The following is a 113857-nucleotide window of genomic DNA, read 5'->3' as shown; positions in this document are numbered from 1 at the left end:
ATTCCGCTTTGCTATGCCCAGCGACGTCAAGTTCGGCCACTTTCAATCCGTCGCGCATGATAATTGCACGTCCGCCAAGCAATTTGCATTCATCAAGCTTGTGCGTGACGAACAACACCGCGACACCCTTGTTGCGAAGGCGCTCTACCACATGCAACAGATTTTCAACTTCCTGACGCGTCAGCGATGTCGTGGGCTCGTCCATGATAACGAGACGCGCTTCGGACGCAACGGCGCGTGCAATGGCAATCAGCTGGCGGGTCGCCAGCGGTAGCGTGTCGGTTCGGCGCGAAAGAAACGCCTTGTCGGTTGGTAGGTGCACTTCGGCAAGCGCCCGTCGCGCTGTTTCATTCAGAAGGGAAACGTTCAATCGGCGAGCAAGGCGCCCAGAGGCTTCAACAAGCTGTTCGGTAAAGGCCACGTTTTCCGCAACGGAAAGATTTGGAAGCAGCGACAGGTCCTGATAGACGGTTTCGATCCCGGCGCGAAGGGCTCCTATAGCGCCGAGATCGCCAGCACGCGAGCCTATAACCTCACCATCAATCAGTATTTGCCCCTCATCGGCAGGTTGCGCACCCGAGAGGATTTTGATCAGCGTGCTCTTACCGCAACCGTTCTCTCCCATCAGATGGTAGATTTGTCCGGCTTCGATCGTCAGGCTGACGTCTTTCAGTGCCTTCACGCCGCCAAAGGATTTCTTGACGTTTCTGACCTCAAGAAACGGTGGTACAGGATGTGTCGTGGAATTGACGGCGTGCATGGCGAATTCCTGAAATTATCGAATATTCTTTCCAGGACCGCCGTAGTGTGGTCGGCCCCGGAAGTCAGCTTTGGTGCGTCATTATTCGATTAGAACGGGAAGTCCTTGTAGTTGGACTTGTCCGCATCGACCCAGGCCTGCCCCTGGATGATGATGCCCTTGCCCGGTCCCTTGATGACAGTCATTTTCTCGTAACCCGGCACACCAAGGTCGATACCATCCTTGATCTCCTCACCCTTCAGAACGAGATCGGAGACCTTGTTCATGACATAGCCAGCGTCTTTCGGATCCCAGAAGAAGATCTGGTCGACGGCGCCGCTTTCCAGATATGGGCCGGTATCTTTTGGCAGACCGAGACCGTACACACATGTCTTGTCTTGAAGACCGGCCTCCTCGACAGCGCGGCCAATCCCGATCACATCGATGGCAGAGGATCCCTGAAAGCCCTTGATATCCGGATATTTGCGGAGAATCTCCTTGGCTTTTTCATAGGCGCGGTTGGCATCGTTGAACGACTCGTTCTTTTCCGCCACCAGCTCCATGTCCGGATATTGCTTGGCGTTTTCTGCACCAGCATCAACCCACTGATTGTGAGTCAGGCTGCCCAGTGATCCAACGAAAGAAGTCCACTTACCGGACTTACCCATGCATTCAGCAAGCTTTTCGTTGATGCGTGCGCCGAAAGCCTTGTTGTCGAAGGCTTCGATATCGACGTCCGTATTGACCAGACTATCGCCTTCATGGGTGATGACCTTGATACCACGCTGCGAAGCGCGGCGCAGTACACCTTCAAGCGCTGATGGGTCCATAGGCACGATCGCAATCGCTGAGACGTTCTTGGCGACGAGATCTTCGATAATACGGGTCTGCTGGGCGGCATCCGCTTTTGCGGGTCCGACCTGGCTGGTGCTCACGTTGGGATTATCTTTGCCATAAGCATCAACCCCTTCGTTCATACGGGTAAACCAGTTTTCGCCGGTAACCTTGACCACTGTCACTATGGTGGGCTTGTCTTGGGCAAATGCCGCCCCTGCTACGACTGTACTGGCAAGCATTGTGCCAGCTATTATTTTGGAAAACATGCTCATATGACTCCTCCATGAATATAAGCAGATTGTTTCTTTAGGTGTTTGCCAGCGTCCTTCATCTCGAAGTTGCCGGCTTTGTTTCTATTGTCGTTTTGGTCGTAACCAGTAACCCAAGTGCACGCGTGCCGATGCGAGCAACGCGAGAAGCAGAACACCCCAAGCGAGGTCGCGGAAGAAATTCGAAATGTTCATGAAGTTAAACAGGCTTGAGAGAATCTGCAGCGCGGTTGCAGCCAGCAACACACAGATCACCTTGCCATATCCACCTTCCGGCTTGACGCCGCCAAGAACGGCGATGAGGATAGCAATCAGCACATAAGACCCACCGTAATCCCACTTTACGGACGAGTTGCGTGCCGCGATGATAATTCCCGCAACGGACGCGAGCAGGCCGCACAGCGTATAGGTGATGAGGAGCATGCGTTTCTCATTGATGCCACCGTAGCGCGCCGCCTTGGCGTTGCTTCCGAGCAGCATGAGTTTCACGCCAAAAGGCGTATATTTCAGCAGAAATGAAAGCGCCGCAGCGATAACCAGAAATAGCGCGAAACACATGGGAATGCCGAGAATGGGCATGTTGCCGAAATTATCCAGCGGCTCGATGTAACCCATGCTGACGGCTGAACCGTTAGTGAGATAGACGGCTATGCCGGTAAAAAGAAGCTGTGTTCCAAGTGTAGCGATCAACGGAGTCAAGCGCGCATAGGCTATTACAACCCCATTGATAATGCCGCCAACCAGCCCGACAACGAGCGCTAGACCAGCGAATACCCATGAAAACAGCAAAGGCGCATCAGCAGCCGGAATGTAATGGCGTGTCAGTAAGAACGCGATAATGCCAGCGAGATTTGCTAGCGCTATGCCGGACAGATCGATCCCGCCATTGCCGGAAATCATCGCCAGCATAACCCCCAGCGCAAGAAGTCCCAACTCCGGAACCTGTGAAGCCATCGACTGCAGATTATAACTGTCCATGAAATTGGAGCCGGCCAGAAAGCCGCCCGCTGCCAGAACAGCAACATTGATCAACGCCAGAAATAGCGTCTGTCGATCCAGGCTATTTGATGACACGTCCATCCTCCCGCTATCGAAGCACCTCTTTGATCATCAAACCCTGCCGCCTCCAGACAGTCTTATGACTTGAAGATCAAACTCACTTTTGACATTTGTCAGTCACTTTTGTCTCTTGTCAATATGTTTCCCCCATTCAACGAGATCCTCTAAAAATGGAGCTGCAGGCTGAAACAGCCGAGCACATAGCAACACGCTCTGTCGAAGCCTAACAAGCGCGCAGAACTGCGCTAACAAATTGAATAGAAACGATCATTCATGCCTCCCAGTCCTTAGCCCGGTTATCAAAGGCCAGCGTTTCTCCCCTTCTTTTTACTTTCATACCGCATGGGTTGACATTTGTCGATCATTTATCGAATATTGTCAAAATGGCGACGGCGCTAACTGTTGCCAACGGAGGAACTGCATTGGAATTTCTGCTGGAAGTAGAAGGACTCAAGAAGTCTTTTGGTGGCGTTGCCGCCTTGCGGGATGGACGGCTGAAGTTGCGAGCTGGCTCAGTTCACGCACTGTGCGGTGGAAACGGTGCAGGCAAATCCACTTTCCTGAAGATATTGATGGGGATTTATACCCGCGACGACGGTCACATCCGGCGACGTGGAAAAGACGTTGTTTATTCCAGCCCCGCTGAAGCGCTTCAGGCCGGGATCGCCATTATCGAGCAGGAATTAAGTCCGGTTCCGCATATGACCGTCGCTGAGAATATCTATCTCGGTCGCGAGCCGCTCCGTCGCTTCGGCGGAATTGACTTCAAGACGATGAACCGAAATGCTCAGAAACTTCTAGATCAGCTCGAATTCAAGATCCGTGCCAACCAGTTCATGATGAACCTGTCTGTTGCCCAGGTTCAGCTCGTCGAGATCGCCAAGGCGCTCAGCCACGATGCCGAAGTCATTTTTATGGACGAGCCGACTTCGGCCATCGGCGAAAAAGAAGCGCAACATCTCTTTGCCGCGATAGAGCGCCTGAAAGCGAGCGGAAAAGGTATCGTCTATGTCTCGCATCGCCTGTCGGAAATTTTCCAGATCGCCGATACCTATACTGTGTTTCGTGACGGCAGCTATATAGATAGCGGCAATCTCGATGGCATTACCCGTGCCGAATTGATCCGTATGATCGTCGGACGGGAGCTGGGCGACGAATATATCAAGACCAATGCACCAACTGAAATACCAGGCATTGAGGTCTCCGGCCTTAGCGCGCCCGGCAAGATAACCGACATCTCCTTTACAGCACATAAGGGCGAGATTTTCGGCATTTACGGATTGATGGGGTCTGGCCGATCAGAAATATTCAACTGTCTTTTCGGGCTGGATAAAGCCTCCCAGGGTGCAATCAGACTTGAGAGTAAACCCGTCACCGTCCGGCGACCCTCCGATGCCATGGCTTTGGGACTGGCCTTTGTGACAGAAGATCGCAAGCTGACCGGCCTTAACCTTGATGACAGCGTTCGCAACAATATCTGCCTTGCCAGTCTTCCCGAGATGAGCCCGCATTTTGCAATGAACCAGCGTGAGGAAACATCCGCCAGCAGAGACATGATCGAACGGTTCAGGATCAAGGTCGCGCGCGATACGATGCCCGTTTCCGGCCTTTCGGGAGGCAATCAGCAGAAGGTCGTGCTGGGAAAATGGTTCCTGAGAAAACCACGCGTTCTGCTGCTTGATGAACCCACACGCGGCGTCGATGTCGGCGCGAAACAGGAAATTTATCGCATCATCTGTGAATTTGCCGCTGAAGGCGGGACCGTCATCATGGTCTCTTCCGAGATTGATGAAGTTCTTGGCATGTCCGATCGCATCATGGTCATGCGCAGCGGACAGTCGGCAGGCATTTTTCGCAGGGAGGAAACGGACGCGCAGTCGCTGGTGCATCTTTCGACATGAAAGCCACCCCAAAAGCACCGTGTTTCGTTCTAGAGAGGTAGAACAGTGTCCACCACAGAAAACAATTCATCGACGAGCTGGTTTGGCTCCGAACGTCGCAGACTGGTCATCCAGGAATATGGCATATTCATCGCCTTTCTGCTCCTGGTTACGATCCTCTCATTCTCCAACCAGTATTTCCTGACAGCAGGCAATATCTCCAACGTCCTGCTACAGACCTCGATCAACGGCATTCTCGCCATTGGCATGACCTTCGTCATTCTGACGCGTGGCATTGACCTCTCCGTTGGCTCGGTGGTGGCATTGGCCGGTATTGTCAGCGCCAGCTTTGCAACCACGTCGCGACTGCGGGTGTTGCAGGCGCTCCCTATTCGCCATTCATAGCCATTCCCGTTGGCCTCTTGGTGGGCGTTGGCTGCGGCGCGCTCGTCGGCACGATTGTCTCGCGCTTCGCGGTTCCAGCCTTTGTCGCGACATTGGGCATGCTTTCCGCTGCGCGCGGCCTGACGCTCATCTATGGCGGTGGCAAGCCGGTGCCTGCTCTCATCCCGGATTTCCGCTGGATCGGAACCGGAAACATACTGGGTATTCCGGTTCCGGTTATTTTGCTCGCCGTCGTCTTTCTGGCATCGTGGTGGATCCTCAACCGTTCACGGTTCGGGCGCTATATCTATGCTGTCGGCGGCAATCCCCATGCTGCCAATACATCGGGCATCAATATTTCCCGGGTGCGTTTTTCGGTCTACGTCATCTCCGGCGGCCTTGCAGGTCTTGCAGGCATGATCCTGTCAGCTCGCACCGGCTCCGCCCTCCCGCAGGCCGGTATCAGCTATGAACTCGACGCCATCGCAGCGGTCGTCATTGGCGGCACCAGCTTGTCCGGCGGCGTCGGCCGCATCACCGGAACGCTCATCGGCGCACTCATCATTGGTGTCATGAACAATGGCCTCGATCTGATGGGCATCCAGTCCTACTACCAGCAGGTTCTGAAAGGCGCCTTGATCGTCGGCGCAGTCATGCTTGACCAGAAGCGCAACCAAAATGCGTAATCTACCCTGACTTGTAACAACAAACGTGCCGCCCGACCGGGGCCAATTATCAAAGGAGGAGAATGAAATGAAGAAACTTCTCATTGCGCTTGCCGCAGCATCTGCACTGATGGTGACACCATCTCTGGCGCAGGACAAGAAACTCAAGATCGGCGCTGCACCATACGGGCTCAATGCTGAATTCATGCAGGTCTGGTCCGAAGCGCTGAAAAAACACCCTGCCGTGAAGAACGGAGAAGTCGATCTGACCATCTTCGACGGACGTTACGACGCTCTCGTGCAACAGGAACAATTCAACACGATGATCACGCAGAAATTCGATGCGATCATCTTCGTTCCTATTGACATCGAAGCGGGTGCTACGGCCGTTCAGGCAGCCAGCGATGCAGGCATTCCGGTTGTCGGCTCGAACACCCGCGTCAACTCCGAGCTGCTTGCCGCCTATGTCGGCTCCGACGATACGATTTCGGGCTATATGGAAGCCAAGAACGTTCTCGACAAGATCGGCTGCAAAGGCAATGTCGTCATTCTGGAAGGCCCGATCGGCAGTCCGCACAGATTTCCCGTCTGGAAGGTAACAAGAAGGCTCTTGCCGAATGCCCGGACGTGAAAGTTCTCGAAGACCAAACCGCAAACTGGTCTCGCGCTGAGGCCCAGACACTTATGGAGAACTGGCTGACGGCTCATCCCGGCCAGATCAACGGCGTGATCGGTCAAAACGATGAAATGGCACTGGGTGCAATCGAAGCGATCAAAGCCGCCAATCTCAAAGTGGGCGATTTTTCCATTGCCGGCATCGATGGCATTACCGATGCACTGCGTGCTGTCAAGGAAGGCACGATGACCTCCATCCTGCAGGACGCGAACGCTCAGGCGCAAGGCGCCCTCGACCTCGCGATCTTCCACGCCAAGAAGGGCGACTACAAACCTCAGTCCGATATCTGGGCCCAATATCCCGATATGCCTTTCAACGACGGCAAGGACAAGAACTACAATGTTCCATGGACGCCGGTGACGGCTGAGAACGTCGACAAGCTCCTGGAAAGCCGCAAGTAAAATTGTCTGGGCGGCCCGGCACACCCTCTCATGAAAAGTGTCATGAACGCGCCGGGCCATCAGGCTCACAATCCAGAACTCCGAGGCAAAAATGTCCGATCAAGCTCCCCAAATTGACCTGAACTTTCCACTCACCGGAAAAGTTGCCATCGTGACCGGAGGCGCTTCCGGCATTGGTGCTGCAATTTCCACGGCTTTCATTGCCAAAGGAGCTAAAGTTGCTGTGCTGGACATTAGTGCCGACATAGCGAAAGCCAAAGCCGAGGAGCTTGGCGAAAACGCAAAGCCCTTCGTTTGCGATGTTTCCAACCAGCAATCGGTCAACGATGCGATCGCCAGCGTTATCGAACAACTCGGGGTTATCGATATTGCGGTCAACAGCGCAGGCGTGGTCTATCTGGCTCCGGCGGAAGATATATCGCTCGACTATTGGGACAAGACGATCAACATCAATCTCAAGGGAAGCTTTCTCGTCACTCAGGCCGTTGGTCGCACCATGATTGCGGCAGGCAAGGGTGGCAAGATTATCAATCTGGCTTCCCAGGCCGGAACCGTGGCCATTGAAGAGCATGTCGCCTATTGCGCGTCTAAGTTCGGCGTCATTGGCATGTCGAAGACATTTGCCGCCGAATGGGGCAAATATGGCATCTGCGTCAACACGCTTTCCCCGACCATCGTCCTCACCGAACTTGGCAAGAAAGCATGGGCTGGCGAAAAGGGTGAGGCCGCAAAGAAACGCATTCCGATTGGGCGCTTCGCATATCCGGAAGAAATCGCCGCCGCTGCAGTCTTCTTTGCCTCAGCTGGAGCAGACATGATTACAGGCGCCGATCTTCTGGTCGATGGCGGCTATACCATTCTTTGAGCCCGGCGCTCATTCACCTTATAGGAGATACCATGCAGCGCTTCATCAACAATCCGGACGAAGTCGTTGAGGATACTGTAAAGGGCTTTGTCAAAGCTCATTCCGACATCGTTCGACTTGCAGAAAACCCGCGTGTCATTGTCGCCAGAAACGCCCCTATCGCTGGCAAAGTCGGTGTCGTCACCGGCGGCGGTTCCGGTCACGAACCGGCATTCATCGGTTATACCGGTAAGAACATGCTTGACGCTGTAGCGGTCGGTGAACTGTTTTCCTCCCCCACTGCCAAGAGCTTCCATGACGCAATCCGCGAAGCTAATGGCGGCAAAGGTGTTGTCGTACTTTACGGTAATTATGCCGGTGACAACATGAACGTGAAGATGGCCGCGAAACTTGCCGCCAAAGACGGTATAGAAGTTGCCACTGTTGTCGCTAATGACGATGTCTGCTCAGCCCCGGTCGATGAACGTGAAAAACGTCGCGGCGTCGCTGGCGAGATATTCATGTGGAAGGTTGGCGGTGCAAAAGCGGCAACCGGAGCCACGCTCGAAGAGGTTCGCGCAACAGCTCAGAAGGCCATCGACAACTGCCGCTCAATCGGTGTTGGTCTCGGCCCATGCACATTGCCCGCAGTCGGACATCCGAATTTCGAGATTGCGCCGGGTACAATGGAAGTCGGTATTGGTCATCATGGCGAACCGGGCGTGCGGGTTGAGCCGCTTAAGTCTGCTGCCGAGGTAGCAAAAGACATGTGCCAGATCGTGCTTGACGATCATGCACTGGCAGAAGGTACCGAAGTCGCCGTTCTCATTTCAGGTCTCGGTGCAACACCGCTCAACGAACTTTATATTCTGAATGATACGATTGAGTCGGAAATTACCAAACGCGGCCTGAAAATCCATCGCACCTATATCGGCAACTACTTCACGTCACTTGAAATGGTAGGAGCAACGCTGACAGTCATGGCGCTGGACAGCGAGCTGAAGGAATTGCTCGATGTCGAAGTGCAGTGCACCATCATTCTGTAAGGAAGAGACCTGTGCAAACACTTAATAACGCAACAGCCGGAGACATTGTACTCGCAATGGCCGACCGGATTGTCGAAAATCGCGCCTATCTCAGTGAAATTGATGGGAAAATCGGAGACGGGGATCACGGCGTCAACATGGCCAAGGGCTTCAACATGGCTGCTGAACGCCTGAAGGGAAAGAACAAAGCTCTGGCTGCTTCCCTCGATACGCTCGGCACTGTGCTCATGACCGAGATTGGCGGTTCGATGGGACCACTTTATGGTGTTATGTTCACCGAATTTGCAGAAAAAATCGATGGGATCGACAATATCGATGCCGCTGCTTTCAGCCGTATGCTTCATGCCGGACTGGAGGGCATTCAGTCCATCGGTTCTGCCAAGGTTGGTGACAAAACCTTGCTGGATACGCTTGTGCCAGCGGTCGAAGCCTTCGATGAAGCCACTGCTGCCGGAAGAACCTTTGCCGAGGCACTCGAAGCTCTGGTTGCTGCCGCTGAGAAAGGCCGCGACTCCACAATTGATCTGGTGGCGAAAATCGGTCGTGCCAGCCGTCTTGGCGAGCGATCACTGGGCGTGCTGGATGCCGGAGCGACCTCATGCGCGATCATCCTTAAAGAGCTTTCCAACGGTGCGCGGGAACGATTGCAGTAATACGAGCATCTACATTCAAATAGATTTGGCGCACTGTCGCGAAACCGGGCCGATCCGTTCTCCGGCAGATTGAATCCGGTAGGAAACAAACAAAAACATTGTATTGCAGGACAAGCCGGCAGATAGAAGGAAAAACCACGGGAATTAGTGCAAACAAGATGGCGTCAAACGGAAAAACAACCGCAAGCAAAATCGGACAGCTGGTCCCGACTGATGGCATTCCACTGCGATATGGCGACGATCCTTACGTCTGGGCTTGCTGGCTTTACTATGAAGATGGACGCACGCAAGGCGAAATCGCCGAAATCATGGGAATTTCGCGAGCCACGGTGAACAGCTATTTGGCAGATGCACGTAGCCGTGGCATCGTCAATATCTCGATCGAACCCGCACGCCTCAGTTCTCTTGCAATCGCCCAGGAACTCAAGCGTCATTTCGGTTTGAATGACTGTCTGGTGGTGCCCAATGACGACGGTGCACAGACTCTTATTGACCGGCTCGGGACAGCCGCAGCGCAGGCCATCGCCAAGCTTCTGAAATCGGGAGACACACTTGCTGTAGCCTGGGGACGAACAGTTCTCGCGATCGCCGAAAATACTCGCATATCCAACCTGCAGGATGTGACCGTCGTACAGGCGACGGGCGGAACGCGCGCCAGTTTTGCTTACACCCCCGAACTATGCGCGGCCGCCATGGCCCGGGCGACAAATGCACACCTCGTCAACATCACCGCGCCTGCCATCGTATCCAGTCCCGATGTAAAAGCGGCGATTATCGGAGAACCGATTATTGCGGAGCAATTTCAGGCGCTCAATCATGCGAACAAGGCACTGTTCGGCATTTCTTCGCTACGACCAAATTCGACAATTCACACCAGCGGCTTTTTTGAGAACGTCTCTATACAGGATTATCTCACCAAAAATGCCGTCGGCGTCGTGGCTGGACGCTTCATCGATTCTTATGGGCGGCCCGTGTCCGGACCACTTGACGACAGGACCATCGGTATCACGCTCGACATGCTGCAAAACATCGACACGCGTATCGCCGTTGCGGGTGGCTTCGACAAGGTACCGGCAATTCTTGCAGCGTTGCGAGGCGACTATGTCAATGTTCTGATTACTGATGCTGCGACAGGGCGCGGCATTCTCAATGCGGACGGCGTGACAGAAATCGACAGCAAGCTTTCCCAGAAGCTGCGTGCAGAACCGACAGTCAATGTGTCCAGCCATTATCGTACGCATATCAAGAAATTTCTGAACAGCCCAGACGATGTCGTCGAGGAAATGCTTGACGGTGTCATCAAAGCGCACCGATCCTATCTTGCTCCGATCAAGGAATCGAAACGTGCACTCGTCGCACGTCAGGGTCCGCGGCAGGGAAAAGTTGGCCTGGTAATTGGCGGTGGGTCAGGACATGAACCCTGCTTTCTTGGTTATGTCGGCAAAGGTCTTGCCGATGCTGTAGCTATCGGCAATGTCTTTTCTTCCCCTCCGCCGGCCCCAATCCTTGAATGTGCCAAGGCGGCCTCCGGCGGAGAAGGCGTGCTCTTCGTGTACGGTAATTATGTCGGAGACGTCATGAACTTCGAGATGGCTGCCGAAATGGCGCAAGAAGTTGCTATTCCGACGCGCACCGTTCTGACGACAGACGACATATCCTCTTCCCCCATAGAGGATCGCGATGGCCGTCGCGGTGTCGCGGGTAACTTCTTCATTTTCAAGGTGGCAGGTGCAGCCTGTGATCGGGGCATGTCGCTTGAGGCGTGCGAGGCGGTAACACGCAAGGCCAATCGGCGCACCTATACGATGGGTGTCGCGTTGGAGCCCTGTTCTTTGCCTCAGACGCGACGCCACAATTTTGAAATCGGTGCCGAGGAAATGGAAATCGGCATGGGTATTCACGGCGAACGGGGCGTTATCCGCGAAAAAATGATGCCAGCCGACGCTATTGTTGATCACATCATGGATCGGATTTTCAGTGAGATGAATGCGTCACCCGGAGACAGGGTGGCAGTGCTCGTAAATTCGTTCGGTTCAACGCCACTCATGGAACTGTACATCCTGTTCAGACGTGTCGAACAACGCTTAAGTGCTAAACAAATAACAATCGAAGCCAACTGGATCGGCCATTACTGTACATCGTTGGATATGAATGGAGCATCCATATCCATCATGCATCTCGACCAGGAATTGTCCGGTCTCCTATCACACCCTTGCGATACGGCTTTTCTTCGGATCAACTGACTAATGCCGCCTCCGGCGGATCATGAATTCCAGATCATCTGGGAGGTAAAAATGCAGGAAGCCGCAGCGCGTCGTCTTAGCCGAATGTTTCAGCTCATCGCCTTTTCCATGCAGGCGGAGAAAGAGCGACTTTCCGATCTCGACGGAGCTATCGGCGACGCGGATCACGGTATCACGATGGCTCTCGGCTTTTCAGCGGTGAATAGTGCACTCGCAAAAATGGATCTCGAGAAAGCACTGCCCTCCGATATTTTCACTACTGCAGCATCCGCTTTTCTCGATGCCGTGGGTGCATCAACCGGACCACTTTATGCGACAGCATTCCGTCATGCATCAAAAGCGCTTAAATCACATGAAGCCCTCGATACTGAGGGACAAGCCATCATCGTAGAGGCGATGACACGTGGCATTCAGGAACGAGGAAAGGGCCAACGCGGCGATAAAACCATGTTGGATGCATGGATACCAGCGATGGCGGTAGCCATCGACGCGCGAACACACAATCTGGCCAGCCAGGAAATGTGGAGCAAAATTCTCGAAGTCGCCGAAAAAGGTACGGATTCAACCCGCTCAATGGTCGCTACGCGAGGTCGAGCTGCCCGGCTGGGCGAGCGCTCGCTTGGGCATGTCGATCCCGGTGCGGCTTCCGCAATCATCATCCTGCGTGCAATGCGCGATAGCTTCACGGAAGCCAACTGACATCTTACCTATACCGCTTTCTACCAGGGATCGGACGCTTTCGATTACATCAAAATGTTTTACCATCCGAAACGCAACCACATCAGGAACGGGATGCGGTCAAACGTCGAATTCGAAAAGCAGAAACACTAATCGCAGCTGTCTACAAAACCGGGGCTTTTCAGTCTGAGCTAATGTTATATGCCATGTTAAGGGCAATTATCATGGCATCAAGCACTACGTCTGAATCGCTGACTTTATTGATTGTCGGGTTGAACTTAGAGATAGCGACGCGGATTGGCTGCGAGATAGAACGTATTGATCAGCGTGTTGATATCGAATACCGGCAAACCGGATTCAGCAGCCACATAGGACGAAAACGGGCACATATTCGTGCATTCAAACAAGATCGCGCCGGGATTTTCACAGCTTGCCATGAACTCCCGCGTCATTTCCAGCATCTCTTCCTTCAGCACTTCCGTGTCAAGATAATCGCGGCCTTCAATATAGGTCTGCGGAAATTCAGCATTCTGCTTCATCCCCTGCACCTGCACGGGAATGACCTCAGATGACCAGCCAACGCCTTTGAAATGTTCGTCATTCATGTGATGCGCGCGTTCGGTAAAGACGCCAATCACCTTGCCGGGCGCCAGCATTGCGTGGATGATCGGCGCCTGCATCAAGGATGAAGTAAAGACCGGAATGTTGACCGCTGCCGCGATATCCTTTTGAAACGGCCCAAGAAAGCCACAGCTCGTGGTGATGGCGCGCACGCCTTCCGCTTCCAGTTCGCGTGCCGCATCAATGAAGGGTTCGATGAGTTTTGGATCAGGATTGTTGCCCATAATGCGTGTGGCATGCGCACCTTTTACAGTCTTGTAACGCACAGGAAAATCATAGGACAGCGCATTGCCGATATCGCCAGCAGGACGAGGAAAAATCGTGTCCAGCATCAGCACGCCGATCTGCTGGCCATAATTGGTGTAGCCACCTTTGAGCATCATAGTTTCATTCCTTTGAATTCAGGATAATCAAAGCATTTCCAGCAAAAGTGCGAAGCGGTTTTGCGTAAGGATAATGCGTAAAAACAAAAAGATAGAGCAGTTCCAACTGTTCAATATTAACTGGAACCGCTCTAACAGCCGAAACGAACTGGCGAGAAGGCGCGAGCGCTTTCGGAAGGTAAGTTGTTGATTTCATCGAGCACCATATCGGCCGTTTTGGGGGCCCCAGCGATCCCGATATGGCCGTGGCCGAAAGCTGCGATAATTCCCGGATGCTGAGTTAGTTTTCCAATCACCGGAATCCCATCGGCAGGTGATGGCCGGTGCCCCATCCAGAGTTTGAGATTCTGCAGATCCCGCCTTGCCAGGTCGGGATAGCTCGCCAATGCGTGCTTAAGCAGCACCTCCGAGCGTCGCCAATCCGGGGCTTTCTCCACAGTTGCCAATTCAACCTGGCCGGAAAGTCGCAGTCCCATATTGGTTGGTGTATTTCCCATTCGCCCGGTGCTCGGCATGATCGGGATATCAAAGGGAAGCTCGGCCATCGGCAAGGTTACATGGTAGCCGCGCTCGCTTTGCATGGGCACATGCATGCCGAGATCGTGCATGATACGCCCAGAATGAATACCCGCTGCCAGCACGATGTGATCGGCGGCAATACTCTCATCATTATCGAGCACAATACGCGGCGAAACGCCGGTGAGGACCCTCACGACATTTCTTCGGATGAAGCGAACACCGGCTTTTTCAGCCTGCGCCGCGATACCCGCAACATAACCTCCGGTATCAAGACAATGCGCGCCTTCCGTCACATGAATGGCAAAACGATAGTTTCTCCCAAGAGCAGGGATACGTTCGCGCAATTCTGCTTCCTGCCATTCGTCGAACAGAATGCCGTTATCACGGCGCAGCTGCCAGCTAAGCGCTTCAGCTTCAAAGGCTGCACGATCAGGATAGGCGTAAAGCAGGCCTTTCTGCACGATGAGATGTTCCTGCCCGGTCTTGCTGGCCAGCTCAAGGTGGCGTTTCGGCCCATCATGAAGCAACCAGTTGAGCTTAGCCGCAGTTTTTGTCACCCGCGATTTTGTGGCGCCAGCAAGCAGGAAACGCAGAAGCCATGGTGTCAGCCTAGGCACCGATTTCCAGTCAAGGGTCAGTGGCCCGTTGCGATCAAGCAGAAATCCGGGGACCTGTCGCCACAGGCCCGGCATACTCATGGGAATGATCGAGGCGGGACTGATCCAGCCACCGTTGCCATAGCTTGCACTTTGCTCACCACCCGGTTCTGAGCCGTCGCACAGCGTTACTTTCAGACCGGCTTCAGCGAGCCGCAAAGCGGTGGTGGAGCCGATAATGCCAGCCCCAACGACAATAACATTGCCTGTCATGACATTTATCCGTTCTGCGCGCGCATTTATACGAGACCGCCATGGAAATGGCTTAAGAACTCTCGGGTTGCAGCTTCGCGCGGCTCATTGATCACTTGACGAGCGTCGCCGGTTTCAACGACGTAACCGTCCTGCATGAAGATGACCTTGTCGGCGACATCACGAGCGAACGCCATTTCATGGGTCACAAGGATCATCGTCATGCCCTGCTCGGCCAATTGCCGGATGACCGCCAGAACTTCACCGACAAGTGCCGGATCGAGAGCCGATGTTGCCTCGTCAAACAGCATCACATCGGGGCGCATTGCGAGCGCCCTTGCAATCGCAACACGCTGTTTCTGACCGCCTGAGAGCTGTTCTGGTCTGGCGTCCGCACGGGCGGCAAGGCCGACCTTTTCCAGCAGTTCCATGGCCAGCTCGCGGGCAGCCTTTTTGTCCTGTTTGAGAACACTGACCGGTCCGATCATAACGTTATCGAGAACGCTCATATGCGGAAACAGATTGAAGTTCTGGAACACCATGCCGGTATTGGCACGGAACGCCGCGAGATATTTGTCCTTGAGTGACACGTTCCCGGACGAGAAGTCTATTTTCTGATCACCAATTGCGATGTAACCGGCATCAGGCAATGAAAGCAGATTGAGACTGCGCAGCAGTGTCGACTTTCCGGAACCGCTTGGCCCGATAAGCCCTACCACCTGCCCGCGCTCGACTGTGAGGCTGATATTGCGCAGCACCTCGATTTCGCCGAACGACTTTTTCAGCCCGCGTACTTCGATCATCGGTTCAGCGCTCATGGCTTATCTCCACAATGACGGTTCGCTCGATACGGTTCATCATTTCAGCCTGCCTTCCAGTCCATGAGCGAGCCGTGTCAGAGGGAAGAGAACGGCGAGATAAAGCACTGCAATCAGGGTGTAGGTTTCAAGCGGGCGATAGGTTGCCGAGGTGACAAGCTGGCCCTGATAAAGAAGGTCAGGCACAGCAAGAACCGATAAAAGCGATGTGTTTTTGAGCTGAAGCACGGACTGGTTGACCAGCGGCGGCACCATGCGACGCAGTGCCTGTGGCAGAATGATCTTGCCCATGAGCTGGCCGCGGCGCATGCCGATTGCACGCCCTGCATCCCATTGGCCCGCATCAATGGAAACGATACCACCACGAATGATTTCTGCATAAAATGCAGCGCCATAGAAGGTAAGCGTGATGAAAGCCGCCATGGCAGGCGAAATTTCAAAGCCAATCAGCATGGGAAGCGCGTAATAGCACCAGACAAGCTGCACCAGCACCGGCGTACAGCGAAATATCTCAACGACCGTCATGATGGGGGCGGTTATGATCTTGTTGCCGGAAAGCCTGCCGAGAGCAAAAACCGTTCCAACAAGAATGCCGGAAATCACAGTGATAACCGTGAAACCAACGGTGTAGCCAAGTCCCTGAAGGAATAATCCCCGATACTGCCAAAGGCCGGAAAAGTCCCATTGATAGTCCATTAATTCACTCTTTCTGACATCCCGGCAACGGCACGGGAAGACGTTGAGCTGAACAGCCAATGTCCAAGCGACAGAACATCGAATACCGGCAAGCCAGAGGCTTTTGCGACGGCTTGAGCAAATGGCGGCATGTTCGTGCATTCAAGAACAACAGCACCAAGGTCGGGTTCGCGCGACTTCAACTCTCGCGCCGCATGTATGATTTCAGCTTCAAGCGCAGCGTGGTCATAAGTTCCACCGCCTTCAATCAGTTCACGAAAGGCTCCACCGTCTGGCATGCCAATTCGTGGCGTGCTGATGTCGGCGCCACAGGCAGCGAAGATCGCATCATCAAGGCTCGCTTCGTCATAGGTGATCACACCCACTTTGCGTTCCTGTCCGATCACCGTGCGGACCATTGGCAATTGAAGCAGACTGGAGGTCGCAATCGGCACCGAAAGCTTTGCACTCAGCGCGCTTTGGTGGCGTGCCATGAAACCGCAAGACGTCACCAGCGCGCTGCAGCCTTCAGCGATCAAGGCTTCACCCGCAATGACGCAGTCTTCGATCAACCCGGCGCCACCCTGACGAATGATCTTATCCGGCGACGCTCCGCTTACCTTCTTGAACCTTACCGGCATCCCCCATGATGCCGGATTGCCGACATCTCCGGGCGGACGCGGAAAGCCGGTGTCAAGCATGATGACACCGAGTGATCCTTGCTGATGCTGCATGATGGTTGACGCGTCAGAACTTCAGAGTTGGCGGCAGGTCAGATGGCTGCACGCCAACAAGCGACAGGCTGCTGACAATCCATTCATTGACCTTGCCTTCCTCGCGGCGCTTTTTAAGCCAAACATCAACGTAGTCGCGGAATTCGCCCTTTTCGTCTTTGCGCACACCAATCGTCGTTGGCTGGCTATCCAGCGGCTCTGGAACAAAAACCTTAAACTTGCTGCCAAGCTTGTGCGCCGTCACCACGGACATCAGAGCAACCTGCACAATCGCATCTGCCCGGCCAGACTGTAGTGCGATAACTGTTTCATCCGCACCCTTGAGCGCAACGAGCGTGCAATTAGGTAAGGTTTTGCGGGCGAAAAGATCCTGTGTTGATCCGAGATCAACCGTGACGCGGATTTCCGACTTGTTCAATTCCTCCCAATTTTTGACCTCGCGGTCTTTGTTGGTGATGACGGTGAAGACGTTATCCATCATGGCTTCGGTGAAATCGACGGATTTCGCGCGCTCAGGATTGTTGCTGAGGGCAAACATGATGTCGATTTTGCCGCCCTGAAGGTCCATGACGGAATTACCCCAGGTGGTTTCGACCATTTCGAGCGGAACACCAATATATTCGGCCAAGTCCCTGCCCATGGAAACGCAGAAGCCGTCCCATTCGCCGGTAGCGAGATTTTTCTGATAATAAGGCGGTGTACCATTGAACACACCGATACGCAGGGCACCCCGGTCCTTGATGGATTTCAGTGTTGCACCGTCTTCGACAGCCCACGAAAAGCCGGGAGCAAGCATGACCGCTGCGCTACCCAAAAGCGTTGTCTGGATAAACTTACGTCTATTCATTGTTGTTTCCCTCTTTTTGAATCGAGCATTCCGTCGAATATTATTGGGCGCTTGAATGCGCCAGACTGCTTTCTCTATTAAACTTATTGGAAAGTACCACCGAATAACTGACGTTCTCGATACCTTCGATTTGTGCCAGCTCCTCGATGAGTGCTTCCAGATCTTCAAGAAATCCGACATGAACCCGGCACAATATGTTGGCCGGGCCACTAATAGCATCAGCGGTCAGGATTTCCGGATAGGCGCGCAAGGCTGCAAACAAGCGCTGCACAATGCGTTGCGAGGCAGTGATAAACAAATAGGCCGAAATGCTGTTGTCATCCTTCGCCCTGCGGACGATAGCCCGATATCCCAATATGACGCCACGACGCTCCAGGCGGCCTATCCGCTCCTGAACACTCGACCGGGCAAGACCCACGCGCCGCGCCAACTCACTCGCCGGGAGACGTGCGTTTTCCTCCAGGATACTGACCAGATTTCGGTCGATACTATCACCGTAGTCCATCGTGTTCCCTTATGTTTGTTTTTAATAAGAATGCGGCGCTTTCTCATCAAATAAAAGCATTGAAAATTGGATTATGCATGACTTAAACTCATGATGAAATTCTGAGGTTACCCAATGCGCCGCTTTCTTCCATCTCTTTCGGCTCTGCACGCTTTCGATGCTTCGGTACGCTATCTGAGCTTCACGCGCGCATCGGAAAATCTTGGGATGACCCAAAGCGGAGTGAGCCGCCAGATACAAAATCTTGAATCTTTTCTCGGGCTTAAACTGTTTGAACGCGCTGGACCGCGACTGGTTCTGACCGAAGAGGGGCAGAACTATTACGAGGAAGTTTCGCGCATTCTGGCAAAGCTTGAAGAAGTGTCGATGGATGCAGTCCGTGGGTATAAAACGCAAAGCCTGCTCAAAGTGGGCTTGCCGCCAACACTGATGCGGAAATGGGCGCCGGGTATTATCAGCACCTTTGCGAGATCTCATCCGCAAATATGGTTTGAGGTGTTTCCCTGCTCACATGATCTTGACTGGGGGAAGTCCGATCTCGATCTTGCCGTACTGCGCGGTATTGGCAATTGGGCCAATGTGCGTAGCCATTTGCTGTTTCCTGAAGAGCTCGTCGTGATCGGATCACCTGACATCGTGCCTGAAAACGGACTGGCCGGAGACGTCGAATTGCTCGATTTCCCACTGATCCAGAACTCAAACAGGCCTAGCCTATGGCTGCATTGGCTGCGCGGCGCAGGCATCCATTACAACAAGCGTATCTTTGGGCCGCGTCTGCCAACACATGACGTTATTATCGAATGCGCCGTGGCGGGTATGGGGCTTGCAATCGCGCCCAGAATTTTTGTGCAGGAAGAATTGCGCTCCGGAAAACTCAAGCTGGCACTTGAGCGCGTGCAGACATCTGGCGAGAGCTATTTTCTTTGCTCAGCGCAGGCGCGTCAGGGTTCGAAAAATGTCCGGCTGTTCCGCGATTGGTTTATTACTGAAGCAAAACGCCACAGACATTCTCTGCCTGTAGCGTCGTAAATAATGGCGTTCAAAAACGGCTCAGACGTAAGAACGCTCAACAGGCTTGAGATTAAGCGGGTCTTCACCACGCTTTAAAAGCCATGAATAAACCGGCGGCACTCGGTCAGCGATCGATTCAACATGAATATCGACAAAGCAAGGGCCATCCTTCCACGCGAAAGCTTCCGCCAAGGCTATATCAACCTCATCGGCGGTTTTTGCCGTCCATGCTTTCAGGCCATAGGCTTCGGCGATTGCTTGACCTTTGGGAGCAAGAAAATCGACGCCAAAGCATTGATTGTGCCCTTTCAACCTGTGCAAACCTTTGATCCAGCCAAATGTCGCATTGTTGAACAAGATAAGGATCGCTGGCACCTGCAAGCGCACCAGCGTTTCAAGCTCGCCCACCGTCATGCCGAAAGACCCATCGCCAAACAATCCGATGGGACGCTTGTCTGGATCAGCACGCCATGCACCCACCGTAGCTGGAAGTGCTGATCCAAGACCACCAAAAGCACGCGGAATGGCAAACCGTGTTTCCTGATCGTTGATCTTCAAGAAACGTGTCATGTAGGGCGTCGGTGTGCCTGCATCAGAATAAATCAGGGCTGGCTGTCCCGATTGACTCAATGCATCATTGAAGGAACGCACAACACGTTCTGGACGCAACGGCACACGCTCGTCATTCAAAGCTTCCTCAGCATGTTCCCAGAATATGCGCCTGCGAGCATTCAATTCCTCGATCCAGCCATCGTGCTTTTTCGGTTCAATCGTCAGCTCGATCTGCAGTAATTCTTCAAGAACCAGCAATGCATCGCCCTGAATGGAGAGCAAATTCTCATAGTTGTTGGCCATGATTTCAGGCGAAATATCGATTTGTGCAAGGCGCCGATTGAGCGTGATCTTGGGAAAGGTCCAGCCAATCGTCACGACAGAGCCGATGCGTGATCCGACAAAAAGGGTAAAATCAGAATGTTCCAAAGCCCAATTGGCATGGGGATGATAACCATTGTCGCCGATCACCCCGATGGCCAGACGATGATCGTCATCAATCGCGCCTTGCCCCGTCATCGTCGTACACATGGGAATGTTGTATTTCTCGGCCAGCCTTGAAATCTGATCGCCCGCTCTGGCGCGATTGACACCGCCGCCCGCAACGATCAGCGGGCGCTCAGCCCTGGCAATCAGTTCGAGCAGTTCATGCAGCTTCTGTTTTGGCGGCAATGTCGGAAAAGCCGGGAAAGTTTTGCACTCTTCTTCAATGTGCAGTGAAATGCGCGCGGGATCGACCTCAGCGAGAAGCATGTCCTCAGGGATCTGGAGATGCACCGCACCCGGTTTACCGGAACAAGCGACGCGAAACGCGCGACGGATGATTTCTGGCAGTTTTTCGGCAGATTTTACCTGAACGGATAGCTTTGTTACAGGCTCGAACAGTTTGGCGCAATCAAGCTCGGTGAGAACACCGCGCCCTTCTCCCGGCAAAGGAATATCAATGGTCAGGAGAATGACAGGTATCGACGATCCATTCGATTCAGCGACCGGCGGCAGCGAATACATAGCACCCGCACCTGACGGACACTCGAAAACACCGGGCTTATTGGAAAAACGGCCATAGGCGTCGGCCATGTAACCAGCAGAGCGTTCATCCCGGGCCATGACATGGCGGATTTCGCCTTCACGTTGCTGGAGCGCTTCATAAAAAGGCACGTTGGTATCGCCCGGCACCCCGAAGATTGTCTCCACGCCATAGCCAATCAACATTTGGACCAAAATATCTGCGCCGCGCATTCCACAACTCCTTCAGAAACTGACGGGCCGAGAATAGGCGCTATCATTTTCGGGCTGAACCATCGGATCGACGGCCGTTGCATATCAATGCCGACGAAACGCAGGTGTGGGGCGGCATGATCGCAAAAAGCGCACTAATTTTGATGCGACCGAACCTGAATCATGAAACTTATGAGTGTCTTAGACGCCATCTGCCGTAGAACACAGCTCCTGTAGTGAGTTATCTGTTGGCTGATTTACGTTGCTTCTCAACTAGAACTAAACACGTTTTGGTGGCAAGCAAGAATCCAGAGGAGATAAAGTCCACCCAATAGTCCGGTCGTAAGACCAATCGGCATTTTGATGCCGAATGGCACATGCTGGCTTAACAAGTCCGCGCCGACCAGAAGGGTTGCTCCCATGAGCGCGCCCGTTATCAGTGGGACATTCGAACTCGCTGTCAGACGCCGGGCCAATTGTGGCGCTGCCAGAGCGACAAAGGCAATCGGTCCGGCGGATGCGGTAGCAACAGATGTCAGGGTGACCGCGACCAACACCATTGTCAGACGCGTACGCTCCGGCTGGATGCCGAGCTGGCATGCTGCATCATCGCCCATTTCCAGCAGATTGACAGATTTGGCGTAGTAAAGTGCCAACGGCACGGTTACCGCGAATCCGGCCATCGCCGGGACAGCATGTGCCCAGCTTCTTGTATTGAGTGATCCCGATAGCCAGAGTTGGGCCGACGCGGCCTGGTCCAGATCGCCCGCAACCAGGAGTACAGTATTGATGCCCGAAAGAATGGCTCCCACGCCAATTCCGACAAGGATGAGCCGATAGCCACCGGTTCGTCTACCTTTGACAGCCAACATAAACACAAGAACTGCCGCCGCCATTCCACTTGCAACGGCTGAAAGCGCTGTTTCAAGCGGACCGGCATTGAACAATATGATTTGTGCAATGGCGCCGGTTGCTGCACCTGTCGTAAAGCCGATCACGTCGGGCGAGCCAAGGGCATTGCGCGAGATTGATTGGAAGATCGAGCCTGCCATGCCGAGTGAAGCCCCCACAAACAAGGCCGTGACAAGGCGGGGCAGACGTACGCGCTGGATTATACGGTCGGCGGTCGCATTGTCGCTTCCGCCAAGAAGACTCGAGACGACCTGGGAAAAGCTGAATGACATTGTGCCTGTTGCGATGTGGAAAACCGCAAGCAACAGGATGGTTGCAAGCAAGAGGCAGAAAATCATCAGCGGGCGCGATTTCCAGCGAACAGAAACAGGACCTATTCGCAACATATTCATTGAACTGCTCATAGTTTTGTCAGCCGGAATTTGCGCACGACAAAAATAAAGAAAGGCCCGCCGATCAACATGGAGACAATCCCGGCCGCAACTTCCGAAGGTGCTGCAATTAGCCTGCCGATGATGTCAGCGCCAAGCAAAAGGATGGATGCCAGCAATGCGGAATATGGCAGTATCCAACGATAGTCCGGGCCGGTGATGGTCCGGGCCAGATGCGGCGCAACCAGTCCGACGAACGCAATGGGGCCAGCCCCAGCAGTGGCAGAACCTGCCAGAAGCATTACGGAAAGACAGGCCAAAAGCCAGGTTACATGCAGGTTGACGCCCAGCGCAGCACCAAAATCCCTGCCCAGCGCCATTGCATTCAGGTTACCGGCGATCGACATCGCCACGGCAAGCCCTGCGATGACTGCTGGAGCCAGAATGGCGACGACATCAAGGCCGCGCCCCTCAACGGAGCCTGCGGCCCAGTGACGAAACTGGTCAAGGACAGCGAGCGGTGCATTGATGACAACAATACCCGTGACCGACGCAAGCACAACCGACAATCCGGCTCCGGCCAGCACCAGTTGCACGGGATTATTCGCCTTGCCGTGGGCATCTCCGAGAATGAAGACGGCAATTCCAGCAAGACCAGCGCCCGCAAATCCGAACCAGACATATTGCGCCATTGTCGTCAGGTTAAAGGTCACGATCCCCAGAATAACTGCGACGGCTGCACCTGCATTGATCCCCAGCAATCCTGGTTCGGCGAGCGGATTGCGCGTCACAGCCTGCATGATGGCGCCAGCGGTTCCAAGGGCCATACCGGCAATGATTGCAACGATGGTGCGCGGGATACGCAGTTCGCGAATGACAAGATGTTCGTTGTTCGAAAAATCAGGCTGCCATAGCGCATGGATGGTCTCGCTAAGGGCGATTGACCGGGAGCCCAGAGCAAGGCTGCAAAGCGCCATTGCGGTCAAAACGGCGGCGGCAACAATAAGGCCCCTAACACGCCTCTTCTGCAATGGCATGACAAACTGCATCCTGTTTGACGTCATTTGGGAAAATTGGACGCGACAGCCTCGATCATCTGGAGACCGGAATAATAGTCGATACGGAAAGAAGATGGTCCGAGAGGATAGACGTTATGATCGCGGACCGCAGGAAGGTTCGCCAATACTGGATCTTTCAACAATGCCTGGACGTCATTTTGTGAGCCGCGCAAAAGGAAAATGCTCTTGCCTGTGATCGCTGCCGAGAGGTTCTCGTGGGAAATGAAATCGAAATCGGACCGGCGTGTGACATCCTTGGCTACCGTGTCGGGCAAGCCATCGACCTTGAAACCCAATGCTTGCAGTAGCTGTGACTGCGGGCTCGAAATTCTGCCGACCGAGTAACTGTTGCCGATATTGTAGCCGACGATTGTGACGGGTTCGCTGGGCGGCGTAATCGTTGCAGCCACCACTGCAACCTTCGCGTCGAAACGGGCGATGGTCGCGCCGGTCTCGTCTTCCAACCCCAATGCCGTGCCGAGCTGAGTAGCAATCTCCTGCCAGCTCTGGTTGGAATAATTGACGACCAGCGTCGGAATACCTTGCGCTTTCAATTCACTGTAATGTTGGACGACACTATCCGCTCCGGTCGCCGATGCGATCAGCAGGTCCGGTTCAAAACCGATAATGGCTTCCATGTCGAATTCGAGATTGGGATATAGCACTTCGACGCCGCGCTCATCGGCGACGTCTGCCCATTGAAGGAAGAAGCCCTTGTTATCTGTCAGCGGGCTCGGGGTCGTCGCGGCTGTCGCCACCAGAGGAGCGCCCATAGCCAGCAGAATGCCGGTTATGCTGGGCGTGGTCGATACGATGCGAACGGGTTTGGTTTTCAGTGTGAGTTCACCTGCTTCATGTTTTACAGTGCGGGGCCAGACCTGTTCGGCTCCAATGGCTGTCCGATATGGAGAAAACAGAATAACCATGGTGGCCAGAAGCAAGAAAATCGGACGTGCGGCTTGCATGGCTATTCTCCACCGACGCAAATTGGAAATCTTCAGACGGAAAGCTTTCCGAACGAATGCGCGACCAGCCAGCATTTCGAATAGGAAAACACTGCGCCGTTATCGAACGAGGAGCGAGCGGTCTGCTTCAGCTTCGAAAACTGGAGCTGATTACTCCATATTGCAGAATGCGTTCTACAATGCAATACGAACAGCCACATGATTTCCTCCAGGGACGACCAACCATGATGCAACGCCTGCATGCGGACGCCGTTACATTGCGCTATGATGATCGGGTCATCGTCGAGAACTTGTCGGTCAGTATTCCCGATGCGTCTTTCACCGTCATTGTCGGCCCCAATGCGTGCGGGAAGTCCACGTTGCTGCGTGCCTTGTCACGATTGCTTGCACCGGCCAGTGGAGAAGTCGTGCTGGATGGCAGGAATATAAGCCAATTTCCGGCAAAGGAAGCTGCGCGCAGGCTCGGTCTTCTTCCGCAAATCTCGGTTGCTCCCGATGGCATCACCGTTGCCGATCTGGTGTCACGCGGTCGTTATCCGCATCAGTCCTTTCTGCGACAATGGTCGGTGAAAGACGAAGAAGCGGTAGCACTCGCCATGGAAGCCACCCGCATTTCCGACCTCGCCAACCGTTCAGTCGACGAACTTTCCGGCGGACAGCGTCAGCGCGTCTGGATTGCGCTTGTGCTGGCCCAGGAAACACCGATCCTTCTGCTCGATGAACCGACAACCTATCTCGATATCGCGCATCAGATCGAACTTCTGGAATTGCTGGCGAAACTTAACCGCGAGGGCCGGACTGTCGTTGCCGTACTACACGATCTCAATCATGCCTGCCGATATGCTTCACATCTGGTGGCCATGCGAAACGGGGCGATCATGGCGGAAGGCGCTCCATCCGAGATCGTTACAGAAAAGCTGATAGAAGATGTGTTCGGCCTTGCATCGGTAATCATTACCGATCCGGTTTCGGGAACGCCGCTCGTCGTCCCCCGAGCAACGCCCTCGCAATCTCCGTGATATTTCAATCGCTGGCGGCGCCACCCTCCCCGTCTACGATCCTTCCGCCGGTTGCCTGATTGACCAGTGACGCTTCATGAAAAAGCGCTTTCCGCTCGTCCTCGCTTCGCAATTGTCCAAGATCGGCCACCGTCGTCATGACGCAGACGATTTCCCGCTGCGCGTCGAAGACCGGGGCGGCCTGCCCTGTCACATTTGAAAGAAGATGGCTGGTCATTTCGGACCATCGTTCGTTGCGCACTTGTTCCAGCAGTGACTTTGCCGGCGGGCTGCCCCGAAAGTGAGCTGGCTGTACCTTACGCGCTGCATCGACCATAGCCTTGGGTAGAAAAGCCTGAAAAACCAGACCGCAAGCCGTATTATCGATGGGCAATGTGTCTCCCAGCGCCAGCGGATTGACCGAGAAATACGCACTTCGATACCAGCGCACGAGCGTCGGGCCACGATCTGTCCAGATAGCGACACCACCACTGACGGCATGTCGTTGCGAAAGGGCCTTCATGTGTTGCGCCGCAATCTCCACAGCGTCCACACGTTTCAAGGCGCCTATGCCGATGCTCAGCGCAGTCGGCCCCAGATCGTAAAGACCGCTTGCAGCGTCCTGTTTTGCAAGGCCTTCCTTGACGAGGCTCTGCAGATAACGATGCGCTGTCGAGCCGCCCGTCTTTGCCCGCCGGGCGACTTCGCCCAACGCAAGCTCGGTTTCAGCATTGGCCAGAATCCGGAGAAAGCGCGCGGCAATGGAAACCGACTGTATTGTACCCGAGCGTTTTTCACTCGTGGTGTCGCTCTCATCGGACAGGTCGTTCTCGTTCAAATGCTTTGCCTCCTCCTCGGTAATAGCAAATCGATGTTTAGCGACAAGCCGTTGGAAAGTCATGCCCTCTGCGTTGCGAATGCGATGGGCAGACCTCGAGGGTTTTGAGCCGGATTGAATTGCCCCTCCCTCACTGTTGCAGGCATGCAACACATATCGGAGGCTTGATATTATACTGTATTGCGGCATGCATTCCTTATTGCGGAATGATGCCCTTATGCTTTAACAGAACATGACTAATATACTCATGTTTGGGGCGACTTATGAATATCCGTTTGAATCGTGGCTTGATGTCCAGCGCCAGTGCACTCACGCTGGCGGTATTTGTGGTAACGCCTGCGCTTGCCCAGGAGGCTGCGAAAGCCAGCTCCGATGCGATCGTGCTTGATACTGTGGTCGTGACAGGGGAAAAAGTCGCGCGCGACATCAAGAACACGGCGTCATCTGTCACCGTCATTTCGGCCAAGGAAATCGACAAGGAGAAGACAGGCGATTCATCCGTGGCTGAAGTGATCGCGAACGTCCCGAACGTCATCTATACCGACAACGTCGGCGCTCCCATCATTCGTGGGCAGGATACGCAGGGCCCAAACACAGGGCAGAATGTGTTCTGGGGCGGCACCGTGCCGCGCGCCACGATTAATCTCGACGGACATTATCTCAACTATAATGAATACTACTTCGGTGCGACCTCGGTGTGGGATCTCGACAGCATCGAAGTGTTCCGTGGCCCGCAGACGACGTCCCAGGGTGCGAATGCGATTGCCGGTGCGATCATCGTGAACACCAAGGACCCGGTATTCACACGCGAAGGCGCTTATCAGGTCGAGATCGGCAATTACAACACCAAGCGCACCTCAATCATGCTGAACAGTCCCATCTACAAGGATGAGCTGGCAGCGCGCCTTGCAATCGACTATTCGGGCCGTGATACCTTCATCGACTATATCAGCCCCAACTTCATTTCCGAAAAGACAAATCAGGATTTCGAGGCCCTGAATGCGCGGCTGAAACTGCTGTGGGAACCGGCAGAGATTCCCGGCCTCACGGCAAAGCTGACCTATTCCCACAATCGATCCAACCGTCCAAGCCAGGAAGCAGCGTCTGCACCATTCGACGAACTCGAACATCTGACTACGACCATGCCAAGCTGGAAGCAGGATACCAATACAGGCATCCTTGATGTTGGCTATGATTTTGGCAACGGCGTGAAATTCTACAACCAGGCGCAATATTCCGCCTCGTCTGTGCATCGCCATACCGGCATTGCGAATAACGGCAAGGCCGATATCAACCAGAAGAACATTTCCAATGAGTCTCGTATCACGTTTGGCGAGCAGGAAGACGTCATCAGCGGTGTCGCCGGTATTTTCTACGCCAATACCAAGTCGGACGAGTTCATGCTGCTTCAAGGCACGACGACGTTTGACGATACGAAAGACAATCTGGGGCTTTTTGCCGAAGTGAGCTACCGGCTCGACGACCAGTGGACGTTGACCGGTGGGCTTCGTTACCAGCAGGATCGTGTACAGCGCATCGGAAAATCGGCGCTGGCGCCAACGCCGCTCGATTACGACGAAACATTCTCCGCGCTCTTGCCAAAGGTATCGCTGGCATATGCTGTCACACCCGATCTGACGATCGGAGCACTGGTCAGCAAGGGTTACAACCCCGGCGGGGTTTCCCTCAATCTCAATTCAAGGCAGTGGAAGCCTTTTGAGGATGAGACGCTGTGGAACTACGAATTGTTCACGCGCGCCAATCTGCTCGACGACAAGCTGACACTGACAGGCAATCTGTTCTACATGGACTTCAAGAACGCCCAGTACAACATTCCTGTCGTCGTCTCTCCCGGTGTGGCGCAATCCTATACGATCAATGCCGAAAAGGCTCATGCCTATGGTCTCGAAATGGGGCTCGACTATCAGCTTTTGTCTAATCTGACGATCAAGACAAGTGCCGGTATTCTCCGCACCGAAATCGACGAAATTTCGAGCAATGTGCGCTATGAGGGTAACGAGTTCGCCAAGTCTCCCGGTTATATGTTCAGCATCGGTGCGAGCTGGGATGCAACGGAAAAGCTCAATATCTCCGGACAGGTTCGCCACACTGACGGTTACTATTCCGACCTTGCCAATACACCGACCTATGTCGTGGACGCCTATACGATTGCCGATGCGCGTGTGAGTTATGATTTCCATGAATCACTGCAGCTTTACGGCTATGTGAAGAATATTTTCGATGAGCGCACCCCGACCTATCTGCAGCAGAACCGCGGTATTGGTGGCATCGAGGCAAGCATGACCATGCCTCGCACATTCGGCGTCGGCATCAAGGGCACGTTCTAGGCATTTTGTAAAATCGCCAATCCAGCCGGTCACATCCGTGGCCGGCACAGCTTTTTATATGCATTAACGGGAGCCCGAAATGGGTAAGCAACGGAAACTTCACATTGGTATGTCGCTGGCACCGACCTGGCTGAGTGGCGACGGGTGGCGGCATCCGGACAGCAACATCGAAGGGACACTCGGTTCAGATTTCTATATCGATATCGCCCGGCGAGCCGAGGCGGCGAAGCTTGATTTCGTATTCCGTCCCGATAGCCTTTTCATGAACCATCAGATCATGGAAACCACTCCGGGCTTCGGCAGCATGGATGCGACGCTCGTCATGGCAACGCTGGCGCGGGAGACTTCGCATATCGGTCTTCTGACCACGATATCGACAACTTTCATGCCGCCTTATGTCGTTGCCCGTCAGGTCCAGTCCCTGCACTGGCTCAGTAATGGCCGGGCCGGGTGGAATATTGTCACGGCACTCGATGGCAACGAGAATTTCGGTTTGACGGAAATGCCTTCATCCGACGAACGCTATGCAAGGGCAGCCGAATTTACCAGCGTCGTGCGTGATTTATGGAAGAGTTTTCCTGGATCGGCCTTGAAACGTGACCGTGAAAGCGGCCGCTTTGCAGATACGGCAGTCATAAATCCGATAAATCACGACGGTACCTATTACCGGGTTAAAGGTCCGCTCAATGTCCCTTCTGTTCAGGATGCTCCCATCCCGCTTATTCAGGCTGGCGCGTCACCGGCAGGGCGCGACTTTGCGGCATCCGTTGCCGACGCCGTCTTTTCCGCGACCCCGGATATGGAAGCGGCAATCGATCTTCGCCGCAATCTTCGTGACCGTGCGCAATTCCATGGCCGAAAGTCGGACGACGTTCGCCTGCTTCCCGGTCTCAGTCTCTATCTGGCACCAACGCGGAAAGAAGCGGAAGAACTTTTCGCCTACACGCATGCGCGAGGTGATCGGACTCGTAAAATCGCATTCATCCGCGAAATGACCGGCCTCGACCTATCGGAATGGCCCGCAAATCGTCTCATTCGACCAGCCGACCTGCCACCCCCACCCGAAAAGGTCCGAAGCAAAACCCATGCAGGATTGCTTCGGCGTTTGCTGCAACGTGAGGAGCTTTCGCTTGATGAGCTCTTGCGCAGACCCGAGGTCATCAGCGCCGCTCATTGGCAGGTGATCGGGACGGTTGATGATGCAGCCCAAGACATTCGTAAATGGTTTGAAGCAGGTGCGATCGACGGTTTCATAACCGCGCCGGGTGGCTCAACCGGATCAATGCGGCTAGCGCTGGATGAACTCATGCCAAGGCTTAGCGAAGAAGGGTTACTGCGTTCAGAATATTCAGGAAATACCTTCTTCGAACATCTCACGGAGTAAGGTGGTTTTGGTACAAAAGATGGGTGGACTTTGAAAGGACGACTTCCAGCCGAGTTGTTTCCGATGTCTCAGATATTCAGCACCGCAGACTGAAGTCAGCCAAGATTATCGACCCACTCGATAACTATTATATCCCTGCGCTTGAAAGAGATATGAACCGCCAACTGGTCATTAATTTTGTGAGTAGCCGGAATGGGGCCAAGAGTGGACTATCAGCTTGTGGCTTCCAAGATGGCGGTAGCGGACGTTCTGCCCTATTAAGAGCGACATGCAGTTTTTGGGCACGGGGGGAGAGCGGGCACACCAGCGCGAGCTTAGATCAGAAACGAAAACAACGTCTTATGAGATTCCAAGCATATTTTCGAGCTTTCTTCTGGGTACTGAGCGATCCAGTAAATGTCAACATTTCGCCTGATGAGCGACAACCTTCTTAGTGTTTAGTTGCCGGCTCTTGGTTGAGGGCGAACAGGCCGGCAAGCACGTCCTCTTCCGTCAAGTCGACCGCCAAACCGTATGCTGCAGCTACAACCTCGTCCAGAGCCTCGTGTTCAAGGCCCCACCAAGTAGGACGTTCGTTACATAGGTTTGTCAGCGTCCGCTGTTTCAATATTTTTCTGCCTCTTCGTCAACAGGAACGATCCGGCCTGGAAATCCAGGCACAGCTTCTTGGGTTCAGCCCGTTTTCTCGTAACTCGTTTAGCTGTTTCTCGACATCTGCAATTCTGACGGCTCTGGAATCATTTGGTTCGGATGACGTATGAACACGTCCTGTATTGACTGGTATGGTAGTATGGTATATCCGGAATTTGAGGAGTCAAAATCATGCGAAGCCCATTGTTGCAACCGAAACACGTCAGTGTGGTCGATCAGCTTTATGCAACGCTGCGGGCTGCCATCATTGATAATGCATTGTCGCCCGGCACCCGGATTTCCGAGGCCGATGTGGCTCAGCAATATGGGGTTAGCCGTCAGCCTGTGCGTGAAGCCTTCATCAAGCTTGCCAATGAAGGGCTGCTGGAGGTTCGACCTCAGCGAGGCACTTTCGTCGCGAAAATTTCACTTCAGGCCGTAATGGATGCGCGCTTCGTGCGCGAAGCGGTTGAAGCGGACATCGTTAAGCTTCTGGCCCAATCTCCTGATCAGACGTTGGTTACCGAGTTGCGAGCCCAGCTCGTTTGTCAGGAAAAGCTCGTTGGCGGGTCTGCACGGGATTTCATGGAGGCGGATGAAATATTTCACCGCACCCTGGCCGAGGGAGCTGACAAGGGAAAAGCCTGGCGCGTCGTCGTCGAGATGAAGGCTCAGATGGACCGGGTACGGTTTCTTTCCAGCATGCATTTCCCGGTTGATCGCCTCATTGCACAACATCGCGCAGTGGTGGAAGCAATTGCGGACGGCGATGCCATCCAGGCCGAACATTCGATGCGAGGACATCTGCGAGGAATTCTGAGTGATTTGCCTGTCATCGAACAGGAGCGGCCCGAATATTTTCTGTAGGGTTCACAGCAACAGCAAAGACATTATCCAGAGGAGGAAACAATGAAATTTCGGATTCTTACGCGTCTGGCAGCAACCTGTGCTGTTCTCGCTATCATGGGAGGAACATCGCTGGCGCAAGAGGTAACACTCAAGCTCGGCCATCTGGCCAATGAAGAGAACATCTGGCACAAAGCGGCACTGAAATTCGCGGAAGAGGTCAAATCTCGTACAGAAGGACGCATTGCCGTCGAAGTCTATCCGAATGAATCGCTCGGTAAGGAAATCGACGTCATCAACGGCATGCAGCTTGGCACGGCCGATATGACCATCACCGGTGAAAGCCTGCAGAACTGGGCGCCAAAAGCAGCCCTGCTTGCTCTGCCATATGCATACAAATCGCTTGAACATATGGACAAGATTGCCTCCGGCGAAATCGGAAAGCAGATCGAGGCAGAGATCGTCGAAAAGGCGGGTATTCGCCCGCTGACCTATTTTGCACGCGGCCCGCGCAACCTTTCTGCCAATCGCGAGATAACAAAGCCGGAAGAGCTGAAAGGCTTCAAGGTTCGCGTGCCGAATGTGCCGATCTTTGTCGCCGCATGGCAATCGCTTGGTGCGAACCCAACCCCGATGGCCTTCTCGGAGGTTTTCACCTCACTCCAGAACGGCACTATCGAAGGTCAGGAAAACCCGCTCGCGCTTTTCAAGTCTGGCGGTTTCTATGAAGTCCAGAAAGTCGTCAACAAGACGGAACACGTTCGCTCGTGGATCTATCTGGCCATATCGGAACGAAGCTGGGGCAAGCTTTCGGAGATCGATCAGGCTGCATTGCAGGAAGCTGCCAAGGCCACGCAGGCTTACGAACGCGAATTGTTCATCGCTGACGAAAAGGCACTCGTCACCGATCTCGAAGGCCGGGGCGTGAAGTTTGTCGACGTGGATCAGGCTGCCTTTGCCGACAAGGCGCGCGACGCTGTCATCAACTCTGTTCCGCAGGAAATCCGTCCCCTGGTCGAACAGGTTTTCAACGACTGAGATAATGGGGCTGCCGGACCCAATCCGGCAGCTGCCACGTCGAGGATACCATGACAAAACTATTCAAAGGATTGGAAGGCATATGTCGCCTTCTGATACTGGCAGCATTTCTCTTATTGATGGGGGCGGTGCTGTTGCAGGTCTATGCGCGCACGTTTTTGAGCAGCGCCCCGGTCTGGACCGAGGAACTGACCAGATTCTGCCTGCTCTATATTGGTGCGCTCGGCGCGGGCCTCGCGCTGCGTAGTGGCGATATGGTCAATGTCGCCCTTCTTTGCGAAAGCCTTCCCGGACGAATGCCGTGGCTTTTGCGACTGGTCAGCGCCGCATTGACGGTGGCTTTTGCGGCTATTCTCCTGCCCGCTGCGTGGGATTACACCATGATCGGCAGCCGTCAGACAGCCCCGTCGCTTGGCTGGCGCATGGATTTCGTCCACGCAACACAAATCATTCTTCTCGTCGCTCTGGGTCTCTGGGCACTGATGCGCATCATTGAAATGCTCTCGGGCCGTCATGATGGGCGCCCTATCCCCAATTCGGAGGAAAATTGATGGGCCTGACCCTTCTTCTTGGCTCGTTCGTGCTGGGCCTTGCCATCGGCTTGCCCGTAGCTGTGACATTGGGCCTTTCCTCGATGGCCTATCTTCTGTTCGCGGACATCCCCTTGGTTGTCATCCCGCAGAAAATGTATGCCGGGATGGACAGCTTTGTACTGCTTTGCATTCCAGGGTTCATTCTGGCTGGTAACCTTATGAATTCCGGCGGCATTACCGAACGGATTATTCGATTTGCAAATGCCCTTGTGGGCTGGATGCGCGGCGGGCTGGCACAGGCCAATATCGCAGCCTCGATGCTTTTCGGCGGTATTTCAGGAACCGCAGTCGCAGATGTAGCTTCCGTTGGCGGCATGATGATCCCCGGCATGAAGAAGGTTGGTTATCCGGCCGATTTCTCCGCTGCAGTCACAGCCGCCTCATCGACTGTCGGCCCGATGATCCCGCCAAGCGTGCCAATGATTATCGTCGGATCGCTCTCCGGCCTTTCGGTCGGCAAGTTATTTCTGGCAGGTGCGGTACCCGGCGTTCTGATGGGTTTTGCCATGATGGTGACGACCTATTTCATCGCCAAGAAGAAAAACTTCCTCGCGAGGACTGGAAGGGCGCCCGAGAGTTGCTGTCGTCATTCACCGGAGCGATCTGGGCTATTGCAATGACCGCACTGATCGTGGGGGGCCTGCTGATCGGCATCACGACACCGACCGAAACGGCAGTGGTTGCATGCCTTTATGCGGCGGTGGTGGGGCTGTTCGTCTATAGAGAACTGCCAGTAAGCCGGATTCCGAAAATCATCATCGATAGTGCAATCAGTTCGGCAGGCATTCTCGTACTGGTGGGCACAGCCAATGTGTTCGGCTGGATTCTCGTCGCCGAACGTATTCCGCAGACATTGGCCAATGCGGTTCTCTCCATCACCGATAACAAGTTTCTCGTTATCCTGCTGATCAACATTCTGCTTCTGTTCGTCGGCATGTTCATGGAAACGATTGCAGCCCTGATCATTCTATTCGTACCATTGCAGGCTCTAGCCTTGGCAGTCGGTATCGACCCCATTCATTTTGCGTGTTTTGCGGTCCTGAACCTTATGATCGGCCTGACTACACCACCGGTCGGCGTTTGCCTGTTTGTCGCGTCCAATATTGCGCGTCTCCCGCTCTCGCCGGTGATCAGGGCGATCATTCCCTATATCATCACCAATCTGATTGTCCTTTTGATGGTCAGCTACATGCCGCCTCTGGCGACCTGGCTGCCCAACACGCTGATGCCGTGAGGTGGAAATGACTGAGTTGTCGAACACGCGCGTGATCTGCCTTCACGCACAGGACGATCTGAGGATCGAAAGTCGGCCTGTCGGAACACCAGGGCCAGGAGAAGTGCTGGTCGCGGTCGAAGCAGGCGGGATTTGTGGATCGGATCTGCATTACTGGTTGGAAGGCGGCATTGGTACTATCCGTGTCCGGGAACCGATCATCCTAGGTCACGAGGCCTCGGGACGCATCAAGGCTCTCGGCGAGGGAGTGACGGGGCTGGTGCCGGGTCAGCTCGTTGCTATGAACCCTTCGCAGCCTTGCGGCACCTGCAGTTTCTGCCAGCAGGGTCTGACGCGCCATTGCAGTGCGATGCGCTTCAAGGGATCGGCAATGTATCTCCCGCACCAACAAGGCATGTTCCGCGACAGGATAGTGATTGCGGCGGACCAGTGTTTTCCTGTCCCGAACGGTATTGATCCGGGAGCCGCAGCCTGCTCTGAACCACTGGCAGTTTGCCTTCATGCCGCCAATCGTGGGGAAGCGATTGCAGGCAGCTTGATCGGTAAGGTCGTGATGGTGACGGGTGCAGGCCCGATCGGCGCCCTTTGCGTGGCAGTAGCGCGACAACGCGGCGCGTCGGAAATCATTGTGACTGATATTCAGGACGCCACTCTGGCTGTCGCCGCACGCATGGGCGCAGATCATACGGTCAATATTGCAACCGACCCGACAGGGCTCGCCCGCTGGCAGGAAGGCAAAGGCAAGGTCGATCTGGTATTTGAATGCTCTGCTGCAGCACCGGCCATCGGCGACGCAATTTCCTGCCTTCGACCGCTCGGCACCCTCGTACAGGTTGGCGTCGGCGGACCGACCGTTCTGCCTCTCAACGTCATGGTGGGTAAAGAAATCCAGTTTGTCGGCTCGCAGAGGTTCGATACAGAATTCGCCGAGGCCGTACGCCTTATCGGATCAAAAGCTATCGATCCTCGACCGATCATCACCGCAACCATTCCCCTGACGGAAGCCTTGTCTGCCTTTCAGGCGGCTACGGACCGTACGCGGTCCGTTAAGGTTCAGATTAGTTTCGCTGATGCGTCAGCCTAGTACTGAAAACAGAAAGACGAATAAATGAGACAGACCTGGCGCTGGTTTGGCCCCAAGGACCTCGTATCCATCGATGATATGCTACAAGCAGGTGTTGAAGGCGTTGTCACCGCCCTGCACCATGTGGCGACCGGATCCGTCTGGTCGCCCGCCGAAATCGAAAAACGGCAGGTCGAAATTGCCCGGATGAAGAACGGCGAACCTTCGGGACTGAAATGGGAAGTCGTGGAAAGCCTTCCGGTTTCAGAAGATATCAAACGCCAGACAGGTGACTGGAAAACTCATATCTCGAACTGGAAGACATCGATGCATAACCTGCGTGACGCAGGCATCGAGGTCATTTGCTACAATTTCATGCCCATCCTCGACTGGACACGCACCGACCTTGCCTATCGGCTGGCGAACGGGGCAACCTGCATGCGTTACGACGCCCTCGATTTCGCCGTCTTCGATCTGTTTCTGCTCGAACGCAAGGGCGCATCGGACAGTTACAAACCTGAACTCATCGAAGCTGCACGCAAGCGTTTTGCGGAGATGTCCGAGGAGCGACGGCTTGAGCTTTCCGGCAACGTCGTCTTCGGTCTGCCTGGCGCTGCCGAACGCATGTCGATGGACGATGTGAAGGTTCATCTCGCCCATTACGACAATATTTCGCCAGAGCGCCTGCGAAACCACCTGATCGACTTTCTGGCAGAGGTGAGTCCGCTTGCGGAAGAGCTTGGCGTACGTCTGTGCTGCCATCCAGACGATCCGCCCTTCCCCCTTCTCGGACTGCCGCGCATCATGTCCACCGAAGCTGATTATAAAGCGGTCATGGATGCAATAAACATTCCGGCGAACGGTATCACACTTTGCACTGGCTCGCTGGGCGCGCGCGCCGATAATGACCTGCCAGGCATGATGAAGCGCCTGGGTGACCGTGTGCATTTTCTGCATTTGCGCAATGTCGCACTTGAAGAAGCCCACCTTGGCGGATCGTTCCATGAGGCCGCTCATCTTGAAGGCCATACGGATATGGTGGCGATGATTGCTGCCATTTTGTCAGAGGAGAACCGCCGCAAGGCCGAAGGTCGTGCCGACTGGCGCATTCCTATGCGCCCTGATCACGGTCAGGATATTCTCGATGATCTGAACAGACGCGCTCAGCCGGGTTATCCATCCATTGGGCGCCTGAAAGGCCTGGCCGAATTGCGCGGAATCATGACCGCCCTGTCCCATCCAAATGTCAGGATAGACAAGTGACACGGCTTTCAGCACTGGTGAACGATGCCGTAGCAGCCAGCTGGCCCGCTTATACTCCCGAAAATCACGAGGTCGGTATTGTTCATCTCGGCCTCGGCAATTTTGCCCGCGCGCACTTGTTATCCTATACCGATACCGTGTTGGCACAGAAAGGTGGCAATTGGCGGGTGACGGGAGTGTCGCTGCGCGGAACCGCCGTTGCTGATAGTCTGAATCCACAAGACGGGCGCTATACCCTGATCACACGCGGTCCGGTCACAGAAGCACGTGTGATTGGCGCACTGAACCGGGTGCTATCCGGCCCGACGGTTGGCAATGATGCCCTGGATGCGATGACCTCGCCCGGATGTCGCATCGTCAGTTTAACCGTAACGGAAAAAGGATATGGCATCACCAGTGACGGTAGGCTGGATCGTGAGCATCCGGCAATCGTCGCCGACCTCGCTAATCCAGACGCGCCCACCAGCGTGATCGGGCTTATTGTGGCAGCGCTATCTCGCCGTATGACCGGTGGATTGCCACCCTTCACGGTGCTCAGTTGCGATAATCTCTCTCACAATGGTCAGAAGTTGCGGGACGCAGTATTGGCATTCGCCGATCAAACGGGTGGAAGACTGCTTTCGCTTTGGATAGCAGAAAAAGTCGCCTTCCCGTCCACTATGGTGGATCGGATCACGCCGGCGTCAAATGCCCAGACCGCCAAGCTCGCCGTGGAGCTGACGGGGCGAGAAGATCACGCTGCCGTTGAAACCGAACCTTTCAGCCAATGGGTGATTGAGGACAAATTCTGTGCCGGACGACCGGAATGGGAATGTGCTGGCGCTCTCTTTGTCGACAATGTCGCCCCATATGAAAGCATGAAACTGCGAATGCTGAACGGGGCACATTCTATGCTTGCCTATAGCGGGCAGCTCTCAGGTAAAAGCTTTGTCCGAGACGTGATGGCCGACCCGGATCATGCTGCACTCGTCCGTCGTCACCTTGCTGTCGCTGCGGCAACTGTAGAAGGACTGTCCATCGATCTCGACGCCTATGCTGCGGCTCTTGCCGAGCGGTTCGCCAACCCGGCTATCGCCCATTCCACCGCACAGATTGCAATGGATGGAACACAGAAGCTTCCCCAACGCATCACAACCCCGGCCCTGGAAGCTCTGGCATCGGGCAAACCGTACGGACCCTTCGTATTTGCTCTCGCTGCGTGGCTCGCCTATCTGGCTCGAAAGGAGGACGACGGCCACCCGGTTCCATTGAATGACCCCAAAGCGACCGAGCTTCAGACCGGCTTGAAAGATATCAAGACGCCCGAGGAAATAATCCGTGCGGTTGCGTCTGTGTGTCCCGATATCCTTCCCAGTAAGCTAACAAATGGCGTATTCGGTTCAGCGCTGCGTGATACGCTTCACACAATCCAGTCGGAAGGGATGCCAAAGGTCATCAAACAAAAAGCGGCAGAAGCTTCCTGAGCGTCGATACAAGCAGAAGACTTTGCTGTCATTGCTCTGAACACAAGAGCCTGAATCATAATGAACGTGACGATATCAGGCTCCGAGCGGCTAACCATGGCTTACTTTGTTTATAGTTCACGGCGCATTTGGTAATTTTCCCTATCCTAAAATGAAATTCCGACAACGTTATTGCGATCTGATATAATAAGGAGTGCCTGACATTTTTCGGGCACATTTGTTGGTGAACAGCCGCGCTCTCTATCGCCACCATCCGGTGAAGCGTATGGGACGCCAACAAACAAAGGCTGGAGGCAACATGGTTCAATCAGCAGATGCCGTGCATAAAGCAGCGGCCGGACACATACCCGCATTTATAACACCCCCAGGTCAAGCCGATGTACTTTTGAACATCGTCATTATTTTTTTATCTGCGTAGTATTCTTAACTGGTATTCTCTACCTGAGACTCCATGCTCTCCCCGAACACATCGCTCATCAGACGAACAAGATTCAGATTCAGCTTGTTGCTGTATTGGGCTTGATAGCGCTCTTCACCCACAATCAGCTCTTCTGGATTGCAGCTCTTTTGCTAGCAATGACGGATCTTCCAGACTTCCTGTCGCCGGTAACATCAATGGCAAGGTCTCTGCGTACCATTGCTCGGCGAGGACTTCACCTGACGATTCCGCCATCCGCCCCAACGACAGGCGATGATGTTTCGTCACAGACTGCATCACCGACGCCGCAAAATGTTGCCGCTTCGACAACCGCGCCCGACACCGGATTATCCCTCGATCAGAACAAAGAGGAGCAGAAATAATGTTCGAATTCCTGCTTTGTTCGATGATCACCATACTTCCAGATTATCTTTACCGTCGATTTGGCCAGGGAAAGCGAATTGGACACGAGATCACGATCTATTCCATGTGGTTTGAACTCAGATGGGGGATCACGGCGTGCCTCATCCTCACAATTTCCCTGATTACGATGATCTTCTATTACCATCCGTCTACATCTAACGTAACGGCTGCATTTCGAACCGTTACGATCCTTCCTGAAATAGGCGGACGTGTCGATGAGGTATATGTCTCGCGAAACCAGAAGGTAAAAGCCGGCGAGGCGCTCTTCAAGCTCGACGACAGCAAACAAAAAGCCGCGCTGGAAACAGCCCGGAAACGCATTGCAGAAATCGATGCGGAGATGGTTGTCGCCAAAAGCGATCTTGTCGCTGCCGACGCCCGTATCAAGCAAGGTGAGATAGCATTTGTTCAAGCACAGAACGATGTAAACACGCAGCTTGAACTGCAACGCCGCAACCCAAACATCGTCGCCCGCAAGGATATTGAACGTCTCCAGTCGATAGCCGATGGCAAAGGCAGCGAACTGGCAGCCGCAACCGCCAGCAAGCAGACGCTCGAAACCAAAATCACCTCATTACTTCCGGCGCAGAGGGCAAGCACCGAAGCTGCCGCCGCTCAGGCGGAAGTTGAACTTAATAAAACGATCGTGAAGGCGGGCGTTTCGGGAACCGTTCAACAGTTCACCCTGCGCGCAGGTGAAGTCGTCAATCCACTGCTCCGCCCTGCTGGCATACTGGTGCCAGAAACAGCAGGCCGAACGGCTCTTATCGCAGGATTCGGTCAGATTGAGGCACAAGTCATGAAGCCCGGCATGATTGCTGAAGCTACATGTATCGGAAAGCCGTTCACGATTATCCCTATGGTTGTAACCGAGGTGCAAGACGTTATCGCTGGCGGACAGGTACGCGCCAGCGATCAGTTGGTCGACATCCAGCAATTGGCGAAACCGGGAACAATCACAGTCACTCTGGAGCCTCTCTACGAAGGGCAACTTGCAGGCATACCCCTGGGTAGCAGTTGTGTGGCCAATGCCTACACGAGCAATCACGAGGAACTGCAATCCGGTGAAGCGGGTACGCTGCGGTCGATATTCCTGCATGCCGTCGACGCAACCGCGCTCGTTCATGCCATGATCCTGCGAATACAAGCCGTGATGATGCCAGTGCAGACCCTTGTGCTTTCTGGGCACTAATTCTCATCACATCGCCTATGAAACGGGGGGCCATCATGGCTCCCCGTTTTTCCCAGCTCACAGGCAGATCACGTCGCAGCAAAACGCTATTTCGCAGGTTTCTTGTGCTAAGCCGTCGCACATCAAGGTGAGCAGAACGAGTGAACTACAGGTAAAAGAGACCTAACTACACGACTTGATATGGATCGGTGTCTCCTCCGTCTTTCCAAGTTCAACACATTTTTGTTCCGAACAGAAAGTCCAGCCTCCAGTCGTCTTGCCGGAGGCAGCCAGAACAATTTCATGACGCGGAGGGATGGTTGGGTGATAGATATACCAACCGTCCTTAAGAACGGCATCGGCAGGTGGATCCATGCCTGCGCCAGAGCCTTTGATGCGAGCTTCTGACAATACCAAGCCCTGGGACGTAACATTCCAGAACTCCTGCCATGGCACTTTCTCAACGCTGTGCGTCCATGAAAGAACAAAGCTCGTGGCGGCGATTTTCAGTACGCCGCCAGCCGTCGCAATGCAGACCGCCATCAACCGGATGACGCGACGACGGAAGGTCGCGATCTCCAGAAATGCCATGCAAGGAAAGCTGCACAGGCAGCAAAACCGAGTTCATCGCTATAGGGATAGGTTGCGAGCATCAGCGCAATAGCGACGAAAGCCCATATGCGTTCCCACATGTTCAACGGCGTTCGAAGATGGCCGATAGCGGCTGCGCCCCAAAGCAGAATACTGAGCAGTGCCTTGATGAACATATAGGCGAATGCAGGCCAGAACCCGAGCGTTTCCGAAAGAGGCCCTCCTTCCTGAAGCATGATGACCGGCTCGTACACCGCCATGAAAGGCACGGCAAAACCCGCAACCGCAATACGGATCGCCTGCATGCCGATCTTCATGCCGGACTCGCGCGCGATTGGCGCTGCCGCAAAAGCCGCAAGCGCAACAGGCGGCGTGAGATCAGCCATGATACCGAAATAGAAAACGAACATGTGCGATACCAGAAGCGGCACTTCCAGGTGAAGGAGTGCTGGGCCAGCGATCGAGGATGTGATGATGTAGTTTGGGATAGTCGGAATGCCCATACCGAGTACCAGACAGGCCAGCATGGTCAGCACCAGCGAAAAGAACAGCGAGTTTTCTCCAACGCTGACAATCACACGAGCGAAAGTAGACCCGGCTCCGGTAAGCGCCAGAATGCCAATGATGATGCCAACCAGCGCGCAGGCAACGCCCACGGGCAGCGCATTCTTGGCACCTTCCCCGAGGCTTTGAAGACACAGACTGAGCGTTTCCCGACCACCGCGCACCAGAAAATTTATCATGACCAGCAGCACAACGAGGGCGATGATCAGCGTAATACCGCGCAGGGCATAGCCGAAAATGTTGAAGGTCGTGCCGAAGGCTGCTGCTGACATGACGCCGAGCGCGACCCAGAACAGCACACGCAAAGGCATCGACATCGAGCCGGAAACCGGCACGCCGAGAATGATGAGCGCGGTCAGACTGAGGCCAACAGTGCCTGCAAAAAGTGGCGTATAGCCGGAGAAAAGGAGCCACACCAATGCGACGAGCGGCAGAACCAGAAACCAGCGTTTTCTGATTGCTTCGAGGGCGCTTGGCATTTCGCTTTTATTGAGGCCTTTCATCTTGAGGCGACGCGCCTCAAGGTCAACCATCACGAAGACAGTTATGAAGTAGAGAATAGCAGGTACGATTGCCGCTTTGACGATCTCAACATAAGGCAGACCCAGCGTTTCAGCCATGATGAAAGCAACCGCCCCCATGACCGGGGGCATGATCTGGCCACCCATCGACGCAACGGCTTCGACACCACCCGCGAATGCCGGGCGGAAACCGGAGCGCTTCATGAGCGGAATGGTGAAAGCGCCCGTGGTCACAACATTGGCGACACCGGAACCGTTGATCGTTCCCATCAAGGCCGACGAAATCACCGAAACTTTTGCAGGGCCGCCACGCGACGCGCCAACCGTTCCCATGGCAATGTCATTGAAGAGTTGGATCATGCCCGCGCGTTCGAGAAATGCGCCGAACAGAATGAAAAGGAAAATATAGCTCGATGAGACATAGATCGGCGTGCCGTAAATTCCTTCTGTTCCCAGAAAGAGAACTTCGACCACCTGCTCGAAATCATATCCGCGATGGTTGAACGGGTGCGGGAGATATTGTCCGAACAAGCCGTAAGCCAGAAAGATCGCGCAGATGAGAGGTAAGGTCCAACCCATCATCTTTTTTCCCGCCCAGAAGACGAGAGCGACCACGAGAATGCCGATTATGATATCCGGCGTGTTGGGTTCGCCAGCCCGGATCACCAGGTCTTCGTAGAAAACCCAATGATAAAGACTGAGCACGAAAGCAACGATGGCCGCCAGCCAGAAGGCCGCTCGCTTTGCAGCGACTGTGCTCGCATTGGCGTAAAGGCCGAAGAGAAGCAGAAGCAGAAATCCGACATGGACGGAGCGGACCACCTGACTTGGCAGTGGTGAATAAGCGGAAGTCCAAAGCTGGAAAACCGAAAAAGCCACGGCGATGGCAAACAGGACTTTTGCGCCTGTGCCTGTGCCCCAGGCGGGAATATGCTCGGCCGATTCTACGGCGCTGTTCTCGCTCTGCGTCATGAACGAACCTTCATCAGATTGTGCATTTAAAATGAACAGTTAAGGGAGCGATCCGATTAACAAGGATCGGACACCGTCTGTCAGAAAAAGGAAGGAACCCGGGATTGTCACCCGGGTACCAACCGCCGCGCAGGATTGCTGCCAGCCTATTCGATGCCTTTTTCCTTGTAGTAACGCAGAGCACCGGGATGAACCGGAACAGGTGACACGATGGTGCTTTTATCGAGCTTGATTGCCTTTGCGGAAGAATGGGCGGCAGTTAGCTGGTCGAGATTTTCGAATAGCCCCTTGGTCATCTGGTAAACCAGTTCTTCATCCATATCGGGGCGAACGATCAGATAGTTGATCACGGAAGCTGTCACGACATCCTTGTCCTGCCCGCTATAGGTATTCGCCGGGATCGTGTTGACCTGATACGGCGCGCCGATTTTCTCGATAACGTCTGCCGGAACCTCAACCACATTGATGTCCACGGAATTGGCAAGATCGCGCAGCGAGGCGACGCCAAGTCCGGAAGATTGCAAGGTTGCATCCAATTGGCGGTTCTTCATCAGCTCGACGGATTCCGCGAAGGGCAGATATTCGATCTTGCCGAGATCATCATAGGAAAGTCCAGCAGCCCCCAGAATGGTGCGCGCATTGAGTTCGGTTCCCGATTTCGGTGCACGACGGACAAACGCTTTCCTTTGAGATCAGCCAATGTCTTGATGCCGGATTCCTTGGAGGCGACGATCTGCACATAATTCGGATAGATTGCCGCAAGCGTACTCAGATTGGTGAGCTTCTTTTTAAAACCGGCTGCTTCATTGCCTTCATAGGCATCGCGCAGGGAATCGCCCAGCGTGAACGCCACTTCACCCCGGCCGCTGTTGATGAGATTGATATTCTCAATGGATGCTTTCGTCGCCTGAACCGAGGGACGCACATCAGGAATGCTCGAGTAGATTTTTTCCATAGCGACGCCGAGCGGGTAGTAGACGCCACTGGTGCCACCGGTCAGAATATTTACAAACTCCTCGGCTTTCGCTTGAGCAGCACCGAACACAAGCCCCAATGCGGTAGCCAGAGAAACAGTCGTTTTCCGATTAAAGATTTGCATATTTCCTCCTCACTCCAATAGATTTTGCCATGGTGCAGACACCACGACTAAGCGGGAAGTTTTTGTAGATTACTTCCCCCACTGCATTTCATAAGGTCCTCCCACGGAACTGCGAAGACGCTAACGCATTCTGGGGAGAATCCAAAATGTTTTTGACCGTTATTGCCCAGTGAGTTTAATTCACCATGTTTGCTTTGAAGACGACGAGGTTCTGCCACCGTTATGCAGAGCGCACGGCAAAGCCGTGTTTCAACCAAGATCAAAGCCCACTCGTCCGGGGCTAGCAGTTAACTCGCCAGTGAGAGGTCTGTTACTGGTTCAAACCAGGATAGAAGCTGTCCGCTTTCAGGTCTTACCATTTGAGTAAAACGCGCCCGCCAATCATGCCCAAAAAACCCATGATTGCGATGCCGAGCGTATACCAGATTGCAATAAACGGCATTCCGGATTCCGGACAGTGTAGTGAATAGATAAGAACTCCTACGGCGCCAGCAACCATACCGGCGACAAGACCGGTCAGAGCAGGATCGGCCGGAGCAAGTCGCCGCATGGCAGTAAGCAGAAACCCGAGCATGGGAAGAGCTATGAGAACAATCAACCATGGACAGACCAACGCCGTCCGCCCCCATATCAACACCTCTGCTTGTCCGGGCTCGGCGTTCAGCAGCTGGATTGATGCAGCGCCTGCAAGACAAGCCAGAAGTATGGCCAGCGGCAACCAGTGCAATCCCGTGCGAACGGGCCGCGACAAGGTGAATAATGCGGGGATCAGTATCAATAAAAGCAGGACTGCGTAGCCGAATTTCATCCAATAGGCTGTCGTCGTCATCGCCAACAACAAATCGTGACGCACGCCAAGGAAAACCAGCATAATCGCAAGCCCGCCTACAATGCCTCCCGTCGCATAGCGCAAGAAAAGCTGGCGCATTGCGTGAGGGCCAACCGGTTTGACATCTGCTGTCAGCTTGTCGATCAGATCATCGGTCATGCCCTTTGCCTCCAAATCTTTTCGCTATTGTTGCAAGACCGCGGTGAATGGCGACTTTGACCGCGCTCTGGCTCAAGCCGGTGTCACGTGCGGCTTCATCTATGGATTGTCCCTCGATTTTTACTTTGCGGATCAAACCTGCCGTGCGTTCGGAAACACCGCTCAACATCCGGTCCACATCCATGCGCGCATCGGCGACTTCAGCATCATCGGACACAGGAACATCCTCTTCCAGAGGTGTAGCAGTCTCACGCCCGTGACGGCGTAGATGATCGACAAGCTTGTGATGTGCAATTCCATTCACCCAGGGTAGAAACGCCATGCCTCGATCATAGGTTATGCGTCGGGTATGGATCGCCAGCAAAGTCTCCTGAATAAGGTCCTCCGCTTGCGATTTATCGCCGAAAAGACGCCGCAGAAAATAAGGTTTCAGTCGGCGCGACAGATCCTCAAGCAAGGTCCGATAGGCTGCCTTGTCTCCGTCGAGCGCCAATATCATCAGTTTTTTCAACCTCTCTTCGTTCGAATAGGTCAGGTTACAACTCCCAATCACCGGCATATTCGTGAAAGAAGCGGAAAAGGTTACACCTTCCAATGAGGTGATCACATCGCCGTGATCGGTGTAACCATTTGCCTCTGCCTGTCGAAACTCCTCCCGTTACGCGCCGCTGGCGCCCAGATGAACAGGAGTATCGTCATGACCATCAAACAGAACATCATCGTCCTTCCGGCGCTCGCCCTGCTTGCCGCTATATCTTTCACGCCGGTTTCTTTCGCGCAAGACGCGATGAAAACCGACACCATGAAGTCTGACACTATGAAGAAGGATTCCATGGGCAAGCATGACGCCATGAAAGGTGACGCCATGCATAGCGATACAAAAAAGAAAATGAAGAAACATGACGACAAAGCGATGAAGAGCGATGCCATGAAACAGGACGCAATGCAGTCCGACTCCATGAAGAAGCCACAGTAATTGTTCTGGCCCGCCAGTCTTCCCTCATGATTGGCGGGCAAATTACCGGAGCGCAACATCATGAAACAGCTCATCTATCGCCAGCGTCTGCTGACGCGTCTCACACACTGGATTTGGGCTGCAAGCCTCTTCTTTCTGCTGCTGTCCGGGCTGCAGATATTCAATGCGCACCCCACACTCTATCTCGGCAACGAATCCGGTTTCGACTACGATAATGCCATTCTGGCAATTTATGCCGTCGAGGGCGAAGGCGGCCCTGAAGGTCGTGTCGATATCTTGGGCAAAAGCTTCCAGACAACCGGTTTTCTCGGCGTATCAGGAACCACAAGCGCTCCCGACTATCAGGCATTTCCCCCATCGTTGACCATTCCGTCCTATCGCGATCTGGCAACCGGACGTGTGGTTCACTTCTTCTTCGCCTGGGTTCTGGTGGGCACGCTCATGATATGGTTGGTAGGCAGTGTTCTGAACGGGCATCTGATGAACGAGTTACTGCCATCTGCATTGGATATAAAGAGCCTGCCCGGCGATTTTCTCAACCATCTGAAATTTCGTTTCCAGCATGGGAAAACATACAATCCTATGCAGAAACTGACCTATTGCATGGTGTTTTTCGGGCTTTTCCCGATGGTTATAATTACGGGGCTGGCCATGTCTCCCGGCATGGATGCCATACTGCCGCTGACGGAATGGCTCGGCGGACGCCAGACAGCCCGCACTCTTCATTTTGTAGCCGTTTTCCTGCTTTGCGCATTCGTCGTTATTCATATCGTGATGGTGCTTGCGGCAGGTCCGTTCAACGAAATGCGATCGATGATTTCCGGTTGGTATCGCGCCGATCTTCCGAAAAAAGACGAGGACAGGCACCCATGAGCAAGCTGAATCTTTCCAGACGAAAGTTCCTAACTTTTTCCGGAGCCGCAGCCTCTTCCATTATGTTGAGCGGTTGTGATGCTTTCGATTTTGTCGGCAACAACGAAAGCGCTACGCGGCAAGTCCTCGAAAAGACGAACGATCTGACCTACCTCATTCAACGGCAACTGCAGGGACATAATGCACTTGCAAGGGAGTATGGGGAAAGCGAGCTGCGTCAGGGTCAAAAACCGAATGGTGAAACTAATCCTGCGACGGAAGAATATGAAGCACTTCGCGCAGCCGATTTCTCAGACTATGTTTTGCAGGTAACAGGTCTCGTGGAAAAACCGGCAAGTTTTTCGCTGGAGCAACTGCGCAACATGCCAGCGCGCACCCAGATCACCCGCCACGACTGCGTGGAAGGCTGGAGTACAATCGCCAAATGGACAGGCGTTCCCTTGAGCCAGATTCTCGATGCGGCACGTCCCACGCCATCCGCACGCTTTGTCGTCTTCCACTGCTTCGATCGGGTAGACGGCGCGAAAGGAGCAGCGTCATTTTACGGCAGCATAGATCTCATCGACGCCCGTCATCCTCAAACTATATTGGCCTACGGTCTCAACAATCGGGCCCTTCCGGTGGAGAACGGAGCTCCGCTTCGTCTGCGCGTAGAGAGACAACTCGGATACAAGATGAGCAAATACATCAAGTCGATTGAGCTTGTCTCAAGCTTTGCGGCCATTCAGGGTGGGAAAGGTGGTTACTGGGAGGACTATGGCTATGACTGGTATGGTGGAATATGAGCCTTTGAAATGCCCGGCTCCGGTGCTGGTTAAACGCTGATATTCCGAGTGGAATAAGCACTTTCCGCGCTGGAACAAAGCGGCCACTAATTATTTTGGATCTTCGTGACCGGATTATCAGCCCCCAAAGCACGCTTCACCGCTGCACGCGCCGACGCCAGATCCGGCATGACCCAGTTCGGCTCGCTACCAAGAAACTTATCAAGAAATGCTATCGCATAACCCGGCATTTCCGAGACGTTTTCCTTGTAAGACCACCATGTCCGCAGCTCATCAGCACACTGATCGATATCCGGAACAGTACCGAATTCCTGCTCCTGCACAGCAGCAATCGCGCAGATACAGTAGTTTGTGTAGAGAAAACCTTCTGGCCAGAAGCTGACGATTTCGTAAAGACGCGCGGCATCGTCTGCAGCGTGCTTTGGCGGCGAAACGACCTTCGCAGGTGACAAGCGGATCAGCTCTCGCAACACAAGGCCCGCAGCAAAGGTGATGAAATCCTTACGATCCACTTTGGCGAAACGCTTGTTCTGATCAACGAGCTCCACCCAGTTCAGGAAGGCTTCTGTGAGCTTCTTTTCATCAATCTCATATTCGACGCCATAAAGCTCATGCAGCAAGCTCGCATGTTTACGGAACGTCGCCCTGAACCAACGCAGCTGGCGCAGTCGATGACGCAAATCTGGCATCGATGCCATTTGTTCTCTGAGTAGCAAATCCATGTTGCGAGCGGCCTCCCGTTTACAAACGACATTATGCGAAACCGATTGCAATGTCAGTCGTCATTCGTCTTCATTTGCTGACAAAATTATACATATTGACATTCAAGAAGACAAATGTTCTCTATTTGCTGAAGGGCGAACTCGGAAAATATCCTATTCGTCCTTCGTGGGAGGAGAACAAAATGGCTATCTGGCAATGGGCTTTGCTGGCGCTCGCCTTGCTTTGGGGCTTTCAGTCTCTGGGCGTCTGGTTTCAGATGCGTCACTATTCCGATGTGATGAAAGGCATCACCTCGAAATATTCTGACGGCTTTGTCGGCGCGGGTCATGTGCGAGGCCGCTTCGGCAGAGGCGTTATTGTTTTGCTCGTCGTAGACCGCAATTTGGTGGTGCGACGCTTCCTGCAAATGAGCGGACGAACAGTTTTTGCAAAATTCAGCCGCCGCGAAGGCTTTGAGGGAATGCGCCTCAGCGAGTTGCAGGACAATCCCGCAATTGGAGAAGGAACGCCTGAAGTGGTGGCTGCTGCCAAGCAGGCGATAGAGCAGATCGGTCGCATAAGAGATCAATCCGATGGGATCGAACTCGAAGGTCTGAAGGCAGTGGGAGCATAGGAGTTGCTTGCCTGAAACAAGCAATCGAGGAGGAGCAATGTCGATAGTGACGATGTTGGCACAACATGCTGACGTAACAATGCAATCTATACATATGGCCGGCAGCATGATTTCCGATGCGGCCCTGCATGGCAAACATGCCGCAGAGCACGCCGGAAATGATCTTCTGCAGCTTGCACAAGCAACAACCACCGCGCCAGCCGATGCCGGCAGCGGCGGAATTACCGTTGATCAGTTCAAGGAACGCCTTCAGAACGTCCAGCAGGAAGAACAGCTGGGCTGGCTTGCTTCGATCGGCAAGCATTTCATTGGCGTCTTCCAGAAGGGTGGCGAAGTTTTTGCCGGGTTTGTAACGGGTATTATCCCGACGCTCGTCGTGTTGATGACCGCCTTCTATGCCGTAACCGAACTGGTCGGTGAAAAGCGCGTCCACGGCATTGCCCGCAGCGCCGGACGTATCGCGCTTACCCGCTATACGGTTCTGCCGGTTCTTTCGGTGTTCTTCCTGACCAACCCGATGGCCTACACATTCGGGTCGTTTCTGGACGAAAAATACAAGCCCGCCTTCTATGACGCGGCTGTTTCCTATGTTCATCCGCCACTGGGTCTCTTCCCGCATATCAATCCGGGCGAATACTTTGTCTGGGGCGGCGTGCTCGTTGCACTTCTCGAACTTGAGAAGAAGGGCGCTGTTCCAACGGGTTATCACATCAACGTCGCCATCTGGTACGCCATCGTTGGTCTCGTCGTGATCCTCCTTAAAGGCATGCTCACAGAACGCATCACCGCCATCATGGCGCGGCGTCAAGGCATTGAGCTTTAAGCGGGAATTGGGGAGGACGACATGGTAAAGACCTATAAGGCAGTTAAAATTTCCCGCGGCTCAAATGGCTGGGGCGGTCCGCTTGTCATTCAGCCGACAGAGCAACGCAACAAGGTGGTTTCGGTCACTGGCGGCGGCATTCATCCGCTTGCACGCCGGATTGCCGAACTGACCGGAGCAGAGGCCGTTGACGGCTTCCGCTCACCACCAATTGAAAGCGAAATGGCAGTCGTGGTTGTCGATTGTGGCGGCACTGCCCGCTGCGGCGTCTATCCGCGCAAGCGCATTCCAACGGTAAACATCACACCGGTTGGACAATCCGGGCCACTGGCGCAGTTCATCACCGAGGACATTTACGTGTCAGGTGTGAAGCCGGAAGACATCGTTTCTGCTGATGGCTCGGCCGCCGCTGCCCCTGCAGTTGCCGCAGTTGAAGAAGAAGAGTCTGCACCGGTAGAACAGCCGAGCGAAGGCGGCTTGGTCGGACTGATCAGCAGTATCGGTCGTGTTATGGGCCGTGTGGTTGGTATCTTCTTCCAGGCGGGTCGCCGCACAATCGATCAGGTTATCCGTAACGTTTTGCCATTCATGGCATTCGTGACCATGCTGATCGGTCTGATCCTCTATACAGGCATTGGCGATATTCTTGCCCAGCCGCTTGGCCCCCTAGCCAATAATATTGTCGGCTTGCTCGTGCTTTCCGCCATCTGCGGCTTGCCGTTCCTGTCGCCAATCCTCGGACCGGGCGCGGTTATCGCGCAGGTCGTGGGCGTGGCGATCATAGGACCGCAGATCGCCAACGGCACCATCGCTCCGGCCATGGCCCTGCCTGCGCTCTTTGCCTACAACACGCAGGTCGGTTGTGACTTCGTGCCGGTTGGTCTGGCGCTCGGGGAAGCGAAACCCAAGACAATCGAAATTGGTGTTCCGGCAGTTCTGATCAGCCGTCAGATCATGGGGCCACTTTCGGTCCTGATCGCATGGGTTGTCAGCCTCGCAGTGCTTTAAGACGTTCAGCCTGTCGCAGCAAAAGCGGCGGCAGGCAATCTCCCAAACATCTGCAATGTCGATATCGCCTGATCACTATTTCCGGGCATCGAAGACCATACCAAGAAAGGACCGCCTCTATGTCGATACATCTGAAAACGCGGATCACCGCGATCGGCCCGGAAGTTGCGGATCTCGCTGAAGGCGGCGTTCTCATTCTTTTTGCAGATGGGTCGCCACCCGAACTCGCTGAAGTTTCCGTAATGCATGTCGTGGAAGAAGGCCCGGAAGCGGCCGCACCTGCTGTCGGAGCCCGCATCACCATCGGCTCGCTCAACGCAGAAATCACTGCTGTCGGTGATAGCGCCTGGCAAAAAGTACGCGAAATCGGCCACGTCGTTATTTCGTTTACGGGCGCACAATCGACAGATCGTCCAGGCGAAATTTGCGCTACTGAAATCGTCGGCGAAGAGCTTGTCGCTGCTCTCAAAGAAGGGCAGATTATCACCATTGGCGGCTGAATCTGGCCATCATTGGATTTGGAATTACGTGTTAAAACAGATAATTGGAACAAGTTTTGACATTCAGGATGTTGGAATGTTTCAGATGTCGCTTTGAGGCTTATATAAATGGAACGCTCGACTATCGTCCGGGTGCATGAAGGGCTGCATGCGCGCCCCGCAACCCGCTTCGTTAAACTGGCCAAGGGTTTTGAAAGCGACATCGAAATCGCCAAGGCCGGGAAAAGCGTAAGTGCCAAAAGCTCCGTCAAGCTGATGCTGCTTGGTGTGAAAGAACTTGATGAAGTGACCGTTCGTGCCGATGGTGCCGATGCCATTGAAGCCATCGAAGCTTTGATTGGCTATCTGGAAAACCCGCAGGCTGGTCTTGAAGAGGCCGCTGCACCCGCTGCTACCCCTCAAGCAGAAACCGCGCCGCCAGCCGCTACTCAGCCTGCGATTTCGATAAAGCTGCCCACGGGTCAGATAAAAGGTATTGGTGCGAGCGAAGGCATCTCATTGGGTACTGCGTTTCCGTTTTTTCCTGAAGAAATCAAGCCGTTGGGCCGGAAGCTTGCAGCATCTGAAATAGACACCGAGATTGCCCATTTTAAGTCGGCTATCGCGACGGTACAGCAACGCATGGATGCTTCGCTCTCCAGCGGCAACCTCGCTGACGCTGACAGAGGCATCATTGCGGCATTAAAGGATATTGCTGCGGATGATAGCCTGACCGACGAAGCACTTGGGCTCATTCGAGATGGTTTAGATGCCATTTCGGCGATGCTTGCTGCGGCTTCCACGGTTGCCGGGCAGTTTGCGGCACTCGACGATCACTATCTTAATGCACGTGCAGATGATGTGCATGCCGTCAGTCGCCAGATCTGTCTTGCACTTCTCGGCAAGGAAGATATCAATCTGGAAGGCTTGCCGGAAGGATCGGTGCTTATTGCCGAAGACATCGGCGCCTGGGATCTGGCACGTGCACCGCTCAAGAAAATCAAAGGTGTTGTGTGCGGACATGGCGGCGCCACATCGCATGTTGCGATCATCGCCCGCACGCATGGCATTCCGGCTGTTCTTGGCCTCGGAAGTGCGGTTCAGCAGCTTAAAAATGCTAAAGTCGTTGCTGTAGATGGAAGTAGCGGTATCGTTCATTCAGACCCAGATGCGGCTACCTGCAGCGATATCGAAGCACGCATTGCTGCGGCGTTGCAGGAAAAGCAGGCGCTTGATGCCTACCGCTCGATAATTCCTCGACGCGCAGATGGAAATATTATCGAAGTTGCCGCCAATATGGGCGCACTTGAGGAGATCGACGTCGCGCTCGAAGCCGGTGCCATGGGGGTTGGTCTTTTCCGCACTGAGCTTCTCTTCATGAAGCATATTCATCTGCCGTCCGAAGACATGCAGGCCGAAACCTATTCGGCGCTTCTCAAAGCATTTGCACCACATTCGGTTATTGTCCGGACGCTCGATATCGGTGGCGATAAGCCCATTGCAGGCATCGAGTTTCCCGAGGAAGAAAACCCTTTCCTTGGCTGGCGCGGCATTCGCATGTGTCTGGATCGTTTGGATGTATTCAAGCCGCAGTTGCGCGCATTGCTGCGCGCAGCAGTCAATGGCAACCTCAAGGTGATGCTGCCGATGGTCTCGGATGTCGAAGAAATTCGCGCAACCAAACGACTGATCGCAGAATGCATCAGCGAACTTACAAACGAAGGTAAAGCTTTCGCCCAGTTCGACCTTGGCGTTATGATTGAGACACCGGCAGCTGTTTTTGCCGCCAGAGAACTCGCAAAAGAAGCGGCTTTCTTCTCCATCGGCACCAATGATCTCACGCAATATGTGATGGCTGCGGATCGGCTCAATCCAACCGTTGCGAAACTCAACGACGTAAGCCACCCGGCTGTCATGGCGGCAATTGAGATGACCGCAAAGGCGGGCACCGAAGCAGGCATCATGGTGGGCATGTGCGGCGAAGCTGCAGGAAAGCCGGAACTCATCGGCGAATTCCTGCGCATGGGACTGACCGAGCTCAGCATGAGTCCGGCTTCAATTCCCCGCGCAAAAAAGCTGATCGCAGATATGTTTGGAAACTAAACTTCATCTGCGACGCATCTATAAAACAAAGCCCGGATCATCGTATCCGGGCTTTGTTTTATGGCAGGTGTGCAATCAAGGTCTGGAACAGATTTTCGAGCTGTGGATGATCTCGATCTTCAGCAGCCTGCATCAGACGCTCATGTCTTGCGTCCAAAGCCAGAATGGCGCTCTCAAGTGGGTCAATTCCTTCCAGGTCGCCAGCTTTCGCTGTGGCCAGTCCGCATGCCAAGCCAACAGCAGCGAAACACATTGTTTCGAATTTACGTAAAGCCTGCGGATCGCAATGGCCATCCAATGAAATAAAACGAACCGGCTTTTCCGCAAGAAGCTCGAAAAACATGGCCGTGATGGCCTTGGCCGTTTCGGCTACTTTTTTGTCGCCCGCCTCGGCGGCAACCGCGCTCTTCAAGAGAGCTCCATGTTTGCGCATTATTTTTGCATGCACGGTGACAAACACAGCTTCCTGAATCAGCACATTCTGCAACTGATGGCGGCGGAGCACTTCTTTGGTGAGATAGTACATATCCTTGCGGAACGCGCGCCCACCTTCAGCTCCTGCGCCGAAATAGACTGACAGGCTTCTCACATGCGGCGCACTGTTATGAACATTCGGGTTCGATGAAATCAACGAAATGGAGATTGTTTCAGCCGTCGTCAGTGCCTTGTCCATCATGCTCGCGGCATGTCCAAGCAACAGTTCCGGCGACACGATTTCACCCGGCCGGGAAGCGGCTTGTTCGCCCTGCAAACTTTCATGGCGATTGCGGCGAATCATATATCGAACCTCACGCAGCCGGTCTTTCAGATTGACTGCAATTTCTTCCGAAAGAATGCGTAGCATGTTCATTTTCCTTAACCGAAGCGCCACCGGAACAGCCTGGACAGAGCACATGAATTATTGTTTGCCTTCACGTGGAAAAGCAATAGGTTCGCTTTAAGAGTATCACTTCTATAAAGCAGTATTGCGCCAATAATTTGAGGGATTATTTTGAAAAAAGCTGGCAAGAAGACGCAAAAGAATCCGGAGACAGCTGACCTCATCATTGGATCGGAAGGCGTTGCCGCCGAAAACCGCACGAGCCGGTTGAGAACGCGTGCCGCGTGGATGTATTACGTCGAACAAATGACCCAGAACGACATTGCTGAAGCGCTTGGCGTCGGCCGTGTCACAATCGTTCGCCTTCTTGCTGATGCCCGTGCTCGCAATGAAGTAAAAATTACCATCGAAGGCAAGCTGGCAAGCTTGACCGCACTGGAAGTGGAGCTTGAAAAGACCTTTGGTCTGGAACGCGCGATTGTCGCACCGCTCTCTTCATCCGACATTGATCCCATTCCACCGATTAGTGCTGCCACCGGCGCTTATCTGTCGGAAAAGGTGCAGCACGGTATGACGATTGGCGTCGGCTGGGGGCGTACCCTTTCCAGCACTCTGCAGCACATCGGTGCCCGCCCGCTCAACGACTTGAAAGTCATCTCGCTGCTCGGCGGCATCGTGCAACCACGTCGTTCCAATCCGCCGGAATTTGCCTGGCAGTTTGCGCAGATTTTTCAGGGTGAAGGCTATCTTATCCCCGCCCCTGCTCTGGTTGATAGCAAAGAGACACGGATCGCTCTTATCGAACGTTGCGGATTGAATACCGTGCTGGATATGGCCGAAGAATTGGACATGGTTCTGCTCAGCGTCGGCGACATTCAAACCGCCAGCAGCACGTCTTATCGCGTCGGCCTGATTGACGAGGAACAGAAGCTATCGCTCATTGCAAATGGCGCTGTTGGCGACGTACTTTTCCACTTCTATGACAAGAACGGGAAGATCGTTGATGATCCCGTGCACGACCGCGTCATGTCGGCCAAAATTGAAAGTCTTCAGAATACGCCGCAACGTATTCTTACATCAGGCGGCAAAGAGAAGATTGCCGCTCTGCTTGGTGCAATCGAACTTCTGAAACCCACCGTTCTCATCACCGATGAAGAAAGTGCGACACAGATGCTCAAGGACAGGGCGCAGTCCGAGTAACAACAAAAAAGCACATCGCCGCAAAACGATGTGCTTTCTTTTTAATCACACCAGTTGAACATCAATTGGCGGCGGCTGCGCATTCTTTGAGAATTTGCAGCACCGCAGCCCGCTCTTCGATTTGTGGCATATGTCCACAACCTGCGAAAATGTGGACGCCAACTTTCCCCGGCAAACCATGAGCCTGGGCAACGGGAATAACCCGATCTTCGGCACCGAAGATGAGCCGCACCGGCATTGCAAGCGAGGCAATGCTTGAGCGAACCTCAAAAGTCTGTGTGCCATCCGCAAAAAACCGATGACCAATCGCTTCCTGCGTATCGCGCAGTTCTGCATCAGCGGCTTGTGCAACTGTTGCATTGATGAACGGCTTCGTCAGATGGCTCTCATCGGCAACGAGCAGTTTCAACCAGGGAACGATGCTGGCTTCGCTTTTCGCGCCGATAAGACCTTTTATGAACGCACCATTGACCTGCGGTCCCAAGCCCCCCGAAGAAATAAGCAACAGGGAACGCACATCGACAACGCCACGCGCAGCGGTGATTGTGGCGACGGCCCCGCCAAGCGAGTGGCCGACCAACAGGCACGACGTCACACCGAAAGCAGCAAGCGTCGCTTCGACTGAAGCAGCAATGTCATCGATGCTTTCAGGAACAACACGTGGCGAATTGCCGTGTCCCGGAAGATCAAGCGCCAGTATCGGGTGGCCAAGCGATACCCCGGCGAACAAGCCACGCCATGAGTTGAGGTCCGCAGCAAAGCCGTGGATCAGCACAATCGGCAACCGATCGGCCTCGCCCTCACGCAACCAGACTGCGTTGGGTTGACTAATGACAGCAACATCTGTGTTTGTGCGTACAGACGATTTAGTCTGCACAGCCAACGGTTTTGTGACGGTGATATTGCTTTCAACGTCCTTTTTCTGGACACGACCTTTGGGTCCAGAACCCAAGATACTTGCAAGATCAACACCCGCTTCACGTGCAAGCCGACGAGCGAGTGGTGTTGCCCGCACATCATTGGCTGAGCTCGGCTCAAAGCCTTGGGAGGATTTTGGTTCAGCCTGTTTTGAAGTTACCGGCTCAATGACGGTTTCTACGGGTACAGCGGCAACTGGCTCTTCAACGACCGAAGTTGACTTAGCATTACGCTCTTCGCCTTCGTCGTAGATCCAGGCGACAGTCTGACCAACCGGGACAACGGCGCCTTCTGCGGCACTGATATCCGCAATGATGCCTGATGCCGGAGCGTCGACTTCCATCGCCGCCTTGTCAGTCTCAATTTCAAAGAGAAGCTGGCCCTTCGTGACGGTATCGCCATCCTTGGCGTACCAGCGCGAAATCTGCCCCGTCTCCATATCCATATCGACCTTGGGGAGAATGACTTCCGCAGCCATGGTCAGCGTACTCCCTTGGCCAGATCACGCGCACTTTTCAGGATATCAGGCACCTGCGGAACCGTTGCGCGTTCAAGATCAGGATTATAAGGAATTGGCGTTTCGGCTCCGCCCAAACGCACGATTGGCGCATCAAGATAGTCGAAAGCGTCACTTTCGGCGACGATAGCAGAGATTTCAGCACCGATACCAAGCGTCTTGACCGCTTCATAAACGCAAAGAAGCTTCGACGTCTTCTTGACGCTCTTGATGATGGTTTCGCGGTCAATCGGACGCACGGTGCGCAGATCAATCACTTCAACATCAATGCCTTCTTTGGCAAGTTCAGCGGCGGCATCAAGGGCCTTGTGAACCATAATCGCTGTAGCAACGAATGTGAGATCGCGACCTTCACGAACCACTTCCGCCTTGCCGATTGGCACGGTGTAGAAGCCTTCAGGAACTGGACCTTTGGTCTTGTAGAGCAGCTTGTGCTCGAAAATCATGACCGGATCAGGATCTTCAACCGCTGCAAGCAACATGCCCTTGGCATCATAAGGTGTCGAAGGCTGCAAGACCTTGAGACCCGGCACATGGCCAAGCCAAGCCTCTAAGCTCTGGCTGTGCTGTGCAGCAGCACCCGTTCCCGAACCGGCCGGAAAGCGCATGACCAGCGGCACAGAAACCGCCCCGCCCAGCATGTAGCGGATTTTTGCCGCCTGGTTGACGATCTGCTCCATAGCAAGTGCTGCAAAGTCGGAGAACTGAAATTCAAAAATCGGACGCATACCGGTCAGTGCTGCGCCGACAGCAACACCTGCGCCGCCCAGTTCTGAAATCGGGGTGTCCATGACCCGGTCCTCGCCAAAGCGATGCACCAGATCACCAGTCACCTGAAACGCGCCGCCATAGACGCCAATGTCTTCACCCATAAGAAACACGCGGTCGTCGCGTTCCATGGCAATTGCCATGGCTTCCTGAATGGCTTGCGAATAGCTCAACTCACGGATTGTCGTGTCCATGTTCAAATATCGTCCGTGTAAACGTCGCGGGTCAGGTTGGTCAGATCGGGTGCAGGGCTGTTCTTGGCGAACTCAATCGCCTCAGCGATCTCCTTCTCCACCTCGGCACGGATCGCCTCGATCTCGGCATCGTTGATGAAGCCATAGGCTTTCAAATCGGCCTCGAAATGCGCGATTGGATCGCGATCATTCTGCCAGTGCTCGATTTCTTCCTTCGTGCGATAGCGGTTGCGATCGCTCTTGGAATGACCACGAATGCGGTACGTTTTGTTTTCAATGAGCGTAGGCCCATCGCCGCGCCGTGCGCGCTCGCTGGCTTCGTTGACGGCCTCTGCCACTTCCGACAGATTGTTACCATCCACGATCACACCCGGCATGTTATAAGCGGAAGCGCGGTCTGCAACGTTGGCAACTGCCGTCGAACGCTCGGTCGATGTCGACATGCCGTAGCCATTGTTTTCGCAGATGAAAACAACCGGAAGCTTCCAGACCGCGGCCATATTGAGTGCTTCGTGAAAAGCACCCTCATTGTTCGCACCATCGCCAAAGAACGACACGACCACCTTGCCGTTTTTCTGCTTCTTGGCGGAAAGAGCTGCACCTACCGCAATCGGGATACCCCCGCCGACAATACCGTTCGCACCGAGATTTCCCTTGGAAACATCTGCGATATGCATCGAGCCGCCACGGCCTTTGCAATAGCCGGTTTCCTTGCCGAAAAACTCAGCAAACATGCGCTTCACGTCTGCACCCTTGGCGATGCAGTGGCCATGACCTCGATGGGTCGAGGTGATCATGTCGTCATCGTTAAGCGGCAGACACGAGCCCATCGCGCTTGCTTCCTGCCCGATGGACAGATGCATCGTTCCATGAATGAGGCCACGCGTGTAGCTTTCTTCCGCGCCCTCTTCAAAGCGGCGGATGAGATACATTTTATGCAGTGCTTCTTTCAGCTGTTCCGGCGAATAAGTGCGGAAAGCATAAGGCAAATTGTGACGGTCGCCCGTATCCTGCGGTTCGACTTTTTTGGCTTGAACCATGATGTTTTGTCCTCACGCTCCGTAAACGAGCTTGTCCTGACGTGCGCGCAGCTCGGCAATCTTGGAGCCGGGAGCTACAGCCGCATTGTCGTAAGTGATCAGTTCGCCTTTTTTGATCGGCTTGGTCACGCTGCCACCCTGCAACAACCCGCATGGGATCGCATGCGCGCTTCTTGCTTCACCGGAAGTCATGATCCAAGCGCGGTAGCAATATTCGCCAATCGCATCGAGCTTTTCGCCCGGCTGCATGTCCTTCTTTGCAACGGCTGCCACTTCGGCGACCGGCTTTGAAAGCGGAACCATGTCCGGCTTGCCATAGAGCACAACGCGGGCGCAGGTGAGCGGCACTTCAAGGGAAGTCAGGTGATACGGACGATGGAACGTGAAATATGGACCCTTGCCCATTTTCAGATCTTCCATGCGCTCGGAAATACGCGGATGCGACATGTCGGCGACAACAAATACGCCCGGCGCAACACCCTTGCCGATGGAATAATCGACCACACCGACCTTCGACAGCACGCCGCCATCCTTTTCAGGGATCAGCGTCTTATTGAGCTGGTCGAGCGTTGCAGCAGGGCCGTGCATACCAGCTTTATCGGGGACGAGACCTGTGGCATTGGCAATAGCCGCCATTTCAACCATGGTCTTTGAACCGTCAACGAATTCCACCAACATGCGTACATTCATGTTACGGCGCGTGGCTTCTTCCATATATTCATCTGGAATGGCGTCGATATTGAGCGGATTGTTCTTGCCCTTGCCCGCCGCCACAATCGGATGACCCATGGCAGTCACAAACTCGATCAGCTCCATACAGGATGACGGCTCATCGCCTGCGCCCAGCGAATAGGTCACGCCAAGGCGCTCGGCTTCGGCTTTCAGATATGCACCGATGGTGACGTCCGCTTCGACATTCATCATGACAAGATGCTTGCCATGCTCCATAGCGCGCAGGCCGATTTCGGCCCCCACAGCTGGAACACCGGTTGCATCGATCACGACATCGATAAGATCATTTTCGAGGATCAGATTGGCATTGTCGGTTACAGCAACCTTGTGCGCTTCCATAGCAGCAGTCAGGTCGGAAGCTGTCGAGACCTCGCGGCCATGGCCTTCTTCCTGAAAAGCAATATCCACTGCCTTGAGAGCATTGGGAACGCGCAGTTCAGAAATAGCGCCAACCTCGATGCCCGGCATATGTGCAACGCGCGTGACGATATCGGTGCCCATTTCGCCGGAGCCAATCAGTCCGATGCGAATTGGTCGCCCACTATCCGCCCGCGCCTGCATGTCACGCGCCAAACCTGTCAACGCCACATTGGTTGCCATCGTTTCCTCCTGAACGTCCCTGCAAAATTCTCGCAGTCTCCTCTGATGCATTATCGATTAATGAACATTTGTTTCTAAGTCAATACCAGTGTTCATTTCTCGCAGCGTTTACACCTCCCGAAATGCCATCTTGTTATTCAACTTTAGTTTGCTATAGAATACAAATGTTCTGCCGTTTCGCCCAATTCACATTTTGAAACGTCGATACGTGCGAGCTAATAATGATGTTCTGTTAGTTCGGTGCACTTTGGGACGTGCTCCGAGGGGGAGGAGAGATAAATGGACGCATTTCTGAGCGGACTTAAAACGGCAGTCGATACGCTTGGGGCGACAGTCCTGTTGCCTATCGTGATTTTCATTATCGCAGTGGTACTTGGGGCGAAGGTCGGCAAAGCCTTCCGTGCAGCCATAACAATTGGCGTCGCTTTCATCGGTATCAACCTGGTCCTTGGCCTTATGTTCACCTCCATCGGTGAAGTGGCTCAGGCAATCGTGACCAATACAGGCATCAAACGCGACATCGTTGATGTCGGTTGGCCTTCCGCTGCAGCCATTGCCTTTGGTTCATCCGTGGGCTTGTGGGTTATTCCAGTAGGTATTCTGGTCAACATCGTCCTCCTGCTGATGCGCTGGACGCGCACGCTCAATGTGGACGTATGGAATTTCTGGCACTTTGCTTTCGTGGGCTCGCTGGTTGTCGCTGCAACCGATAACCTCGCTTACGGCATCATCATTGCAGCCCTGGTTGCAGCACTGTCTCTGCTGTTTGCAGACTGGTCCGCACGCGCTGTTCAGCAGTTCTATGGCGTACCCGGTGTGTCCGTGCCGCATCTGGCCTCGGCGCAGATCCTGCCAATTGCCATCGTGCTCAACTGGATCATGGATCGCATCCCCGGCATCAACAAGATCAACATCAACACCGAAACCATCGAACGTCGCTTTGGGGTTTTCGGTGAGCCGGTCGTGATGGGGCTGATCATAGGTCTCGTTCTTGGTACTATCGCATTTTATAATGCAGGCGACTTCGGCACGATCCTCGCCAAGGTTCTCGGCACCGGCATGACGCTTGCAGCAGTCATGCTGCTTCTGCCGCGCATGGTGAAAATCCTGATGGAAGGCCTGCTGCCGGTTTCTGACGCTGCACAGGAATTTGTGCGCAAGCGCACAGGCGACCGCGAACTTCTCGTTGGTCTCGACTCGGCAATCCTGATCGGACACCCGGCTGCGATTTCGTCGTCACTCATTCTGGTACCGATTGCGATCATTCTGTCGGTCATCCTGCCGGGCAACCGCGTAATCCTGTTCGCCGATCTTGCCGTCATTCCGTTTATCGTCGCCATGACGGCACCGCTTCTGAAAGGAAACGTGTTCCGTATGGTCGTTGTCGGAACCATCACACTGGCCATCGGCTTCTATGTCGCCAATGCGCTCGCACCATTGTTCACCAGCGCTGCTGTTTCATCGGGCTTCAAGCTGCCTGAGAACGCCTTGCAGATTACTTCGGTGGTTGATGGATTCCTGTGGGTGCCTTACGTCATCATCTCCGCCATCCAGTGGCTCGGTGCTATTGGTATCGCGGTAATCGCCGTGGTTATTGCAGCGCTTTTCATGCTCTATCGTCGCAATACGCAGGCATGGGAACGCGCTGCGGGTGCTGAGGACGAACCTGCAGACGAAATTGCTGCCTGAGGGCGACACTGATCACTGCATGAAATACAAGTCGCACGTCGAGATCGGCGTGCGACCTTCTTTGAATGGAGAATGGAATGGCTGCTGGTCTGATTGAGTTTCTCGACCCACAAGCGATCGAGCTTCAGAGCGACGCAAAAACCAACGAAGAGATTATCCGGATATTGGCGGGCAAGCTGGAGAAACTTGGCTACGTCAAGCCAAGCTATGCTGATGCCGTCGTCAGCCGCGAACTGTCCATGCCTACCGGATTGCCACTAGAGCGCGATGATAACGTCGCAGTCCCTCACACCGATCCTGAACATGTGATCAAGGCTGGTATTGCATTCGCGACGCTGAAATCGCCCATCCAGTTCGCCAATATGGAAGACCCGGAAGAAGCTGTCCCGGTTGGATATGTGTTTCTGCTTGCTATCAACGACAAGGACAAACAGATTGAAACCTTGCAGCAGATCATGGCAACCATTCAGGATGCTGATGCACTCGACAGGCTGAAGGCCGCACGCACGCTTGAGGACGTTCAAACTGCCTTGCAATAAAGGCTAGAGCATTTCCGGCAAAAGTGCGAAGCGGTTTTGCGTCGGATAATGCGAAAAACAAAGAAATAGAGCATTTCCAATGATTCAAGAAAAACAGGAAAATGCTCTAGCGCCCTGAACACACAAGCACCAATTGGAGGAAACCATGGCTAAAATGAAAACAATTCTCTTCGCTTGCGGTACAGGTGTAGCGACATCTACGGCAGTGAATGCAACCGTCACCGAAGAAATGAAAAAGCGTGGGCTTACCTTCAACGCTCAGCAGGCAAAAGCAACTGAAGTTGCTTCTCTGGCTGACAATGTGGATTTCATCGTTTCCACTACGCCTATTTCGGCTTCTGTGACCAAGCCCGTCATAAAGGGCCTCCCCTTCCTGACCGGCATTGGCAAGGATCAGGTTCTCGATCAGATCGAAGCCGAGCTGCGCAAATAAGCGCGGACCGTGAAACCTGACCGTTCACGCGATCTAACGGGTTTAGTGCGGGTTATCTTCTGAAATCCGATAATCCCTAAGTTTAGCAACAGCGCAGCGGGCGGCGCCAGCACCTCCCGTTGCGAGTTCTCTCCCGCACTGGCTTGAACCAAAGCCCTATCGCAGATAAACCAGATCGCCCACAATCGCCGCAGCCTCGTTCTGCAGGACATCTGTCGCGCTCTTGCGGTTTTTCTCAATCGCCAGATCAGCACTCAAGCTTCGCTCATTCGACTGCAGACCGTCATCCATCCCAGTATCAATACCGTCGTTGACCTTCCCGCGTGCCTTGATCCGCTTTTCCTGAGCGGCCATCTCGTTGCGACGTTCAGTTTCGTTGAGGGATATGGATTTTTTCTCGCGCTGCTCTTTCAGCGTTGCAACGTCTTGCAAAAAGTCCTGAAACTCCGGGGATTTCTGCACGCGCTCATCATGCAGGTTCTGCAGCCGGGGCAACAGCGTCTTTATATTGTCCGATGACTTGTACTTCGCAGCCTTCACCTGCGACCACGGCAACGCATTGTCGAAGCTTGATTCACCGACAAGCTTGAGATCGAAAAGCCCCGGTAGACTAATATCGGGTGTTACACCACGCAATTGGGTCGTACCACCGTCAACTCGGAAGAACTGCGCGACTGTAAATTTAAGCTCGCCATATTCGGGTTTGGGATTATTGGCCACTTCGTCGAGATTGACCACGGTCTGCACCGTTCCCTTGCCGAAACTTGGTTCGCCGATAACCACACCACGACCATAATCCTGTATCGCCGCAGCAAAAATCTCGGAAGCCGAAGCTGAACCGCGATTGATGAGTACACCCAGCGGGCCCTTCCAGGCAGGTACCGAAAGAGTATCGCTTTCCACCTTGACTTCGCCGCTTGCATTGCGCTGCTGGACGACCGGTCCTTTTCCAACAAACAATCCTGTCAGATCGATCGCTTCGCTGAGCGAACCGCCGCCGTTGTTGCGCAGGTCGACCAGCACACCATCAACCTTGTCTTGCTTCAACTCAGCAATGAGCTTGGCAACATCGCGGCTGGCACTCCTGTAATTCTTGTCGCCCTTGCGCCGCGCTTCAATGTCTTCGTAAAACGCTGGCAGAGTGATCACTCCAATCTTGCGGGAGGCGTCTCCGTCTTTCACCGAAAGGATCTTCTTCTGGGCGGCCTGCTTGTCGAGACTGATCTTGTCGCGGACTAGAGAGATGACATGGTGCTTGCCATCGGGGCCAGCATCAACGGGCAGGATATCGAGCCGCACAACCGAACCCTTGTCACCACGGATCATCTGCACGACCTCATCGAGACGCATGCCGATCACTTCCTTGATAGGACCTTCCTTGCCCTGTCCAACGCCAACAATACGGTCGCCCACGGCAAGCTTGCCCGATGACTGTGCCGGACCACCCGCAACCAGTTCACGGATCGTCGTATAGTCGTCTCTTTCCTGGAGCACCGCCCCGATACCGACCAGAGACAGCTTCATTGAAATATCGAATTCGGCGGAAGCCTTGGCACCGAAGTAATCGGTATGCGGATCGACCGACGTCGTATAGGCAGCCATGAATGATTGGAAAGCGTCGTTGCTGTTGTATTTAAACGTGCGCTCGATGGAGTTTTCATAGCGCTTGTCGAGGGTTTTGCGAATCGTCGCATCATCCTTGCCGGCAAGCTTCAAACGCAGCCAGTCGTTCTTGACGCGTTTGCGCCACAGATCATTGCTCTCCTCACTTGATCGCGGCCAGGGCTCCTTGTCGCGCACGATAGAGAAATCTTCCTGCTTGCTGAAATCGAACCCCTGCTTGAGCAGGCTGCGCGCAAAGGTCATGCGCTCGATGATGCGCATCTGGTAGGTGTTGAAGATGGAAAACGGAACAGTCAAATCCTGACGTTCGATGGCATCATCGATTTCCTTGCTGCCGGTCAGGAACTTGTCGACATCCGCCTGCAGAAAGATGAGCCGATCCGGGTCCAGCGAGTCGATAAACCGGTTCATGATCCGGATCGACAGCGCATCATCCAGAGGAATGGGCCGATAATGAAAACGCGTGAGAAACTCTGCCGTTAGATTGGCGGCTTGCATTTGCTCCGGCGACGGCTTCAAAATGGCCGGAGAACTGACTTCAAGAGCATGCGCTGACGAAATGCCTGCCAAAAAGAGCCAGACCAAGCCAATTTTAATGCGTTTCAAGCTGTGTTCCATTCTCGACATTGAGCGCTTAGTTCCAACCCTTGTTCAGCAATTATGTTTTTTTGGCAACCGTCTGTATGAATTATTCAGTCGAGCGGCACTTGGTACTGGCCCATAAGAGATAGACATTGGCTACCGGAGGGGCTTCTTCATGATCAATGGCCCATCTGAGGCGGGTGCCGTATATCGCATTACCACCCGGATCGTCCGCGACTTAACCGGAGCTCTGTTCGCGCACTCATTCAGCGCCTGCTGCGCGCTGATTGCGAATTCTCGGCCCGCTCGTCTAACTGGTTGATACTCGACAGTCACGATGCGCACCAACTCGCCCTCAGCATTATATGTAACCTCGAAAGTTGCGGACGCTCGTTGATAGTCAATATTCTCGGGCAACTTCCAGCACTCGGAAGCCATATCGGCAACCAATTGCGCGTCGTTTGCAGCAGCGGGAAAGGCTGCAAACAGCATCAGGATAGTTCCGACGAAGCCAGTTCTGTGCATGTTTCTCCGTCGCGATTTCACGGGTTACGATTCCACCCTTATACGTAGTCGTTGAATCGCGAAGCTACCAGTCTGGGGAGGTTTGTGGTTGTAAAACTTGTATGACCATCAAGCCGGATTTTCCCCGCTTTTTCCCGTTCATCATCAGTTCATGCGCCAGATTTCAGGATGCGAGCTTGAAAGGAGTACGCAGAATGAACCTAGTTAAAGGACTGATCGCCGGTGTTCTCGGTGTCGGGATGCTGATCGGAGCAGGTGCTGCCAATGCCGCGCCGACACTGAACGTCGCAAAACCAGACGTGAGTTCGAATGTCGAACAAGTCCGGGATCATCGGGGGCATCATTCACGGAAACATTGGAAGAAACGGCATCACTACAAGCGAAACAACTGGCGCTCGCATCACCGCCATTATCGTGGACCACGCTGGCATTCGCATCGTCATTACAGGCACAACGCCTGGCGCAATCATCACAGACACCACTATTATAGTGGGCCACGCGTGAGGCAGGGTCACTATTAGCGAAAGGGGCGCATAACCGCGCCCCCTTTTTTCATTCTCGCTGAAAATGATCGGGGTTGAACCACGTTCAGCCCCGATTGTTCATTCTTACTTTGCTTCGATAGCCTGCAGACCGGCAAGTGCGCATTCCGCATCAGTTGCACCCGATGGTGCGCCGCCAACGCCAATTCCGCCAACCAATGCATCCCCGATCTTGATCGGCAACCCACCCGCCTGAATAACGAAGCGAGAATCCATGTCCCGCATGCCATTATTGGCTGGCTTCGACGCGATAAACTCTGCGACTTCACCGGAATCACGGCCCAGAGCAGCCGACGTGAACGCTTTTCCTTCCGCGCTGTTGCCGGTATGCGGACCGGAAAGATCGGCCTTGAGCAGAACCTTGGTCGATCCGTCTCGCGCCACAACTGCAACGCTCACATTATTGCCCTTGGCGACACAGGCATCCAGTGCAGCCTGTGCAGCTTTGGTTGCCAGATCAAGCGGCAGATAGGGCGTGGTGGGAAGAGTCTGAGCGAAAGCGGCAGCCGGGGCCATCGACAAAACGATAATTGCAAGTTTACGGATCATGGTCGTTCCTCAGTTGTGATGAGGAACATTTAGTTCCCGTCAGCAAGCAGTGAAATCCGTAACATTTACGAACTTATCGGTAGTTCTACGGATGTGACTGTCCTTCAAGCCACAAGCGTGTCATTTCCGCTTGCGAAGTCGTGCCCAGTTTTGCTCCTATGGCCGCACGGTGGCTATCTATCGTGCGTGGCGACAATTCAAGACCATCGGCAATTTGCCGGGTAGTGAAGCCCTGTGCAATACGATCAAGCACCTCACGCTCACGCGCCGTCAGCGCGTCCAGCAATGCCAGCGTTTCGGCTCTCAGAGCCTCGCTCCCCAGCTTGCGTTCAAGCAGTTGCTGAGCCTTCTGGATTGCATCGATCAAATCCTGCTCATCGACCGGCTTGGAAAGATAATCCACCGCGCCATTTCTAAAGGCGCGACGACAGGCTTCGATATCGCCGTGGCCCGAGATGATGATCACCGGCCAGTCAACTTCCTGCCCGGCCAGAAGCTCCTGAAGCTTCAGGCCCGTCATGACAGGCATGCGAATATCGAAAATCATGCATCCGGGTTTCAGTCGCGGCAGCTGCGCCAAAAAAGCGGAAGGATCAGCAAACCCCCTGACCTCGATGTCTATGGTCGACAGAAGAAGGCTGAGCGACTTTCGTACCGCTTCATCATCATCGACAAGATAGACCGGTTGAACCATCGTCTTAACTTCCTGTGCCATCGGCGATTGGGAGCACAACGCGAAACAACGCACCTTGCTCCTGAGGAATATAGGAAATTTCACCACCAAAGCGTTCAACCAGCCGCTGGCTGAGTGCCAGGCCGAGACCGGTCCCTTCAGGGCGATTTGTCGTAAAAGGGGTAAAAAGACGCGGCAACAACTCTGGCGCAACACCGGGGCCGTTATCGGCAATTTCCAGAATAGCGAGCGATCCGTCAGCTTTCAGAGATGCGTTGATCCGTCGATCACCATCACTATCATGAAAGGATTCAATTGCATTGCGGAGAAGATTGAACATCACCTGTTCCATTTCCACCGGGTCAAACGCAGCCAACAAAGGTGTCTCGGGTATCGAGAGTTCAACTTTGACGCCTTGTCGTACAGCCTCCGAGGCGAGCAGTGTCTGCACGTTCTGAAGTGAAAGGCGCAGATCAGCATGTTTCGTCTGCCGGCGCTGCGGACGAGACCAATTGCGTAGCCGATCCAGAATGGCGGATGCCCGACGCGCCTGATCCACCATATCGTCCAGCGCTCCGGCCAGTGCCGTCATATTGTTGCGGCTCAACAAGCGGCGCCCCGCCTGAGCCCCCGCCAGAAGGGCCGTCAGGGGCTGCGTCAACTCATGTGCCATGCCGCTTGCCATTTCGCCCATCGTGTTGACGCGTGAGGCGTGTGCCAATCGGGCTTCGAGGCTACTCAGTTCTGCACGACGTTCCGCATGGCGCGTGCGTTGTGTCTGGCGAACGATGACCAATCCACCAAAGAACAGCAGGTTCGTAAGAACGAGGATCGGAATAAGCTGGTCAAACGGCAAAAGATCAGTCCAGCCCATGGCAAGGGCTGTCTGGAAGAGAAGCGGTTGCGTTGCACTGCCCAGTTTCTTGGAAAAATGCGCTTCACCAAATGTGCCCGCGCTACTGAACAAAACCTTCCCATCTGGCATGAGGATACGCTGCGCAACGCCATCCCGGCTCCAGAATGCATCGTCAGAACTGATGAGACTGCTCGCATTGATCGAGAGTGTCAGACCGTCGTGCGGGGTGTCCGTATTCGGGCTGCGTTTTACGATCATGTAATGCCCGGGTCGCGCAGCAGGTGCCAGAAGCTCGGGGACGCCTCGCGATGAACGAGCGGCCACACGTATGGCATCAGCCAGTTCCGGTTCCAGCTTTCTTGTGCCGGTCACCGGCTCAGCCGGGTTCATCGGCACCAGTTGAATTTCATCGATGCGCGGATAGAAACGAGTGATCGTTGCCGCCACTTCGAGGAAAACGTCATCCTGCGAAACATCAGCCGTTCGCGCTTTGGATTGAGCGATCGTTGAAAGCGCCGTCAGATGGGCATCGTGTTGGTCGGCACGTTGGGAAGCCTCACGATGTAACGTAAAGCTGGCAGCTTGAAGTTCGGACAACAGCGCCGCTCGTTGATAAACAGCAAGGCTGCCTATCGCCAGAAGGTTGAACAGCAGACACAAGAGAAATGGAAGCAAGGCAGATCGGATGCTTCCATTGTAGAGGTTCATAAATTGCATCCCGATATCAGGCTGTGTTCTGGTCTTTATGGCATCTCTGCTATCTATATATACCCGTATTTATCTCCCCGTCCAAACCGCACCATGCACGATACATGCCTGGGCTGTTGAACGGCAGGCTGACATTGCCTTTGCGATCCACCGCAACAAGACCGCCAGAGCCACCGATTTCACCCAGCTCGCGGACAACCGCGCCAGCTGCCTCATTGAGCGATTGCCCTGCCCAGCGCATCCGTGCATCCACTTCGTGACCCACCGCCCAGCGAATGAAATATTCTCCGTGACCTGTGGCGGAAAGCGCTACCGTCTCGTCATCCGCCCAGGTTCCAGCACCGATGACCGGGCTGTCGCCAACGCGTCCCGGTGTCTTGGCGGTCATGCCGCCCGTGGATGTGGCTGCCGCCAGATGACCGAAACGATCCAGTGCAACTGCTCCGACAGTGCCATGCTTGCGGGCAGGATCGCCATCGTCGGCGGCACCACTGCGACGACGTGCCATTTCGTCGTGCAAGGCCTTGCGACGCTGTTCCGTCGAGAACCATTCCGGCGCCATCATTTCCAGACCGGCAGCTTCGCAAAATCGCTTTGCCCCTTCGCCTGCGAAAAATACGTGTTCGGTCTGCTCCATGACTGCACGTGCCGCCAGAACAGGATTGCGTGGCCCGCAAATTCCGGAGATGGCACCGCATGCCCGCGTTGCGCCATCCATGATGGCCGCATCCATCTCATGCGTTTCATCCGTCGTGAAAACGGCTCCGCGCCCGGCGTTGAAAAGCGGATTTTCTTCCAGGGCAATCACAGATGCCGTCACGGCATCAAGTGCTTTGCCACCTTTACGCAGAACATCCAGTCCAGCCTGCAGGCATTCCCGCAGGCCGGCATGATAGGCTGCTTCCTTCTCTGGCGTCATATTGGCTTTAAGAATGGTTCCAGCGCCGCCATGCAACGCAATGACAGGTACAAATTCGGGCATCGTCATTAACTCGCTAAAAAAAACCGGCGGCCTTGAAGCCGCCAGTGGATACGGTCTTATTTCGGCTTGACGTCCATTGCCAACGTGTCCTCGTCAGAGCGCGGCGTATAGGAAATCTTGTCCTTTTTTACACCCCATGCCGACATGTTCACAGCAAGCGGCAAATCTGGTCTGTCGGTTGAAACAAGCAGATTGGCTTTCTCAAGAAGAGCGCCACGCTTGGCCTCGTCCATTTCACTACCGGCATCCTCAATCAGCTTGTCCATTTCCGGATTGGAATATCCGCGCGTATTGAAAGCGCCCAGTGATTTCGCGGTGTCATTTGTATGCATCAATGACGACAGCATATAGTTGGATTCACCGGTCAGCGTGCCCCAAGACGCCATATAGAGCGAATAATCCCCGCGCGTCTTGGCCGGATTAAATACCGCTGCAGGGACGCCGCTGACATCGACCTGAACATTGATCGAAGCGAGCAACTGGGCAATTGTCGGCCCCAATTCCATCGGCATACGGTCATTAGCATAATTCAATGACACTTTGAAACCATCCGGATAGCCAGCATCGGCCATCAGCTTGACTGCCTTTTCAACGTCGTAAGCAGCCGGAGCAATGTCCTTGTTGTAGCCGAAAATATTCGAGGCCACCATTTGCGTGGGCACCGAGCCCATGCCTTCCAACGCTACTTCCGTGATCGTCTGGCGATCAATAGCCAGGTCGAAAGCTTCACGCACACGCGGATCAAGAAACGGGTTCTTCTCCAGCTTTTTGCCGGTTTTATCCCAGACCATTGGCGATTCTTTGCGGAAGTCGAACTCCAGATAGGGAATATAGACGGATTCATCCTTCACGACGTCCAGCTTGGAATCGGACTCCAAGGCAGCAAGATCTGTCGAAGGAACCTTCGATATCAAATCAACCTGACCGGCCTTCAGCTGGGCGACGCGAGCAGCATCATTGGGAATTTCCTTGCGCACGACGTGATCCCAAGGTTGGGCACCACCCCAGTAACCGTCAAATTTTTCCAGTACCAAGTCCTGCGTGGGAGCCCATTTCACAAATTTATAAGGACCCGTACCAATCGTAGCCTTACCTGAATTGAAACCGTCTGCGGCCGTTTCCTTGGTCGAGTAATCCGCTGCAGCCTTGTGGGAAACAATGAACAGACGTACGAAATCATTGGGCAATGTTGGCGCCGATCCAACCGTCGTCACACGGACGGTCAGCGGATCGATCACTTCCACACCCTTCACCCTGCGAACATAAATGGTCGAAGGATTAGGTCCCGTAACATTTGGAATGCGCTCGATGGAAAACTTCACGTCCTCGGCAGTAAAGTCCGATCCATCGTGGAATTTGACACCTTCACGCAGTTTGAACTCCCACGTCGTGTCATCGACAGGCTTCCAGCTCACAGCGAGTGACGGTTCGACTTCGAGCTTATTGCCCGATTTCAAGAGCGTATCGAAAACATGCTTGGTCGCTTCGGCATTCGCAGACGTTGCCGTAAAGTGCGGGTCCATTGAAGCTGGCCCCGATTTCGTGGCAATCACGAGGTCGGCAGCAATCGCTGACAACGGCATCATCAGTGTCGTTGCCAGTAAGGCGGTGTTGAATATCGAACGAATGGTCATTTTTTCCCCTGTAATTTTCTCATTGGCATGACGAGTAGTAAAATCCATGGCAAGCCGATTTGCCGATTATTGATCCGAGATGTGCTGTTTCAGGTATCTTCGCCGTCGATAGGCTCCAAATCCGCGACGAGCTGCTGCGGCCAACTTTCCGAAGCTACCACCAGCTTGGTCAGGATTTCAGAAAGGTTCAAACGCTCGGCGGGCGACAGGGATTCGAGCATCATGCGTTCGTGATCCATCATCTTCGCCTCGACAGCTTCCACCGCCAAACGCCCTTTTTCAGTCAGTTTTAAAGCAACTCGGCGCTGGTCAATGGGGTCGAGCTCGCGGCTGATCATGCCCAACGTGTCGAGCTTGTTCACGGCACGGCTCAAGGTATTTTTTGGGAAACCGGACGACCGGACAACTTCGGTCAGGGTCAACTCGGCGCTCAGATAGAGCGACCAAAGCACGACAAACTCCGGCCGCAGCAAACCAAGTTGCTGTTGGATCAATCCATAAACAGGATTGTTGAACCGCAACGCCAGATAGTTCAACCGAAATGAAAGCCAGCACGGATTTCGCCAGAGCTTGGGATAGAGCGGATCGCCCTCCGAAAGACTGGAAAGCCCCGGCTCCTCCCGTCCTGCGCGCCCTTCGTAAAGAGCCGTACGCAACAAATCATCCATCGATAAAACCTCAGCGGTTTTTCATTTAGTACTATTTGGAACGATATTTAAAAATTTTGTTGCGTCAACTCTATTTTTTTGTTCCTAATGGAACCGAATTCAAAAAAGCAAATGAATGCAGGGATGCCATCGCACAACCATCCCTGCGAGGGGTTAGTGCGCTCTGGTTGCCAATCCGGAAAATTGCAGGAGACGAAAATGCGCATTCAGGACATGCATTGGTCGCAGGTCGAAGCACGTGTAAAAGAAGACGACCGTTGCGTCATCCCGATCGGGTCTGTTGAACAACATGCCTATTTGAGCTTGGCAACCGATATGATCCTGGCCGAACGCGTTGCCGTAGAGGCGGCCGAGCCGACAGGCGTGCCGGTGTTTCCTTGCCTGCCCTATGGAATGGCATCCGGGTTCGCTGATTTTCCAGGTACGGTTACGCTGACGCTGCGCACCTACATCAATGTGATCGAGGACATTCTGAACAGTGTCTATCATTCAGGTTTCCGTCGCATTCTGATTGTCAACGGTCATGGCGGCAATTCGCCTATCAACCCTCTCCTGTCGGAATGGATGAACAGTCATCGCGACACTTCGGTCAAGCTCCACGACTGGTGGCGCGCGCCAAAGACCATGGCAAAAGTGCAGGAGATTGACCCTGCTGCCAGCCATGCCAGCTGGATGGAGAACTTTCCATGGACCCGCCTGGAAGGTGCGCCGATCCCGAATTTCCAGAAAGAGCGCATCGACTTTGCCGCATCCGCGCGCGTCGATGCTGGCAGAAAGCGTGAACGTATTGCCGAGGGCAATTATCACGGCGTCTTCCAAAGGCCCGATCGGGACATGATGGAAATCTGGAAGGTCGGCGTCGAGGAAACGCGCCACGAGATCGAGCATGACTGGCATTAACGCGCCGGTCAAACCTTCCAAGTCCCTCGCAACCCTTGCCCGAATGCAACCATTGGGGCACTAGCCAGAGAAAAGCCAATGGCCTCATTCATTCTCCGCAGGTCGGGACAGGCGTTCATCGTCCTGGTGGTCATGTCCATTCTTGTGTTCATTGGCGTTTACGTCATCGGCAACCCCATTGACGTACTCATTTCACCGGATGTTACGCAAGAAATCCGCCAGCGGGTTATCGAGGAATACGGCCTCAACCAGCCCCTCTGGAAACAATATGCCGATTTTGTCGCCAAGACTGTCAGTGGCGACTTCGGAAGATCATTCGTCTTCAACATGCCAGTCAGCGAGTTGATTGCCCAGCGATTGCCGGCGACCTTGGAGCTCGCTGTTATCGCCGTTCTGCTTGCCTCTCTTATCGGCATCCCTCTTGGCGTCTATGCCGGTTACAAGCCAGAAGGGTTCGTTTCCAAACTGATCATGGCAGGCTCGATACTTGGCTTTTCCGTACCTACCTTCTGGATCGGATTGATGCTGATTATGGTGTTTGCTGTTCAGCTCGGCATGTTGCCCGCCGGTGGGCGAGGAGAGACTGCCGATATTTTCGGGATTCCCTTTTCGTTTTTGACCCGCGATGGCTGGTCACATCTCTTCCTTCCAGTTCTTAATCTGGCTCTGTTCAAGATGGCGATGATGTGTCGACTGGCAGCAGCAGGCACACGCGAGATAATGACGACCGATACAATTAAATTTGCACGGGCGGCAGGCATTCCTGAACACACGATCCTGCGCCGGCATGTATTGAAGTTGATCTCCATTCCGCTTGTTACGGTGTTTGGTCTGGAACTCGGCTCAACACTTGCCTTCGCTCTTGTCACGGAAACCATTTTCAACTGGCCGGGGCTCGGAAAACTCATCGTAGACTCCATCGCATCGCTCGACCGTCCAGTCATGGTCGCCTATCTGATGATGGTCGCGATCCTCTTCGTCGTCATCAACCTTTGCGTCGATCTGGCTTATGCAGCCCTCGATCCACGACTGCGTCAGAAAGGTCGCTGAGATGGCCGAAACGGTATCAACTCAAAGCTCCGCTCCAATAAGCAGCACGTCTCCTGTGAAGGAGTTTTGGCGGGCCTTTTCCAAGAACAAGGTCGCGGTTATCGCATTCGCTGTGGTTGTCATCATTGCTCTGCTGGCAATATTCGCGCCATGGATCACGCCACAAGACCCCTACGACCTCAAATCTCTCGTGCTGCGTGATGCGCGCCGGCCGCCCGGCTATGTCGGTGCCCAGGGCATGTATTATCTGCTCGGCTCGGACAGTCAGGGACGCGACCTGCTGTCAGCCATTATATATGGTCTGCGCATATCACTCGAAATGGGACTGATTGCAGGGGCCATAGCCTTCAGCCTCGGCGCGATTGTCGGTTGTTTCGCGGCCTATCTTGGCGGGCGAACAGAAACTTTCATAATGCGCCTTGTGGATGTGCAATTGTCATTTCCGGCCATCCTGCTGGCCTTCGTGGTTGCCGCCGTGCTCGGTCAGGGAAAGTGGCAGCTCATTCTGGCACTTGTCTTCGCGCAATATGCCTATTTCGTGCGCACGGCACATGGTGCGGCGGCGGCGGAACGGCAAAAGGATTACGTGCAGGCAGCCCTTTCCGTGCCGATGAGTGGCTGGCACGTCGTGACACGGCATATCCTGCCCAACTCCCTGCCACCGCTCATCGTCGTGGCAACTGTGCAAGTTGCTTCAGCCATTTCGCTGGAAGCCACGCTTTCATTTCTTGGTGTCGGCCTGCCGCCAACAGAGCCCTCCCTTGGAATGTTGATTGCCAATGGCTTCCAGTATCTTCTGTCGGGCCGCTACTGGATTTCCATCTATCCGGGCGTTGCGCTGATTGTTCTGATCATGGCCATCAATCTCATGGGCGATCAGATCAGAGACATACTCAATCCGAGGTTGCGCAAATGACAGCTCTGCTACAAGTCGACAATCTCTCCACTTATTTTGAAACTGACCGCGGTACGGTGAAATCCGTCGATGGCATCTCATTTGAAATCGGGAAAGGCGAAATACTTGGCCTTGTCGGAGAATCTGGTTCAGGAAAATCGATCACCGGCTTCTCTCTGATTGGCCTGATCGATAAGCCCGGCAGAATTCAACCCGGAAGTTCAATTCGATTTGAAGGCCGGGAGCTGGTCGGATTGCCGGAAAACCAATTGCGCAGCATTCGCGGTCGGGAAGTCTCTATGGTCTTTCAGGACCCCATGATGACCCTAAACCCGGTCCTCAAGGTCATCGACCAGATCGCAATGGCTATCCGCGCTCACGAAAAGGCTTCGGATGCCGAAGTTCGCCGCAGAGCAATCGAAGCTTTGGCGCGGGTGCGCATTGTCGAGCCGGAAAAGAAGGTCGACCAGTATCCACATCAGTTTTCAGGTGGCATGCGCCAACGCGTGGCGATTGCTATTGCGCTGCTTCACAAGCCCAAACTGGTAATCGCGGACGAACCCACAACCGCGCTCGATGTGTCGGTTCAAGCGGAAATCCTCAAAGAAGTGAAAGCGCTCGTCTCTGAACTGGGCATCTCGATGATCTGGATCAGCCATGATCTCGCGACCGTTGCTTCAATCTCACAGAGAATAGCCGTCATGCGGCTTGGCAAGATTGTCGAGATGGGGAGCGTTGCCGAAGTACTCGGTTCTCCCAAGCACTCCTACACTCAAGGCCTGCTTGATGCCCTGCCGTCACGAAAACAGCCAGGGGAGCTTCTAACCTCAAGCGCCACCGAGAACGCTGGCGAATATTCAATTATAGAGACGCAGAAGAATAAATCTCTCGCCCCAAGCCCGAACTTCGTCAGCGCCGATGACGTTACGATGATCTTCCAAAAGCCGGTAGGCTCGCTTGGCCGTTTTGCCCAACGGCTCGGCCTCGCCAAACCAGCTCATGCCGTCCATGCCGTTCAGTCCGCAACTCTTACGATTGCACGCGGCGAAGTGCTGGGGCTGGTCGGCGAATCCGGCTCGGGGAAATCAACGCTTGGCCGCATCATCTGCGGCATCTCCACGCCAACTTCGGGTAATGTTCTGGTTGACGCTCGCAAGGTGCGGGAAAAAGACCGCAAGATTGGCACTTCCGTTCAAATGATCTTTCAGGACCCCTTTGCATCGCTTGATCCACGCCGCACAATATTTCAGTCCGTCGCGGAAGGGCCGATCGCACACGGGCTTTGCACCAAGAAAGACGCGCGCGAATATGTCAATCGCTGGCTGAAATCAGTGGCATTCGATCCGGCGCTGGCAGACCGTTATCCTCACCAATTCTCCGGCGGACAGCGACAGCGCATTGCTATTGCGCGGGCGCTGGCAATGCAACCGGAGCTCATCGTTTGCGACGAGCCAGTGGCTTCGCTCGACGTTTCCATTCAGGCACAGGTTATCAATCTCCTGTTGCAACTGAGGAAAAGCCTTGATCTGACATTGCTTTTTATCAGCCATGACCTGTCTGTCGTTCGCCATCTGTGCGACCGCGTTGTTGTCATGCATCACGGCAAGATTGTCGAAGAAGGTACCGTTTCTCAAATATTCACTCAGCCGAAACAGCCATATACGCGCATGCTGCTTGACGCGGTGCCCAAGCTGGCCTGGTGAAAGGGCCTATCGAACAGGTTTAAAGGCTTCACTCACCCCGTCTCAGAGTATAGGGCAGAATAAACAGATACAGCCCGGTTGCGAGTAATATAAACAGCGGTAGAAGCGGAGAATAAACGATCCACACCGGAGGCTGCCCGAACGCCATAGTGACGAAATTCGCAATCACGGTAAGCGTGAATATGATCGACAACCAGCGGTGAATTTGGCGTATGGATTTATTCAAGACCATATGTGCTTCTCCTTATGGAGTTCGCCAACCACATTGGCTGAACTCCAGCTCCTTCCAGCTCATTATGTTTTGCGGCACTCTCTCTAGGAGCAGGTTCAGTCCAAATCAGCGGCGACGGCATCGAGCTTTTCAAGGAAATTTCGCCATCCATGATGTGCACCGTGAAAGGCCTGTTTCTGACCCGGCATAAAGCCCGACTGTTCCATCCGCAGATGTGTCCCGGTGGCGGTCGGTATCAAAGTCAATGTTACGATACTTCTGAGATTGTATGCTTCGTCCTCATGGGTGTGGTTCCAGGTGTAGGATAGCCGCCTGTTCGGCTCGACCACCAGAACCTCACAATCCAGCACCCCGCCCCACTCACCTTTGAGCTTGAAACAATGGCCTACGGTCGGAGCGAAATCATTATTCATCAGCCATTCCGCGATGAGGTGAGGCTCCGTCAATGCGCGCCAGAGCTTTTCAGGCCGATGAGGCATTTCACGCTCAACAATTACCGTTCGCACATCATCAGATATCTCGGTCATTGATCCATCCTCTTCAACAGGTCTTCAAGGGCATCGAACTTCTGCTCCCAGAAACCGTTCAACTCTTTCGCCCAATCGATCAGTGGAATTAGTGCCGTGTATTCGGCCCTGTAGTGGCTTTGGCGCCCCTCGTGACGATCACTGACGAGGCCTGCCCTCTTGAGAGCGGCAAGATGCTTTGAGACGACCGGCTGGGACACACTCGTTCCTGCGGTCAAAACCGTAACCGTCTTCTCGCCCTCTCGGCAAAGTCGTTCAAATATCGACCGTCGGGTCGGATCGGATAAAGCTTTGAAAACTTCGTCTCGCATAGTCATCGCTCAATTCATACCCAATTGGTTATGCGTTGATACATAGCCGAATGGCTATACATCAGTCAAGTGCCTTTCGACGAACTGTCCGTAACGACGTGACACACTGACTAACCTGAGAGCCGTCCGATGCAAATAAAATAAGGATGGACAGGCGGAACATGCCGCCTCCGTTATCAGAACCGCTTCTTGAAATTGACCAGGAAACCGTGTTCGCGGTCCCCGTCTGCAGCTATCAGACCACGATATTCAAGCCGTGCTGCTTGTCCCTTTGTCGCCAATATCGCTATCATCACGACCACAGCCGAAGCTGCCCCGACAGTCAGTTCTCTGGCAAGATGATAGCCCATGCTAGCGCTGACGCCGGTGGTCGTGAACCTGACGTGCTTGCCATTATCATGCTCACCCACATTGATCGCACCACACCGGTCCGCAGAGTGAGAAGATTGCACCGGAACCAATCACTTTGCCAGAATTCATCGTGACCTTCACCAAGACGACAAATGAGCGGTTGAGCATCATGCGCTCATACACCTGTTCCGGTCTTTCGCCGCTTCAAAAGTGGGAGTGTTGCAGGATGACTACAAACCGACAAACATGACTCTTTTAATCATGTAATTTCTTGCCAGCACTAATACATGAATATATCACTCATGATTGTCAAAATCATGTTGGGAATATTCTATATGCGCTCCGATTGCATGCCTCTTCGCCGTACAATTCTGGCTGGTACATCCCTGATTGCTCTTGCCGCCACGGCAATAGCGCAGGACCAGACCACTGCCTCTCCAACGGAGAATGGTGCAATCGTTCTCGACAAGATTGTGATCGACGGCGGCAGCGGCGGCGTGATCGATGCGGACGGTTATGTGGCGCGCAGCAGTGCGACCGGCGCCAAGATCGACACGCCATTTGTGCAGACCCCGCAGTCCATTTCGTCCGTCACCCAACAGCAGCTTGAAGATCGCAATCCGCAGACTTTGCTCGACGCCATTGCCTATACGCCCAGTGCACGCGTTGGCGGCTTTGGTTTCGATCCGCGGTTCGACTCCTTCACCGTGCGTGGCTTCGACGTCACGTATACCGGTGTCTTTCGTGACAATCTGCGCCAGCCCGGAGCAAGCTCGGCGCTGTTCAAGACTGAACCCTATGGCCTGGAAGGCGTTTCCATTCTGCGCGGCCCATCGTCAGCCCTTTACGGCGCTTCCGGTGCCGGTGGCCTGTTCAACCTGATCAGCAAGCGCCCGACCGAAACCCCGCTTCACGAAGTACAGGTCCAGTACGGTACCAATAATCGTTATCAGACCCAGTTCGACCTCTCCGGCCCGGTCAAGGAAGGCGACCCACTTTACTACCGCCTGACAGGGCTTTGGCGCAACGCCGATACCGAACAACCCTCGGTTCCCGACGACCGTATTTACATTGCACCGGCATTTACGTGGAAGCCCGACGAAGACACGCGCCTGACAATCCTCAGCGAGTTCTCCCGCATCAAAACCGGCGGCACTGCCGCTTATTATTACGATGCCGTAACGGGCAAGGTATCCGACATTTTTGCAGGCAACACTGCCTTCAATGACTCAGTACAAACGCAGGGGCGTGTCGGTTATGAATTTGAAACCCGCCTCAACGACACGTTCGTGTTCCGCCAGAATGCTCGCCTTGCATCGACCAAGATCGGAGCCGACTGGGCCTTTGCCTATCAGGCCAATGAAATCGATCCGTTACTGCTCGACAGCAGCGCAGGCACTTTTGAGGAGCGGCTGACCAGTTTCACAATCGATAATCAACTGGAAGCAAGCTTCGATACCGGCAATTTCGAGCACACGCTTTTGGCCGGCGTAGACCTGACAAAGCTGCAATGGAAGGGATTGAACGGGTATGGTTATACGCCACCGCTGGATACCAGACATCCGTCCATGGGGCGCCCTGTAGCGCCAATCGATTTCCAGACAAAAGACGTTCAGGACCAGCTCATGGCTGGCATCTATCTGCAGGATCAGATCCGCTATGATGCCTGGACCATAACCCTCGGCGGTCGTCAGGACTGGGTCAGCACCGACACCAAGAACACCGATCTGGCAACCGGCACGTCCAGCGATTTTGATCAGAGCGACAAGGCCTTCACATGGCGCGCCGGGCTGACTTACGAAACACCTTGGGGCATCACGCCATATGCCAGCTATTCGACAGCCTTTTCGCCCAATGCCGGTGTAAACCGGGCAACAGGCAATCCGTTCGAGCCAACGGAAAGCGAACAGCAGGAAGTCGGGATCAAGTATCAGCTGCCCAACAGCAACACCCTGATAACGGCCGCCCTGTTCAACATCAATCAGGACAACGGTCTCTATTACGAAGTGGTCGAATTGGATGCTGGCCCGGCCAACATTCAGGTACAGCGCGGGAAACTGCGTTCGCGCGGTCTGGAACTGGAAGCCAGCACCAGTCTCGACAACGGCCTCTCCCTCATTGCGTCCTATAGCTACATGCAGACCAGCATCAAGGACGGTCCGGACGGAACAGTGGGCAATGAAATCTCATCTGTACCGACCCACATGGCGTCAGCCTGGGCTCACTATAAGTTGCCTGAGAACAGCTTCCTTTACGGGCTGGGTGTCGGCGCAGGTGTCCGTTTTGTCGGCTCAAGTTACGGCAATGACGAAAATACTATGAAAAACAGTTCGCGCGCCTTTGTCGATGCAGCAATTGATTTCGATTTTGGCGCGATCAAGAAGGACTATGAAGGTGTCAAACTGCAGGTCAACGCCACCAACCTGTTCGACACCAGCAAGCCGGTCTGCTCCGCAGGTTTCTGTTATCGTGATCAGGGCCGCACTGTTGTCGGCAGCCTGAAATATTCATGGTAAGCGCCGATACCAGAAATGAAGCACTGCAAGCTCTCAGGCCCCAAGGCCTGAGAGCACTGTTCCATGGTGACAATGCATGGTGTGCCGATAGTATGATGCTGTCCTGCGAAATGACTGACAGCATGCCTCTGTCGGAATTTCTGTACGGCCCTCTCCTGACGAAAACCCTGCATCAATGCGCAGCCGCCTATCCTGATGCCGACCTGCGGGCGGTTTCTTCGTTCTGGTCGCTCTATTATTTTTCGCTTCTGGTCATTCCCTATATCTGCGCCCGACAAAGTGGAGTGGCCCTTCCGGTCGAGCTCGAGAATATGACCATTGCCATCAATGATCAGGGCTTGCCACGTTCCTTTGGCTTGCCCCACGAAGGGCAAGCTTGTGACGCGCCGGATGTAATGACGGTTATCAGCCATGTCGCAAAGAGCCATCTGAACACTGTCGTTCAAGTCCTGAAAGACCGCACCGGCATCTCGCCGAAGCTCGCCTGGAATAATGCAGCAGTCTATATCGACTACGCCGTCAACAGCGCAGCTGAAAACCATTGTCGTGACGGCTGGCCATGTCGCCCGCTTTTTGAAACGCAGATTTTTGACGATGGAACGCGCAACCCGTTTTTTGGGTGTCTGCGTCAAGAAACAGATCATGGCGCCAATTTGTGCCGGCGCAAGATTTGCTGCCTGCGCTATAAACTGCCGGGCGTTGCCGGATGCGGTGAATTATGCGCGCTCCCCGAACTTAGAAAGCAATGAAATGATCCGTCTTGTTGTGTGTCTGACTGTAATCTGGCTGGCCCTCGGTAAAAGCGCTGTTGCAGAGGTAACCTATCCCATTCACGTCAAGGATGCGCTTGACCGGGAAGTCACCATTACCGCCCAACCAAAATCCATATTGCTTGGCAGCGGATTCAATCTGATTGCGTTGTCGCTCGTCCATCCAGATCCCGTCAGTGTGCTGGCCGGTTGGGCCGGTGACCTCAAGGGGGACAATCCGGAAATCTATGCCGGCTTCAAACAGCGCTTCCCGGAAATTGAAAAACTGCCGATCATTGGCGACGGCATTACAGTTTCGGTCGAGAAAATCGTTTCTGTAAAAGCCGATCTGGTCATTCTTTCAGACTGGCAGATGCGCAATGATGAAGGCGTGCAGGCGATCGCCTATCTCGAGAAAATGGGCATACCGGTGCTCGTGGTCGACTTCGGCAATCATGCACTCGAAAATACTTCGAAAAACATGCGCCTGCTGGGCAAGGTACTCAACCGCGAGGAGCAGGCTAACGCTTTTGCCGACTTCTACGACGAGCGCATTGCCCGCATTCGTGATCGAGTGGCGAAGAGCGATGCCGGACCGACTGTATTGCTGGAAGCCTTTCCCAATGCCGATCAATGCTGCTACGCTTACGGGCGAACCAGTATGGGCGAGTTCATCACATTGACCGGCAGCCGAAATATTGCTGCAGATGGACCAGCACAGGGAGGGGTGATCAGCAGCGAATTTATCGTTGCCGCCGACCCGCAAGTTTACATCGCCACCTCATCCCCAGGCGGGAAGTATAGCGGTTTTTCGGTTGGGCCGGGCGTAAGCGAACAGGAAGCGCGCGACACACTTTCAAATGCCCTGAAAAATCCTTTCCGCGCTGGTTTGAAGGCCGTGAACGACAAGCGCGTGCATGGATTGTGGAACTTTTTCAATGCCGTTCCCTTGAATGTTCTGGCAGCAGAAGCCTTCGCCGTCTGGCTGCGACCGGAACTGTTCGCGGATATCAGCCCCGAAGCGACACTGGCGGAAATTAACCAGCGTTTCGCGGCTGTCCCGTTTGAAGGTTCATACTGGATCAGCCTGAAACCCTGACCCCGCATTTTTCTGGCGTATACTGCTATCGCAGGCCGCCAGAAGTATGAGTGTGGGCGTCCGCAGCCAGACCCGGCCAGTAATAACCATTGCTGGTCGGACGTGGACCGAAAATGGCCTGCCCGACCCGCACCACGGTTGCCCCCTCCTCAATTGCAACCTCGAAATCGCCAGACATGCCCATGGAAAGTCCGTTCATATGCGGATGCACATCAACAACACGATCCCGCAGACCACGAAGCAAGCGAAAGCAGGCGCGCACGCGCGCTGTGTCGGAGCTGAAAATTGCGAGCGTCATCAGCCCACGTGGTTTGAGGCGGGGAAACTCTGAGAGGCGCGCCACGAACGACATGAGATCGTCCGGATGCAGCCCATATTTGCTTTCCTCGTCCGAAGTATTGACCTGAACGTAAACATCAAGATCACGATCTTCTGCGTCCAGTCTGCGATTCAGTTCTTCCGCCAGGCGGAAACTATCCAGCGCATGGAATTCCCATGCAAGACGAACAAGATATTTGACCTTGTTTGTCTGCAGATGGCCGACAATGCTCCAACGGATCGGCAAATCGTTCAGGGCCGTTTGTTTGTCGCGCGCTTCCTGAAGTTTATTTTCTCCGAAATCGAGAATTCCGGCCGCATAAGCGTGCCGCAGGATGCGAGCCGAGACTGTTTTTGTGATCGGGAGAAGGCGCACATCGTTCGGGTCACGTCCGCTGCGATGACAAGCCGCGGCGATCCGCGCGCGAACCTCTTTGAGATTGCTCGCGAAAACAGAAGTCGGATCAGCACCGAAACGCGCTATCTCGTCTTTGATTGCCTGCCCCTCAACCGGCTGCGGCTCGACAGATAGTTGCATCGCCAATCTCCCTTCAAGCGCCGATACAAATGCTTGCCGCTGTGCGGATACGACATGGCAACCATCCCGCCAGCTTGTATCATGGAGATGGTCTGGTTCTCCCATCCACTTCCAGCACAAAGATCAGACCAATTTCCAAGTCATCCGGTAATGACGATCATTCAACTGCTGACCATTCGAACACCTATGGCTTCATGATCGCGCGAAAGGCCGTCGCCAGCTTTTTAACTGCGATCTCGATTTCTGTCGGCGTATAGGCTGCAAACCCCATCAGAAAACCGGCCTTTCCGTCACCGGCAGCGTAAAGCCCGGACAGACCGAGGAGCTCGATACCGACACGTTGGGCTGCAGCGACGGCATTGCGCTCCGATAAATCACCGGTGAGCAGACAAGACATCTGTAACCCTCCGGCAGGTACATGCGGCTCGACGAAATCCGCCAGATATCGCTCGATCAGCCTGGCCAGTACATCGCGCCGTTCAGCATAGATGCCGCGCATGGCCCGGACATGCGCGCCGAAATGTCCACCTTCCATAAACCGGGCAAGCGTCAACTGCGCCATCGGTGCGGAATGCCCATCAAGCAGGGTGCGCGCAACGGTCATCGGTTTGACCAGTTGCGGCGGCAATACCATGTAGCCGATACGCAGGCCCGGAAAGAGTGATTTGGTGAAAGTGCCGATATAGATTGTCCGCTCATGCCGGTCGAGGCCTTGTACGCAGGCGGTCGGTTTGCCAGCGTAATGAAACTCGCTGTCATAATCGTCTTCGATAATCCATGTCTGCTGGCGGGCGGCCCATTCGATCAGCGCCAGTCGACGATCCAGCGACAGGGTCGCGCCGGTTGGAAACTGGTGCGAGGGTGTGAGAAACACGGCCTTGGCCTTGAGCGTTTCGCCAACCATCCGCTCGATCACAATGCCTTGCTCGTCCACATTGACTGGAATGGATTCAAGACCTGCAGCATCGAACGCCTTGCGTGCACCGTAATAAGCCGGGTCTTCGATGAAGATGCGGTCACCGGGGTCGAACAGCATGTTGGCACATAAAGTCAGCGCCTGTTGCGAGCTGGTGAGGATCAGCACCCTGTCAGGTGTCGCGCGTCCTCCGCGTTCCAGGTTCATGTACTCGGCAACAGCGCGTCGCAATGGCTCTGTCCCCTGCGGATGACCATGCAGCAGCGCCTGCGTGCCGGCTTCCTTCAAAACCTGCCGTTCCAGACGTTCCCAAAGCTGAAGCGGAAAATTTCGTGTTTCCGGAACACCGTGAGCGAAAGGTCGTGGCGCCAGCAGCTCGCGTACACCACCGCTTCGGAACATGGCTGCTCCGCGTTTGCTCAGATTGGGCGCCTGATTGCGCAATAACGCTTCGCGCTGGGAAACGCTGTGTCCGGGTGTGAATTCCGTTATCTGCGCCACGAAACTTCCACTGCCCACCCGGCGGTCGATAAAGCCCTCTGCATGCAGCTGCGCATAAGCCGCTTCGATCGTGTCTCGGGAGACACCCAGCGATTTGGCGAGGCTGCGCGAAGCCGGAAGCGGCTTTCCCGGCCCCAGCGCACCATCGATGATCAATTGCCGGATCGACCGCTGAATACGTGCATGGAGCGGCATTGCCGCATGGGCGGGGTGGGCAATCCAAGCCTTGACGGATTCAAGTTGCGAATGCCTGAACAAATGGACTGGTCCTTTTGTCAAAAATGGATGGGCATATCAGGCCATTAAACAGCTAACTGTCAATCAATCTTTTCAGCCCGACTTGCAGGCCATGTGCCCAATTCCCAGAAGGTTTTTGAGGATGATACCATCCCGTGCTTCAACGTCATCGATCCGCTTGAGCGACCTTGCCCATCCTATCGTGGCGGGCCTAATCTCCGTCATTGTCAATTATGGCGGCACATTCATTCTTGTTTTTCAGGCCGCAAAGGTTGCGGGATTGAGCCCGGAATTGACTGCCTCCTGGGTTTGGTCGGTTTCGATTGGCGTCGGGCTTACCGGCCTTTATCTCAGCTGGCGCTACCGCGAGCCGATCATCACCGCCTGGTCGACGCCAGCTGCTGCCTTTCTTGTAACGGCACTTGCCACCACATCCTACGCAGAGGCAATCGGCGCTTTCATGATTTCGGCTCTCGCATTCATCATCCTCGGTGTGTCGGGCTATTTCGAGAAGGTCATCCGGCTGATACCACCAAGCATAGCTTCAGGGCTTCTGGCCGGCATTCTGTTGCAATTCGGAATAGGGGCCTTCGGCGGCACCACCACCGACCCGTTGCTGGTTGGATTGCTGATTGTTGCCTATGTGGTTTTGAAACGGCTGTCCGCCCGCTACGCCGTAGTCGGCATTCTCGTGCTCGGACTGGCCTTCCTGCTTCTGCAAAACAGGGTCGACCTGTCTGGACTGCGACTGGAGTTTGCAACTCCAGTCTTCACCATGCCTGCATTCTCTCTCAATGCCCTGCTGTCCGTCGCGCTGCCATTGTTCCTCATCACACTGACGGGACAGTATATGCCGGGGATGCTGGTTCTGCGTAATGACGGTTTCAAGACCAGCGCCAATCCAATCGTTACCGCAACAGGTCTCGGCTCGCTTATCATGGCGCCATTCGGATCGCATGCCTTCAACATTGCGGCAATCACGGCAGCAATCGCGACCGGGCCCGAAGCACACGAAAATCCATCCAAGCGCTGGATCGCCGGTATTGCAGCGGGCGTGTTCTACATTCTCGTCGGCATATTCGGTGTGACGCTCGCAGCTGTCTTCATGGCCTTTCCCGCAAGCTTTATCACAACGCTCGCAGGTCTGGCCCTGTTGGGCACGATAGGCAGCAGTCTGGCTGGAGCCATGTCAGACCCCACGCATCGCGAGGCAGCATTGACTACCTTTCTCGCATCCGCCGCAAACATCAATCTCTTTGGCATCGGCGGTGCTTTCTGGGGACTGATAATCGGACTGGTTGCCTATATCGTTCTCAACGGTCGTCTGCCGCGTCGTGAACGGACCGAATTGAGCGTGAGCGAAGGAGCTGCAAAATGACTGCTAAAAGCACTGGAATGACCACTTCCATCATTTCAATCCAGAGCCAGGTTGTGCACGGGCATGTCGGCAACAGCGCTGCGGTTCTGCCCATGCAGGCCCATGGGTTGAATGTCGCTGCAGTCCCCACGACCTTGCTGTCCAACAATCCGCATTTCGAAACCATGCGCGGGCGGGTTCTCGAATCCGAACTGGTCGGCGATCTTCTGCGCGGCGTCGAAGAGCGCGGATTGATTGAAACAAGCCACTATATTGTTTCTGGCTATCTCGGCTCTCAGGCAAACGGGGATGTGGTCGCCGCGTTCGTCGAACGCGCCCGCCAGATCAATCCCGACATAAAATATATTTGCGATCCTGTCATGGGCGATATGAACCTCGGGATCTTCGTTGCCGATCAGGTGGTGGAATGTATCGTTGAACGGCTTGTTCCGCTAGCCGATCTGTTGACACCCAACCAGTTCGAATTGGGTCTTATCGCACAGACAGATGTAACCTCCTGGGCTGCACTTGAAACCGCGGCGGGGCGTGTGCAGGCACTTCACGGCGCGCAGCTGGTTGTGACCAGTTGCGAACTTGCCGACACTCCTGAAGGCTTGCTGGAAAACATCGTCTTCGACCACGAGACCCGCACGCGACTGATATCGCCGCGCCTGCCGATCGTACCTGTGGGGACTGGTGACCTTTTCACCGGCCTTCTGACTGCCAAGCTTACGCGCGGGAAAACATTGATCGAGGCAGCCCGCAGCGCCGCTGCAACTGTGCTTGAAGTACTCAGGCGTACCATGGAGGCGGGTGAACGTGACATGCAGCTTGCCAGTGTCATCGATGCGCTCATTCCGAGCGAGAATGCTCAAGAATGAAATTCCAGACGATGCTCATCAGATGAAATAATAGCTCAGCGCGATGAATCTGCCGGCTGTTCAACTGTTGCCCCGTAGTGCAGTCGGGATTTGCCGTGCAGTGTATCCCGATAAAGGAAACGGAAGAAGAAGGCGTCGCCCGTTCCGCGCAGAAGTCTGGCAAATATCGCGACCAGAACAATGGAGAAAATCAATCGACCGAACAGGACGACATAGATATCCGCGCCAAGAGCCACCACGATCAGCGTATCTTCGATCAGGCTGTGGCACAGCCCCATGAAACTCGACGCGAGAAAGACGTCCCGAGGCTGAATGTGTCCGCGCTGTGCTTCACGGATGATGAGACCTCCACCATAGGACAGTCCCAGCACCAGCCCGACCACGGTCAATGGAGCGGCATTTTTCGATATGCCGAGCAGGCGCAACAAGGGTGAAAGAAGCAGGTTGAGGAAGCGTGTCACATCCAGCGCGTCCATTGTTCTCAGCACGGCCACCAGACCGAGCAGGACGATAAATATCCAGACCAGCGTGGAGGCCGTATCGGCGACGAAGCTGCTCCAGCTTGAATCGTAATGGCCCGGCACCCAGCTCGGCGCAGCCGGTTCTGCCAGCCAGCCGGTATGACTGGAAATCAGGTTGATCCCCCATGCGAAAGCAAGTCCGCCAACAAGCCGTATCAGCGTCGAGACGATCAGGCGCGGGCCAGCCTTTTGTACGATACGCTGTTCGATGGGAAGAGCATGAGCGAAGAGGAAAAGCGAACCGAGGATCGTCACCTGAGCTATGGTGAGCGTGTCGACCGGCAAGACGGCGAACATCACCACTGCCCCGCTCCACACGCCAACCAGCAGGTTCATAGCCCAAACAAAACCGGCTTCAGGCGGCAGCCCCACGAACTGCATGACGGGAGCGAAGGCAGGAGAAATGGCTTTGATCAAGCCCATCTCGATCGCCAGCTGCGTCAGCACCATCACCGGCAGCATGATCTTGACGAGCGTCCAGTAGACGCCGATCGCCTCGCGCAGGATAACCATGCCGAATGCTGCCAGTCGCTTTGCCAATCCAGTGGCCATCCCGTCCCCTCCGCTTTTGTCCGGAGCGTGCGACAGATCAGGGTCGATGCTTTCGGCTTTGGCGAGCAGAAAATCAGCCCACGCACGCCGATGCAAGCCATATTGCTTATGTTTCACGCGATTTATCGGGATTAGCGAAAGTCCACGACGATGCCGGTTGCGATAATCAGCAGAACCGTTGCGGCAATGACGGTGTAGACGTAATCACGCTCGCGCAGAAAAAGATACATCGTCAGCGCGACCCGGATGATCGGCAGGAGAATGAATACCGCAATACCAGCCTTCACGATGTCATAGCCGTTCAGTGCAAGCGACGGCGGTTCAATAGAAGTCATAACGACTCCGACCGCGATCAAGGCAGAAGCGAACCATGTGCCATACCAAAGAAGCGCTGCAATGATTTTGTCCCGTCGTCCGGCGTCTGCGGTAACTTTCATTTTAAGCCTCCAGAGATCTCTATACCGAAAGCGCTCAGAAGCATCTGGACCGCGAGAACAAGGAGAACCACGACAAAGAAGATGCGCAGTTTTTCCGCCGGAAGGCTCATCAGCAGGCGGGCGCCGACCAGCGCACCGATGACCGAACCAAGCGCAATCGGTCCCGTGATCCCGATATCGATGTCACCGCGAACAAAATAGGCGCTTGCGCTTGCAGCAGCCGTGACGCCGATCATGAAATTGGAGGTGGCGGACGAGACCTTGATAGGAAGTTTCAAGGCGGTGTCCATCGCCGGGATTTTCAAAACGCCCGAGCCTATCCCCAGAAGGGCCGAGACCAGTCCCGCCCCATACATCAGCGCCATGCCCAGCGGAACATGGCCGACGCGATAGTACACCTCCTGCCCGGATATGTGATCGGGAAAGCTGGAATGCAGTCGCAGGCTTGTTGCGAGGCTCTTCGCATCCGGCATCGCTGAGCCGATTTCGTCGCGCCGCCGTACCAGCATCTGCTTTGCAGAAAGCACCAGAATGGCTGCGAACAAACCATATAGAACCGAAGTCGAAACGATTCCGATCAGAAACACGCCGGTCAGCGCACCAAGCGTGGTTGCCGTCTCAAGAACGACCGCGAGCCGGACATTGGTTAGCCGTCGCTTCAAAAGCGGAGCCGCGCTGCCGCAAGAACAGGCGATGACCGAAACAATGCTCGCCCCGATAGCGACGTGAATATCCACGTCGAAAAACAGCGTAAGCGCCGGCACGATGAAGATGCCGCTTGCCATGCCCAGCACGCCACCGAGCGCGCTTGCCCCGAAAGCCGCTATGAACAGCCATAAAGCCAACATTTCACCCCCCGGCTATCTTTGGCCGCGCGGTCGCCGGGCCAGGCGAGTGACAAAGCTGATGAGATCACCGCGATAGTGAAGCTTTTCGTAGTCGATTGCCCGATGCCCCTCGGTGTAGGACGTGCGCTCGATCAGGAAGACAGCGCTGCCCGGCTCGACTGCGAGGGCCTCCGCAACATCTGGCGAAGCAGTGACAGCCTCCAGCCGATACTCCGCCTCGACAAGCGGCAGATCATATTTATCTTCCAGCAGCGTGAAGATCGGCTCTATGTCGAGGTCGTGCGTGACGATCTTCTCACCGATTTCACGCGGCAGATATGTTTCATCCAGAGACATGGCGACGCCGTCGGCAAGCCGAACGCGCCGGATCCGCATGACCAGAGCTCCGGACGGCAGAGCGAGCTGGCGCGCAACGTCTGCATCGGCTGGCACTATCTCCGTGTCAAGTAATCGTGCGGTCGGGGCGCGACCGAGCGCCTGCATGTCTTCGACGAAACCGGTCAGCTCCGTCAATTCCTGCGTGACCTTGGGCTGGGCAACGAAGGTTCCCTTGCCGCGACGAATTTCGACAAGGCCACGCGCGACCAGATTCTCAATGGCCTTGCGAACGGTCGTCCGGCTGACTCCGAAACGTTCGATCAGGCGATCTTCTGGAGGAAGCTGACTGCCCGCAGGCAGAGCACTGGCTGAAATATCGTCCGCCAGCGATGTTTCCACCTTGGCATAGAGCGGAGCATGATCTTCTGCGATTTTCATCAGGAGATAGTGACATCATGATGTCATGATGTCAATGAAACTCACCCGGCTGAGTGAACCTTTTCATTAGTTGTTTGTTAACCATGCTGGAGGACATCGCCATGCAGTTGATTTTTTGGATTGAGTTAACAGCGATCCTGGCCGTCAGCGCTGTTGTCTTCGGCATTACCTGGATCGAGATCCACAGAAAATGACGCGCTTGTTACTTGCCGATCAGATTTGGCTCTGGTCAGGCGTCATTTTTTCAACGGTCGTAGGCCTGTATCTGCTGTGGAGATTGCCCCATTGATTTCAGTGGGCGCTCCCTGTTACCGCGCAGTATGCTTCAGATAATCCCTTTCAGGCGCAGAAGCCCGAAGGCGGCAATAGTACTCGCATCTTTGATATCGCCACGAAGGATCATCTCGACGGCTTCCCCGATAGGAAAGCGGCGGCAGATGAGCCCCTGCTCTTCGGCATCGAGGTTGGGCTTTCCCATTTTCAGTCCTGTAGCGAGAAAGATATGGCACTTGTTAGCCGCAAAGCCGTAGGCTTCGTAAGTCTCTCCGAAATAGACCATTTCCTCAGCGGTCAGCCCGGTTTCCTCTTGCAGTTCTCCACGAGCCAAAGTGAGCGGATCGACGTTCTCCTGCTCCTGCCAGGCCCCTTGCGGAAGCTCCCAGAAGCGGCGCCCGACGGGATAGCGGAACTGTTCCACTAAATAGACGCCGTCTTCGTCATCCATTGCGAAAATCAGTGCGGCATCGTTTTTCTCGACAACGCCATAAATGCTTTCGCTGCCGTCCGGATAAACAATGCGATCCTCGCGAACCTTCATCCAACGATTTTCGTAGACCCGTCTGGATCCCAGTGTTTTTATTTCCGACATCCAGCCTCCGGTCGAAACCTGCCGCTCTCTTTTACAGGCTAGCGTTAAGGCTTTCCCATCGCAACAGACGGTTGAGTTGACGCGAAAACTGCGCCAAGGTGTCGGCCATGATTGATTGGCCACTCATATTTGCCAGCCTGCTAGCTATCGGCGTGGCAGTGTTTCTGATCTACTGTTTTGCAGTGATGATTTTTGCCAAGCCAGACGGCAAGCCCGTCGAGCCGACGACAATCGACACGGTCGATATGCTCCCCTTCATGAATCATGACGCTGATTGATATCCCGGTCTCAAATGCCAGCTGCCCGCGCATCCCGGAATCTGTCCGAGCGCAGCACTACCGCGCGAATTTTCCTTGTTCACTGGATGTTTTGGCATTGAATGCCTCGTTTTCAATGGGGCGACAGTGCTAAAAATGCTCTTAGCAAGAAATAGAATTATTCTTAAAAACAATGCCCGAAACACAACATCACAAGAATGTAATTTAGTACATTTTATAACATCATTATATCATAAACAGACTCCACGATCAGCTCTATATCTTGCCATTGGAGATGCAGACCATGATCCACTCGACATCGAATACAGTCGCCTCAGGCGCACCGGAAGCCGGTGTTCGTGCGTTTGGCAATTCCGGCAGGCTTCAGGAATTGCTTGCCAAAGTCGAAGATGCCAAGCGCAAGGCCAACAACAGCTTGCGACGCGCCCAGTCCGCGCCTGAGCCACATGTAACGACGAATTCCATTTTCGTGTCTCTCTACGAAGAACATCTGCGAGACCGGGAATTGTTGTTTTCATCATTGCGGCAGCTTGATGATATGCGCAAAAATGCGAGTATCTGAGGCGACGCATCCATGAACATGCTTTGCCGTGAAAGAATGACCCAGAATTACGATCAGCCTGAATACGCCGTGCCTTCTGCCGATCTGTCCCGTATGGCTTTGACCGAGGAGCTCGTTTCGCTGAGCCTTCGGCTTGAGGTTGATCGCGGTCCTGATCCGAGCCGGGCACCGATCACCGACAATGAGGTCGATGAACTGGCGGAACAGCTCTTTCACGAAGCAGGAGACAGCCCGCTCTGGGTTTTCGCCTATGGCTCCCTGATCTGGAAGCCGGATTTCGAGGCGGTGGACTCGCGCGCCGGAACGGCGAGCGGCTGGCACCGTTCATTCTGCCTTCGGCTGACCCGCTGGCGCGCAACGATGGCCCAGCCGGGCCTTATGCTGGCGCTGCGACCGGGCGGCAGCTGCAAGGGTATTGCTTTCCGGCTGTCCGATGAGGACCGCCTTGGACAATTGCGTCGAATGATCCGGCGCGAAATCAGTTCGATTGACGATGCCTATTCCATCCGCTGGGTTTCGATCGACACCGAGGATGGACCAATACGTGCGCTCGTTTTCTGGGCCGGACCGCGTGGAGACAGGCTTTCGGACAACATGCCCCTGACGTCCGTGGCACAATTGCTTGCGCGCGCCTGCGGGCATATGGGCTCCTGCGCCGAATATCTCTATCTCACCGTAAAGCATCTGGAAGAAAAAGGCATCCGCGACCGCAATCTCTGGGAGTTGCAGCGTCTGGTCGCCGAAGAGATCATCAGCATTTATTGCGGGGATATGCCCACGCAGAGCCTGAAACCAGCCTGAACGGAAAGCTGCGCGCTAGTCCTGATAGGCCAGACTATCACTGAAATTGCCGCTGAAATTGCGCCCGGCTTCACGGGCGATATTGGCCACAAGCGTGATCAGGCGCGTCGCTGCGCTTTCGAGATAAATAGCGCTATAGCTCGTCGCCGGGAAAACGGCATTGGTGTTCAGCACCTGCAGCTCACCTGTCCGAAGCTCTTTCTGGATCACCACCGGCGGAATGACGGAAATACCGACACCAGCCGAAATCATGTTGATCGTCGTGGTGAGCGAATTGGAATAATGAACGGTCGCGTCTTTCAGGCGCTCTTCGGTGAAATAATTGATGATCTGCTGATAATTATAGGAACCGCTCTCATAGGAAATGAGATTGCAGCCAAGCAGGTCATCGCGTGACAGCATGTCTTCAGCCCCGCCCGGAAACTGATTGCTGCGCGATATCCAGAACATGCCGAAAGTGCATATGTCGACGATGCGCAGGTTGGGCGTAGGCTCGGGCTTGATGGCAAAAACGATGTCGAGTTCCCGCTGCTCCAGCTTCTGCACGATCCCTTTCGATGATGAGGTCGTGATCGAGATGCGTATCTGCGGATAGCGTTGGCGGACGATATCGAGAATACCCGGCAATATGGTCATGGCGAGGCTCGGAACAATACCAATCTTCAGCGTGCCTTCAAGCCCGTTCTGCGGACTCAGGCTTTCCACCAGATCATGATAACGGCGTACGACATCGCGCGCGCCCTCGACAAAAGCTTCGCCTTCCGCCGTCAGATTGACGTCGCGGGCATCGCGGTCGAAGAGCCGGAACCCCAGTTCCTGCTCCATCGCGCCGATACGATTGGATATCGCCGCCGGGGTCATATTGAGGCGAGCCGCCGTCGCCCGGAAATTACGCAGTTCCGACAACCAGATCACCGTTTCCAGAAAACGGATATTCATGGACGGGCATGTCCCTTCCCATTTCAATCACCCGCGCGCCTGCGTTTCTTGAAGTCCCTTATAGCGCTCCGGGCAATCAGATTCGTCCTTTCCTTCTAAGACACTTGCGGGATGAAAATAAGCAAATAGTCATATTCCATCCCACAAATGATCAGGGCCGGCCGAAACCGGCCCGTATCGGATCAGCTTCCCGCGTGGGCGAGAATTTTCTTGGTGGCGCCAGACACGTCACCGAGCTTGAGACCGGTTTTCACCGAAGCCTCACGCACCTTTCCCTTGTCCTGTATATCGAGCGCGCGCGAGGCAACCGCGTTCACTTCGTCCCGCGGCAGGACCAGAACCCCGCTCTCATCGGCCAGAATGGCATCACCGGGATTGACAACCACACCGCCGCAAGAGACCGGAATGTTGATGCCACCGCCCAGATCATAGAGCCGCGTGGTGATGGGCGAGATACCCCTCGCCCACATCGGAAAATCGGAATCCTCGATTTCCGTCAGGTCCGTGCACGGGCCATCCACGATGCCAGCGACCGCACCCGAGGCCTTCGCAGCGATGGTCACACCGCCGCCCCAGCACGCATAGCGGTCGTCGCCCATCCGATCCACCACCAGAATATCGCCGGGGCGAAGCATTCCGGTTACGTGGTGAAGCAGGGTGGAATCCGGACCCGGTATGGCGATGGTGACGGCGGTACCGACCACACGGCGCTTCGGGAGGAGCGGCTGGATGGAACGGTGCATGAAACCGAAGAAGCGCCAGTGTCCGACAGTGGCTGTCTCGACCCCCGACAGAAGCTGGAGGTCACCGGCAGCAACCTGCTCCGGCATGGGATTGATCGTATACATATGAGGCCTCCTATGCGCAGGCTTGCAACTGCTTGCCGATACGGCGATGGCTGACCATGGGGATGAGCGAACGCACACGCTCGATCTGCGCGCGCTCGATGCGCGCCGTCACGAACCCGACACCGTCAGACGCGCGCGCCACAACGTGGCCCCACGGATCGCAGACGAGCGAGTGACCATAGGTATGACGCCGCTCGCCATTCGAAACCGTGCTGCCGGTCTGGCCACAGGCGGCAAAATAGGTCTGGGTTTCGATGGCACGGGCACGCGCCAGCACTTCCCAGTGGTCCTTGCCGGTTTGCAGCGTGAATGCGGCGGGAAGCACGATGACATCGGCACCGGCCTTTTCCAGCTCCAGATAAAGTTCGGCAAAGCGGATGTCGTAGCAGATCGCGCAGCCGACCTTGAACCCGTCAAGGTCATAGACGACAACATTCTCGCCCGGCTTGACGGTTGCCGATTCCTTATAGGCCGTCCCGTCCGGCCCGACGATGTCGAACATATGGATCTTGCGATAATGCGCAATCTCCTTGCCTTCGCGATTGAAGACAAAGGTGGAATTGTAGATGCGCTTTTCGTTTGGAACCTTTTCCATCAAGGTTCCGGCATGGACGAAGACCTTGTGCTCGCGAGCAAAGTCCTGCGCCATCTTGTAGGCAGGGCCACCGGGAACGCTCTCGGCTGCCGCAAGTTTTTCTTCCGGAGTACCACCGTAATATTCGAAATACTCGGGCAGCACGATCAGGTCCGGAGAATCCGTGCGCACGGCATCTTCCATCAATCCCCGCGTAATACGCAGGTTTTCTGCCTTGTCGGTCTGCGGGCTCGTTTGGATCAGGCTAATCTTCATTTCTTCCTCCAGCGAATGAGTGGGTATTCAGTTCAGTCAGGCAACCAGGGCTTCGTTTTTCAGCATGTTCACAGTCGAAACCATGCCCTGGCGAAGCGTCATGTTCTGGGTAGCGACGACCAGCATCGCGGCGCCCTCTTCCTGTGCGAAGCGCCGTTCGGCTTCAGTCCAGGCGGGCATGATCCATGGCTTCCCGGCAGCGCGTGCAGCCGCCGCACAGCGGCGCAGATCGGCCTTGTCGTCATCATTGAAAGCGTATGCTCCCCGACCGCGCGCAAGCGCCAGATCCGAAGGGCCCGGAAACAGGCCGTCGACCGTATCGAGCGCGATAATCTTCTCGACGTCGGCTAGACTTTCTGCCGTCTCGACCATGGCGAAGCATTTGGTGCGCTTGTTCTCTTTTTCGAAGGCATCGGTCGCCGGACGGGCATAGCCGAAAATGCGGCCACCCGTGTAAGAGCGCGTGCCGACCAGCGGATATTTTGCAGCCTTCGTAACCTGATGCGCATGTTCCACGCCGAGAATATGCGGAACGATGACGCCATCCGATCCGAAGTCCAGCGCCTGCTGAATGGCTTCTGGCGTCGGTGCCAGCACCTTCGTCAGGGTGGAGAGACCTTGCGCCTTGGTGAAAGCCAGAAACTGGTCCAGCGTCGACAGGTCGAAGGTTCCGTGTTCGAGTTCCAGAACGAAGGATGAGAAACCGCAGGTCCGGGCAATTTCGAGATAGCTGAAATGCGGTTGCGACATCCAGAGGGCGATATTTTCCATGCTTGCAGTCACTTTCAGTTGGGAGGTTATTTGCCGAGTGTGCGTGACAATCCGAGTGTGCGTTCGATGACGAAGATGATGAGCAGCGTGGCCGCGATCAGCACGACCGAGATGGAAGCGGTCATCGGGTCGGTGCGGCTTTCGACATAGTTGAAGATTTCCACCGGCAGCGTCGTCATGCGCGGTCCGGTGATGAAGAGCGAGATCACCACCTCATCGAAGGACAGAAGGAAGGACAGTGCGGCACTTGCCACCAGACCCGGCATCATCAACGGCAGGGTGATGCGACGAAACACGGTGAACGGTGACGCACCCAGCATCGTGGCTGCCTCTTCAACCGATGGCGGCAGTGTCGAGAACGCCGTTATCATGATGCGGATAACGTAAGGGGTCGTCACGATCAGATGGGCGATCACCAGACCGGTGAACGTGCCGAGCAGTTCCAGCCGCACAAAGACCAGCAGAATGGCGAGGCCAAGCACGATGGAAGGCAGAAGCAGCGGCGCGGTAAAGAGGTTCAGCACCGCTTCGCGTCCACGGAACTGATAACGGCGGATGGCATAGGCGGCCGGGATACCTGCCAGAAGCGACAGGACGGTGACGACCGATGCAATGCCGAGGCTGATCCAGAACGCCTGAATGAGCGTTTCATGATGCAGCATTTCCGCATACCACCGCACACCCCAGCTCTGCGGCGGAAAAGTGAGATAGTTGTCGTTGCTGAACGATAACGGCACGACGACCAGAATTGGGGCCAGCAGGAACAAATAGAGCAGGCCGACCAGTAGGCGGAATGGCAATGAAGTTGAACCAATCATCTCGTTTCTCCTTTGCCAATCAGTCGATGCGACGTGCGATGCGGGAATAGACCATCAAGGCGAGACCGAAGATGATCAGGACAATGACGGAGGTTGCGGCGGCTCGCGGCCATTCAAGCTGGATCACAGCCTGATCGTAGATTTCCGTCGCCAGCAGGAATACGCGCCCGCCACCAAGCAATTTCGGTGTGATGAAGGAGCTGATTGCCAGCACGAAGCAAAGCAGGCAGCCAAGTGCGATGCCCGGCAAGGTGAGTGGCAGGATGATCCGGCGAAACCGCGTGAAGGCATTGGCGCCGAGGGATGCTGCAGCCTCCTCAAGTGAGGCATTCAGGCGCCCGAAACCGGCAATCAGCGACAGCGCCATATAGGGGATCAGGATTTCCACCATCCCGATGAATACGCCGAGCGTATTGTTGACGAGCCTGATGGGGGAGGAAATGATGCCGAGGTTCATCAAGGCTCCATTGACAAGTCCCTGATCGCCGAGAAGCACCATCCAGCCATAGGTGCGCACCACGCTGCTGACGAGCAGCGGCGAGACCGTCACCACGAAAAGGAAGTTGCGCCAGACCGGCGAAACACGGTGCAGGAAAAGCGCGATTGGATAGGCACAGATAAGCGTTGCCAACGTGATGAACGCGCTCAGCCAGAGCGAGTTGAACACCAGACCCCAATTGAAACTGTCGGTGAAGAAATTGATATAATTCTCGAACGTATAGCGGTCTGTCAGGACACCGCCGCTCTCGCTCTGCAGGAAGGATATCTGCGCCAGGTGGGCAACCGGCGCAATAAAGGCAATGAGATTGATCAAGGCCATCGGCAGAAGAAGCGCAACGGCGACGAGGCTGTAGCGTCTGCGCCTTGATGACTTTGCCGGGGTGATGTCGGTCGATGTGATCGCTGTCATGACATCAGCTCCCGAAAACCAGCATGTCTTCCGGCTTCCATTCGCACAGCAGCCGGTCGCCGGTATGGAATGCATGTCCTGCACTGGCGGTTGGCACTTCTACTTTCAGACAGGCGCCCTCAATCTCGATGTCATATTGAACGATGTCACCGATATAGGTCGTGCGCTCGACCACGCCGTGGGCGCTATTGGTTACGACACTGACAAGATTGCGATCGCGGTTGGGCGTGAGATTGATGCGATGCGGACGAATGGCGATCTGCCCTGACCCGCGTGACTTTCCATGCGTGTTGCAGCGATAGGTGCCGCTGCCCAGACGGCAGACATTTTCGTCAACGATCTCGCAATTGTGGACATTGGCGCGTCCGACAAATTTGGCCACAAACAGGGAGGATGGCTTCTCATAGATTTCTTCCGGCGAACCGAGCTGTGCCAGCTTGCCGCTATCCATCACGCCGACGACGTCGCACATTGTCAGTGCTTCGACCTGATCATGTGTGACGAAAACCGTCGTGATGTCGAGGCGCTTCTGAATCTCGCGGATTTCGATCCGCATGTCGTCGCGCAGCTTCGCATCCAGATTGGACAGGGGCTCATCCAGCAGAAGAATGCGCGGACGGATGACCAGCGCACGCGCCAGCGCCACGCGCTGCTGCTGACCACCGGACATCTCCTTGGGCTTGCGCGAACCGTAGCCGGGAAGCCGCACCATTTCGAGTGCTTCCTCAACGCGCTTCTTTGCTTCGGCCTTACCGACCTTACGCATATCGAGACCGAAAGCGACATTTTCGGCCACGGTCATGTGTGGGAACAGGGCGTAGTTCTGGAAAACCAGACCGATATCGCGCTGATGGGGCGGCCTGTGCGAAATATCGTTGCCATCAATCAGGATGTTGCCGTCCGAGATCGAAGCGAGACCTGCAATCATGCGCAAAGTCGTCGTCTTGCCGCAACCGGATGGACCGAGGAGGCCAAGCAGTTTTCCGCGCGGCAGATCGAGATGAAGATCGTCCACTGCCCGGTAGTTGTTACCGTAAAGCTTGGTGAGGGCCTTCAACCGTAGAAATGTGCTTTCTGCTACCATATCGAAACCTGTGAGGGGTCGTTGCCGCCCCGGAGAAACGGGGCGGAAGCGTGAATTTCAGGGTGAGGTAGAGTTTTAACGACCAGCCGGAATGATCTGGCGGCGCCAGGGATTGAGCAGCTTGTCGCGCATATCGCCAATGGTCATCCAGTTGACCGGAATGAGCTTTTCGCGTTGGGCCGCATCCATGTACGGAATGCGCTTCTTCGTTTCGTCGTTCACGTCCGCTTTCGTGTTCGATGGCGCATAGAACATGATCTCGGCGAACCGGGCCTGCGTCTCGGGGCTTATCGCATAGTCGATGAATGTCTTGGTTGCATCCATATTTTTGCCGTTGGCAATCGCACTGATGACATTCACCTGCGCAGCCGTGCCTTCCTTCGGGCCGACCGACTGAAGCTTTCCGCCGGTCTGGTCGAAGTAGAACTGGGCGCGGGCATTATAGCCGATGGACAAGGTCGCAGTGCCGTTTGCAACCAGCGTATAGGCATCGGGCTTCGGTTCCCACGTCTGCACGGCAGGCGCCAGCTCCACCAGCTTGTCGACGCCCGGCTTCACAGTCTTCGTATAGTCGTCTTCACCAGCGAGACGGTTCGCGATGATCGTAAGCAGGATGGCTTGAATATCGCCGCCGCCCTGTGCCGGGATGATAACCTTACCGCTTTGCTGCTTGTCCCAGAGCGCTTCCCAGCTATCCGGTGCACCTTGCGCAAATGCATCGTTGTTATAAAGAAGCGAAAGCGTGTCATATGTGATCGGAATTGCAGCGCCTGCGAGTTCCTTGCCGAGGTCGGCGACATCCGCATAATTTTTGAGCGATGCCGGATCGAGCTTCTCGACCAGCCCTTCCTCATCGGCGATCTTGGCGACCGAAAGGTCATAGATGACCGCATCCGTCTGGGGAGAGGACTTCTGGGCGCGCATGTTGCCGAGCGATGTCGCTGCATTCTGCACACCATAATAGGTGACCTTGATGTCGGGATGTTCCTTCTGGAATGGTTCGATGACGGCCTTGACGTAATTATCCTGGAATGCACCGCGATAACCCATCACCGTGATTTCAGCAGCATTGGCTGCGAAAACAGTCATTGCCGAAACACTCAACGCTAAACTTGCCAGAAAAGCCGATTTTCTGTTGATCGAACGTGCCATCAGTCACTCCCCTTTTGTTTGAAGGTAAGGTGAAGAATGGTGGCCGGAGCGTCCAACGACTTATTCTGTCCGCCTGTTCGATTTTGCTTTATGCCTTTGAATTTCAGGGGCTTCTGGGCTTGAGTGACAGGTGACAAGACTGGGATGACGCACCCGGTATTTCAGGCGTGATGAAATTCTAATCTGTTGCCTGTTTTTTGAGCAGACATTCTCCGCTTTCCGTTGTGCAAATCTTGCCCGCTTTATCGCTTGCGCCTGTGCCACCGTGGAAATGCGTCAAATTTGAAACTGGCACGGTCCTTGCTTCTACTAAATCGAACACCGAGCCGCGCGACACCGCATGACTTGTGGTGATCGATCAACCGAGGATGACAGAGAGACTAGCGATGACCAAGTACAAGCTCGAATACATTTGGCTCGATGGATGCACCCCTGCTGCCGGACTGCGCGGCAAGACGCAGATCAAGGAATTCGACGCTTTTCCGACACTTGAACAACTGCCGCTCTGGGGCTTCGACGGCTCATCGACGATGCAGGCCGAAGGCCGCAGCTCCGATTGCGTCTTGAAGCCGGTCGCGATCTATCCCGATCCTGCGCGCAAGAACGGCGTTCTGGTGATGTGTGAAGTCATGATGCCGGATGGCATCACGCCGCATCCATCCAACAGCCGTGCAACCGTCCTTGAAGACGATGATGCATGGTTCGGTTTCGAGCAGGAATACTTCTTCTACAAGGATGGCCGTCCGCTCGGCTTCCCGGAACAGGGCTTCCCTGCCCCGCAGGGTCCATATTACACGGGCGTCGGCTACAAGAATGTCGGCTCCATCGCCCGCAAGATCGTTGAGGAACATCTCGATCTCTGCCTCGATGCCGGTATCAATCACGAAGGCATCAATGCTGAAGTGGCCAAGGGCCAGTGGGAATTCCAGATTTTCGGCAAGGGCTCCAAGAACGCCGCCGACCAGATCTGGATGGCCCGTTATCTCCTGCTTCGCCTCTGCGAACAGTACGAAATCGATATCGAATTCCATTGCAAGCCGCTCGGGGATACCGACTGGAACGGCTCGGGCATGCACTGCAACTTCTCGACCAAGTATATGCGTGAAGTGGGCGGCAAGGACTATTTCGAAGCGCTCATGGCTCAGTTCGACAAGAACCTGCAGGACCATATCGACGTTTACGGCCCGGACAACCACATGCGCCTGACCGGCAAGCATGAAACCGCCCCATGGAACAAGTTCTCCTATGGCGTTGCCGACCGTGGCGCTTCGATCCGCGTTCCACACGCATTCGTCAGAGATGGATATCGCGGTTATCTGGAAGATCGCCGCCCGAACTCGCAGGGCTGCCCATACCAGATCGCTTCGCAGGTTCTGAAGACGATTTCTGAAGTCCCGACCTCGGAAGACGAAGCACTGGCTGCTTAATTTCTAGCCAAACGGCCTGCTTGAGGATTTCAGCAGGCCGTTTTGCTTCATTCTCGTGAAACTGCAGACAACAAAAAAGGCCGGGGCGAAAACGCACCGACCTTCCTGATCATCGCTTTCCTACCAGTGCCAGTACATCCGTGGTCAAAAGCATCAAGTGATGAAGGCTATTGCGAGCGACAGACGCGTTCCAGCGCTCTTAAGCAATGCCTATGACAGCCATATAGGTGCACATCTTGTTCAAAACAAGGTCATGCAACAATTTCTATAAATTAGTTTGACGCCTTAACCTGACGTCGCGCCAGCAGATACACGACGACAATTCCGGCACCGATCGCATAGGCCAGAACGTCCAGCCAATCCGGCGTCGCTCCGAGAATAATACGCAGGGCCGGGTTTCCGATCACGATATCGAACTGCTTTGCAAGATACTGACCATATTCCACCGCCACCCCGGTCAGAAACGCGATCAAGGCCAGCAGCAGGCGGTTTCCGTCAATAAAAGTTCTGAGCACCGCATAGACAAAGATGACAGCGATCACATCCCCGATGAAGCTTCTGATCCAGCCCAATCCTGCCCCCATTGTCGCGAGCAGAGCAAGTAGCGCCAGAAGCATCAGCGTGAAACACAATGCCGATCGCGAAAATTTAAACTGCACGGGATTTTCCTGCCAGGATATAGATCAAAGCCTAATCCAGCTTTTTCCCGTTCCACGCAAGACCGACGCACCGGAATATTAGTGGACTACTTGTTACTGCGATGGCACAAAGCGCCATCGCAGTCCCTTTTCATCGCTGTTCCTATAAAGCCTCACGCCACGTTCAGAACGCTTTCGGGCGCGAAAGCTTCGTAACCGAGCGCCTCAGCAACAGGTTTGTTGGTGATGCGCCCCTTGTGAACGTTCAAGCCATTGCGCAGGTGCTTGTCCTCGGCAATTGCCCTCAGGCCACGATCGGCAAGCGCCAGACCGTAATGAAGGGTGGCATTGTTGAGGGCGTGCGCCGAGGTCACCGGAACAGCACCCGGCATATTGGCCACGCAGTAATGGACGATCCCGTCCACTTCGTAAGTGGGATCGGAATGTGTCGTTGCATGGGATGTCTCGAAACAGCCGCCCTGATCGATAGCCACATCGACGATAACTGCCCCCTTCTTCATGCCCGAGAGCATTTCATGGGTGACGAGTTTCGGCGCTGCGGCACCGGGGATCAGCACGGCGCCGATGACGAGATCGGCAGAGAAGACTTCATCTTCAAGCGCCTGAATGCTGGAATAGCGGGTATGAACGCGACCGCTAAATATATCGTCGAGCTGGCGCAGACGCGGCAGCGAGCGATCCAGAATGGACACGTCGGCGCCAAGTCCCACTGCCATTCTGGCCGCATGAAGCCCGACGACGCCACCGCCGATGATCGTGACTTTTGCCGGCAGCACGCCGGGCACGCCACCCAGCAGAATACCGAGGCCGCCATTGGCTTTCTGGAGCGCCGTCGCACCGGCCTGTATCGACAGACGGCCCGCCACTTCCGACATCGGGGCGAGCAGCGGCAATCCACCGCGATCATCCGTTACGGTTTCATAGGCAATTGCCGTCACGCCGGAGGCGAGCAGGCCCTTGGTCTGTTCCGAGTCGGGGGCGAGATGGAGATAAGTGTAGAGAAGCTGGCCTTCGCGAAGCTGCGCCCATTCGGAGGGCTGTGGCTCCTTGACCTTCACGATCATGTCGCACTTCTCAAAAATGTCTTTTGCAGAAGCGGCAATTTTCGCACCAGCGGCGATGTAGCTGGCATCATCGGCACCGATACCGGCACCTGCCTTTGTTTCAATCCAGACTTCGTGGCCATGAGCCACATATTCACGAACCGCGGCGGGGGTCAGTCCGACACGATATTCATGGTTCTTGATTTCCTTCGGGCAGCCGACACGCATAAGCGTTCCTCTCATTTTTTGCCCACTTGCCGTGGGTCGTTGTCGATCCGAAAATGAGAACATCTGCGGCTTGCAATGTCCTTGCAAAGAAGATTTGCCTGCGCAGATTTTTTAGTGAATTATTGTGCAGATGATCCTCTTTTTCGAAGGTTCTTCGAATGAGCAATCTTGATCCTATCGATCTTGCAATTCTCAGGACATTGCAGGCCAATGCGCGCATCACCAATGCAGAACTTGCGGAGAAGGTTGGATTGTCGCCTTCAGCCTGTTCGCGTCGCCTCGACATTCTGGAAAAAAGCGATGTAATCGCAGGTTATCATGCCCGCCTGTCCCAGAAGGCGCTCGAATACCGGATGATTGCAATTGTCCATATCTCGCTCTCCGGACAGTTCGCCAAGACGCTGGCCGAATTCGAGGCTGCGGTGAAGCGTTGTCCCAACGTACTTGTCTGTTATCTGATGTCGGGGGAATATGATTATATTCTGCGCGTTGCAGCCCGCGATCTTGAGGATTACGAGCGCATCCATCGCGACTGGCTCTCGGCCCTTCCGCATGTCGTGAAGATCAATTCCAGTTTTGCGCTGCGTGAGGTGATCGACCGGCCGAATGTCGGTCTCTGACTGTTTATTTTGACGCGCATCTTACCCGAAAACCGTTTCACACTTTTCAGGATGCGCTCTAGATTGAAGCTTTCGAGTCCCTGATCGTTGGATCCATGTTGCAGTTCACCAGAAGAGTTTTGCAAGAGGCCGGTTGGGGCTTGCCAGCCTCAGTGGTCCTGCATCTGGTGCTGGCAACTCTGTTTCTGGTCCGCCTTCCGGCACTCCCTTCGCCGGCTTCGGAACAAAGCGTCAATGTGGAGCTGGTTCAACCACCGCCCCCTGAAAAGAAGCCTCAGCAGCAAACACCAAAGACGCCGGAACAGGCCGCCCCTCCACCGCAGCCACAGGCATTCGAATCTGCCTCGGCGAAGCAAGACGTGAAGTCACCGCCAGAGCAGGACCTGCCGCCCGCAGCGCCTGAAGAAATACAGAAGCCGGACGAACCCTCCGAGACTGCAGCCACAACGGATGCTGACAAGGCGGAAGAAAAACCTTCTGTGACGGAGGGCCAGCCTTCCGAACAGCTTCTTCAAGCGGAGAAACCATCTGAATCCGGTCAGGCCGCCGCGGAAAAAACTCAAACTGCACCGAAGCAAAAAGCCGATGCTCCCAAACCGGCGACGCCTGCCAAGAAACTGACGCGAGCGCGTGAAATCTATTCGAAGGACGCCATGTCCGATCCTCGTGTGAAACAGGCGCTGGGAAAGCTCGCGCCGAAGGACCGGATCATCCAGATTTGCGGCATCGAAGCGCTTGAACAGGTGCGCCGCCATAAAGCCGGTGCTTTTCCGGATATGCTTGCGCGTGAAGGCGGCTCCGTTTCGACAACCGGCCTGACCGTCAGCGACGGCGCCTTTCGCAGCCAGCGCAAGTGGTATGCTATCGACTTCACATGCAAGGTCGATGCGGAAACAATGGTGATTGGCTCTTTCAGCTACAATATCGGCAGGGCAATTCCGGAAAGAGAATGGGCCAGACGACAGCTTCCAAGGGACTGATAGCAGCCATGAAAATGTCGTCCCGCCGATGTATCACCATTCGTCAATGTAAACTGAACAACATAACTGAAATTCAAGGAGACCGGCATGACTGTGCATTTCGCCCCGCAACTGACTGTGTGTGGAATTCAGGAACTGCCCGATCAGCGGACGCGCAAAGTCACACATGTTCTTTCGCTGGTTGATCCGGACCTTCCGGAACTGGATGCGTTTCAAACTTTCGAGCAACACCATCGTGTAACGCTGCGTTTTCACGACATCATCAACGCAGCCGACAACCACACAATGCCAACGCCCGACCATGTGAATGCGATCCTGCAGTTCGGCTCGGAATTCCAGGCGGCACCGAACCCGCAAGCGCCGAGCCATCTGCTGGTCCATTGCCATATGGGCGTGTCGCGCTCGACGGCGGCAATGGTTTCGCTTATGGCACAGGCCAATCCGGACGAGACGGCAGAAAGCCTTTTCACCCGCCTTGTCGCCATTCGCCCGCAGGCATGGCCGAACTCCCAGATGATCGGCTTTGCCGACGAGCAGCTTGGACGCAGAGGCGAACTGACCGCTGCATTGCGCAGACATTACGGACGCCAGATTGAACGCACCCCTCAGTTTACCGAATTGATGGAGAGGCTGGGACGTCATGCCGAGCTTCAGATGGCGCTGCGGGACTAGCTCCCCGCCCCATCCATATTGTTCAGTTTGAACCTTCGTCCCCGGCAAGCTTCGTAACCTTGCCGGGCGGCGTCAGCGGTTCAGGAACAGGAACGCCGGTGAGCAGCCGATCGGCCCCCGAATAAATATCGCCCTGCACCTGTGCCGTCAGCCGTTCAGCATCGCGCATGCGAATATCGCGTAGCGTATCCTCTGCGAGACTCTCATCCAGACCAAGCTCGCAAAGCGCTTCCTTTCCGAAAAGCAGTGCAGATTCGAACGTTTCGCGCAGTTCAAAATCCACACCTGCCTTCAACAACTCGATGGAATGCGTGCGGTCGTAGGAGCGCACCATGATCTTTGCTGCCGGGAAATGAGACTTGACCAGTTCCACAATGCGATTGGCCGTCTTTCGGTCATCCACGCAGATCATGATGACTTCCGCTTCGTCTGCACCTGAATGATGCAGGATATCGAGACGTGATCCATCGCCATAAAATATCTTGAAACCGAACCGCCCGGCTTCACGGATACGGTTGGGATCGGCTTCGATAATCGAAACATCCGATCTCTGGGCAAGAAGCAATTGCGCCGCGATTTGTCCAAAACGCCCGAAACCGATCATCAACACCCGACCTTTGAGATTATGAGCGGTTTCAACGCCTTCGAGAGAAGGCGCTTCCTCGCGCAAAAGTCGGGAACCCAGAAGCAGCACGAACGGTGTCACGGCCATCGATAGAATGATGACAGTCGAAAACAGCGCATTGTCGCGTGCTGAAAGCAACCCGTTACCGAATGCCGACGTGTAGAGCACGAAGGCGAATTCTCCGCCCTGCGCGAAGAGCAACGTCCGTTCGAGCGCCGAACGATGGCTGGAGCCGAAAATTCGGGCGACGGCATAGATGCCGATTGCCTTGGTAATCACATAGGCAATGAGGAAGATGAGGACCGTGGGCCAGTCCGAAGCAACCACGCCGAGATCAAGCGACATGCCGACAGCCAGAAAGAACAGCCCCATCAGGAGCCCCTTGAACGGCTCGATGTCACTTTCGATCTGGTGCCGGTAACTGGAACCGGACAGCATGACCCCGGCCAGGAAAGCGCCCATCGCCATGGAAAGGCCGCTCGCTTCCATCAGCAGGGCAGCCCCGAGCACAACGATCAGTGCGCCAGCCGTCAAAACCTCGCGCGCCCTCGCACGCGCCAGCAAGGAGAAGAACGGATCCAGCAGCCAGCGCCCAACAGCAATCAGCAGCAAAATGGCGCCAATGGCCGTCGCAATGCCCAGGATTCCGCCGGACTCATGCTGGGAAGGCGAAAGGAAAGCAACGAGCGCCAGCAGCGGAACGATCATCAAATCTTCGAGCAGGAGAATGGAAACGGCCTTCTGGCCGTCGGGCGTGGCTATTTCGCCTCGCTCCTGCAGCATCGACATGATGACAGCTGTGGAAGACAGCACGAAGCCAGCCCCCGCGATCAAGGCCGTTATCGGAGACAGGCCCAGAAGAACCCCCGCCCCTGTCAGAAGGGCGATACAGCCCAGAACCTGTGCAAGACCGAGACCGAATATCTGCTGCCGCATCGTCCAGAGCTTGCCAGGGCGCATTTCAAGTCCGATGACGAACAGGAACATGACGACGCCGAGTTCGGAAAAATGCAGGATCGTTGCGGGATCAGTGAAGAAGCCGAAGACCGAAGGCCCCACCAGGGCACCGGCAGCGAAATATCCCAGCACAGAACCGAGACCCAGTTTCCGAAACAACGGCACCGCCACGACACCGGCGGCAAGCAGAACCACCGCAGGCCCGAGTGTCTGTCCAAGTCCTTCAGTCGCCATATGGTCTCCGTGTCAGGATCCGTTTGTTATGTTTCACTAATATACCGAGTCAATAAAAACTGAACAATTAACGCATCTCCGTCAACCGGATTCAAATTCCATCCGCGATGTGGCAGCCGAACTGATTATGGCTTACATTCCATGTGGTTATATAGAACGGAGCAAGAATGAACCTGATCGCCCATGTGGAAATACCGGTAGCTGATCTTGAAAGGGCTATGCGATTCTACTCCGCAGTGTTCGGAGCGACTTTTGGTGAAGTCGTTACGATACACGGAAACAGAATGGCCTATTTCCCTTTTGAAGAAGGCAAGGATGGCGCGAGTGCCGCGCTTGCCGAAGGCGACGTCTATATTCCAACCGTGCATGGCGCGATTATCTATTTCAATGTCGACGATGTGGACACCGTCATCACCAAGGCCGTGCAAGAGGGCAGCGAAATGCTGTTCCCGAAAACGCCGGTTGGAAACGGCTTTGTCGCGGAGATCAGGGACAGCGAAGGCAACCGGATTGCGATCCAGACTACCTGATATCTAAACCGGTTTTGCAAGCAGGCCGGTTGCAAGCGCTCGAAAGGCATCAATCGCCTTCGAAAGAACCCCTTTCGGATCTTCACTGGCGGCAATCCAGAGTGCTGCATTCAATGCTGCCCCGTTGAGCAACCGTGCGGCGGCTTCCGGGTCAACCGGTTTCAGCACGCCTTGCTCTATCAAAAGAGCAATTTTTTGCCGGGACGCCTGCAGACAACTATTCTGGCTCGGCCATTGTGACGGATCGCCGAGAAACGCCGGTCCATCAAGCAGCACGATGCGCTGGACATCAGGATCGAGTGCCGCCTCGATATAGGCAACCCCTTCCGCCAAAAGCCCCTCCCACAGATTATCTGCCCGCGCAGCAATCTCTTGAGCACGTTCGGCCATTTCGCCATCCATCTGGCTGACCACAGCCGCTAGCAGCCCGCGCTTGTCTCCAAAATTATGGTAGAGCGCACCACGTGTCAGGCCGACTTCCGCAGTCAGTTCATCCATAGAGGCGGCGGCATAACCCTTTTCCGCAAAAGCCTTCCGGGCTGCCGCTATCAGCTTCACTCGGTTTTCTTCCATCGCCTTGATGCGCAGGTTCATGGCCATCGTCACACCTTTTTGGTATACGAACCGTATATTAATTGACATACGGATCGTATATGAATATTTAGTATACGTGACGTATATCAACTATCCCGGTTGTTTGTGAAGCCGCAAATACAAAAATCTTCCGATAACGCACGCCTCAGCATCAAAAAGGAAAACGAAAATGACCAGAAGAGAAACAATTTTCCCCGCCGACCGCAGTGCCCTTTATGACAAGCATCGTTATTCCGCCGCTATCCGCTCGGGCGACCTGCTGTTTGTCTCCGGTCAGGTTGGAAGCCGCAGCGACGGCACGCCCGAACCCGACTTCGCAAAGCAGGTTCAACTCGCTTTCGATAATCTTGAAGCGACACTGAAGGCAGCCGGCGCCACTTTCGATGACATTGTTGATATAACCTCTTTTCATACCGATCCTGAAAACCAGTTCGAGGCCGTCCTGCAGGTCAAGGACCGAATTTTCAGCGCCCCACCTTTCCCCAATTGGACTGCTATCGGCGTCAGCTGGCTCGCCGGTTTCGACTTTGAAATCAAAGTCATCGCTCGCATACCGCAATAAAGACAGGCCATAAGCCGGAGCGGCTAATCCCGTTCCGGCAACTGTCATTCGCATTCCGCAATATAATTTGATTTGCAATTCAAACTATATTGCGTCTTAATGACCTCATGATTTCAGACACTCCCCGCTCTCAATTCGGTATTCGCTTTTCACTGCTGGCGCGGCGCTGGCGACGTGCGCTCGACATCCGCCTTGCCCAAGCCGGGCTGACTGATGCGACCTGGGTTCCCCTTGTCCACCTTCACCAGACCGGCGGCGGCCTGACGCAGAAGGAACTGGCTGCCCTGGTCGGCATAGATGGGTCCAGTCTCGTACGCCTCCTCGACATTCTATGTCGGCAAGGTCTGGCGGAGCGCCGCGTCGATGAAAGGGATAGTCGTGCAAGGCTGGTTCATCTGACGGCGCAAGGGGTAAAGCGGGTTGCCGAAATTCGTCAGGAGCTGGCAAAGGGCGAGCAAGAAATGCTCGCCGATCTGTCAGACAATGACATTGCAATCATGCTTCGCAGCTTTGACAGCATTGAGCACCGACTGACGCTGATGCAATCCGATCGCGAGCAGGACCGAGAATAATGAAAGCGGACGGATCTCTTTCAGGACGCCGCCACGCCGCCTATAACCTTCTGAAGCCTCAGCAGTTTCGCGAAAGCATCGCCCTTGCTGGCCAGCCATCGCTCCGAAACTCGTCGCTTGCCGGGCTACAGGCTGCCGCCACGGTTGCCATCGCGCTTCCGTTGGTCAGCCTGTCCTCGTGGTCGCATCTGATCGGCTTTGCCTCGCTTGGCTCGCTCGTCGCATTGTTCGGCCGGTTTGCTCCGGAGGCAAAACGCGAATGGATCGTCCTCCTGTGCGCGATCTGCCAGACACTCGCGGTGTTTTTCATGTCGCTCGCCACATGGGTTGGCCTGCCCTTGCCCGGCCAGCTTTTGCTGCTGGCACTTTCTGCGGGCATATTCTCTTTCATAACCGTTACCGGCAAATTCGGACCACCCGGCGCGCTCATATTCATCTTCGCAGCCGGCGCCTCCATGACGCCGGTCGCGTCGCTGCACGTTGTGTTTGAGCGTACCGCCGCGACAGCAATCGTCTCGGCTCTCGCTTGCCTGATCTGTGCCCTGACCGAGAAGTTTCGTCATCAGGCATCGCCGGAAAAGCCATTTCCATCCGAGCCGTCACGTCCGACAGTTCACCGGCTTATTGCCGCCGGTCGGATTTCGCTTGGCGCCGCAATTGCCGCGCTGACCGCTTATGCTCTCGGCGCCATCCACCCAGCCTGGGCAGCCATGGGCACTGTCGCCGTGATGCAGGGCGCGCATCTGCACATCAGCATGAACCGAGCCTTGCAACGCATGGCAGGTACGCTTCTGGGCGCCTTGATTACATGGCTGGTGCTTGCGCAAGGCCCCAGTCTCTGGTGCGTCATTGCAATCCTGGCCGGACTGCAATTCGCCACCGAAGTCATTATTGGCAGCAATTATGCGCTGGGGCAGATTCTGGTAACTCCGATGGCGCTTTTGATGACCTATCTGGCAATGCCCGGAGTGTCCCACAATGGTATAATTTCCGAACGTATCCTCGATACGTTTCTGGGCGCAGCTCTGGCGGTCATCTTCGCAGTCATTTGTTCCAATCGCGACGACCGTATTTTTCTCGCCCAGCATAGGGCAAGAAAATAACGCACCAAAAGAAAAAGGCGCCGTAAGGCGCCTTTTTGCTAACTTACCAATCGGCCCAGCCATATCAATATGCAGGCACCGATAAAGCCCGCGATCAGATAGCCCAGCCAGCCGCCGAACGAAACACCGAGAAATCCGAAAATAAAACTCGCTACGGCTGCGCCGATGATACCGAGAATGACATTCATGAATATCCCGGTATTGCTGTTCATGAAATTGGAGGCAATCCAGCCGGCCAGGCCGCCTATGATGATCGCCGCAATCCAGCCAATTCCTGCGCTTCCCATCGGGAACCCTCCTGATTACAATCCGGCGGGAACTTTACCGCCATTATCCTTGAGTTTCTGGATAACCTGCTTGTGCAGCCAGACATTCATGGTCGCGGAATCGCCTGTGTCGCCGGTATAGCCCAGCTCCTTGGCAAGTTGCTTGCGGTGCTCCAGACTGCTGTCGAGGCCAAGAGCCTTCATCAGATCGACGATCGAAGTCTTCCAGTTGAGCTTCTGGCCGCTTTTGGCAACGGCAGCGTCCAGAATGGCGCCTACGTCGACAGCGCCCGCGGCAGCGGGTGCGGATGCAGATGGCGCCGGAGCGGCGGCAGTAGAGGAAGCGGTCGGTGTCGGAGCAGGCTGTGCAGCCGTTTCCGCCTCAGGAGTTGCCGCTTGTGCCTCGCCCCAAATGGCGTTCTTGATCTTATCGAAAATCCCCATAATGAACTCCAATCGTTGAAAACCGATATGCCCCCAAACTCCCGATTTGTGACGACCGGAAACCTGGACACAGCAAATCATCCGGTGATTCCCAGACAAACGCTCGAACTAAATGAATCTGAAGCCATTTTGTTCCCGATAAAGATGCGGTTGAAAGTTTCTTCCACGTATAGGCCGGTATTCGAGTGGGCTGAGCGGCATAAATCCGGGCACCAAGACAGGCTCAGCGATCTGCACCGGACATATCGCCAGCATAAAACAGTCCGCTGACAACGCACGTGCCAGACATGTTTATGATGCAACGGGATTTCATGTGACGGGTATCAATATGAATAAGTCCCTCACTTAGTGCGCATTAGGAGCCAGGCTTCCGGACACACTCGATTTTTCATACGATGACTGATAGCGGAGGTTGTTACGCCGAGCTCGATTGCAGCCATTTTCATGCTTTTGCGGCGTACGATTGTCACGAATATGTTGAGATCAGCCAGCGCGGAGCGATCGAGGTTCACGATTGTCTTCCTTTGATAACGAGGCTGTTTGATAGCTTAAACGGGTCAGTTTGTCGTTATGGTCGGGACGGGGAAGTTTTGCAGCTGCCCCGGCTGCTTTGGTCAAAAAAAAGCCCGCGTTGTGGCGGGTTTTGATTTGGTTTTGGGCTGGTGCCTGGTTGCGTTTGTCGGGGGATTGTTACGCTGGATCGTTTCTTTTTGCTGCCCACCCTTGGGGTTATGAGCGCGCTGCGGTGCGTGCGTATAGAACTCGCTTCCGTGCATCGATATTAGGTCGAACGATCTTCTGCGAGAAGCCGGAGCCAGCTCGCAAAGATACGAACATCGGTTATGCTTGAGAGATTTCGTGTATTTTTGTGGGAATTTGGTTGCGGGGGCAGGATTTGAACCTGCGGCCTTCAGGTTATGAGCCTGACGAGCTACCGGGCTGCTCCACCCCGCGCTATGGGTGTTTTGTATGTATTTGAGAAGATGATTTGATTTGTGTTCTTGGCAGACCTGGCAGCGACCTACTCTCCCGTGTCTTAAGACAAAGTACCATTGGCGCTGGAGCGTTTCACGGCCGAGTTCGGAATGGGATCGGGTGCAGCCGCTCCGCCATAACCACCAGGTCGGCGAAGAACACAAATATGAGAAGCTGGTTGTCTTTCGTGCAGATAATTCAGCGATAAACGCTGATAAACAATAAGCACACGACTGTGTGCCGGCCGGAGGCCGCGCCCGCGCAGCCGTTTGGCGGAGCCAAACTGGCGTGAGCGCTATAAATTCATCGAAGTTTGTTCGATGGATATTGTAAATGGGAGTGATCAAGTCGATCGAGCTATTAGTACCGGTAAGCTACATGCGTTGCCGCACTTCCACACCCGGCCTATCAACGTGGTAGTCTTCCACGGCTCTGATAGGGAATACTCGTTTTTAGGTGGGTTTCCCGCTTAGATGCCTTCAGCGGTTATCCCGTCCGTATATAGCTACCCTGCTATGCCGTTGGCACGACAACAGGTCCACCAGAGATACGTCCATCCCGGTCCTCTCGTACTAGGGACAGATCCTATCAATATTCCTACACCCACGGCAGATAGGGACCGAACTGTCTCACGACGTTCTGAACCCAACTCACGTACCGCTTTAAATGGCGAACAGCCATACCCTTGGGACCTGCTCCAGCCCCAGGATGCGATGAGTCGACATCGAGGTGCCAAACAACCCCGTCGATATGGACTCTTGGGGGTCATCAGCCTGTTATCCCCGGCGTACCTTTTATCCGTTGAGCGATGGCCCTTCCACGCGGGACCACCGGATCACTATGACCGACTTTCGTCTCTGCTCGACTTGTCAGTCTTGCAGTCAGGCAGGCTTATGCCATTGCACTCGACGAACGATTTCCGACCGTTCTGAGCCTACCATCGCGCGCCTCCGTTACTCTTTAGGAGCGACCGCCCCAGTCAAACTACCCACCATACACGGTCCTGGACCCGGATAACGGGCCGCAGTTAGACATCCATATAGGCAAGGGTGGTATTTCAAGGATGACTCCACAATGGCTGGCGCCACTGCTTCAAAGTCTACCACCTATCCTACACATGCCGACACGAATGCCAGTGTAAAGCTATAGTAAAGGTGCACGGGGTCTTTCCGTCTAACCGCAGGAACCCCGCATCTTCACGGGGAATTCAATTTCACTGAGTCTGCGTTGGAGACAGCGGGGAAGTCGTTACGCCATTC

At 54.7% G+C, this 113857-nt stretch carries 108 protein-coding genes, 1 tRNA gene, 2 rRNA genes and 5 pseudogenes (2 of these 116 only partly in view); 54 read left to right on the top strand and 62 right to left on the bottom strand.

Features of this window, described 5'->3' with window-relative positions:
- The 3 genes from LJ361_RS13190 to LJ361_RS13180 form a co-directional block, all read right to left on the bottom strand.
- On the bottom strand, positions 1 to 760 hold the beginning of the coding sequence (locus tag LJ361_RS13190) for a sugar ABC transporter ATP-binding protein (protein ID WP_264811704.1). Its footprint begins 809 nt before the window's first position; only the first 760 of its 1569 coding nucleotides appear in the window; its start codon is at positions 758 to 760; the stop codon falls past the left edge of the window.
- 89 nt (positions 761 to 849) lie between these two features.
- On the bottom strand, positions 850 to 1848 hold the full coding sequence (locus LJ361_RS13185) for an autoinducer 2 ABC transporter substrate-binding protein (RefSeq protein ID WP_151664705.1): 999 nt from the start codon (positions 1846 to 1848) through the stop codon (positions 850 to 852).
- 81 nt (positions 1849 to 1929) lie between these two features.
- Entirely contained in the window at positions 1930 to 2919 is a 990-nt protein-coding gene (locus LJ361_RS13180; RefSeq protein WP_010659244.1) for an ABC transporter permease, read from the bottom strand.
- A gap of 407 nt (positions 2920 to 3326) precedes the next feature.
- On the opposite strand from LJ361_RS13180, the gene LJ361_RS13175 reads away from it, so the two are divergent.
- From LJ361_RS13175 to dhaL (LJ361_RS13140), 8 genes and pseudogenes are all read left to right on the top strand, one after another.
- On the top strand, positions 3327 to 4805 hold the full coding sequence (locus LJ361_RS13175) for a sugar ABC transporter ATP-binding protein (protein WP_264811702.1): 1479 nt from the start codon (positions 3327 to 3329) through the stop codon (positions 4803 to 4805).
- A gap of 45 nt (positions 4806 to 4850) precedes the next feature.
- Positions 4851 to 5854, top strand: a pseudogene (locus LJ361_RS13170) (ABC transporter permease).
- 67 nt (positions 5855 to 5921) lie between these two features.
- A pseudogene (locus tag LJ361_RS13165) lies at positions 5922 to 6910 on the top strand (substrate-binding domain-containing protein).
- 91 nt (positions 6911 to 7001) lie between these two features.
- The gene (locus tag LJ361_RS13160) at positions 7002 to 7775 is read left to right on the top strand and encodes an SDR family oxidoreductase (protein WP_264811701.1); all 774 of its coding nucleotides are present in this window, start codon (positions 7002 to 7004) and stop codon (positions 7773 to 7775) included.
- Positions 7776 to 7807: 32 nt separating this feature from the next.
- Positions 7808 to 8800 (top strand): dihydroxyacetone kinase subunit DhaK, encoded by a 993-nt coding sequence (locus LJ361_RS13155; protein ID WP_264811700.1) that lies wholly within the window; start codon positions 7808 to 7810, stop codon positions 8798 to 8800.
- 11 nt (positions 8801 to 8811) lie between these two features.
- Positions 8812 to 9453: a dihydroxyacetone kinase subunit DhaL gene (gene dhaL / locus LJ361_RS13150; RefSeq protein WP_029926498.1), complete on the top strand. Its 642-nt coding sequence runs from the start codon at positions 8812 to 8814 to the stop codon at positions 9451 to 9453.
- 158 nt (positions 9454 to 9611) lie between these two features.
- Positions 9612 to 11696: a bifunctional sugar-binding transcriptional regulator/dihydroxyacetone kinase subunit DhaK gene (locus LJ361_RS13145; RefSeq protein ID WP_264811699.1), complete on the top strand. Its 2085-nt coding sequence runs from the start codon at positions 9612 to 9614 to the stop codon at positions 11694 to 11696.
- A gap of 51 nt (positions 11697 to 11747) precedes the next feature.
- Positions 11748 to 12395 carry a dihydroxyacetone kinase subunit DhaL gene (dhaL, locus tag LJ361_RS13140; protein WP_264811697.1) on the top strand — a complete coding sequence of 216 codons (648 nt, stop codon included), beginning with the start codon at positions 11748 to 11750 and terminating at the stop codon, positions 12393 to 12395.
- A gap of 257 nt (positions 12396 to 12652) precedes the next feature.
- Here the strand turns inward: dhaL (LJ361_RS13140) and LJ361_RS13135 are convergent, their stop codons facing one another.
- The 7 genes from LJ361_RS13135 to LJ361_RS13105 form a co-directional block, all read right to left on the bottom strand.
- Positions 12653 to 13378 carry an aspartate/glutamate racemase family protein gene (locus LJ361_RS13135; protein WP_010659253.1) on the bottom strand — a complete coding sequence of 242 codons (726 nt, stop codon included), beginning with the start codon at positions 13376 to 13378 and terminating at the stop codon, positions 12653 to 12655.
- A 131-nt stretch (positions 13379 to 13509) separates the two neighbouring features.
- Complete coding sequence (locus tag LJ361_RS13130; protein WP_036577570.1) at positions 13510 to 14766, bottom strand: NAD(P)/FAD-dependent oxidoreductase; 1257 nt, start codon at positions 14764 to 14766, stop codon at positions 13510 to 13512.
- Positions 14767 to 14792: 26 nt separating this feature from the next.
- Positions 14793 to 15563, bottom strand: coding sequence for an amino acid ABC transporter ATP-binding protein (locus tag LJ361_RS13125; RefSeq protein ID WP_010659255.1), 771 nt, complete (start codon positions 15561 to 15563; stop codon positions 14793 to 14795).
- 39 nt (positions 15564 to 15602) lie between these two features.
- Positions 15603 to 16259 (bottom strand): amino acid ABC transporter permease, encoded by a 657-nt coding sequence (locus tag LJ361_RS13120; RefSeq protein WP_264811696.1) that lies wholly within the window; start codon positions 16257 to 16259, stop codon positions 15603 to 15605.
- Complete coding sequence (locus LJ361_RS13115) at positions 16259 to 16972, bottom strand: aspartate/glutamate racemase family protein (RefSeq protein ID WP_264811695.1); 714 nt, start codon at positions 16970 to 16972, stop codon at positions 16259 to 16261. Before LJ361_RS13115 ends, LJ361_RS13120 begins: the two co-directional genes overlap by 1 nt.
- Positions 16973 to 16985: 13 nt before the next feature.
- Positions 16986 to 17819, bottom strand: coding sequence for a transporter substrate-binding domain-containing protein (locus LJ361_RS13110; protein ID WP_010659258.1), 834 nt, complete (start codon positions 17817 to 17819; stop codon positions 16986 to 16988).
- Positions 17820 to 17859: 40 nt separating this feature from the next.
- Positions 17860 to 18324, bottom strand: coding sequence for an Lrp/AsnC family transcriptional regulator (locus LJ361_RS13105; protein WP_010659259.1), 465 nt, complete (start codon positions 18322 to 18324; stop codon positions 17860 to 17862).
- Positions 18325 to 18438: 114 nt separating this feature from the next.
- Here LJ361_RS13105 and LJ361_RS13100 point away from each other — a divergent pair, with 114 nt between their 5' ends.
- Positions 18439 to 19353: a LysR substrate-binding domain-containing protein gene (locus LJ361_RS13100; protein WP_010659260.1), complete on the top strand. Its 915-nt coding sequence runs from the start codon at positions 18439 to 18441 to the stop codon at positions 19351 to 19353.
- A 21-nt stretch (positions 19354 to 19374) separates the two neighbouring features.
- Here LJ361_RS13100 and LJ361_RS13095 read toward each other — a convergent pair whose 3' ends face one another.
- From LJ361_RS13095 to fepB, 4 genes are all read right to left on the bottom strand, one after another.
- Positions 19375 to 21126, bottom strand: coding sequence for a thiamine pyrophosphate-binding protein (locus LJ361_RS13095; protein WP_151664698.1), 1752 nt, complete (start codon positions 21124 to 21126; stop codon positions 19375 to 19377).
- A 248-nt stretch (positions 21127 to 21374) separates the two neighbouring features.
- Positions 21375 to 22409 (bottom strand): FecCD family ABC transporter permease, encoded by a 1035-nt coding sequence (locus tag LJ361_RS13090; protein ID WP_235784241.1) that lies wholly within the window; start codon positions 22407 to 22409, stop codon positions 21375 to 21377.
- Positions 22410 to 22417: 8 nt separating this feature from the next.
- On the bottom strand, positions 22418 to 23425 hold the full coding sequence (locus tag LJ361_RS13085; RefSeq protein WP_144405828.1) for a FecCD family ABC transporter permease: 1008 nt from the start codon (positions 23423 to 23425) through the stop codon (positions 22418 to 22420).
- 23 nt (positions 23426 to 23448) lie between these two features.
- Complete coding sequence (gene fepB, locus LJ361_RS13080; protein WP_029926477.1) at positions 23449 to 24411, bottom strand: Fe2+-enterobactin ABC transporter substrate-binding protein; 963 nt, start codon at positions 24409 to 24411, stop codon at positions 23449 to 23451.
- A 224-nt stretch (positions 24412 to 24635) separates the two neighbouring features.
- On the opposite strand from fepB, the gene LJ361_RS13075 reads away from it, so the two are divergent.
- Complete coding sequence (locus LJ361_RS13075; protein WP_264811692.1) at positions 24636 to 25430, top strand: ABC transporter ATP-binding protein; 795 nt, start codon at positions 24636 to 24638, stop codon at positions 25428 to 25430.
- A 4-nt stretch (positions 25431 to 25434) separates the two neighbouring features.
- Here the strand turns inward: LJ361_RS13075 and LJ361_RS13070 are convergent, their stop codons facing one another.
- Positions 25435 to 26247 (bottom strand): IclR family transcriptional regulator, encoded by an 813-nt coding sequence (locus tag LJ361_RS13070; protein ID WP_209418897.1) that lies wholly within the window; start codon positions 26245 to 26247, stop codon positions 25435 to 25437.
- Positions 26248 to 26510: 263 nt separating this feature from the next.
- Between LJ361_RS13070 and LJ361_RS13065 the strand changes: the two genes are divergently transcribed.
- The 11 genes and pseudogenes from LJ361_RS13065 (at position 26511) to LJ361_RS13010 (ending at position 40142) form a co-directional block, all read left to right on the top strand.
- On the top strand, positions 26511 to 28595 hold the full coding sequence (locus LJ361_RS13065) for a TonB-dependent receptor (protein ID WP_264811689.1): 2085 nt from the start codon (positions 26511 to 26513) through the stop codon (positions 28593 to 28595).
- A gap of 79 nt (positions 28596 to 28674) precedes the next feature.
- Positions 28675 to 29979 (top strand): NtaA/DmoA family FMN-dependent monooxygenase, encoded by a 1305-nt coding sequence (locus tag LJ361_RS13060; protein ID WP_264811688.1) that lies wholly within the window; start codon positions 28675 to 28677, stop codon positions 29977 to 29979.
- Between the two features lie 822 nt (positions 29980 to 30801).
- Positions 30802 to 31476, top strand: coding sequence for a GntR family transcriptional regulator (locus LJ361_RS13055; protein ID WP_264811687.1), 675 nt, complete (start codon positions 30802 to 30804; stop codon positions 31474 to 31476).
- Between the two features lie 42 nt (positions 31477 to 31518).
- Positions 31519 to 32493 (top strand): TRAP transporter substrate-binding protein, encoded by a 975-nt coding sequence (locus LJ361_RS13050; protein ID WP_264811685.1) that lies wholly within the window; start codon positions 31519 to 31521, stop codon positions 32491 to 32493.
- A gap of 50 nt (positions 32494 to 32543) precedes the next feature.
- Positions 32544 to 33044: a TRAP transporter small permease gene (locus LJ361_RS13045; protein WP_264811684.1), complete on the top strand. Its 501-nt coding sequence runs from the start codon at positions 32544 to 32546 to the stop codon at positions 33042 to 33044.
- A pseudogene (locus tag LJ361_RS23605) lies at positions 33044 to 34320 on the top strand (TRAP transporter large permease). The gene LJ361_RS13045 and the pseudogene LJ361_RS23605 overlap by 1 nt, the downstream one beginning before the upstream one ends.
- A 7-nt stretch (positions 34321 to 34327) precedes the next feature.
- Entirely contained in the window at positions 34328 to 35404 is a 1077-nt protein-coding gene (locus tag LJ361_RS13030; protein ID WP_151664265.1) for an L-idonate 5-dehydrogenase, read from the top strand.
- A gap of 24 nt (positions 35405 to 35428) precedes the next feature.
- On the top strand, positions 35429 to 36646 hold the full coding sequence (gene uxuA, locus LJ361_RS13025) for a mannonate dehydratase (protein ID WP_010659275.1): 1218 nt from the start codon (positions 35429 to 35431) through the stop codon (positions 36644 to 36646).
- Positions 36643 to 38109, top strand: coding sequence for a mannitol dehydrogenase family protein (locus LJ361_RS13020; RefSeq protein ID WP_264811681.1), 1467 nt, complete (start codon positions 36643 to 36645; stop codon positions 38107 to 38109). Before uxuA ends, LJ361_RS13020 begins: the two co-directional genes overlap by 4 nt.
- A 298-nt stretch (positions 38110 to 38407) precedes the next feature.
- Positions 38408 to 38910, top strand: a pseudogene (locus LJ361_RS13015) (hypothetical protein).
- Positions 38910 to 40142: an HlyD family secretion protein gene (locus LJ361_RS13010; protein WP_264811680.1), complete on the top strand. Its 1233-nt coding sequence runs from the start codon at positions 38910 to 38912 to the stop codon at positions 40140 to 40142. The pseudogene LJ361_RS13015 and the gene LJ361_RS13010 overlap by 1 nt, the downstream one beginning before the upstream one ends.
- Before the next feature lie 162 nt (positions 40143 to 40304).
- On the opposite strand, the gene LJ361_RS13005 is transcribed toward LJ361_RS13010, so the two are convergent.
- The 5 genes and pseudogenes from LJ361_RS13005 to LJ361_RS12985 form a co-directional block, all read right to left on the bottom strand.
- Complete coding sequence (locus tag LJ361_RS13005) at positions 40305 to 40664, bottom strand: DUF1850 domain-containing protein (RefSeq protein WP_012093428.1); 360 nt, start codon at positions 40662 to 40664, stop codon at positions 40305 to 40307.
- Entirely contained in the window at positions 40664 to 42769 is a 2106-nt protein-coding gene (locus LJ361_RS13000; protein ID WP_010659280.1) for a TRAP transporter permease, read from the bottom strand. Before LJ361_RS13000 ends, LJ361_RS13005 begins: the two co-directional genes overlap by 1 nt.
- A gap of 146 nt (positions 42770 to 42915) precedes the next feature.
- A pseudogene (locus tag LJ361_RS12995) lies at positions 42916 to 43868 on the bottom strand (TAXI family TRAP transporter solute-binding subunit).
- A 352-nt stretch (positions 43869 to 44220) separates the two neighbouring features.
- Positions 44221 to 44856 (bottom strand): NrsF family protein, encoded by a 636-nt coding sequence (locus tag LJ361_RS12990; protein WP_264811679.1) that lies wholly within the window; start codon positions 44854 to 44856, stop codon positions 44221 to 44223.
- Entirely contained in the window at positions 44846 to 45355 is a 510-nt protein-coding gene (locus tag LJ361_RS12985) for a sigma-70 family RNA polymerase sigma factor (RefSeq protein ID WP_264813600.1), read from the bottom strand. Before LJ361_RS12985 ends, LJ361_RS12990 begins: the two co-directional genes overlap by 11 nt.
- Before the next feature lie 198 nt (positions 45356 to 45553).
- Between LJ361_RS12985 and LJ361_RS12980 the strand changes: the two genes are divergently transcribed.
- The 3 genes from LJ361_RS12980 to LJ361_RS12970 are packed head-to-tail and all read left to right on the top strand — an operon-like array spanning position 45554 to position 47490.
- Positions 45554 to 45832: a pentapeptide MXKDX repeat protein gene (locus LJ361_RS12980; RefSeq protein ID WP_029926454.1), complete on the top strand. Its 279-nt coding sequence runs from the start codon at positions 45554 to 45556 to the stop codon at positions 45830 to 45832.
- A gap of 60 nt (positions 45833 to 45892) precedes the next feature.
- Entirely contained in the window at positions 45893 to 46705 is an 813-nt protein-coding gene (locus tag LJ361_RS12975; protein WP_264811678.1) for a cytochrome b/b6 domain-containing protein, read from the top strand.
- Entirely contained in the window at positions 46702 to 47490 is a 789-nt protein-coding gene (locus LJ361_RS12970) for a molybdopterin-binding protein (RefSeq protein ID WP_264811677.1), read from the top strand. Before LJ361_RS12975 ends, LJ361_RS12970 begins: the two co-directional genes overlap by 4 nt.
- 86 nt (positions 47491 to 47576) lie before the next feature.
- Here the strand turns inward: LJ361_RS12970 and LJ361_RS12965 are convergent, their stop codons facing one another.
- A complete protein-coding gene (locus LJ361_RS12965) occupies positions 47577 to 48212 on the bottom strand; it encodes a hypothetical protein (RefSeq protein ID WP_012093435.1) in 636 nt (211 codons plus the stop codon).
- 182 nt (positions 48213 to 48394) lie between these two features.
- On the opposite strand from LJ361_RS12965, the gene LJ361_RS12960 reads away from it, so the two are divergent.
- From LJ361_RS12960 to ptsP, 5 genes are all read left to right on the top strand, one after another.
- The gene (locus tag LJ361_RS12960; RefSeq protein WP_029376019.1) at positions 48395 to 48826 is read left to right on the top strand and encodes a transcriptional regulator GutM; all 432 of its coding nucleotides are present in this window, start codon (positions 48395 to 48397) and stop codon (positions 48824 to 48826) included.
- Positions 48827 to 48863: 37 nt separating this feature from the next.
- Positions 48864 to 49649, top strand: a complete 786-nt coding sequence (locus tag LJ361_RS12955; RefSeq protein WP_084094417.1) for a PTS glucitol/sorbitol transporter subunit IIC — start codon at positions 48864 to 48866, stop codon at positions 49647 to 49649.
- 21 nt (positions 49650 to 49670) lie between these two features.
- The gene (locus tag LJ361_RS12950) at positions 49671 to 50657 is read left to right on the top strand and encodes a PTS glucitol/sorbitol transporter subunit IIB (RefSeq protein ID WP_151609369.1); all 987 of its coding nucleotides are present in this window, start codon (positions 49671 to 49673) and stop codon (positions 50655 to 50657) included.
- Between the two features lie 119 nt (positions 50658 to 50776).
- Positions 50777 to 51157: a PTS glucitol/sorbitol transporter subunit IIA gene (locus LJ361_RS12945; RefSeq protein ID WP_010659291.1), complete on the top strand. Its 381-nt coding sequence runs from the start codon at positions 50777 to 50779 to the stop codon at positions 51155 to 51157.
- 108 nt (positions 51158 to 51265) lie between these two features.
- On the top strand, positions 51266 to 53239 hold the full coding sequence (gene ptsP / locus LJ361_RS12940; protein WP_264811676.1) for a phosphoenolpyruvate--protein phosphotransferase: 1974 nt from the start codon (positions 51266 to 51268) through the stop codon (positions 53237 to 53239).
- Positions 53240 to 53297: 58 nt separating this feature from the next.
- Here ptsP and LJ361_RS12935 read toward each other — a convergent pair whose 3' ends face one another.
- Positions 53298 to 53951 (bottom strand): hypothetical protein, encoded by a 654-nt coding sequence (locus LJ361_RS12935; protein WP_264811675.1) that lies wholly within the window; start codon positions 53949 to 53951, stop codon positions 53298 to 53300.
- A 279-nt stretch (positions 53952 to 54230) separates the two neighbouring features.
- Between LJ361_RS12935 and LJ361_RS12930 the strand changes: the two genes are divergently transcribed.
- Positions 54231 to 55259, top strand: a complete 1029-nt coding sequence (locus tag LJ361_RS12930; RefSeq protein WP_264811674.1) for a sugar-binding transcriptional regulator — start codon at positions 54231 to 54233, stop codon at positions 55257 to 55259.
- A gap of 61 nt (positions 55260 to 55320) precedes the next feature.
- On the opposite strand, the gene LJ361_RS12925 is transcribed toward LJ361_RS12930, so the two are convergent.
- Genes LJ361_RS12925 through LJ361_RS12910 form a run of 4 tightly spaced genes read right to left on the bottom strand, consistent with a single transcriptional unit; the run spans position 55321 to position 60028 of the window.
- Positions 55321 to 56655: an acetoin dehydrogenase dihydrolipoyllysine-residue acetyltransferase subunit gene (locus LJ361_RS12925; RefSeq protein WP_264811673.1), complete on the bottom strand. Its 1335-nt coding sequence runs from the start codon at positions 56653 to 56655 to the stop codon at positions 55321 to 55323.
- A 2-nt stretch (positions 56656 to 56657) separates the two neighbouring features.
- On the bottom strand, positions 56658 to 57656 hold the full coding sequence (locus tag LJ361_RS12920; RefSeq protein ID WP_264811672.1) for an alpha-ketoacid dehydrogenase subunit beta: 999 nt from the start codon (positions 57654 to 57656) through the stop codon (positions 56658 to 56660).
- A 2-nt stretch (positions 57657 to 57658) separates the two neighbouring features.
- A complete protein-coding gene (locus LJ361_RS12915) occupies positions 57659 to 58696 on the bottom strand; it encodes a thiamine pyrophosphate-dependent dehydrogenase E1 component subunit alpha (RefSeq protein WP_264811671.1) in 1038 nt (345 codons plus the stop codon).
- Positions 58697 to 58708: 12 nt separating this feature from the next.
- The gene (locus LJ361_RS12910) at positions 58709 to 60028 is read right to left on the bottom strand and encodes an NAD(P)H-dependent oxidoreductase (RefSeq protein WP_010659298.1); all 1320 of its coding nucleotides are present in this window, start codon (positions 60026 to 60028) and stop codon (positions 58709 to 58711) included.
- Between the two features lie 279 nt (positions 60029 to 60307).
- Between LJ361_RS12910 and LJ361_RS12905 the strand changes: the two genes are divergently transcribed.
- From LJ361_RS12905 to LJ361_RS12895, 3 genes are all read left to right on the top strand, one after another.
- A complete protein-coding gene (locus LJ361_RS12905) occupies positions 60308 to 61717 on the top strand; it encodes a PTS galactitol transporter subunit IIC (RefSeq protein WP_010659299.1) in 1410 nt (469 codons plus the stop codon).
- Between the two features lie 77 nt (positions 61718 to 61794).
- Entirely contained in the window at positions 61795 to 62256 is a 462-nt protein-coding gene (locus LJ361_RS12900) for a PTS sugar transporter subunit IIA (RefSeq protein WP_029926435.1), read from the top strand.
- A gap of 145 nt (positions 62257 to 62401) precedes the next feature.
- The gene (locus LJ361_RS12895) at positions 62402 to 62689 is read left to right on the top strand and encodes a PTS sugar transporter subunit IIB (RefSeq protein ID WP_010659301.1); all 288 of its coding nucleotides are present in this window, start codon (positions 62402 to 62404) and stop codon (positions 62687 to 62689) included.
- A gap of 156 nt (positions 62690 to 62845) precedes the next feature.
- Here LJ361_RS12895 and LJ361_RS12890 read toward each other — a convergent pair whose 3' ends face one another.
- Positions 62846 to 64930 carry a carboxy terminal-processing peptidase gene (locus LJ361_RS12890; RefSeq protein WP_264813599.1) on the bottom strand — a complete coding sequence of 695 codons (2085 nt, stop codon included), beginning with the start codon at positions 64928 to 64930 and terminating at the stop codon, positions 62846 to 62848.
- A gap of 798 nt (positions 64931 to 65728) precedes the next feature.
- Here LJ361_RS12890 and LJ361_RS12885 point away from each other — a divergent pair.
- Positions 65729 to 65923, top strand: coding sequence for a hypothetical protein (locus LJ361_RS12885; RefSeq protein ID WP_264811669.1), 195 nt, complete (start codon positions 65729 to 65731; stop codon positions 65921 to 65923).
- A gap of 104 nt (positions 65924 to 66027) precedes the next feature.
- Here LJ361_RS12885 and LJ361_RS12880 read toward each other — a convergent pair whose 3' ends face one another.
- The 6 genes from LJ361_RS12880 to LJ361_RS12855 all read right to left on the bottom strand — a co-directional run bounded on the left by LJ361_RS12880 (position 66028) and on the right by LJ361_RS12855 (position 72031).
- Positions 66028 to 66510 carry a GlcG/HbpS family heme-binding protein gene (locus LJ361_RS12880; protein WP_010659305.1) on the bottom strand — a complete coding sequence of 161 codons (483 nt, stop codon included), beginning with the start codon at positions 66508 to 66510 and terminating at the stop codon, positions 66028 to 66030.
- 85 nt (positions 66511 to 66595) lie between these two features.
- Positions 66596 to 67204 carry a response regulator transcription factor gene (locus LJ361_RS12875; protein ID WP_010659306.1) on the bottom strand — a complete coding sequence of 203 codons (609 nt, stop codon included), beginning with the start codon at positions 67202 to 67204 and terminating at the stop codon, positions 66596 to 66598.
- A gap of 4 nt (positions 67205 to 67208) precedes the next feature.
- A complete protein-coding gene (locus tag LJ361_RS12870) occupies positions 67209 to 68747 on the bottom strand; it encodes a sensor histidine kinase (protein WP_264811667.1) in 1539 nt (512 codons plus the stop codon).
- 49 nt (positions 68748 to 68796) lie between these two features.
- Positions 68797 to 69729 (bottom strand): isoaspartyl peptidase/L-asparaginase family protein, encoded by a 933-nt coding sequence (locus LJ361_RS12865; protein ID WP_029926422.1) that lies wholly within the window; start codon positions 69727 to 69729, stop codon positions 68797 to 68799.
- Positions 69730 to 69785: 56 nt separating this feature from the next.
- On the bottom strand, positions 69786 to 71363 hold the full coding sequence (locus LJ361_RS12860; protein WP_010659310.1) for an ABC transporter substrate-binding protein: 1578 nt from the start codon (positions 71361 to 71363) through the stop codon (positions 69786 to 69788).
- Positions 71364 to 71452: 89 nt separating this feature from the next.
- Entirely contained in the window at positions 71453 to 72031 is a 579-nt protein-coding gene (locus LJ361_RS12855; RefSeq protein WP_264811666.1) for a MarR family winged helix-turn-helix transcriptional regulator, read from the bottom strand.
- A gap of 198 nt (positions 72032 to 72229) precedes the next feature.
- Between LJ361_RS12855 and LJ361_RS12850 the strand changes: the two genes are divergently transcribed.
- From LJ361_RS12850 to LJ361_RS12835, 4 genes are all read left to right on the top strand, one after another.
- Positions 72230 to 72931, top strand: a complete 702-nt coding sequence (locus tag LJ361_RS12850; RefSeq protein ID WP_029930024.1) for a creatininase family protein — start codon at positions 72230 to 72232, stop codon at positions 72929 to 72931.
- Between the two features lie 78 nt (positions 72932 to 73009).
- Entirely contained in the window at positions 73010 to 73981 is a 972-nt protein-coding gene (locus tag LJ361_RS12845) for an ABC transporter permease (protein ID WP_010659313.1), read from the top strand.
- Between the two features lie 55 nt (positions 73982 to 74036).
- Positions 74037 to 74897, top strand: a complete 861-nt coding sequence (locus LJ361_RS12840; protein WP_010659314.1) for an ABC transporter permease — start codon at positions 74037 to 74039, stop codon at positions 74895 to 74897.
- Complete coding sequence (locus LJ361_RS12835) at positions 74894 to 76579, top strand: dipeptide ABC transporter ATP-binding protein (RefSeq protein WP_010659315.1); 1686 nt, start codon at positions 74894 to 74896, stop codon at positions 76577 to 76579. The genes LJ361_RS12840 and LJ361_RS12835 overlap by 4 nt, the downstream gene beginning before the upstream one ends.
- Before the next feature lie 28 nt (positions 76580 to 76607).
- Here the strand turns inward: LJ361_RS12835 and LJ361_RS12830 are convergent, their stop codons facing one another.
- From LJ361_RS12830 to LJ361_RS12815, 4 genes are all read right to left on the bottom strand, one after another.
- Positions 76608 to 76811 carry a hypothetical protein gene (locus LJ361_RS12830; protein ID WP_010659316.1) on the bottom strand — a complete coding sequence of 68 codons (204 nt, stop codon included), beginning with the start codon at positions 76809 to 76811 and terminating at the stop codon, positions 76608 to 76610.
- Positions 76812 to 76906: 95 nt separating this feature from the next.
- Entirely contained in the window at positions 76907 to 77338 is a 432-nt protein-coding gene (locus LJ361_RS12825) for an SRPBCC family protein (RefSeq protein ID WP_010659317.1), read from the bottom strand.
- Positions 77335 to 77655, bottom strand: a complete 321-nt coding sequence (locus LJ361_RS12820; protein WP_010659318.1) for an ArsR/SmtB family transcription factor — start codon at positions 77653 to 77655, stop codon at positions 77335 to 77337. The genes LJ361_RS12825 and LJ361_RS12820 overlap by 4 nt, the downstream gene beginning before the upstream one ends.
- A gap of 170 nt (positions 77656 to 77825) precedes the next feature.
- Positions 77826 to 78059: a hypothetical protein gene (locus tag LJ361_RS12815; protein ID WP_029376022.1), complete on the bottom strand. Its 234-nt coding sequence runs from the start codon at positions 78057 to 78059 to the stop codon at positions 77826 to 77828.
- A 276-nt stretch (positions 78060 to 78335) separates the two neighbouring features.
- On the opposite strand from LJ361_RS12815, the gene LJ361_RS12810 reads away from it, so the two are divergent.
- The 3 genes from LJ361_RS12810 to LJ361_RS12800 are packed head-to-tail and all read left to right on the top strand — an operon-like array spanning position 78336 to position 82364.
- On the top strand, positions 78336 to 80516 hold the full coding sequence (locus LJ361_RS12810; RefSeq protein WP_151610403.1) for a TonB-dependent siderophore receptor: 2181 nt from the start codon (positions 78336 to 78338) through the stop codon (positions 80514 to 80516).
- Positions 80510 to 81265, top strand: coding sequence for a siderophore-iron reductase FhuF (fhuF, locus tag LJ361_RS12805; RefSeq protein WP_012093457.1), 756 nt, complete (start codon positions 80510 to 80512; stop codon positions 81263 to 81265). The genes LJ361_RS12810 and fhuF overlap by 7 nt, the downstream gene beginning before the upstream one ends.
- 1 nt (position 81266) lies before the next feature.
- Complete coding sequence (locus LJ361_RS12800; protein ID WP_043062256.1) at positions 81267 to 82364, top strand: ABC transporter substrate-binding protein; 1098 nt, start codon at positions 81267 to 81269, stop codon at positions 82362 to 82364.
- 25 nt (positions 82365 to 82389) lie between these two features.
- Here the strand turns inward: LJ361_RS12800 and LJ361_RS12795 are convergent, their stop codons facing one another.
- Complete coding sequence (locus LJ361_RS12795) at positions 82390 to 83220, bottom strand: YggS family pyridoxal phosphate-dependent enzyme (RefSeq protein ID WP_264811664.1); 831 nt, start codon at positions 83218 to 83220, stop codon at positions 82390 to 82392.
- Between the two features lie 184 nt (positions 83221 to 83404).
- Positions 83405 to 84895: a PLP-dependent aminotransferase family protein gene (locus tag LJ361_RS12790; protein WP_264811663.1), complete on the bottom strand. Its 1491-nt coding sequence runs from the start codon at positions 84893 to 84895 to the stop codon at positions 83405 to 83407.
- 121 nt (positions 84896 to 85016) lie between these two features.
- Between LJ361_RS12790 and LJ361_RS12785 the strand changes: the two genes are divergently transcribed.
- The gene (locus LJ361_RS12785; protein ID WP_264811662.1) at positions 85017 to 86252 is read left to right on the top strand and encodes a benzoate/H(+) symporter BenE family transporter; all 1236 of its coding nucleotides are present in this window, start codon (positions 85017 to 85019) and stop codon (positions 86250 to 86252) included.
- Positions 86249 to 87112 carry a pyridoxal kinase gene (gene pdxY, locus LJ361_RS12780; protein ID WP_036589251.1) on the top strand — a complete coding sequence of 288 codons (864 nt, stop codon included), beginning with the start codon at positions 86249 to 86251 and terminating at the stop codon, positions 87110 to 87112. The genes LJ361_RS12785 and pdxY overlap by 4 nt, the downstream gene beginning before the upstream one ends.
- A 35-nt stretch (positions 87113 to 87147) precedes the next feature.
- On the opposite strand, the gene LJ361_RS12775 is transcribed toward pdxY, so the two are convergent.
- The 5 genes from LJ361_RS12775 to LJ361_RS12755 form a co-directional block, all read right to left on the bottom strand.
- Positions 87148 to 88185 carry a nucleoside recognition protein gene (locus tag LJ361_RS12775; protein WP_264811660.1) on the bottom strand — a complete coding sequence of 346 codons (1038 nt, stop codon included), beginning with the start codon at positions 88183 to 88185 and terminating at the stop codon, positions 87148 to 87150.
- Between the two features lie 131 nt (positions 88186 to 88316).
- Positions 88317 to 88622, bottom strand: coding sequence for a DUF1634 domain-containing protein (locus tag LJ361_RS12770; RefSeq protein ID WP_010659328.1), 306 nt, complete (start codon positions 88620 to 88622; stop codon positions 88317 to 88319).
- Positions 88619 to 89470: a sulfite exporter TauE/SafE family protein gene (locus LJ361_RS12765; RefSeq protein WP_264811659.1), complete on the bottom strand. Its 852-nt coding sequence runs from the start codon at positions 89468 to 89470 to the stop codon at positions 88619 to 88621. Before LJ361_RS12765 ends, LJ361_RS12770 begins: the two co-directional genes overlap by 4 nt.
- A gap of 12 nt (positions 89471 to 89482) precedes the next feature.
- Entirely contained in the window at positions 89483 to 90226 is a 744-nt protein-coding gene (locus LJ361_RS12760; protein WP_264811657.1) for a GntR family transcriptional regulator, read from the bottom strand.
- Positions 90227 to 90551: 325 nt separating this feature from the next.
- Entirely contained in the window at positions 90552 to 91217 is a 666-nt protein-coding gene (locus LJ361_RS12755; protein WP_235920964.1) for an NUDIX domain-containing protein, read from the bottom strand.
- On the opposite strand from LJ361_RS12755, the gene LJ361_RS12750 reads away from it, so the two are divergent.
- From LJ361_RS12750 to LJ361_RS12740, 3 genes are all read left to right on the top strand, one after another.
- Complete coding sequence (locus LJ361_RS12750) at positions 91202 to 91372, top strand: hypothetical protein (protein ID WP_155243286.1); 171 nt, start codon at positions 91202 to 91204, stop codon at positions 91370 to 91372. The two genes, LJ361_RS12755 and LJ361_RS12750, sit on opposite strands and share 16 nt — an antisense overlap.
- 283 nt (positions 91373 to 91655) lie before the next feature.
- Positions 91656 to 91934 (top strand): hypothetical protein, encoded by a 279-nt coding sequence (locus LJ361_RS12745; protein WP_010659332.1) that lies wholly within the window; start codon positions 91656 to 91658, stop codon positions 91932 to 91934.
- 36 nt (positions 91935 to 91970) lie between these two features.
- Positions 91971 to 92735, top strand: a complete 765-nt coding sequence (locus tag LJ361_RS12740; RefSeq protein WP_235784284.1) for a gamma-glutamylcyclotransferase — start codon at positions 91971 to 91973, stop codon at positions 92733 to 92735.
- Positions 92736 to 92750: 15 nt separating this feature from the next.
- Here LJ361_RS12740 and LJ361_RS12735 read toward each other — a convergent pair whose 3' ends face one another.
- The 8 genes from LJ361_RS12735 to LJ361_RS12700 all read right to left on the bottom strand — a co-directional run bounded on the left by LJ361_RS12735 (position 92751) and on the right by LJ361_RS12700 (position 100107).
- Entirely contained in the window at positions 92751 to 93674 is a 924-nt protein-coding gene (locus LJ361_RS12735) for a LysR family transcriptional regulator (protein WP_010659334.1), read from the bottom strand.
- Between the two features lie 182 nt (positions 93675 to 93856).
- On the bottom strand, positions 93857 to 94522 hold the full coding sequence (locus LJ361_RS12730; RefSeq protein WP_010659335.1) for an RraA family protein: 666 nt from the start codon (positions 94520 to 94522) through the stop codon (positions 93857 to 93859).
- Positions 94523 to 94532: 10 nt separating this feature from the next.
- Complete coding sequence (locus LJ361_RS12725; RefSeq protein WP_029929986.1) at positions 94533 to 95372, bottom strand: carbon-nitrogen hydrolase family protein; 840 nt, start codon at positions 95370 to 95372, stop codon at positions 94533 to 94535.
- Between the two features lie 36 nt (positions 95373 to 95408).
- A complete protein-coding gene (locus LJ361_RS12720; RefSeq protein WP_010659337.1) occupies positions 95409 to 96143 on the bottom strand; it encodes an aldolase/citrate lyase family protein in 735 nt (244 codons plus the stop codon).
- Positions 96144 to 96169: 26 nt separating this feature from the next.
- Positions 96170 to 96961, bottom strand: a complete 792-nt coding sequence (locus tag LJ361_RS12715; protein WP_264811656.1) for an ABC transporter permease — start codon at positions 96959 to 96961, stop codon at positions 96170 to 96172.
- Between the two features lie 19 nt (positions 96962 to 96980).
- A complete protein-coding gene (locus tag LJ361_RS12710) occupies positions 96981 to 97871 on the bottom strand; it encodes an ABC transporter permease (protein ID WP_264811655.1) in 891 nt (296 codons plus the stop codon).
- A 4-nt stretch (positions 97872 to 97875) separates the two neighbouring features.
- On the bottom strand, positions 97876 to 98955 hold the full coding sequence (locus LJ361_RS12705; protein ID WP_264811654.1) for an ABC transporter ATP-binding protein: 1080 nt from the start codon (positions 98953 to 98955) through the stop codon (positions 97876 to 97878).
- 75 nt (positions 98956 to 99030) lie between these two features.
- Positions 99031 to 100107 carry an extracellular solute-binding protein gene (locus tag LJ361_RS12700; protein ID WP_036589259.1) on the bottom strand — a complete coding sequence of 359 codons (1077 nt, stop codon included), beginning with the start codon at positions 100105 to 100107 and terminating at the stop codon, positions 99031 to 99033.
- Between the two features lie 386 nt (positions 100108 to 100493).
- Between LJ361_RS12700 and LJ361_RS12695 the strand changes: the two genes are divergently transcribed.
- Entirely contained in the window at positions 100494 to 101534 is a 1041-nt protein-coding gene (locus tag LJ361_RS12695; RefSeq protein ID WP_010659341.1) for a glutamine synthetase beta-grasp domain-containing protein, read from the top strand.
- Positions 101535 to 101806: 272 nt separating this feature from the next.
- Here LJ361_RS12695 and LJ361_RS12690 read toward each other — a convergent pair whose 3' ends face one another.
- The gene (locus tag LJ361_RS12690; RefSeq protein WP_012093475.1) at positions 101807 to 102193 is read right to left on the bottom strand and encodes a DUF2809 domain-containing protein; all 387 of its coding nucleotides are present in this window, start codon (positions 102191 to 102193) and stop codon (positions 101807 to 101809) included.
- Positions 102194 to 102345: 152 nt separating this feature from the next.
- The gene (gene ald / locus LJ361_RS12685; protein ID WP_264811652.1) at positions 102346 to 103464 is read right to left on the bottom strand and encodes an alanine dehydrogenase; all 1119 of its coding nucleotides are present in this window, start codon (positions 103462 to 103464) and stop codon (positions 102346 to 102348) included.
- A gap of 158 nt (positions 103465 to 103622) precedes the next feature.
- Between ald and LJ361_RS12680 the strand changes: the two genes are divergently transcribed.
- The 3 genes from LJ361_RS12680 to LJ361_RS12670 all read left to right on the top strand — a co-directional run bounded on the left by LJ361_RS12680 (position 103623) and on the right by LJ361_RS12670 (position 105736).
- Complete coding sequence (locus LJ361_RS12680) at positions 103623 to 104084, top strand: Lrp/AsnC family transcriptional regulator (RefSeq protein ID WP_010659344.1); 462 nt, start codon at positions 103623 to 103625, stop codon at positions 104082 to 104084.
- Between the two features lie 95 nt (positions 104085 to 104179).
- Entirely contained in the window at positions 104180 to 105064 is an 885-nt protein-coding gene (locus tag LJ361_RS12675; RefSeq protein WP_278437009.1) for a DUF930 domain-containing protein, read from the top strand.
- A gap of 87 nt (positions 105065 to 105151) precedes the next feature.
- Positions 105152 to 105736: a tyrosine phosphatase family protein gene (locus LJ361_RS12670; RefSeq protein WP_010659346.1), complete on the top strand. Its 585-nt coding sequence runs from the start codon at positions 105152 to 105154 to the stop codon at positions 105734 to 105736.
- A gap of 22 nt (positions 105737 to 105758) precedes the next feature.
- On the opposite strand, the gene LJ361_RS12665 is transcribed toward LJ361_RS12670, so the two are convergent.
- Positions 105759 to 107552, bottom strand: coding sequence for a monovalent cation:proton antiporter-2 (CPA2) family protein (locus LJ361_RS12665; RefSeq protein WP_010659347.1), 1794 nt, complete (start codon positions 107550 to 107552; stop codon positions 105759 to 105761).
- A gap of 167 nt (positions 107553 to 107719) precedes the next feature.
- On the opposite strand from LJ361_RS12665, the gene LJ361_RS12660 reads away from it, so the two are divergent.
- Positions 107720 to 108082 carry a VOC family protein gene (locus LJ361_RS12660; protein ID WP_151577176.1) on the top strand — a complete coding sequence of 121 codons (363 nt, stop codon included), beginning with the start codon at positions 107720 to 107722 and terminating at the stop codon, positions 108080 to 108082.
- A 3-nt stretch (positions 108083 to 108085) separates the two neighbouring features.
- On the opposite strand, the gene LJ361_RS12655 is transcribed toward LJ361_RS12660, so the two are convergent.
- Complete coding sequence (locus tag LJ361_RS12655) at positions 108086 to 108682, bottom strand: TetR/AcrR family transcriptional regulator (protein ID WP_029929971.1); 597 nt, start codon at positions 108680 to 108682, stop codon at positions 108086 to 108088.
- A gap of 163 nt (positions 108683 to 108845) precedes the next feature.
- Here LJ361_RS12655 and LJ361_RS12650 point away from each other — a divergent pair, with 163 nt between their 5' ends.
- The 3 genes from LJ361_RS12650 to LJ361_RS12640 all read left to right on the top strand — a co-directional run bounded on the left by LJ361_RS12650 (position 108846) and on the right by LJ361_RS12640 (position 110913).
- Positions 108846 to 109238 (top strand): RidA family protein, encoded by a 393-nt coding sequence (locus LJ361_RS12650; protein WP_264811651.1) that lies wholly within the window; start codon positions 108846 to 108848, stop codon positions 109236 to 109238.
- A gap of 107 nt (positions 109239 to 109345) precedes the next feature.
- Positions 109346 to 109810, top strand: coding sequence for a MarR family winged helix-turn-helix transcriptional regulator (locus LJ361_RS12645; RefSeq protein ID WP_264811650.1), 465 nt, complete (start codon positions 109346 to 109348; stop codon positions 109808 to 109810).
- Positions 109810 to 110913: an FUSC family protein gene (locus LJ361_RS12640; protein WP_029929963.1), complete on the top strand. Its 1104-nt coding sequence runs from the start codon at positions 109810 to 109812 to the stop codon at positions 110911 to 110913. The genes LJ361_RS12645 and LJ361_RS12640 overlap by 1 nt, the downstream gene beginning before the upstream one ends.
- A 38-nt stretch (positions 110914 to 110951) precedes the next feature.
- Here LJ361_RS12640 and LJ361_RS12635 read toward each other — a convergent pair whose 3' ends face one another.
- The 6 genes from LJ361_RS12635 to LJ361_RS12610 form a co-directional block, all read right to left on the bottom strand.
- Positions 110952 to 111200 (bottom strand): GlsB/YeaQ/YmgE family stress response membrane protein, encoded by a 249-nt coding sequence (locus LJ361_RS12635; protein WP_010659353.1) that lies wholly within the window; start codon positions 111198 to 111200, stop codon positions 110952 to 110954.
- 15 nt (positions 111201 to 111215) lie between these two features.
- Positions 111216 to 111623 (bottom strand): DUF3597 domain-containing protein, encoded by a 408-nt coding sequence (locus LJ361_RS12630; protein WP_010659354.1) that lies wholly within the window; start codon positions 111621 to 111623, stop codon positions 111216 to 111218.
- A gap of 341 nt (positions 111624 to 111964) precedes the next feature.
- Positions 111965 to 112063 carry a hypothetical protein gene (locus tag LJ361_RS12625; protein WP_264813598.1) on the bottom strand — a complete coding sequence of 33 codons (99 nt, stop codon included), beginning with the start codon at positions 112061 to 112063 and terminating at the stop codon, positions 111965 to 111967.
- A 437-nt stretch (positions 112064 to 112500) separates the two neighbouring features.
- Positions 112501 to 112577, bottom strand: a tRNA-Met gene (locus LJ361_RS12620).
- 54 nt (positions 112578 to 112631) lie between these two features.
- Positions 112632 to 112746: ribosomal RNA gene (rrf, locus tag LJ361_RS12615) — 5S ribosomal RNA — on the bottom strand.
- 191 nt (positions 112747 to 112937) lie between these two features.
- Positions 112938 to 113857: ribosomal RNA gene (locus LJ361_RS12610) — 23S ribosomal RNA — on the bottom strand; it runs 1891 nt beyond the window's last position.

The organism is Brucella sp. JSBI001, assembly GCF_026014005.1.
GTDB lineage: Bacteria > Pseudomonadota > Alphaproteobacteria > Rhizobiales > Rhizobiaceae > Brucella > Brucella anthropi.
Note: the sequence above shows the minus strand (reverse complement) of the source record. Positions and strands in the feature narration are given on the sequence as shown.

Excerpts from the sequence above, each read along its gene's own strand:
- LJ361_RS12895 (WP_010659301.1), top strand. The coding sequence starts at position 62,402 with ATGGCTAAAATGAAAACAATTCTCTTCGCTTGCGGTACAGGTGTAGCG.
- LJ361_RS12955 (WP_084094417.1), top strand. The coding sequence starts at position 48,864 with ATGTCGATAGTGACGATGTTGGCACAACATGCTGACGTAACAATGCAA.
- LJ361_RS13010 (WP_264811680.1), top strand. The coding sequence starts at position 38,910 with ATGTTCGAATTCCTGCTTTGTTCGATGATCACCATACTTCCAGATTAT.
- LJ361_RS12820 (WP_010659318.1), bottom strand. The coding sequence starts at position 77,655 with ATGACTATGCGAGACGAAGTTTTCAAAGCTTTATCCGATCCGACCCGA.
- LJ361_RS13090 (WP_235784241.1), bottom strand. The coding sequence starts at position 22,409 with ATGAATATGTTGCGAATAGGTCCTGTTTCTGTTCGCTGGAAATCGCGC.
- LJ361_RS12885 (WP_264811669.1), top strand. The coding sequence starts at position 65,729 with ATGTCGAACAAGTCCGGGATCATCGGGGGCATCATTCACGGAAACATT.
- LJ361_RS12990 (WP_264811679.1), bottom strand. The coding sequence starts at position 44,856 with ATGACCGATGATCTGATCGACAAGCTGACAGCAGATGTCAAACCGGTT.
- LJ361_RS12890 (WP_264813599.1), bottom strand. The coding sequence starts at position 64,930 with ATGGAACACAGCTTGAAACGCATTAAAATTGGCTTGGTCTGGCTCTTT.
- LJ361_RS12775 (WP_264811660.1), bottom strand. The coding sequence starts at position 88,185 with ATGGCCACTGGATTGGCAAAGCGACTGGCAGCATTCGGCATGGTTATC.
- LJ361_RS12970 (WP_264811677.1), top strand. The coding sequence starts at position 46,702 with ATGAGCAAGCTGAATCTTTCCAGACGAAAGTTCCTAACTTTTTCCGGA.
- LJ361_RS13105 (WP_010659259.1), bottom strand. The coding sequence starts at position 18,324 with ATGGACTACGGTGATAGTATCGACCGAAATCTGGTCAGTATCCTGGAG.
- LJ361_RS12960 (WP_029376019.1), top strand. The coding sequence starts at position 48,395 with ATGGCTATCTGGCAATGGGCTTTGCTGGCGCTCGCCTTGCTTTGGGGC.
- ald (WP_264811652.1), bottom strand. The coding sequence starts at position 103,464 with ATGCGTGTCGGCTGCCCGAAGGAAATCAAGAACCATGAATATCGTGTC.
- LJ361_RS12710 (WP_264811655.1), bottom strand. The coding sequence starts at position 97,871 with ATGACAGCGATCACATCGACCGACATCACCCCGGCAAAGTCATCAAGG.
- LJ361_RS12980 (WP_029926454.1), top strand. The coding sequence starts at position 45,554 with ATGACCATCAAACAGAACATCATCGTCCTTCCGGCGCTCGCCCTGCTT.
- LJ361_RS12950 (WP_151609369.1), top strand. The coding sequence starts at position 49,671 with ATGGTAAAGACCTATAAGGCAGTTAAAATTTCCCGCGGCTCAAATGGC.
- LJ361_RS12700 (WP_036589259.1), bottom strand. The coding sequence starts at position 100,107 with ATGGCACGTTCGATCAACAGAAAATCGGCTTTTCTGGCAAGTTTAGCG.
- LJ361_RS12845 (WP_010659313.1), top strand. The coding sequence starts at position 73,010 with ATGGCCTCATTCATTCTCCGCAGGTCGGGACAGGCGTTCATCGTCCTG.
- LJ361_RS12625 (WP_264813598.1), bottom strand. The coding sequence starts at position 112,063 with ATGGCTGCAATCGAGCTCGGCGTAACAACCTCCGCTATCAGTCATCGT.
- LJ361_RS12760 (WP_264811657.1), bottom strand. The coding sequence starts at position 90,226 with ATGAAAATCGCAGAAGATCATGCTCCGCTCTATGCCAAGGTGGAAACA.
- LJ361_RS13135 (WP_010659253.1), bottom strand. The coding sequence starts at position 13,378 with ATGATGCTCAAAGGTGGCTACACCAATTATGGCCAGCAGATCGGCGTG.
- LJ361_RS13125 (WP_010659255.1), bottom strand. The coding sequence starts at position 15,563 with ATGAGCGCTGAACCGATGATCGAAGTACGCGGGCTGAAAAAGTCGTTC.
- LJ361_RS12735 (WP_010659334.1), bottom strand. The coding sequence starts at position 93,674 with ATGAATATCCGTTTTCTGGAAACGGTGATCTGGTTGTCGGAACTGCGT.
- LJ361_RS13155 (WP_264811700.1), top strand. The coding sequence starts at position 7,808 with ATGCAGCGCTTCATCAACAATCCGGACGAAGTCGTTGAGGATACTGTA.
- pdxY (WP_036589251.1), top strand. The coding sequence starts at position 86,249 with ATGACTGCTAAAAGCACTGGAATGACCACTTCCATCATTTCAATCCAG.
- LJ361_RS13055 (WP_264811687.1), top strand. The coding sequence starts at position 30,802 with ATGCGAAGCCCATTGTTGCAACCGAAACACGTCAGTGTGGTCGATCAG.
- LJ361_RS12850 (WP_029930024.1), top strand. The coding sequence starts at position 72,230 with ATGCGCATTCAGGACATGCATTGGTCGCAGGTCGAAGCACGTGTAAAA.
- LJ361_RS12910 (WP_010659298.1), bottom strand. The coding sequence starts at position 60,028 with ATGGCAACCAATGTGGCGTTGACAGGTTTGGCGCGTGACATGCAGGCG.
- LJ361_RS13030 (WP_151664265.1), top strand. The coding sequence starts at position 34,328 with ATGACTGAGTTGTCGAACACGCGCGTGATCTGCCTTCACGCACAGGAC.
- LJ361_RS13000 (WP_010659280.1), bottom strand. The coding sequence starts at position 42,769 with ATGACGCAGAGCGAGAACAGCGCCGTAGAATCGGCCGAGCATATTCCC.
- LJ361_RS12645 (WP_264811650.1), top strand. The coding sequence starts at position 109,346 with ATGATTTCAGACACTCCCCGCTCTCAATTCGGTATTCGCTTTTCACTG.
- LJ361_RS12865 (WP_029926422.1), bottom strand. The coding sequence starts at position 69,729 with ATGCCCGAATTTGTACCTGTCATTGCGTTGCATGGCGGCGCTGGAACC.
- LJ361_RS12830 (WP_010659316.1), bottom strand. The coding sequence starts at position 76,811 with ATGGTCTTGAATAAATCCATACGCCAAATTCACCGCTGGTTGTCGATC.
- LJ361_RS13110 (WP_010659258.1), bottom strand. The coding sequence starts at position 17,819 with ATGAATAGACGTAAGTTTATCCAGACAACGCTTTTGGGTAGCGCAGCG.
- LJ361_RS12785 (WP_264811662.1), top strand. The coding sequence starts at position 85,017 with ATGATACCATCCCGTGCTTCAACGTCATCGATCCGCTTGAGCGACCTT.
- LJ361_RS13185 (WP_151664705.1), bottom strand. The coding sequence starts at position 1,848 with ATGAGCATGTTTTCCAAAATAATAGCTGGCACAATGCTTGCCAGTACA.
- LJ361_RS12810 (WP_151610403.1), top strand. The coding sequence starts at position 78,336 with ATGCGCTCCGATTGCATGCCTCTTCGCCGTACAATTCTGGCTGGTACA.
- LJ361_RS12870 (WP_264811667.1), bottom strand. The coding sequence starts at position 68,747 with ATGAACCTCTACAATGGAAGCATCCGATCTGCCTTGCTTCCATTTCTC.
- LJ361_RS12800 (WP_043062256.1), top strand. The coding sequence starts at position 81,267 with ATGATCCGTCTTGTTGTGTGTCTGACTGTAATCTGGCTGGCCCTCGGT.
- LJ361_RS12750 (WP_155243286.1), top strand. The coding sequence starts at position 91,202 with ATGATTGATTGGCCACTCATATTTGCCAGCCTGCTAGCTATCGGCGTG.
- LJ361_RS12925 (WP_264811673.1), bottom strand. The coding sequence starts at position 56,655 with ATGGCTGCGGAAGTCATTCTCCCCAAGGTCGATATGGATATGGAGACG.
- LJ361_RS12705 (WP_264811654.1), bottom strand. The coding sequence starts at position 98,955 with ATGGTAGCAGAAAGCACATTTCTACGGTTGAAGGCCCTCACCAAGCTT.
- LJ361_RS12745 (WP_010659332.1), top strand. The coding sequence starts at position 91,656 with ATGATCCACTCGACATCGAATACAGTCGCCTCAGGCGCACCGGAAGCC.
- LJ361_RS12680 (WP_010659344.1), top strand. The coding sequence starts at position 103,623 with ATGAGCAATCTTGATCCTATCGATCTTGCAATTCTCAGGACATTGCAG.
- fhuF (WP_012093457.1), top strand. The coding sequence starts at position 80,510 with ATGGTAAGCGCCGATACCAGAAATGAAGCACTGCAAGCTCTCAGGCCC.
- uxuA (WP_010659275.1), top strand. The coding sequence starts at position 35,429 with ATGAGACAGACCTGGCGCTGGTTTGGCCCCAAGGACCTCGTATCCATC.
- LJ361_RS12635 (WP_010659353.1), bottom strand. The coding sequence starts at position 111,200 with ATGGGAAGCGCAGGAATTGGCTGGATTGCGGCGATCATCATAGGCGGC.
- LJ361_RS13145 (WP_264811699.1), top strand. The coding sequence starts at position 9,612 with ATGGCGTCAAACGGAAAAACAACCGCAAGCAAAATCGGACAGCTGGTC.
- LJ361_RS13160 (WP_264811701.1), top strand. The coding sequence starts at position 7,002 with ATGTCCGATCAAGCTCCCCAAATTGACCTGAACTTTCCACTCACCGGA.
- LJ361_RS12875 (WP_010659306.1), bottom strand. The coding sequence starts at position 67,204 with ATGGTTCAACCGGTCTATCTTGTCGATGATGATGAAGCGGTACGAAAG.
- ptsP (WP_264811676.1), top strand. The coding sequence starts at position 51,266 with ATGGAACGCTCGACTATCGTCCGGGTGCATGAAGGGCTGCATGCGCGC.
- LJ361_RS12920 (WP_264811672.1), bottom strand. The coding sequence starts at position 57,656 with ATGGACACGACAATCCGTGAGTTGAGCTATTCGCAAGCCATTCAGGAA.
- LJ361_RS13075 (WP_264811692.1), top strand. The coding sequence starts at position 24,636 with ATGATGCAACGCCTGCATGCGGACGCCGTTACATTGCGCTATGATGAT.
- LJ361_RS12650 (WP_264811651.1), top strand. The coding sequence starts at position 108,846 with ATGACCAGAAGAGAAACAATTTTCCCCGCCGACCGCAGTGCCCTTTAT.
- LJ361_RS12985 (WP_264813600.1), bottom strand. The coding sequence starts at position 45,355 with ATGATATTGGCGCTCGACGGAGACAAGGCAGCCTATCGGACCTTGCTT.
- LJ361_RS12945 (WP_010659291.1), top strand. The coding sequence starts at position 50,777 with ATGTCGATACATCTGAAAACGCGGATCACCGCGATCGGCCCGGAAGTT.
- LJ361_RS12715 (WP_264811656.1), bottom strand. The coding sequence starts at position 96,961 with ATGATTGGTTCAACTTCATTGCCATTCCGCCTACTGGTCGGCCTGCTC.
- LJ361_RS12725 (WP_029929986.1), bottom strand. The coding sequence starts at position 95,372 with ATGAAGATTAGCCTGATCCAAACGAGCCCGCAGACCGACAAGGCAGAA.
- LJ361_RS12770 (WP_010659328.1), bottom strand. The coding sequence starts at position 88,622 with ATGAAAGTTACCGCAGACGCCGGACGACGGGACAAAATCATTGCAGCG.
- LJ361_RS12665 (WP_010659347.1), bottom strand. The coding sequence starts at position 107,552 with ATGGCGACTGAAGGACTTGGACAGACACTCGGGCCTGCGGTGGTTCTG.
- LJ361_RS12720 (WP_010659337.1), bottom strand. The coding sequence starts at position 96,143 with ATGGAAAATATCGCCCTCTGGATGTCGCAACCGCATTTCAGCTATCTC.
- fepB (WP_029926477.1), bottom strand. The coding sequence starts at position 24,411 with ATGCAAGCCGCACGTCCGATTTTCTTGCTTCTGGCCACCATGGTTATT.
- LJ361_RS13005 (WP_012093428.1), bottom strand. The coding sequence starts at position 40,664 with ATGGCGGTCTGCATTGCGACGGCTGGCGGCGTACTGAAAATCGCCGCC.
- LJ361_RS13100 (WP_010659260.1), top strand. The coding sequence starts at position 18,439 with ATGCGCCGCTTTCTTCCATCTCTTTCGGCTCTGCACGCTTTCGATGCT.
- LJ361_RS12655 (WP_029929971.1), bottom strand. The coding sequence starts at position 108,682 with ATGGCCATGAACCTGCGCATCAAGGCGATGGAAGAAAACCGAGTGAAG.
- LJ361_RS12640 (WP_029929963.1), top strand. The coding sequence starts at position 109,810 with ATGAAAGCGGACGGATCTCTTTCAGGACGCCGCCACGCCGCCTATAAC.
- LJ361_RS13065 (WP_264811689.1), top strand. The coding sequence starts at position 26,511 with ATGAATATCCGTTTGAATCGTGGCTTGATGTCCAGCGCCAGTGCACTC.
- LJ361_RS13085 (WP_144405828.1), bottom strand. The coding sequence starts at position 23,425 with ATGCCATTGCAGAAGAGGCGTGTTAGGGGCCTTATTGTTGCCGCCGCC.
- LJ361_RS12880 (WP_010659305.1), bottom strand. The coding sequence starts at position 66,510 with ATGATCCGTAAACTTGCAATTATCGTTTTGTCGATGGCCCCGGCTGCC.
- LJ361_RS12630 (WP_010659354.1), bottom strand. The coding sequence starts at position 111,623 with ATGGGGATTTTCGATAAGATCAAGAACGCCATTTGGGGCGAGGCACAA.
- LJ361_RS12835 (WP_010659315.1), top strand. The coding sequence starts at position 74,894 with ATGACAGCTCTGCTACAAGTCGACAATCTCTCCACTTATTTTGAAACT.
- LJ361_RS12905 (WP_010659299.1), top strand. The coding sequence starts at position 60,308 with ATGGACGCATTTCTGAGCGGACTTAAAACGGCAGTCGATACGCTTGGG.
- LJ361_RS12695 (WP_010659341.1), top strand. The coding sequence starts at position 100,494 with ATGACCAAGTACAAGCTCGAATACATTTGGCTCGATGGATGCACCCCT.
- dhaL (WP_264811697.1), top strand. The coding sequence starts at position 11,748 with ATGCAGGAAGCCGCAGCGCGTCGTCTTAGCCGAATGTTTCAGCTCATC.
- LJ361_RS12740 (WP_235784284.1), top strand. The coding sequence starts at position 91,971 with ATGACCCAGAATTACGATCAGCCTGAATACGCCGTGCCTTCTGCCGAT.
- LJ361_RS12975 (WP_264811678.1), top strand. The coding sequence starts at position 45,893 with ATGAAACAGCTCATCTATCGCCAGCGTCTGCTGACGCGTCTCACACAC.
- LJ361_RS12825 (WP_010659317.1), bottom strand. The coding sequence starts at position 77,338 with ATGACCGAGATATCTGATGATGTGCGAACGGTAATTGTTGAGCGTGAA.
- LJ361_RS12660 (WP_151577176.1), top strand. The coding sequence starts at position 107,720 with ATGAACCTGATCGCCCATGTGGAAATACCGGTAGCTGATCTTGAAAGG.
- LJ361_RS13045 (WP_264811684.1), top strand. The coding sequence starts at position 32,544 with ATGACAAAACTATTCAAAGGATTGGAAGGCATATGTCGCCTTCTGATA.
- LJ361_RS13060 (WP_264811688.1), top strand. The coding sequence starts at position 28,675 with ATGGGTAAGCAACGGAAACTTCACATTGGTATGTCGCTGGCACCGACC.
- LJ361_RS12675 (WP_278437009.1), top strand. The coding sequence starts at position 104,180 with ATGTTGCAGTTCACCAGAAGAGTTTTGCAAGAGGCCGGTTGGGGCTTG.
- LJ361_RS12915 (WP_264811671.1), bottom strand. The coding sequence starts at position 58,696 with ATGGTTCAAGCCAAAAAAGTCGAACCGCAGGATACGGGCGACCGTCAC.
- LJ361_RS12730 (WP_010659335.1), bottom strand. The coding sequence starts at position 94,522 with ATGTATACGATCAATCCCATGCCGGAGCAGGTTGCTGCCGGTGACCTC.
- LJ361_RS13115 (WP_264811695.1), bottom strand. The coding sequence starts at position 16,972 with ATGCAGCATCAGCAAGGATCACTCGGTGTCATCATGCTTGACACCGGC.
- LJ361_RS12860 (WP_010659310.1), bottom strand. The coding sequence starts at position 71,363 with ATGACCATTCGTTCGATATTCAACACCGCCTTACTGGCAACGACACTG.
- LJ361_RS13095 (WP_151664698.1), bottom strand. The coding sequence starts at position 21,126 with ATGCGCGGCGCAGATATTTTGGTCCAAATGTTGATTGGCTATGGCGTG.
- LJ361_RS13050 (WP_264811685.1), top strand. The coding sequence starts at position 31,519 with ATGAAATTTCGGATTCTTACGCGTCTGGCAGCAACCTGTGCTGTTCTC.
- LJ361_RS13130 (WP_036577570.1), bottom strand. The coding sequence starts at position 14,766 with ATGACAGGCAATGTTATTGTCGTTGGGGCTGGCATTATCGGCTCCACC.
- LJ361_RS12765 (WP_264811659.1), bottom strand. The coding sequence starts at position 89,470 with ATGTTGGCTTTATGGCTGTTCATAGCGGCTTTCGGGGCAAGCGCGCTC.
- LJ361_RS13120 (WP_264811696.1), bottom strand. The coding sequence starts at position 16,259 with ATGGACTATCAATGGGACTTTTCCGGCCTTTGGCAGTATCGGGGATTA.
- LJ361_RS12965 (WP_012093435.1), bottom strand. The coding sequence starts at position 48,212 with ATGGATTTGCTACTCAGAGAACAAATGGCATCGATGCCAGATTTGCGT.
- LJ361_RS12795 (WP_264811664.1), bottom strand. The coding sequence starts at position 83,220 with ATGCAACTATCTGTCGAGCCGCAGCCGGTTGAGGGGCAGGCAATCAAA.
- LJ361_RS12900 (WP_029926435.1), top strand. The coding sequence starts at position 61,795 with ATGGCTGCTGGTCTGATTGAGTTTCTCGACCCACAAGCGATCGAGCTT.
- LJ361_RS12855 (WP_264811666.1), bottom strand. The coding sequence starts at position 72,031 with ATGGATGATTTGTTGCGTACGGCTCTTTACGAAGGGCGCGCAGGACGG.
- LJ361_RS12670 (WP_010659346.1), top strand. The coding sequence starts at position 105,152 with ATGACTGTGCATTTCGCCCCGCAACTGACTGTGTGTGGAATTCAGGAA.